This is a genomic window from Pseudomonas sp. SWRI99, assembly GCF_014270125.1.
GTDB lineage: Bacteria > Pseudomonadota > Gammaproteobacteria > Pseudomonadales > Pseudomonadaceae > Aquipseudomonas > Aquipseudomonas hamedanensis.
Window position 1 is genome coordinate 173,014 of sequence record NZ_JABWQR010000002.1, and the last position, 112,821, is coordinate 285,834.

At 59.7% G+C, this 112,821-nt stretch carries 112 protein-coding genes, 2 tRNA genes and 1 riboswitch (1 of these 115 only partly in view); of the genes, 53 read left to right on the top strand and 61 right to left on the bottom strand.

The genetic code is table 11. From position 1 onward, the window contains the following. Positions 1–111 carry the 5' portion of a carboxylate/amino acid/amine transporter gene (locus HU743_RS02395; protein ID WP_186620392.1) on the bottom strand. Its footprint begins 756 nt before the window's first position, so 111 of the gene's 867 nt are visible here — the first part of the coding sequence; its start codon is at positions 109–111; its stop codon lies off the left edge, out of view. A 39-nt stretch (positions 112–150) separates the two neighbouring features. Here HU743_RS02395 and HU743_RS02400 point away from each other — a divergent pair, with 39 nt between their 5' ends. Then, the gene (locus HU743_RS02400; RefSeq protein ID WP_186646678.1) at positions 151–402 is read left to right on the top strand and encodes a hypothetical protein; all 252 of its coding nucleotides are present in this window, start codon (positions 151–153) and stop codon (positions 400–402) included. A 53-nt stretch (positions 403–455) separates the two neighbouring features. Here the strand turns inward: HU743_RS02400 and HU743_RS02405 are convergent, their stop codons facing one another. Both HU743_RS02405 and HU743_RS02410 read right to left on the bottom strand, forming a co-directional pair. Next, entirely contained in the window at positions 456–1,055 is a 600-nt protein-coding gene (locus HU743_RS02405) for an FMN-dependent NADH-azoreductase (protein ID WP_186548763.1), read from the bottom strand. A gap of 232 nt (positions 1,056–1,287) precedes the next feature. Continuing rightward, a complete protein-coding gene (locus tag HU743_RS02410) occupies positions 1,288–1,602 on the bottom strand; it encodes a 3-phosphoglycerate kinase (protein WP_101158571.1) in 315 nt (104 codons plus the stop codon). 49 nt (positions 1,603–1,651) lie between these two features. On the opposite strand from HU743_RS02410, the gene HU743_RS02415 reads away from it, so the two are divergent. The 4 genes from HU743_RS02415 to HU743_RS02430 all read left to right on the top strand — a co-directional run bounded on the left by HU743_RS02415 (position 1,652) and on the right by HU743_RS02430 (position 5,881). Beyond that, complete coding sequence (locus tag HU743_RS02415; RefSeq protein WP_186548765.1) at positions 1,652–2,575, top strand: LysR family transcriptional regulator; 924 nt, start codon at positions 1,652–1,654, stop codon at positions 2,573–2,575. Between the two features lie 14 nt (positions 2,576–2,589). Beyond that, entirely contained in the window at positions 2,590–3,393 is an 804-nt protein-coding gene (locus tag HU743_RS02420) for an alpha/beta hydrolase (protein WP_186646680.1), read from the top strand. A gap of 3 nt (positions 3,394–3,396) precedes the next feature. Then, positions 3,397–3,960, top strand: coding sequence for a peptidylprolyl isomerase (locus HU743_RS02425; protein WP_186548769.1), 564 nt, complete (start codon positions 3,397–3,399; stop codon positions 3,958–3,960). Positions 3,961–4,048: 88 nt separating this feature from the next. Next, a complete protein-coding gene (locus HU743_RS02430) occupies positions 4,049–5,881 on the top strand; it encodes an ABC transporter ATP-binding protein (RefSeq protein WP_186646682.1) in 1,833 nt (610 codons plus the stop codon). Between the two features lie 21 nt (positions 5,882–5,902). Here HU743_RS02430 and HU743_RS02435 read toward each other — a convergent pair whose 3' ends face one another. Further along, positions 5,903–7,027, bottom strand: a complete 1,125-nt coding sequence (locus HU743_RS02435) for a GNAT family N-acetyltransferase (protein ID WP_186646684.1) — start codon at positions 7,025–7,027, stop codon at positions 5,903–5,905. 280 nt (positions 7,028–7,307) lie between these two features. On the opposite strand from HU743_RS02435, the gene HU743_RS02440 reads away from it, so the two are divergent. Further along, positions 7,308–8,630 carry a putative porin gene (locus HU743_RS02440; protein ID WP_186548775.1) on the top strand — a complete coding sequence of 441 codons (1,323 nt, stop codon included), beginning with the start codon at positions 7,308–7,310 and terminating at the stop codon, positions 8,628–8,630. A 257-nt stretch (positions 8,631–8,887) separates the two neighbouring features. On the opposite strand, the gene HU743_RS02445 is transcribed toward HU743_RS02440, so the two are convergent. The 5 genes from HU743_RS02445 to aceK form a co-directional block, all read right to left on the bottom strand. Next, complete coding sequence (locus tag HU743_RS02445) at positions 8,888–9,124, bottom strand: zf-HC2 domain-containing protein (protein ID WP_186548777.1); 237 nt, start codon at positions 9,122–9,124, stop codon at positions 8,888–8,890. Next, complete coding sequence (locus tag HU743_RS02450) at positions 9,118–9,729, bottom strand: sigma-70 family RNA polymerase sigma factor (RefSeq protein WP_186646686.1); 612 nt, start codon at positions 9,727–9,729, stop codon at positions 9,118–9,120. The genes HU743_RS02445 and HU743_RS02450 overlap by 7 nt, the downstream gene beginning before the upstream one ends. Before the next feature lie 135 nt (positions 9,730–9,864). Beyond that, the gene (locus tag HU743_RS02455; RefSeq protein ID WP_186646688.1) at positions 9,865–10,986 is read right to left on the bottom strand and encodes a beta-ketoacyl-ACP synthase III; all 1,122 of its coding nucleotides are present in this window, start codon (positions 10,984–10,986) and stop codon (positions 9,865–9,867) included. Positions 10,987–11,313: 327 nt separating this feature from the next. Continuing rightward, positions 11,314–15,225 carry an ATP-dependent RNA helicase HrpA gene (gene hrpA / locus HU743_RS02460; protein WP_186646696.1) on the bottom strand — a complete coding sequence of 1,304 codons (3,912 nt, stop codon included), beginning with the start codon at positions 15,223–15,225 and terminating at the stop codon, positions 11,314–11,316. Between the two features lie 139 nt (positions 15,226–15,364). Further along, positions 15,365–17,086, bottom strand: a complete 1,722-nt coding sequence (gene aceK / locus HU743_RS02465; RefSeq protein WP_186620408.1) for a bifunctional isocitrate dehydrogenase kinase/phosphatase — start codon at positions 17,084–17,086, stop codon at positions 15,365–15,367. A gap of 196 nt (positions 17,087–17,282) precedes the next feature. Here aceK and HU743_RS02470 point away from each other — a divergent pair, with 196 nt between their 5' ends. Further along, positions 17,283–18,191 (top strand): EamA family transporter, encoded by a 909-nt coding sequence (locus HU743_RS02470; protein WP_186646698.1) that lies wholly within the window; start codon positions 17,283–17,285, stop codon positions 18,189–18,191. 119 nt (positions 18,192–18,310) lie between these two features. On the opposite strand, the gene HU743_RS02475 is transcribed toward HU743_RS02470, so the two are convergent. Continuing rightward, complete coding sequence (locus tag HU743_RS02475) at positions 18,311–19,174, bottom strand: DMT family transporter (RefSeq protein WP_186646700.1); 864 nt, start codon at positions 19,172–19,174, stop codon at positions 18,311–18,313. A 446-nt stretch (positions 19,175–19,620) separates the two neighbouring features. Here HU743_RS02475 and HU743_RS02480 point away from each other — a divergent pair, with 446 nt between their 5' ends. After that, on the top strand, positions 19,621–19,797 hold the full coding sequence (locus HU743_RS02480) for a hypothetical protein (protein WP_186634534.1): 177 nt from the start codon (positions 19,621–19,623) through the stop codon (positions 19,795–19,797). A gap of 44 nt (positions 19,798–19,841) precedes the next feature. Here the strand turns inward: HU743_RS02480 and HU743_RS02485 are convergent, their stop codons facing one another. Both HU743_RS02485 and cysK read right to left on the bottom strand, forming a co-directional pair. Further along, entirely contained in the window at positions 19,842–20,780 is a 939-nt protein-coding gene (locus HU743_RS02485) for an aspartyl/asparaginyl beta-hydroxylase domain-containing protein (protein WP_186548796.1), read from the bottom strand. A 229-nt stretch (positions 20,781–21,009) separates the two neighbouring features. Beyond that, positions 21,010–21,984: a cysteine synthase A gene (gene cysK / locus HU743_RS02490; protein ID WP_186646702.1), complete on the bottom strand. Its 975-nt coding sequence runs from the start codon at positions 21,982–21,984 to the stop codon at positions 21,010–21,012. A gap of 139 nt (positions 21,985–22,123) precedes the next feature. Here cysK and HU743_RS02495 point away from each other — a divergent pair, with 139 nt between their 5' ends. After that, complete coding sequence (locus HU743_RS02495) at positions 22,124–23,200, top strand: DUF748 domain-containing protein (RefSeq protein WP_186646704.1); 1,077 nt, start codon at positions 22,124–22,126, stop codon at positions 23,198–23,200. On the opposite strand, the gene HU743_RS02500 is transcribed toward HU743_RS02495, so the two are convergent. Continuing rightward, entirely contained in the window at positions 23,197–23,694 is a 498-nt protein-coding gene (locus tag HU743_RS02500; protein ID WP_186646706.1) for a helix-turn-helix domain-containing protein, read from the bottom strand. The genes HU743_RS02495 and HU743_RS02500 overlap by 4 nt on opposite strands. Beyond that, positions 23,682–23,912, bottom strand: coding sequence for a DUF4160 domain-containing protein (locus HU743_RS02505; protein WP_186634531.1), 231 nt, complete (start codon positions 23,910–23,912; stop codon positions 23,682–23,684). The genes HU743_RS02500 and HU743_RS02505 overlap by 13 nt, the downstream gene beginning before the upstream one ends. A 198-nt stretch (positions 23,913–24,110) precedes the next feature. Here HU743_RS02505 and HU743_RS02510 point away from each other — a divergent pair, with 198 nt between their 5' ends. After that, the gene (locus tag HU743_RS02510; protein ID WP_186548802.1) at positions 24,111–24,956 is read left to right on the top strand and encodes a MoxR family ATPase; all 846 of its coding nucleotides are present in this window, start codon (positions 24,111–24,113) and stop codon (positions 24,954–24,956) included. Positions 24,957–24,966: 10 nt separating this feature from the next. Further along, complete coding sequence (locus tag HU743_RS02515) at positions 24,967–26,145, top strand: VWA domain-containing protein (protein WP_007956512.1); 1,179 nt, start codon at positions 24,967–24,969, stop codon at positions 26,143–26,145. A 138-nt stretch (positions 26,146–26,283) separates the two neighbouring features. On the opposite strand, the gene HU743_RS02520 is transcribed toward HU743_RS02515, so the two are convergent. The 4 genes from HU743_RS02520 to HU743_RS02535 all read right to left on the bottom strand — a co-directional run bounded on the left by HU743_RS02520 (position 26,284) and on the right by HU743_RS02535 (position 30,006). Next, the gene (locus HU743_RS02520) at positions 26,284–27,207 is read right to left on the bottom strand and encodes a biotin-dependent carboxyltransferase family protein (RefSeq protein WP_186646708.1); all 924 of its coding nucleotides are present in this window, start codon (positions 27,205–27,207) and stop codon (positions 26,284–26,286) included. Then, positions 27,204–27,908, bottom strand: coding sequence for a 5-oxoprolinase subunit PxpB (gene pxpB, locus HU743_RS02525; protein WP_186646715.1), 705 nt, complete (start codon positions 27,906–27,908; stop codon positions 27,204–27,206). The genes HU743_RS02520 and pxpB overlap by 4 nt, the downstream gene beginning before the upstream one ends. Then, positions 27,905–28,657: a 5-oxoprolinase subunit PxpA gene (locus HU743_RS02530; protein ID WP_186646717.1), complete on the bottom strand. Its 753-nt coding sequence runs from the start codon at positions 28,655–28,657 to the stop codon at positions 27,905–27,907. Before HU743_RS02530 ends, pxpB begins: the two co-directional genes overlap by 4 nt. Before the next feature lie 62 nt (positions 28,658–28,719). Then, positions 28,720–30,006, bottom strand: coding sequence for an MFS transporter (locus HU743_RS02535; protein WP_186646719.1), 1,287 nt, complete (start codon positions 30,004–30,006; stop codon positions 28,720–28,722). Between the two features lie 158 nt (positions 30,007–30,164). Between HU743_RS02535 and HU743_RS02540 the strand changes: the two genes are divergently transcribed. Next, entirely contained in the window at positions 30,165–31,079 is a 915-nt protein-coding gene (locus HU743_RS02540; protein WP_186646721.1) for a LysR family transcriptional regulator, read from the top strand. Positions 31,080–31,223: 144 nt separating this feature from the next. Here HU743_RS02540 and HU743_RS02545 read toward each other — a convergent pair whose 3' ends face one another. The 3 genes from HU743_RS02545 to HU743_RS02555 are packed head-to-tail and all read right to left on the bottom strand — an operon-like array spanning position 31,224 to position 33,068. After that, a complete protein-coding gene (locus tag HU743_RS02545) occupies positions 31,224–31,766 on the bottom strand; it encodes a DUF2937 family protein (RefSeq protein WP_186646723.1) in 543 nt (180 codons plus the stop codon). A 12-nt stretch (positions 31,767–31,778) separates the two neighbouring features. Further along, positions 31,779–32,555: a class II glutamine amidotransferase gene (locus HU743_RS02550; protein ID WP_186634495.1), complete on the bottom strand. Its 777-nt coding sequence runs from the start codon at positions 32,553–32,555 to the stop codon at positions 31,779–31,781. Positions 32,556–32,570: 15 nt separating this feature from the next. Next, positions 32,571–33,068 (bottom strand): MFS transporter, encoded by a 498-nt coding sequence (locus HU743_RS02555; protein ID WP_186634492.1) that lies wholly within the window; start codon positions 33,066–33,068, stop codon positions 32,571–32,573. Positions 33,069–33,304: 236 nt separating this feature from the next. On the opposite strand from HU743_RS02555, the gene HU743_RS02560 reads away from it, so the two are divergent. Then, positions 33,305–35,359 carry a S9 family peptidase gene (locus HU743_RS02560; RefSeq protein ID WP_186646725.1) on the top strand — a complete coding sequence of 685 codons (2,055 nt, stop codon included), beginning with the start codon at positions 33,305–33,307 and terminating at the stop codon, positions 35,357–35,359. 194 nt (positions 35,360–35,553) lie between these two features. Beyond that, positions 35,554–36,027: a cyclic nucleotide-binding domain-containing protein gene (locus HU743_RS02565; protein WP_186646726.1), complete on the top strand. Its 474-nt coding sequence runs from the start codon at positions 35,554–35,556 to the stop codon at positions 36,025–36,027. On the opposite strand, the gene HU743_RS02570 is transcribed toward HU743_RS02565, so the two are convergent. Then, the gene (locus tag HU743_RS02570; protein WP_186646727.1) at positions 36,024–36,308 is read right to left on the bottom strand and encodes a hypothetical protein; all 285 of its coding nucleotides are present in this window, start codon (positions 36,306–36,308) and stop codon (positions 36,024–36,026) included. The two genes, HU743_RS02565 and HU743_RS02570, sit on opposite strands and share 4 nt — an antisense overlap. A gap of 80 nt (positions 36,309–36,388) precedes the next feature. On the opposite strand from HU743_RS02570, the gene HU743_RS02575 reads away from it, so the two are divergent. The 4 genes from HU743_RS02575 to HU743_RS02590 all read left to right on the top strand — a co-directional run bounded on the left by HU743_RS02575 (position 36,389) and on the right by HU743_RS02590 (position 38,631). Beyond that, a complete protein-coding gene (locus tag HU743_RS02575; RefSeq protein ID WP_186634486.1) occupies positions 36,389–37,075 on the top strand; it encodes a hypothetical protein in 687 nt (228 codons plus the stop codon). 50 nt (positions 37,076–37,125) lie between these two features. After that, positions 37,126–37,497, top strand: coding sequence for a YajD family HNH nuclease (locus HU743_RS02580; RefSeq protein ID WP_007944009.1), 372 nt, complete (start codon positions 37,126–37,128; stop codon positions 37,495–37,497). Between the two features lie 204 nt (positions 37,498–37,701). Next, complete coding sequence (locus HU743_RS02585) at positions 37,702–38,172, top strand: RNA methyltransferase (RefSeq protein WP_007911337.1); 471 nt, start codon at positions 37,702–37,704, stop codon at positions 38,170–38,172. Positions 38,173–38,253: 81 nt separating this feature from the next. Next, positions 38,254–38,631 carry a DUF2892 domain-containing protein gene (locus HU743_RS02590; RefSeq protein WP_186646728.1) on the top strand — a complete coding sequence of 126 codons (378 nt, stop codon included), beginning with the start codon at positions 38,254–38,256 and terminating at the stop codon, positions 38,629–38,631. A 147-nt stretch (positions 38,632–38,778) separates the two neighbouring features. Here the strand turns inward: HU743_RS02590 and HU743_RS02595 are convergent, their stop codons facing one another. Further along, positions 38,779–39,228 carry a YcgN family cysteine cluster protein gene (locus HU743_RS02595; RefSeq protein ID WP_064594159.1) on the bottom strand — a complete coding sequence of 150 codons (450 nt, stop codon included), beginning with the start codon at positions 39,226–39,228 and terminating at the stop codon, positions 38,779–38,781. A gap of 164 nt (positions 39,229–39,392) precedes the next feature. On the opposite strand from HU743_RS02595, the gene HU743_RS02600 reads away from it, so the two are divergent. Next, on the top strand, positions 39,393–39,986 hold the full coding sequence (locus HU743_RS02600) for a nitroreductase family protein (protein WP_186646730.1): 594 nt from the start codon (positions 39,393–39,395) through the stop codon (positions 39,984–39,986). A 168-nt stretch (positions 39,987–40,154) separates the two neighbouring features. Here the strand turns inward: HU743_RS02600 and HU743_RS02605 are convergent, their stop codons facing one another. The 4 genes from HU743_RS02605 to HU743_RS02620 form a co-directional block, all read right to left on the bottom strand. Further along, a complete protein-coding gene (locus HU743_RS02605; RefSeq protein WP_186646732.1) occupies positions 40,155–41,087 on the bottom strand; it encodes a D-2-hydroxyacid dehydrogenase in 933 nt (310 codons plus the stop codon). Between the two features lie 105 nt (positions 41,088–41,192). Further along, positions 41,193–41,486, bottom strand: a complete 294-nt coding sequence (locus HU743_RS02610; RefSeq protein WP_186548834.1) for a YcgL domain-containing protein — start codon at positions 41,484–41,486, stop codon at positions 41,193–41,195. Then, positions 41,483–42,616, bottom strand: a complete 1,134-nt coding sequence (gene rnd, locus HU743_RS02615; protein ID WP_186548836.1) for a ribonuclease D — start codon at positions 42,614–42,616, stop codon at positions 41,483–41,485. The genes HU743_RS02610 and rnd overlap by 4 nt, the downstream gene beginning before the upstream one ends. A gap of 163 nt (positions 42,617–42,779) precedes the next feature. After that, positions 42,780–44,429: a phosphoethanolamine--lipid A transferase gene (locus tag HU743_RS02620; protein WP_186634475.1), complete on the bottom strand. Its 1,650-nt coding sequence runs from the start codon at positions 44,427–44,429 to the stop codon at positions 42,780–42,782. Positions 44,430–44,829: 400 nt separating this feature from the next. Here HU743_RS02620 and HU743_RS02625 point away from each other — a divergent pair, with 400 nt between their 5' ends. After that, positions 44,830–46,014, top strand: a complete 1,185-nt coding sequence (locus tag HU743_RS02625; RefSeq protein ID WP_186646741.1) for a cyanate transporter — start codon at positions 44,830–44,832, stop codon at positions 46,012–46,014. A gap of 185 nt (positions 46,015–46,199) precedes the next feature. Next, complete coding sequence (locus HU743_RS02630; RefSeq protein WP_186646743.1) at positions 46,200–47,135, top strand: LysR family transcriptional regulator; 936 nt, start codon at positions 46,200–46,202, stop codon at positions 47,133–47,135. 3 nt (positions 47,136–47,138) lie between these two features. On the opposite strand, the gene HU743_RS02635 is transcribed toward HU743_RS02630, so the two are convergent. The 6 genes from HU743_RS02635 to HU743_RS02660 all read right to left on the bottom strand — a co-directional run bounded on the left by HU743_RS02635 (position 47,139) and on the right by HU743_RS02660 (position 52,893). Beyond that, the gene (locus tag HU743_RS02635; protein WP_186548844.1) at positions 47,139–47,504 is read right to left on the bottom strand and encodes a 5-carboxymethyl-2-hydroxymuconate Delta-isomerase; all 366 of its coding nucleotides are present in this window, start codon (positions 47,502–47,504) and stop codon (positions 47,139–47,141) included. 226 nt (positions 47,505–47,730) lie between these two features. Next, on the bottom strand, positions 47,731–48,651 hold the full coding sequence (locus HU743_RS02640) for a LysR substrate-binding domain-containing protein (protein ID WP_186548845.1): 921 nt from the start codon (positions 48,649–48,651) through the stop codon (positions 47,731–47,733). Positions 48,652–48,737: 86 nt separating this feature from the next. Further along, on the bottom strand, positions 48,738–50,834 hold the full coding sequence (locus HU743_RS02645; protein ID WP_186646745.1) for a DUF6311 domain-containing protein: 2,097 nt from the start codon (positions 50,832–50,834) through the stop codon (positions 48,738–48,740). After that, complete coding sequence (locus tag HU743_RS02650) at positions 50,831–51,217, bottom strand: GtrA family protein (protein ID WP_186548849.1); 387 nt, start codon at positions 51,215–51,217, stop codon at positions 50,831–50,833. The genes HU743_RS02645 and HU743_RS02650 overlap by 4 nt, the downstream gene beginning before the upstream one ends. Further along, positions 51,214–51,924, bottom strand: coding sequence for a class I SAM-dependent methyltransferase (locus tag HU743_RS02655; RefSeq protein WP_186646747.1), 711 nt, complete (start codon positions 51,922–51,924; stop codon positions 51,214–51,216). The genes HU743_RS02650 and HU743_RS02655 overlap by 4 nt, the downstream gene beginning before the upstream one ends. Positions 51,925–51,927: 3 nt before the next feature. Continuing rightward, positions 51,928–52,893 carry a glycosyltransferase family 2 protein gene (locus tag HU743_RS02660; RefSeq protein WP_186646749.1) on the bottom strand — a complete coding sequence of 322 codons (966 nt, stop codon included), beginning with the start codon at positions 52,891–52,893 and terminating at the stop codon, positions 51,928–51,930. Positions 52,894–53,170: 277 nt separating this feature from the next. Between HU743_RS02660 and HU743_RS02665 the strand changes: the two genes are divergently transcribed. Continuing rightward, entirely contained in the window at positions 53,171–53,362 is a 192-nt protein-coding gene (locus tag HU743_RS02665; protein ID WP_095119102.1) for a DUF1508 domain-containing protein, read from the top strand. A gap of 221 nt (positions 53,363–53,583) precedes the next feature. After that, the gene (locus HU743_RS02670) at positions 53,584–54,345 is read left to right on the top strand and encodes a hypothetical protein (protein ID WP_186548857.1); all 762 of its coding nucleotides are present in this window, start codon (positions 53,584–53,586) and stop codon (positions 54,343–54,345) included. Between the two features lie 101 nt (positions 54,346–54,446). On the opposite strand, the gene HU743_RS02675 is transcribed toward HU743_RS02670, so the two are convergent. The 5 genes from HU743_RS02675 to dapA all read right to left on the bottom strand — a co-directional run bounded on the left by HU743_RS02675 (position 54,447) and on the right by dapA (position 58,141). Continuing rightward, positions 54,447–54,536 (bottom strand) — tRNA-Ser (locus HU743_RS02675). 83 nt (positions 54,537–54,619) lie between these two features. After that, positions 54,620–55,333, bottom strand: a complete 714-nt coding sequence (purC, locus tag HU743_RS02680; RefSeq protein ID WP_186646751.1) for a phosphoribosylaminoimidazolesuccinocarboxamide synthase — start codon at positions 55,331–55,333, stop codon at positions 54,620–54,622. Positions 55,334–55,361: 28 nt separating this feature from the next. After that, positions 55,362–56,123 carry an MBL fold metallo-hydrolase gene (locus HU743_RS02685; protein WP_186621907.1) on the bottom strand — a complete coding sequence of 254 codons (762 nt, stop codon included), beginning with the start codon at positions 56,121–56,123 and terminating at the stop codon, positions 55,362–55,364. A 6-nt stretch (positions 56,124–56,129) separates the two neighbouring features. After that, on the bottom strand, positions 56,130–57,245 hold the full coding sequence (bamC, locus tag HU743_RS02690) for an outer membrane protein assembly factor BamC (RefSeq protein WP_186646753.1): 1,116 nt from the start codon (positions 57,243–57,245) through the stop codon (positions 56,130–56,132). A 17-nt stretch (positions 57,246–57,262) separates the two neighbouring features. Then, positions 57,263–58,141 (bottom strand): 4-hydroxy-tetrahydrodipicolinate synthase, encoded by an 879-nt coding sequence (dapA, locus tag HU743_RS02695; protein ID WP_186548868.1) that lies wholly within the window; start codon positions 58,139–58,141, stop codon positions 57,263–57,265. 327 nt (positions 58,142–58,468) lie between these two features. Here dapA and HU743_RS02700 point away from each other — a divergent pair, with 327 nt between their 5' ends. Both HU743_RS02700 and HU743_RS02705 read left to right on the top strand, forming a co-directional pair. Next, positions 58,469–59,029 carry a glycine cleavage system protein R gene (locus HU743_RS02700; protein WP_007958014.1) on the top strand — a complete coding sequence of 187 codons (561 nt, stop codon included), beginning with the start codon at positions 58,469–58,471 and terminating at the stop codon, positions 59,027–59,029. Between the two features lie 10 nt (positions 59,030–59,039). Continuing rightward, on the top strand, positions 59,040–59,513 hold the full coding sequence (locus HU743_RS02705) for a peroxiredoxin (protein WP_186646755.1): 474 nt from the start codon (positions 59,040–59,042) through the stop codon (positions 59,511–59,513). Between the two features lie 120 nt (positions 59,514–59,633). Here the strand turns inward: HU743_RS02705 and HU743_RS02710 are convergent, their stop codons facing one another. Both HU743_RS02710 and HU743_RS02715 read right to left on the bottom strand, forming a co-directional pair. Then, entirely contained in the window at positions 59,634–60,704 is a 1,071-nt protein-coding gene (locus HU743_RS02710) for an AI-2E family transporter (RefSeq protein ID WP_186621915.1), read from the bottom strand. A gap of 32 nt (positions 60,705–60,736) precedes the next feature. Beyond that, positions 60,737–60,976: a sulfurtransferase TusA family protein gene (locus tag HU743_RS02715; RefSeq protein WP_186646757.1), complete on the bottom strand. Its 240-nt coding sequence runs from the start codon at positions 60,974–60,976 to the stop codon at positions 60,737–60,739. 98 nt (positions 60,977–61,074) lie between these two features. On the opposite strand from HU743_RS02715, the gene HU743_RS02720 reads away from it, so the two are divergent. After that, positions 61,075–62,508, top strand: coding sequence for a M48 family metalloprotease (locus tag HU743_RS02720; protein WP_186646759.1), 1,434 nt, complete (start codon positions 61,075–61,077; stop codon positions 62,506–62,508). Positions 62,509–62,589: 81 nt separating this feature from the next. Here the strand turns inward: HU743_RS02720 and HU743_RS02725 are convergent, their stop codons facing one another. The 4 genes from HU743_RS02725 to rpoE form a co-directional block, all read right to left on the bottom strand. Then, positions 62,590–64,020 (bottom strand): DegQ family serine endoprotease, encoded by a 1,431-nt coding sequence (locus tag HU743_RS02725; protein ID WP_186621918.1) that lies wholly within the window; start codon positions 64,018–64,020, stop codon positions 62,590–62,592. Between the two features lie 208 nt (positions 64,021–64,228). Further along, positions 64,229–65,194: a MucB/RseB C-terminal domain-containing protein gene (locus HU743_RS02730; RefSeq protein ID WP_186646764.1), complete on the bottom strand. Its 966-nt coding sequence runs from the start codon at positions 65,192–65,194 to the stop codon at positions 64,229–64,231. Positions 65,195–65,202: 8 nt separating this feature from the next. Further along, positions 65,203–65,790, bottom strand: a complete 588-nt coding sequence (locus HU743_RS02735) for an RseA family anti-sigma factor (protein ID WP_186548882.1) — start codon at positions 65,788–65,790, stop codon at positions 65,203–65,205. Between the two features lie 30 nt (positions 65,791–65,820). After that, positions 65,821–66,402 (bottom strand): RNA polymerase sigma factor RpoE, encoded by a 582-nt coding sequence (rpoE, locus tag HU743_RS02740; RefSeq protein WP_003172477.1) that lies wholly within the window; start codon positions 66,400–66,402, stop codon positions 65,821–65,823. A gap of 557 nt (positions 66,403–66,959) precedes the next feature. Here rpoE and nadB point away from each other — a divergent pair. Next, positions 66,960–68,576 (top strand): L-aspartate oxidase, encoded by a 1,617-nt coding sequence (nadB, locus tag HU743_RS02745; RefSeq protein WP_186646765.1) that lies wholly within the window; start codon positions 66,960–66,962, stop codon positions 68,574–68,576. Here nadB and HU743_RS02750 read toward each other — a convergent pair. Together HU743_RS02750 and HU743_RS02755 are read right to left on the bottom strand one after the other, a co-directional pair. Next, the gene (locus HU743_RS02750) at positions 68,545–68,997 is read right to left on the bottom strand and encodes a protein YgfX (protein WP_186646766.1); all 453 of its coding nucleotides are present in this window, start codon (positions 68,995–68,997) and stop codon (positions 68,545–68,547) included. The genes nadB and HU743_RS02750 overlap by 32 nt on opposite strands. Then, positions 68,981–69,235, bottom strand: a complete 255-nt coding sequence (locus HU743_RS02755; protein WP_186532211.1) for a succinate dehydrogenase assembly factor 2 — start codon at positions 69,233–69,235, stop codon at positions 68,981–68,983. Before HU743_RS02755 ends, HU743_RS02750 begins: the two co-directional genes overlap by 17 nt. A 150-nt stretch (positions 69,236–69,385) precedes the next feature. Between HU743_RS02755 and HU743_RS02760 the strand changes: the two genes are divergently transcribed. Both HU743_RS02760 and HU743_RS02765 read left to right on the top strand, forming a co-directional pair. Continuing rightward, positions 69,386–70,327, top strand: a complete 942-nt coding sequence (locus tag HU743_RS02760) for a folate-binding protein YgfZ (RefSeq protein ID WP_186646768.1) — start codon at positions 69,386–69,388, stop codon at positions 70,325–70,327. Positions 70,328–70,361: 34 nt separating this feature from the next. Then, positions 70,362–71,183 (top strand): HDOD domain-containing protein, encoded by an 822-nt coding sequence (locus HU743_RS02765; RefSeq protein WP_186621925.1) that lies wholly within the window; start codon positions 70,362–70,364, stop codon positions 71,181–71,183. Between the two features lie 99 nt (positions 71,184–71,282). On the opposite strand, the gene HU743_RS02770 is transcribed toward HU743_RS02765, so the two are convergent. Both HU743_RS02770 and HU743_RS02775 read right to left on the bottom strand, forming a co-directional pair. Further along, positions 71,283–72,668 (bottom strand): sensor histidine kinase, encoded by a 1,386-nt coding sequence (locus tag HU743_RS02770; protein ID WP_186646770.1) that lies wholly within the window; start codon positions 72,666–72,668, stop codon positions 71,283–71,285. Next, on the bottom strand, positions 72,661–73,332 hold the full coding sequence (locus HU743_RS02775; protein WP_186548897.1) for a response regulator: 672 nt from the start codon (positions 73,330–73,332) through the stop codon (positions 72,661–72,663). The genes HU743_RS02770 and HU743_RS02775 overlap by 8 nt, the downstream gene beginning before the upstream one ends. Before the next feature lie 448 nt (positions 73,333–73,780). Between HU743_RS02775 and HU743_RS02780 the strand changes: the two genes are divergently transcribed. From HU743_RS02780 to HU743_RS02795, 4 genes are read left to right on the top strand one after another with little or no spacing between them, the layout of a single operon-like run. Next, positions 73,781–74,758 carry a tripartite tricarboxylate transporter substrate binding protein gene (locus HU743_RS02780; RefSeq protein ID WP_186548899.1) on the top strand — a complete coding sequence of 326 codons (978 nt, stop codon included), beginning with the start codon at positions 73,781–73,783 and terminating at the stop codon, positions 74,756–74,758. A gap of 56 nt (positions 74,759–74,814) precedes the next feature. Continuing rightward, the gene (locus HU743_RS02785; protein WP_186548901.1) at positions 74,815–75,273 is read left to right on the top strand and encodes a tripartite tricarboxylate transporter TctB family protein; all 459 of its coding nucleotides are present in this window, start codon (positions 74,815–74,817) and stop codon (positions 75,271–75,273) included. 1 nt (position 75,274) lies between these two features. Continuing rightward, complete coding sequence (locus HU743_RS02790; protein ID WP_186548904.1) at positions 75,275–76,789, top strand: tripartite tricarboxylate transporter permease; 1,515 nt, start codon at positions 75,275–75,277, stop codon at positions 76,787–76,789. Beyond that, a complete protein-coding gene (locus HU743_RS02795) occupies positions 76,782–77,816 on the top strand; it encodes an AbrB family transcriptional regulator (RefSeq protein ID WP_186548906.1) in 1,035 nt (344 codons plus the stop codon). The genes HU743_RS02790 and HU743_RS02795 overlap by 8 nt, the downstream gene beginning before the upstream one ends. 157 nt (positions 77,817–77,973) lie before the next feature. On the opposite strand, the gene ung is transcribed toward HU743_RS02795, so the two are convergent. Then, a complete protein-coding gene (ung, locus tag HU743_RS02800; RefSeq protein ID WP_186548908.1) occupies positions 77,974–78,666 on the bottom strand; it encodes a uracil-DNA glycosylase in 693 nt (230 codons plus the stop codon). A 132-nt stretch (positions 78,667–78,798) separates the two neighbouring features. On the opposite strand from ung, the gene HU743_RS02805 reads away from it, so the two are divergent. Then, positions 78,799–79,911: an enoyl-CoA hydratase/isomerase family protein gene (locus HU743_RS02805; RefSeq protein WP_186646772.1), complete on the top strand. Its 1,113-nt coding sequence runs from the start codon at positions 78,799–78,801 to the stop codon at positions 79,909–79,911. 64 nt (positions 79,912–79,975) lie between these two features. On the opposite strand, the gene HU743_RS27105 is transcribed toward HU743_RS02805, so the two are convergent. From HU743_RS27105 to HU743_RS02825, 5 genes are all read right to left on the bottom strand, one after another. Next, a complete protein-coding gene (locus HU743_RS27105) occupies positions 79,976–84,985 on the bottom strand; it encodes a calcium-binding protein (RefSeq protein ID WP_346656501.1) in 5,010 nt (1,669 codons plus the stop codon). Further along, on the bottom strand, positions 84,982–85,503 hold the full coding sequence (locus tag HU743_RS27110) for a hypothetical protein (RefSeq protein WP_238351675.1): 522 nt from the start codon (positions 85,501–85,503) through the stop codon (positions 84,982–84,984). The genes HU743_RS27105 and HU743_RS27110 overlap by 4 nt, the downstream gene beginning before the upstream one ends. A gap of 2 nt (positions 85,504–85,505) precedes the next feature. Beyond that, a complete protein-coding gene (locus tag HU743_RS02815) occupies positions 85,506–86,360 on the bottom strand; it encodes a hypothetical protein (RefSeq protein WP_186646773.1) in 855 nt (284 codons plus the stop codon). A gap of 1 nt (position 86,361) precedes the next feature. Further along, positions 86,362–87,606, bottom strand: a complete 1,245-nt coding sequence (locus tag HU743_RS02820; RefSeq protein WP_186646775.1) for a glycosyltransferase family 4 protein — start codon at positions 87,604–87,606, stop codon at positions 86,362–86,364. Positions 87,607–87,802: 196 nt separating this feature from the next. After that, positions 87,803–88,207 (bottom strand): hypothetical protein, encoded by a 405-nt coding sequence (locus HU743_RS02825; RefSeq protein ID WP_186646777.1) that lies wholly within the window; start codon positions 88,205–88,207, stop codon positions 87,803–87,805. A 350-nt stretch (positions 88,208–88,557) separates the two neighbouring features. After that, positions 88,558–88,658, top strand: a riboswitch (guanidine-I (ykkC/yxkD leader). A gap of 63 nt (positions 88,659–88,721) precedes the next feature. Here HU743_RS02825 and HU743_RS02830 point away from each other — a divergent pair. From HU743_RS02830 to HU743_RS02915, 18 genes are all read left to right on the top strand, one after another. Then, positions 88,722–89,789 (top strand): putative urea ABC transporter substrate-binding protein, encoded by a 1,068-nt coding sequence (locus HU743_RS02830; protein ID WP_186646779.1) that lies wholly within the window; start codon positions 88,722–88,724, stop codon positions 89,787–89,789. 18 nt (positions 89,790–89,807) lie between these two features. Next, entirely contained in the window at positions 89,808–90,623 is an 816-nt protein-coding gene (locus HU743_RS02835) for an ABC transporter permease (protein WP_186548921.1), read from the top strand. After that, positions 90,620–91,408, top strand: coding sequence for an ABC transporter ATP-binding protein (locus tag HU743_RS02840; protein ID WP_186646781.1), 789 nt, complete (start codon positions 90,620–90,622; stop codon positions 91,406–91,408). The genes HU743_RS02835 and HU743_RS02840 overlap by 4 nt, the downstream gene beginning before the upstream one ends. A gap of 25 nt (positions 91,409–91,433) precedes the next feature. Beyond that, entirely contained in the window at positions 91,434–92,159 is a 726-nt protein-coding gene (locus tag HU743_RS02845) for an urea amidolyase associated protein UAAP1 (RefSeq protein WP_186646826.1), read from the top strand. An 11-nt stretch (positions 92,160–92,170) separates the two neighbouring features. Further along, the gene (locus HU743_RS02850) at positions 92,171–92,812 is read left to right on the top strand and encodes an urea amidolyase associated protein UAAP2 (RefSeq protein WP_186621938.1); all 642 of its coding nucleotides are present in this window, start codon (positions 92,171–92,173) and stop codon (positions 92,810–92,812) included. Positions 92,813–93,090: 278 nt separating this feature from the next. Continuing rightward, positions 93,091–96,723: an urea carboxylase gene (gene uca, locus HU743_RS02855; protein ID WP_186646783.1), complete on the top strand. Its 3,633-nt coding sequence runs from the start codon at positions 93,091–93,093 to the stop codon at positions 96,721–96,723. 24 nt (positions 96,724–96,747) lie between these two features. Next, positions 96,748–98,523: an allophanate hydrolase gene (gene atzF, locus HU743_RS02860; protein WP_186646786.1), complete on the top strand. Its 1,776-nt coding sequence runs from the start codon at positions 96,748–96,750 to the stop codon at positions 98,521–98,523. 226 nt (positions 98,524–98,749) lie between these two features. Next, a complete protein-coding gene (locus tag HU743_RS02865; RefSeq protein ID WP_186646788.1) occupies positions 98,750–100,237 on the top strand; it encodes a sensor domain-containing diguanylate cyclase in 1,488 nt (495 codons plus the stop codon). Next, positions 100,230–100,460 (top strand): cysteine-rich CWC family protein, encoded by a 231-nt coding sequence (locus HU743_RS02870; protein WP_186646790.1) that lies wholly within the window; start codon positions 100,230–100,232, stop codon positions 100,458–100,460. The genes HU743_RS02865 and HU743_RS02870 overlap by 8 nt, the downstream gene beginning before the upstream one ends. A 33-nt stretch (positions 100,461–100,493) precedes the next feature. Next, entirely contained in the window at positions 100,494–101,186 is a 693-nt protein-coding gene (locus tag HU743_RS02875) for a pseudouridine synthase (RefSeq protein ID WP_186646792.1), read from the top strand. A 315-nt stretch (positions 101,187–101,501) separates the two neighbouring features. Next, complete coding sequence (locus HU743_RS02880; protein ID WP_186646794.1) at positions 101,502–102,386, top strand: alpha/beta hydrolase; 885 nt, start codon at positions 101,502–101,504, stop codon at positions 102,384–102,386. A 158-nt stretch (positions 102,387–102,544) separates the two neighbouring features. Beyond that, positions 102,545–102,618, top strand: a tRNA-Gly gene (locus HU743_RS02885). Positions 102,619–102,874: 256 nt separating this feature from the next. Next, the gene (locus HU743_RS02890) at positions 102,875–103,192 is read left to right on the top strand and encodes a helix-turn-helix transcriptional regulator (protein ID WP_186646803.1); all 318 of its coding nucleotides are present in this window, start codon (positions 102,875–102,877) and stop codon (positions 103,190–103,192) included. Further along, complete coding sequence (locus HU743_RS02895) at positions 103,185–104,444, top strand: type II toxin-antitoxin system HipA family toxin (RefSeq protein WP_186646805.1); 1,260 nt, start codon at positions 103,185–103,187, stop codon at positions 104,442–104,444. The genes HU743_RS02890 and HU743_RS02895 overlap by 8 nt, the downstream gene beginning before the upstream one ends. A 237-nt stretch (positions 104,445–104,681) precedes the next feature. After that, on the top strand, positions 104,682–104,861 hold the full coding sequence (locus HU743_RS02900; RefSeq protein ID WP_016771297.1) for a type II toxin-antitoxin system HicA family toxin: 180 nt from the start codon (positions 104,682–104,684) through the stop codon (positions 104,859–104,861). A gap of 35 nt (positions 104,862–104,896) precedes the next feature. Beyond that, entirely contained in the window at positions 104,897–105,304 is a 408-nt protein-coding gene (locus HU743_RS02905; RefSeq protein ID WP_186646807.1) for a type II toxin-antitoxin system HicB family antitoxin, read from the top strand. A 177-nt stretch (positions 105,305–105,481) separates the two neighbouring features. Further along, positions 105,482–105,784 (top strand): type II toxin-antitoxin system HigB family toxin, encoded by a 303-nt coding sequence (locus HU743_RS02910; protein ID WP_186646809.1) that lies wholly within the window; start codon positions 105,482–105,484, stop codon positions 105,782–105,784. Then, the gene (locus HU743_RS02915) at positions 105,784–106,140 is read left to right on the top strand and encodes a transcriptional regulator (protein ID WP_186646811.1); all 357 of its coding nucleotides are present in this window, start codon (positions 105,784–105,786) and stop codon (positions 106,138–106,140) included. The genes HU743_RS02910 and HU743_RS02915 overlap by 1 nt, the downstream gene beginning before the upstream one ends. A 183-nt stretch (positions 106,141–106,323) precedes the next feature. Here HU743_RS02915 and tam read toward each other — a convergent pair whose 3' ends face one another. Beyond that, positions 106,324–107,094, bottom strand: a complete 771-nt coding sequence (gene tam / locus HU743_RS02920; RefSeq protein ID WP_186646813.1) for a trans-aconitate 2-methyltransferase — start codon at positions 107,092–107,094, stop codon at positions 106,324–106,326. A gap of 174 nt (positions 107,095–107,268) precedes the next feature. Here tam and HU743_RS02925 point away from each other — a divergent pair, with 174 nt between their 5' ends. Continuing rightward, on the top strand, positions 107,269–107,679 hold the full coding sequence (locus tag HU743_RS02925) for a low affinity iron permease family protein (RefSeq protein WP_186646815.1): 411 nt from the start codon (positions 107,269–107,271) through the stop codon (positions 107,677–107,679). 217 nt (positions 107,680–107,896) lie between these two features. Here the strand turns inward: HU743_RS02925 and HU743_RS02930 are convergent, their stop codons facing one another. From HU743_RS02930 to HU743_RS02955, 6 genes are all read right to left on the bottom strand, one after another. Continuing rightward, positions 107,897–108,400, bottom strand: a complete 504-nt coding sequence (locus tag HU743_RS02930; RefSeq protein WP_186646816.1) for a DUF4142 domain-containing protein — start codon at positions 108,398–108,400, stop codon at positions 107,897–107,899. 194 nt (positions 108,401–108,594) lie between these two features. After that, positions 108,595–109,233: a LysE family translocator gene (locus tag HU743_RS02935; protein WP_186548950.1), complete on the bottom strand. Its 639-nt coding sequence runs from the start codon at positions 109,231–109,233 to the stop codon at positions 108,595–108,597. A gap of 60 nt (positions 109,234–109,293) precedes the next feature. Further along, positions 109,294–109,710, bottom strand: a complete 417-nt coding sequence (gene fos / locus HU743_RS02940) for a fosfomycin resistance glutathione transferase (protein WP_186646818.1) — start codon at positions 109,708–109,710, stop codon at positions 109,294–109,296. Positions 109,711–109,714: 4 nt separating this feature from the next. Beyond that, positions 109,715–110,431: a hypothetical protein gene (locus HU743_RS02945; RefSeq protein ID WP_186646820.1), complete on the bottom strand. Its 717-nt coding sequence runs from the start codon at positions 110,429–110,431 to the stop codon at positions 109,715–109,717. A 39-nt stretch (positions 110,432–110,470) separates the two neighbouring features. Beyond that, on the bottom strand, positions 110,471–111,205 hold the full coding sequence (locus tag HU743_RS02950; RefSeq protein ID WP_186646822.1) for a hypothetical protein: 735 nt from the start codon (positions 111,203–111,205) through the stop codon (positions 110,471–110,473). 146 nt (positions 111,206–111,351) lie between these two features. After that, positions 111,352–112,683: an MFS transporter gene (locus HU743_RS02955; RefSeq protein ID WP_186634384.1), complete on the bottom strand. Its 1,332-nt coding sequence runs from the start codon at positions 112,681–112,683 to the stop codon at positions 111,352–111,354. Positions 112,684–112,821 lie beyond the last annotated feature (138 nt).

Sequence of the window (112,821 nt, forward strand, 5' to 3'; positions counted from 1 at the left end):
TACCACACGCACCAGCACCGCAAAGTAACTGTCGACGTGACCGGCGAGGTATTCGCCGATCAGACTGAAGGAAAACGCCTGGATCAGCGTGACAAAAAGTAGATAGCCCATGCTCGCCTCGAAATCGAATGGCGGCGACGATAGCGTTTTTTGCGCCAGACCGCGAACCCACTGACAACACAATCCCTTGTAGGAGTGAGCCTGCTCGCGATGGCGGTGTTTCAGTCAAAACTGATGCGTCTGAACGACCGCTATCGCGAGCAGGCTCACTCCTACAAGGAAATCTATCCTGCTCATCAAATCGCAGACAAAAAAAAGCCCGATCTCGCTAAAGCGTTCAATCGGGCTACAGCACTCAGGAGCAAAAGTGCAAAGGGAGGTTCGATGCGCGTGGAGCCTTGAAGGGGTTGCGCCAGATCACTAGACCATCCAGCGATTATCTGGCGATTAACCGATCAAGCGACCTGAGACAATTTGGCGTTGGCCTGATTCAGCCCCCTCTCCTGGAAGTCACCACCCAGGTTCATGCCCTCGGCATGGATAAAGGTCACGTCATGGATACCAATGAACCCCATGACCTGACGCAAATACGGTTCCTGATGATCCGCCGGACCACCGGCATACACACCACCGCGGGCGGTCAACACAAAGGCACGCTTGCCGTTGAGCAGGCCTTGCGGACCGGTTTCGGTGTATTTGAACGTCACGCCGGCACGCAGCACATGATCGAGCCAGGCCTTGAGGGTGCTCGGGATCGCAAAGTTGTACATCGGCGCAGCCATGACCAGCACATCGGCGGCGAGCAGTTCATCGGTCAAGGCGTTGGAGCGGTCCAGCGAGGATTGCTCGGCGTCGTTACGCTGCTCGGCGGGTTTCATCCAGCCACCCAGCAAGTTGCTGTCCAGATGCGGCACCGGGTTCACGGCGAGGTCACGCACGGTGATCTGATCGGCAGGGTGCGCGGCTTTCCATTGAGCGATGAAGGTCTGGGTCAGTTGACGAGAAACCGAGTCTTGCTGGCGGGCGCTGCTTTCGATGATCAGAACGCGGGACATGGTGTGTAGCCTCCATCCGGGAATGTTGTAAGTCGATGGAGTGAAGGTTAAACAAAGCCAATTCGATGAAAAAGCGCAAATATCCGCTGTAACCCATCGATAAATTCGTTTATAAGCTAACGCATACCCTTGTAGGAGTGAGCCTGCTCGCGATAGCAGTGTGTCAGGCAACATTGATGTACCTGATACACCGCTATCGCGAGCAGGCTCACTCCTACAAATGCAAAACCGCTTATTTCGGGGTGCAGGTCAGTTTGATGCGCAGCTTGATGATCTCGCGGGTGAACTTGGCCGTGGCGTTTTTATGTTTGCCGGCCGGTACGTCGATGCTGCGCGTGCGCGGTGCTTCCGGACCGTTGCTGAACACTGCCCGGCAGGTCGCGTCGACGTCACCGTAGTTGGCCACCCGGATCGAGCCGATGTCGTTGTCGGTATCGAAAGTCTCGTAGTCGATCTTCATGCCGTTGAGATCCTTCTGCACATCGATCGGATAGGCAAACGCGGTCAACGGCAGCAGCGCCAGCAGCACACAACAGAATTTTTTCATTCGGCAGTCTCCATGAGGGACGGCCAGCTTAGGACAAGAGGAGCTATTGATGAAAGCGCCCCGCGTAACCCTTGATCAATGGCGAACATTGCAGGCCGTGGTCGACCACGGCGGATTCGCCCAGGCCGCCGAGGCCCTGCACCGTTCGCAGTCGTCGGTGAGCTACACCGTGGCGCGCATGCAGGACCAGCTCGGCGTGCCGCTGCTGCGCATCGACGGGCGCAAAGCCGTGCTCACCGAAGCCGGCGGCGTGCTGCTTCGGCGTTCGCGCCAACTGGTGAAACAGGCCAGCCAACTGGAAGACCTCGCCCATCACATGGAGCAAGGCTGGGAAGCGGAAGTGCGACTGGTGGTCGATGCGGCCTATCCGAGCGCCCGCCTCGTCCGCGCGCTGACCGCGTTCATGCCGCAAAGCCGTGGCTGCCGCGTGCGTCTGCGCGAAGAAGTCCTGTCGGGCGTGGAGGAAGTATTGCTCGAAGGCGTCGCCGATCTGGCGATCACCGGGCTGAGCATTCCCGGTTATCTCGGCGCCGAGTTGTGCGATGTCGAATTCATCGCCGTCGCCCACCCGGAACACTCACTGCACCGGCTCAACCGCGAGCTGAGCTTCCAGGACCTGGAAAACCAGATGCAAGTGGTGATTCGCGACTCCGGCCGCCAGCAGCCACGCGACGTCGGCTGGCTCGGCGCGGAGCAGCGCTGGACGGTCGGCAGCCTGGCCACGGCGGCAACCTTCGTCAGCAACGGCCTGGGCTTCGCCTGGCTGCCGCGCCACATGATCGAACGGGAATTGAAAGAAGGTTCGCTCAAGCTGCTACCGTTGGATCAGGGGCGCAGCCGCAACTCCAACTTCTACCTGTATACGAACAAGGAAAAACCCCTGGGCCCGGCCACGCAAATCCTCATCGAGTTGCTGCGTACCTTCGACACCTTGCCGCTGGACGCACCGTTCGCCGCCCCCGAACAAGCCTGACACGGAGTTCACCGATGGCGTATTTCGAGCACGAAGGTTGCAACCTGCACTACGAGGAATATGGCCACGGTACGCCGTTGCTGCTGGTTCACGGGCTCGGTTCGAGCACGCTGGACTGGGAAATGCAGATCCCGGTGCTGGCCGCGCACTACCGGGTGATCGTCGCGGACATTCGCGGCCACGGGCGTTCGGACAAACCGCGCGAACGCTACAGCATCCCCGGTTTCAGCGCTGACCTGGTGGCGCTGGCCGAACACCTGAAGCTCGGCCCGGTGCATTACGTCGGGCTGTCGATGGGCGGCATGATCGGCTTTCAACTGGCCGTCGATCAGCCGCAACTTCTCAAGAGCCTGACCATCGTCAACAGCGCGCCACAAGTCAAAGTGCGCACTCGCGACGATTACTGGCAGTGGTTCAAACGCTGGAGCCTGATGCGCCTGCTCAGCCTGGACACCATCGGCAAAGCCCTTGGCAGCAAACTTTTTCCCAAACCGGAACAAGCCGATCTGCGGCGCAAAATGGCTGAACGCTGGGCAAAAAACGACAAACGTGCTTATCTCGCCAGCTTCGATGCGATTGTTGGCTGGGGCGTTCAGGAACGACTTTCCCGGGTGTCCTGTCCAACGCTCGTCATCAGCGCCGACCGTGACTACACACCGGTGGCATTGAAAGAAACCTATGTGAAACTATTGCCGAATGCGCGGCTGGCGGTGATTGCCGATTCGCGCCACGCCACCCCGCTCGATCAACCCGAACGTTTCAATCAAACGCTGCTGGAATTTCTACAGGCAGCCGACCTTCAATCTCAGGATCACTGACCCATGCTGAAAAAACTCGCCCTCGCCGCTGGTACCGTGCTGTTCGCCGCCAACCTGATGGCTGCCACGCCGGCCAAAGCACCCCACGTGCTGCTGGACACGACCAACGGCCAGATCGAAATCGAACTGGACCCGGTCAAGGCACCGATCAGTACCAAGAACTTTCTTGAGTACGTCGACAGCGGTTTCTACAACAACACCATTTTCCACCGTGTGATCCCTGGCTTCATGGCCCAGGGCGGCGGTTTCACCCAGCAGATGCAACAGAAAGACACCAAGGCGCCGATCAAGAACGAAGCCAGCAATGGCCTGCACAACGTTCGCGGCACCCTGTCGATGGCGCGCACCTCCAACCCTGACTCGGCCACCAGCCAGTTCTTCATCAACGTTGCCGACAACGCCTTCCTCGATCCGGGCCGTGACGCCGGTTACGCGGTGTTCGCCAAAGTGGTCAAGGGCATGGATGTCGTAGACGTCATCGTCAACTCGCAGACCACCACCAAAAGCGGCATGCAAAACGTGCCGGTCGACCCTGTGATCATCAAGTCGGCCAAGCGCATCGACTGAGTTTCGCCGGGCATACCGAGCGGCGCCGGGCTGAGCCTGCGCCGCTCGCACTGATAAAAGGAGAGCCCGTGATCCGGGCGGTTATCTGATGCTCTATCGCCGTTTCGAACAATTGATCGATATCTTCCGCGACGCCCCGACCGCGTCCCCGCCGGACCGCGTCTGGCCCTTTTACACCTATTACCTGAAGCAGGTCTGGCCGAGCTTCGCCGCCCTGCTTGTGGTCGGCCTGTTCGCCGCGTTGATCGAAGTGGCGCTGTTCAGCTACCTGAGCCGTATCATCGATCTGGCCCAGGGCACACCGAACCCGAATTTCTTCAGCGACCACGCCCTCGAACTGACGTGGATGCTGGTGGTCGCCCTTGTGCTGCGACCGATTTTTTTCGGCCTGCACGATCTGCTGGTGCACCAGACCCTGAGTCCCGGCATGACCAGCATGATCCGCTGGCAGAACCACAGCTATGTGCTCAAGCAAAGCCTGAATTTCTTCCAGAATGACTTCGCCGGGCGCATCGCCCAGCGCATCATGCAGACCGGCAACTCGCTGCGCGATTCTGCCGTACAAGCGGTCGACGCGCTGTGGCACGTGGTGATCTACGCAATCAGTTCGCTGGTGCTGTTCGCCGAGGCGGACTGGCGCCTGATGATTCCGCTGCTGACGTGGATCGTCGCCTACATCGGCGCGCTATGCTACTTCGTTCCCCGCGTGAAAGACCGCTCGGTGGAAGCCTCCGACGCGCGCTCGAAACTGATGGGACGCATCGTCGACGGCTACACCAACATCGCCACGCTAAAGCTGTTCGCCCACACTAACTTCGAACAGCATTACGCCAAGGAAGCCATCGAAGAACAGACCGTCAAGGCGCAGATGGCCGGACGCGTGGTCACCAGCATGGACGTGGCAATCACTGCCATGAACGGCTTGCTGATTGTCGGCACCACCGCGCTGGCTTTATGGCTGTGGACACAGTCGCTGATCACCGTCGGCGCGATTGCCCTGGCCACCGGCCTGGTGATTCGCATCGTCAATATGTCCGGCTGGATCATGTGGGTGGTCACCGGCATTTTCGAGAACATCGGCATGGTTCAGGACGGTCTGCGCACCATCTCGCAACCGGTCAGCGTCACCGACCGCGAGCAGGCCAAGCCGCTGGACGTGGCCCGTGGCGAAGTGCGTTTCGAGCAAGTGGATTTTCACTACGGCAAGCAGAAGGGCATCATCGGCGACCTCAACCTGACCATCAAACCGGGCGAGAAAATCGGCTTGATCGGGCCGTCCGGCGCCGGCAAGTCGACCCTGGTCAACCTGTTGCTGCGCCTGTACGACGTTGAGGGTGGACGCATCCTGATCGACGGGCAGAACATCGCCGAAGTCGGCCAGGAAAGCCTGCGTGCGCGGATCGGCATGATCACTCAAGACACCTCGCTGCTGCACCGCTCGATCCGCGACAATTTGCTTTACGGCAAACCGGATGCGACCGATGCCGAGTTGTGGGATGCGGTGCACAAGGCTCGCGCCGATGAGTTCATTCCTTTGCTGTCCGACGCTGAAGGCCGCACCGGTTTCGATGCGCATGTTGGCGAGCGCGGGGTGAAACTGTCCGGCGGTCAGCGTCAGCGCATCGCGATTGCGCGGGTGTTGCTCAAGGACGCGCCGATTCTGATCATGGACGAAGCCACCTCGGCGCTGGACTCGGAAGTCGAAGCGGCGATTCAGGAAAGCCTCGAGACCTTGATGCAGGGCAAAACCGTGATCGCGATTGCCCACCGCCTCTCGACCATCGCACGCATGGACCGGCTGGTGGTGCTGGAGAACGGCAAAATCGCCGAGAGCGGCACCCATGCCGAGCTGCTCGCGCATCGAGGCTTGTACGCGCGGTTGTGGGCGCACCAGACCGGAGGCTTTGTCGGTATCGACTAATGCCCCACAGGGGTTCTGAATTTAGGCTTGGCGATAGGGCAATGCAGTGCGGGCTTCTTCGGCGTAGGCCAACACGCCGACGCGCTCTTGCTGAAGAAAATCCTTCACCGCCGCTTTCAATCCCGGATGGCGCAGGTAATGCCAGGAATGGGTGATCACCGGTTCGAAACCACGAATCAACTTGTGCTCGCCCTGAGCGCCGGCATCGAAGCGCTGGATGCCATGGGCAATCGCATAATCCATGCCCTGATAAAAACACGTCTCGAAATGCAGCCGATCAAACTCGGCCAGGCAGCCCCAATAGCGCCCGTAAAAACTGTCGCCCCCAACCAGACTGAAGGCCATTGCGACCGGCCTTGAGCCCTGTTTCGCCAGCACCACGCGAATCGCTTCGGGCATGCGCTCGGCCAGCAGGCTGAAAAATTCGCGGGTCAGATACGGCGCCTGCCGTCGCACCGCATAGGTGTTGGCATAACAGGCGTAGACAAAATCCCACTGCGCCTCGTCCAGCTCGCGACCTTCCAGCCATTCAAACTCAAAGCCCTGCCCCGCCACCTGCTCGCGCTCCTTGCGCATCTGTTTGCGCTTGCGTGAGCTGAGGGCGTCGAGGAAATCCTGAAAGTCGCGGTAATCACGATTCTGCCAGTGATATTGGCAACCGATGCGCTGCAACCAGCCCGGCTGCTCAGCCATCGCCGCGTCAGTAAACGGATCGGTGAAGTTGATGTGCGCACTGGAAAGCTCTTCGATCTGCAGATACCCCGGCAGGCTCTTCAGCAGTTCGAAACCATCCTCGACCTTTGCCGCCAGCAAGCGCGGGCCGCTGACCGGACTGAACGGCACGGCAGTCAACAGTTTGGGGTAGTAATCGATGCCGGCCCGCGCGCAGGCGTCGGCCCAGCCATGATCGAACACGTACTCACCGTAGGAATGCCACTTGCGGTAACTGGGCAGCGCGGCGATCAGTCGATCACCTTCGAGATGCAGCAAATGCTCGGGCTGCCAGCCTGAATGTGGGCCGACACTGCCACTGTCTTCCAGCGCACTCAGAAAAGCGTGACGCAGGAACGGCTGGTTATCCGGTACCAGCGCATCCCAGCTTGCCGGGGTGATTTCTGACAGGTTTTGCAGGCGTTGCAACGGCATCCACTGGCACTCCACAGCTTGGCGACAAAGCCCGGCGAGTATCGCTGATCGCGAGCCGTTGCACACGCTCAATCGGCCGACAGCGCTCTAACTCAATAGTTCACGCCCGACCTGCATCGTCATCAACCTGCCATCACTGTGCCACCGCTCTGTCATAAACGATCGCGATACTGGCGCCTGTTTTTAGAGCGCCGGGTTCTAGCCCGGACACAGTTTTCCGACCTCGTGTCGGTTGTGCCCAGGATGGTTCAGCCATCCCCTTTCATCTTTGGAGATTGCTATGCGTCTTGCTTCCACCAAAACTGCGGCGGCCCTGTGCGGCGGCTTGTTGCTGGCCATGAGCGTTCCGGCCAGTGCTGCAGTCGACGCCAAACTGCTCGACATGCTCAAAGCCAACGGGTCGATTTCCCAGGCGCAGTACATCGAGCTGCAAACAGAACTGGCCAAGGATCAGAAGGCTCAGCAGATCGCCCGGCAGGCGCAGCAGGAAACCAACGAGCAAGTGGCGGCGGTCGCGAAAAAGACCAACGAACAGAGCGCTTTTGACCAGAAACTGGCCTGGGCGGCCAAGACCCAGTTCAAGGGCGACGTGCGCATCCGTCAGGAGACCATCAAGATCGACGGCGAGCCAAACAACGGCGGCCGCGACAAGGACCGTCAGCGCATCCGTGCACGTCTGGGCGCCTACACCGAGATCAACCCGCAGGTCGACACCGGCATCCGTATCGCCACCGGCGGCGGCGACGATGCCCGCTCGACCAACCAGGATCAGGACAACTACTTCGACAAGAAGCAGATCTGGCTCGACCTCGGTTACATCGACTACCACCCGGATCAAATCAAAAACCTGCACGTCATCGGCGGCAAGATGCTGCAACCGTGGGTCAGCATGGGCGACGTGATCTGGGACAGCGACATCAACCCGGAAGGTCTGGCCGTCACCTACAAATACCCGCTGGGCAGCAGTGCAGAACTGTTCGGCAGCCTGGGTAACTACAATCTCAAGGACAACGTTGACGGCGACGGCGTGCAATTTCGTCACGACCTGCGCCTGACCGCCGGCCAGTTGGGGAGCCGCTTCAACATCACCGACAACCTGAAACTGACCCTGGGCGGCAGCGTCTACGCCTACCAGAACGATGAAGACAGCCGCTGCACCGGCACGTCCACGCCGTGCGCCCTGGCGGTCAACGGCAACTCGGCCAACAACGAATTCCGTTTGTATGAAGGGTTCAGCCAGGTCGATATCGGCGGTTTGCCGATGCCGCTGTCGTTCTACGGCCAGTACGTGAAGAACAACGATGCCGTGACCGATCAGGACACTGCCTGGTTGCTCGGTGCCAAGTCGAAAGTCTTCGGTTTCAACCTCGACTACAACTATCGCGACGTGCAGCGCAACGCCGTGGTCGGCGCCTTCACCGACTCCGACTTTGCCAACGGCACTACCGGTTCGCGAGGGCACAAGTTCAAGGTCGGTTACGACATCGACAAGAACTTCGCCGTCGGCGCCACGTACTTCCTGACCAAGGCTGATTTCGCCAGCCGTGGTCAGCGCGATGCCGATGCCAACACCCTGCAGCTGGATGCCGAAGCCAAGTTCTAGAACGGCAGTTACAAGCTACAAGCTACAAGCTACAAGCTACAAGCTACAAGCTACAAGCTACAAGCTACAAGCTGGAAGCTGGAAGCTACAAGCTACAAGTTACAAGCTGGAAGTGGATGCCTTTACTTGCAGCTTGAAGCTTGAAGCTGCCTAACTCCGGTGTGGGCGGGACGATCCCCATCATCCGTTCGTTTCAGCCGCACTTGGGTTATTCATTGATCTGTGGCGAGGGAGCTGGCTCCCTCGCCACATGTCCATCAGGGGCTGTTGTTACGGCGTTGCTCGGCCAAGCGCTCGGCCAGCGCATCGACATTCTCGTCAGGCTGTTCCGGCATGGCTTTAAGCGTCGCCTGCATCAAGCGCATCTGCCGCATGAAACGCCGGCAGTTGGGGCAGAACAACAGGTGATGACGCACCATCAGCGTCTCGCGAAAGCTCAGTTGGCCGTCGAGATAATCGCTGGATCGTGCCACTTGCTCCTTGCAGGTCAACATTCTCCCGTCTCCTCAAAATGTTCCACGGTCGCAAAGACCTTCAAGCGCGCCCGGTGCAGCAGCACGCGGACATTGGAGAGCGATATTTCAAGAAGATTACAGATTTCTTCCAGCTCCAGGCCCTGCCGTTCGCGCAACAGCAACACGCTGCTTTGCAACTCAGAGAGGCTCAGCAAGGTGTGCTCGAGGCATTCGCGCAGTTCATTTTCGGTCAGCAGTGCTTCGGGAGTGTCCTGGTGCCAGGCGAAAGGCTCGACCAGCCAATGCCCGTCGCTTGAAGAGAAGCGTTCATCGCCAAGGGTGCCGTGCGGCGCCGGCAGATCGTCCATCAGCACTTCCCGGCGATTGAGCTTGTAGCGACTCTTGGCCGAGTTGGCGGTGATAGTCAGCAACCAGGTCTTGAGACTTGATCGGCCCTCGAAGCTACCCAAATGGCGCACCACCGACAACCAGGCATCCTGCACCACTTCTTCGACATGACGCTGGCCGACAATCGCATAAGCCACCGCGCGCATGGCGCTTTGATAAGTGGTGACCACTTCCTTGAACGCCTGTTGCTCCCCCGCCAGCAAGCGCGCGAGCAGTTGGGTGTCGTCAGCCGCCATCCATCAATCCCCTTGTCCGGACTTCGAAAATGAACGCGGCAGGTATTCACCTGCCGCCATCTCCGAAAAATTACAGCGTTTCAGCCGCTTCGGATGTAGGAAAGAGCGACGCGATTAAGGGGAAATTAACCTGTTTCAGCGCTTGCGCAGAATCACGCTACCGATCGAGTAACCGGCACCGAACGAACTCAGCACGGCCAGCGAACCCGACGCCAGATCATCCTGATTTTTGTGGAAGGCAATCACCGAGCCCGCAGAGCTGGTATTGGCGTAAGTATCGAGAATCACCGGAGCTTCTTCTTCGGTGGCTTCGCGGCCCAGCAGCTTGCGCACGATCAGGTGATTCATGCTCAGGTTGGCCTGGTGCAGCCAGAAGCGTTTCACATCGGCAACGTTGAGCTGGTTCTCTTGCAGGTGTGCACCGATCAGTTCGGCGACCATCGGGCAGACGTCCTTGAACACCTTGCGGCCTTCCTGCACGAACAGCTTGTCGGGGGCGCCGATGCCCTCCTCGGCGGCACGGTTGAGGAAACCGAAGTTGTTGCGGATGTTGTTGGAGAACGTGGTCAGCAGCTTGGTGCTGACCACGTCGAACTGATATTTCGACGTCGCCAGATCCGCGCGCTCGATGATCACCGCAGTCGCCGCGTCACCAAAGATGAAATGGCTGTCACGGTCACGGAAGTTCAGGTGACCGGTGCAGACTTCCGGATTGACCATCAGGATCGCCCGCGCCTGGCCCAGTTGCACGCTGTTGGCCGCGGCCTGAATGCCAAACGTGGCCGAAGAGCACGCCACGTTCATGTCGAAACCGAAGCCCTGAATGCCCAGCGCTTCCTGGACTTCGATGGCGATGGCCGGATAAGCGCGTTGCAGGTTGGAGCAGGCAACGATGACGCCGTCGATGTCAGCGGCGGTCTTGCCGGCACGTTGCAAGGCTTGCTCGGCAGCGCCGATGGCCATCTGGCACAGCACCGACCATTCGTCGTTGGAACGCTCCGGCAGGCGCGGGGCCATACGTTGCGGATCGAGGATGCCGTCCTTGTCCATGACAAAGCGGCTCTTGATGCCCGAGGCTTTTTCGATGAACGCGGCACTGGATTCGGTCAGGGCCTGGACTTCACCGCGAGCGATGGCCTCGGCGTTGTCCGCATTGAACTGCGCGACATAGGTATTGAAAGACTGCACCAGCTCTTCGTTGGAGATGCTGTTGGCCGGTGTGTACAGGCCGGTGCCGCTGATGACGACGTTATGCATGGTCGTTTCTCTAATCTGTTCAGGCAGAAAGTGCTGGAACCGTCGTACCAACACGCAAAGGGTCTATTCCCATCCGGGGGACGCAAACCTGGCATCGTTTTATTCCGCGGCGCGACACGGCCGAAGGCTCTGGGTCGCGAAACGGCGGGTTATGGTGGCGAAGTTTGCCATAAACCCAGAATTTTGGCGCCTTCCTCAAGATCAACACGGATGATCGTTCCCACGCTCCTGCGTTGGAATGCAGCCCGTGACGCTCCGCGTCACTGGACGCGGAGCGTCACCAGAGGCATTCCCACGCAGAGCGTGGGAACAATCAAAGGCGCGAGGTCAGGGCTCTACCTGGCTCCACTGTTTATTCAGGCGCTTGTCCGAGATCGGTACTTTCGTGCCCAACTGCTGGGCAAACAGCGACACGCGGTATTCCTCCAGCCACCAGCGGTACAACTCCAGTTGCGGATCGCGTTTGCCTTCCTGCGCATGCTTGGCCGCGCGGGTCTGGTATTGCGCCCACAGGCCGGCGAGTTCGCCGCTCCAGACCCGGTCCTTCTGTACTTGCGCGCCGAGTTTCTCGAAACGCTGCTCGACCGCTTTCAGATAACGCGGCAGTTCCTTGAGCCACTGCATCGGCGTTTCGCGGACGAAGCCCGGATAGACCAGATGGCCGATCTGCTGCTTGATGTCGTTGAGCGCCACTGCCTGAGCAAGATCGATCTTACCCTTGAAGCGCTTTTGCAGGCCGTGCCAGATCTTGAGGATTTCCAGGGTCAGCCGCGCGACGCGCTCGGCGTGTTCGGTCCAGCTGCCGCGTTTGCGCTCGGCCAATGCCGCCAACCCGGCGCCGTCGCGGGGCAACGGGTCTTCGCCTTCGAGAATGCAGCTGTCGAGGCTGGCCAGCAAAATGTCTTCGATCAGTGCATCGACCCGGCCCAGCTCGCGATACAGCAGCCCCAACTCTGTCTGCCCCGGCAACTTGCCACGCAGGAATTTCGCCGGCTCGGCCAGTTGTTGCATCAACAAGCGCTGCAAGGCACGGCGATGCTGGAACTCGGCTTCAGCCGGGGTGGAGAAACGCCCTTCCTTGACCGTACCGCCCTCTTCCACCAGCGCCGGGTACACCGTCATCGACAGCCCGGCGATTTTCTGCTGAGTCTTTTCCGCCACCGGCGCGAAGACTTTCGCCTCGACCGGTTGCTGACTTTTCGCACTCTGCGGCACCGCCAATGCGGCCTGACTGGCTTCGGCAAAGCGTGCGGTCAGCTCGGCCAGATCGCGACCTTCACCGAGGAACTTGCCTTGGCCGTCGACGATTTCCAGGTTCATGCGCAGATGGCTTTCGACCTGTTGCACAGCTTCCGCCCACGCTTCATCGCTGACCCGCGCGCCGGTCATGCGCAGCAGCTCGCGGCCGAGCGCTTGCGGCAGCGAGCCGTCGGCGAAGGTCATGCGCTGCAACGCGGCTTTGATGAAGTCCGGCACCGGCACGAAGTTCTTGCGCAGGGCTTTCGGCAGGTTGCGCACCAGCGCAATGCACTTGGCCTCGATCAGCCCCGGCACCAGCCATTCCAGACGTTCCGGCGGCAGCATCGGCAGCAGCGGCGCCGGCACGCGCAAGGTCACGCCATCGCGCGGATGGTTGGGTTCGAAATGGTAAGTCAGCGCCAGCTCCAGATCGCCGATGTGCAGCGTATCCGGGTAATCGCGGGCGGTGACTTCGCTGGCCTCGCGGGCCAGCACGTCTTCTTCGCGCATGATCAACAACTGCGGGTCTTTCTGGCTGTTGACCTTGTACCAACTGTCGAAGGTCGCGGTCTGGTGGATCTCCGCCGGCAAACGCGCATCGTAGAAGGCGTACAAGGTTTCTTCGTCAGCGAGGATGTCGCGGCGCCGGGCCTTGGCTTCCAGTTCGTCGAGCTGCTCGAGCAGCTTCTGATTAGCGCTCAGGCATTTTGCCCGCGACTGGATCTCGCCGCGCACCAGCCCTTCGCGGATAAACAGCTCACGCGAAACCACTGGGTCCACCGGACCGTAATGCACCGGACGACGACCGACCACGATCAGCCCGAACAGGGTGATCTGCTCGTACGCCACGACCTGGCCGCGCTTCTTTTCCCAGTGCGGTTCGAAGTGGTTTTTCTTGATCAGGTGCCCGGCCAGCGGTTCGATCCAGTCGGCATCGATCTTGGCGACCATGCGCGCGTAGAGCTTGGTGGTTTCCACCAGTTCGGCGGTCATCAACCACTGCGGGCGCTTCTTGCCGATGCCTGAAGAGGGGTGAATCCAGAAGCGCCGCTGGCGAGCGCCGAGGTAATCGCCGTCCTCGGTTTTCTGACCGATCTGGCTGAGCAGGCCGACCAGCACCGCTTTGTGCAGCTTCGGATAATCTGCCGGCTCTTTATTCAGGCTCAACTGCATGTCGCGGCAGATCAGGCTCAACTGCCGGTGAGAGTCGCGCCACTCGCGCAAACGCAAGTAGTTGAGGAAGTTCTTGCGGCACCAGTTGCGCAGCGGGCTGGCGGTCAGCGCCTGGCGTTGCTCTTCGAAACCACGCCACAAATTGACCAGTCCGGCAAAATCCGAATCCGGATCCTTCCATTGCGCATGGGCCTGATCGGCGGCTTGCTGACGTTCCGGAGGTCGCTCGCGCGGATCCTGAATCGACATGGCGCTGGCGACGATCAGCACTTCCTGCAAGCTGCCGAGTTTTGCCGCCTCGAGCAGCATGCGGCCCATGCGCGGATCCACCGGCAAACGCGCCAACTGCCGACCGAGCGGCGTCAGTTGGCTGTTGCGATCCACCGCCGAAAGCTCTTGCAGCAAATTGAAGCCGTCGCTGATCGCCTTGCCGTCCGGCGGCTCGATAAACGGGAACGCGGTAATTTCGCCGAGGCGCAGGTGCAGCATCTGCAAAATCACGGCGGCGAGGTTGGTGCGCAGAATTTCCGGATCGGTGAATTCCGGACGACCGAGGAAATCTTCCTCGCTGTACAAACGCACGCAGATGCCCGGCTCGACCCGCCCGCAACGGCCCTTACGCTGATTGGCACTGGCCTGGGAAATCGCTTCGATCGGCAGACGCTGGACCTTGGCGCGGTAGCTGTAACGGCTGATTCGCGCGGTGCCGCTGTCGATCACGTAGCGAATGCCCGGCACGGTCAGCGAGGTCTCGGCAACGTTGGTCGCCAGTACCACGCGGCGGCCCGGGTGCGACTGGAAAATCCGCTGCTGCTCGGCCGGCGACAGACGCGCATACAGCGGCAGAATTTCGGTGTGCTTGAGCTGGGCCTTGCGCAGCATGTCGGCGGCGTCGCGAATCTCCCGCTCACCCGGCAGGAATACCAACACATCACCGGGGCTGCGGCGTTCGCTACGCTCGTACGCAGCGATTTCGTCGAGGGTGGCGAGAATCGCTTGATCGACCGTCAAGTCATCCTCGACGCGGTTGCCCTCTTCGTCCTGCTCCAGGGTCAGCGGTCGATACCAGGTTTCAACCGGAAAGGTACGACCCGACACCTCGACAATCGGCGCATCGTCGAAATGCTTGGAGAAGCGCTCCAGATCGATGGTCGCCGAAGTGATGATGACTTTCAGGTCGGGACGCCGCGGCAGCAGGGTTTTCAGATAGCCGAGAAGGAAGTCGATGTTGAGGCTGCGCTCGTGGGCTTCGTCGACGATGATCGTGTCGTAGCGTTCGAGGTAGCGGTCGTTCTGGGTTTCCGCGAGCAGGATGCCGTCGGTCATCAGTTTGATCAGGGTGTTGGCATCGCTCTGGTCTTCAAAGCGCACCTGATAGCCGACCAGCGCACCGAGCGGCGTGCCAAGCTCCTCGGCAACGCGACTGGCAACGCTGCGCGCGGCGATCCGACGCGGCTGGGTGTGGCCGATCAGGCCGTGCTGACCGCGACCGATCTCCAGACAGATTTTCGGCAACTGCGTGGTTTTGCCCGAACCGGTCTCGCCGGCGATGATCAGCACCTGATGTTGCTCCAGGGCCTTTTTGATCTCGTCGCGCTTGGCTGCAATCGGCAAACTGTCGTCGTAACGAATCACCGGCAGGCTGGCGCGGCGCGCCAGCACCTGGTCACAGGACGTCTGCATGCGCGTCACCCACTGCGCCAGTTTGGCTTCGTCGGGTTTCTTGCGCAGCTCAAGCAACTGCCGCCGCAGCCGGTGACGGTCGGCGAGCATGGCGTGATCGAGATTTTTCAGCAGTTTGTCGATGGAGGGCGATTCGTCGGTCATCGGGTAGGCAATTCGGTCGTCTATTTGTGCAGGGGGCGGATTGTCGCAGAAAAGCAGCTATTAGCGGCAAGCTACAAGCTGCAAGTCACTGCGGCTTTTAACTTGCAGCTTGAAGCTTGCCGCTTGCAGCTGCTTTTTGTTATTCGTTATCGAGGCCCTTGCGCCGATACGGGAAGACGTCGATGACTTTACCGGCACGAATCGCCTCTTGCAGGCTCTTCCAGTAGTCGGCGTTGTACAACTCGCCATGCAACTGATCGAACAGCTTGCGCTGCCCGGCGTCGGCAAACAGAAACGGCGGGAACTCCTCGGGAAACACATCCAGCGGCCCGATCGAATACCACGGTTCAGAGGCCATTTCGTCTTCCGGTGTGCGCGGTGCCGGGATGTGGCGAAAATTGGCTTCGGTGAGAAAGCAGATTTCGTCGTAGTCATAAAACACCACTCGGCCGTGGCGGGTGACGCCGAAGTTTTTCAGCAGCATGTCGCCGGGGAAAATATTCGCCGCCGCCAATTGCTTGATCGCCAGACCGTAGTCCTCAAGCGCTTCACGTACCTGCGCGTCGTTGGCGTTTTCCAGATAAAGGTTGAGCGGGGTCATCCGGCGCTCGGTCCAGCAGTGGCGGATCAGCACGCTTTCGCCTTCGACCGAGACCGTGGACGGCGCGACTTCGAGCAATTCCTCGAGGCATGCCGGATCGAATTTGCTCAGCGGAAAACGAAAATCGGCGAACTCCTGGGTATCGGCCATGCGGCCGACCCGGTCGACACTTTTCACCAAGCGATACTTTTCAATCACCGTGGCGCGGTCGACGTTTTTCGAGGGCGAGAATCGGTCCTTGATGATCTTGAACACGGTATTGAAGCCCGGCAGGGTAAACACGCTCATGACCATGCCACGCACGCCGGGAGCCATGATGAACTGGTCGTCAGTGTTGGCCAAATGATTGATCAGCGCGCGGTAAAATTCGGACTTGCCGTGCTTGTAGAAACCGATCGAGGTGTACAGCTCGGCGATGTGCTTGCCGGGCAGAATGCGCCGCAGAAACCCGATAAATTCCGCCGGCACCGGCACGTCGACCATGAAATAGGAGCGGGTGAAGGAGAAGATGATCGACACGTCAGCTTCGTCGGTGATCAACGCGTCGATCTGAATCCCGCGCCCTTCGCGATGCAACAGCGGAATCACCAGCGGCCACTGTTCGTCGCGGGTGTAGATGCGCCCGACCAGGTACGCGCCCTTGTTGCGGTACAGCACCGAGGAAAACAGCTCGACGCTCAGTTCCGGGTCCTTGCACACCCAGTCCGGCAGGTTTTCACGCAGTTGCGCTTCGAGACGATGCACGTCGCCTGGCAGGTCGGCGTAATCCTCGCTGAAGCGATAGTCGGCGAAAATGCTCGCAAGCATCGCCGATAACTGCCCCTGCGGCTTGTATGTGCGCGTTTGCGCAGCCCGGGCACGGCGCAGGCTCGGACGCGTGGTGTGGATGAACATGCAGCCGTCGCTGATCAGGTCGTGGCTGAACAGCCCGCAAAAGATCGAGTTGTACCAGGTCTCGGACAGTTCATCGTCGAAGCGCAGGTCGATGACACTGATATAGGCGCTTTTCACCAGCGGCCAGCAGCTGACATTCATCAGCGTCTCGTCATCGAAATATTCGCGCAGGCGGGCGATGGTTTCGCCGACCTTTTCCTCGTAGAGGTTGATCCGCGCCGCCGATGCGGTTTGTATTTCCTGCCAGCGCGCCTGCTCGAAACGTTCCCGGGCGCCGTCGGTGATCCGGCGGAAATGCTCGCGGTAATCGTCAAAGCCATCGAGGATCATGCGGGCGATGTCGGTGGCTGGCCATTGCTGCGGCATAGATGAAACCTCTGCGTGCGCTCGAAAGCTTGAGCTTAGCCACGGAACGGGCCTTTGGAGAAGTGCAATATCGGCCAAAAACCGAACCCGGACGTACGGTGCCGCGTTTCGCCGGGAGAATTAAACGCCCCAATTGCGGTTGCCATCGTCCGGCCCCTCGGCAACACTCTCGTCCCGATCAAGCAAGGAGCCGCCCGTGAGCCCCGTCGATATTTTCCGCATGTTGTCGCTGGCCGCTATCTGGGGCGCGAGTTTTCTGTTCATGCGCATTATTGCGCCAGTGATCGGCACGATTCCGACCGGTTTTTTCCGCGTGTCGATCGCCGCCGCGGGCCTGCTGGTGATTCTGGGCCTGATGCGCATCAGTTGGGATTTCAAGGGCAAGCTGAAAACCGTGATGTTGCTGGGCGTGATCAATTCGGCGATCCCGGCGACGCTGTACTCGGTGGCCGCGCAAGTGCTGCCGGCCGGGTATTCGGCGATTTTCAACGCCACCACGCCGCTGATGGGCGTGCTGATTGGCGGACTGTTTTTCAGTGAAAAACTCTCGGCGGCGAAATTGGCGGGGGTGTTCCTCGGTCTGTTCGGGGTCGGCGTGCTGACCCGTGCCGGGCCGGTGGCGTTCGATCTGCAACTGCTGCTGGGGGCGGTCGCCTGCCTGCTGGCGACTACCTGCTACGGTTTCGCCGGATTCCTCGCACGGCGCTGGCTGGATCAGGCGGGCGGGCTGGACAGCCGTCTGTCGGCGCTGGGCAGTATGCTCGGTGCGACGCTGTTCCTGTTGCCGCTGTTCGCCTATAGCGTGATCACTGCGCCGCCAGTCAGCTGGGGTGGCTGGCATGTCTGGCTGTCGCTGCTTGGCCTAGGCCTGGGTTGCACGGCGTTTGCCTACATCATTTATTTCCGTCTGCTCAGCTCGATCGGCCCGGTGAAATCGATGACCGTGACCTTCATGATTCCGCCGTTTGGCGTGTTGTGGGGGGCGTTATTGCTCGATGAGCCGTTGTCGATGGCGCACATCTATGGCGGGGTGTTGATTGCGATTGCGCTGTGGCTGGTGTTGAAGCCGGCAGTGGTGAAGCCTGCAGAAGTTATGAATCGGTAATCTGCTTTGTTTATAGAATCGCCATCGCGAGCAGGCTCACTCCTACAGGGGAATGCATTCCAACTGTAGGAGTGAGCCTGCTCGCGATGGCGCCCGAACAGCCACCGCCTGTCTTTCTGCTATCCGGTCTTACGGAACACAAAAGCCAATCCAATAATAATCAACACCATCCCCAACACACTCAACGCCGCCAGCCGATTACCAAAAATCAGGTAATCCATCACCGCTGTCACCGCCGGCACCAGATAGAACAGGCTGGTGACATTGACCAGATTGCCCCGCGCGATCAGGCGATACAGCAACAGCGTCGCCAGCACCGAGACGACCAGACCCATCCACAAAACCGGCACGACAAAACCGCTGCTGTGCTCGAAGTGGAATGGCTGAAACGGTACGAAAACCGCGCACAGCAGCAAGCCGGCCAGATACTGCACCGGCAGCGTGCCGAGGGGATTGTCGGTGATGCGTTTCTGCATGATCGAGCCGAGTGTCATGCTCGCCAGCGCCAGCAGTCCGAACAACATTCCCGCCCAAGACATGCCGGCCAGACCGATGCCCTGATAAACCACCATGATCAGCCCCGCCAACCCCAGCGCCAGTCCGAACATCCGACTGGCCGAGCGCTGCCGTTCCATCAGCACCACCGTGAGGATCGGCTGCACGCCCATGATCGTCGCCATCACCCCCGGGGTGACTTTGCTGTTCAGGGCCAGCAGATAAAAAATCTGATAGGCCCCAAGCAACACCAGCCCCGTGGCGATCGCAAACAGCATCGGTTTGCCGCCCTTGGGCCATTTCAGTTTGAGCAGCGGCGCCAGCAGCAACAGCCCGCACAGCGCGATCGCGAAGCGAATCAGTAGAAAGGCAAAGGGCGAAGCATGGGCCAGGCCCCATTTGGAGAAGATCGCCCCGCTGCTCCACAGCAGAACGAACAGGCTCGTGGACGCCGCCGCGAGCGCGGATTGTTTCGAAAGGACAAACATGAATACCACCTGTAGTCAGGCAAATAGCCAACTCAGCCGAAGCTGAAATTCAGTAGGTTTTTGTGGCGGGCGCGGGAGTCGGCAGAAACGGCCGATCAGCCCGAAACACCAACGCCCGGCGGCGCTACGACTGCGCACACCGGCGTGCTACTGACAGGTGGGGGGTAATGACTGATCTGCCTGGGCTGCCGATTCCCGCACGGCACGACGCCAGCGTTGACCGCTGAATCGACTACCGCGCTGATGGGGGATGCAGGCATGGATACAGATCTTCATTGAGAGATGAAAGCGTGAGCACGGCGGCTCGCGCGAGCTGACTATAACCAGCGCAGGACACAGATTGCAATGACTTGGGCAGAGGGCCGGTAGCGACTGTGCGGCGCTGGGTGATTACAGTGATTGGCGGCTGAACACCTGCTCATTTATTGATCAACGTCGGTGACCCCATGAAAGCTGTCGTTGAAAAGAAAGCATCAGATTCCAAACCCAGAAAGAAGGGAGGAAAGCGGACTTCTGGTGAGTTATCTGAAACGGAAATGAATCGCATCAGGGACGCCCTGGCCAACCCAACCGGTGAAGAGCCAAACGGCGTTCTGGCCGGTTCGTCCTTTTCCTTCCGCTAATAAAAAACCGCTCCAAAGGAGCGGTTTTTATTTCTGGTCCGACTTCAACCAAACAACCAATACCCCAACAACGTCAGCACCAGCACCGCCAACACCGGCCGCATCACGCGGTAGGCCTTGGGATGGCGGCGTTTCCACTGTTTGACCATACCGCTGAACCGGTCGCTGAAACGCTTGCTCCAGGCATAAGCCTGATTGATGCCGCCAACGCGTTCGTCGTCGAGGTTCTGTGGCGCGGTGGCGCGGCCGAGCCAGCCGCTGATAAAGCGGTTGATGCGCGTCATGAAGCGGTTGCTCAGGGGACGTTCGATATCGCAGAAAAGGATCACGCGGGTCTGCTCGGTTTCATTCTTGACCCAATGTACGTAGGTCTCGTCGAACATGACGTCTTCGCCGTCGCGCCAGGCATACACCTGACCGTCGACGAAAATCCGGCAATCGTCGGAATTCGGCGTCGATAACCCCAAGTGATAACGCAGCGAGCCGGCGAAGGGGTCGCGGTGCGGGTTGAGGTGACTGCCGCCCGGCAGCAAGGCGAACATTGCGCCTTTGACGTTGGGAATCGCACTGACCAGCGCCACGGTTTTCGGGCACAGCGCCTCGGCCGATGGCAGCGGTTTGTCGTACCACTTGAGATAGAAACGCTTCCAGCCCTTCTTGAAGAACGAGCCGAAACCGGCGTCGTTGTTCTTCTCGGCGGCGCGTATATAGCCCTCGTCGAACAGGTGCATGGCTTCGTCGCGGATGGTTTGCCAGTTTTCGCGCAGGACATCGAGCTCAGGAAACTTGCTGCGATCCAGATACGGCTTGGACGGCACGCCCGAAAACAGGTACATCAAGGCGTTATACGGTGCGAACAGCGCCGAGTGGTTGACGAACTGACGCAGGACCGGCAAACGCGCCCTGCCGCGCAAATGCACAAAGAGCGTGCTGCCCAGAAACAGCAACAGCACAAACGCCTTGGCGGCAAACGAAAAGGTCATCAACAACTCCTTGAATAAAGACAACGCTGCACAATGCCCTTTACCCGACATGGCAGCCGGCCATGATAAACACTACCGGCCTCGGGAAAAACCCGCCTGACAGAAGATTCAGTATCAAGCGCTGCGCAACAAAGCATTTATTAACATGCGACTCCTGAACCTTGGCTGACCTGCATCAAAAAGCCTGAAAAATCGCAGCCGTCGGCAGCGCCTGTGGCTGCGATCCGCTTTATTGCTGGGTTTCCTGCTCGGTGAACAGGTCACTGAACAACATGCTCGACAGATAGCGCTCGCCCGAGTCCGGCAGAATCACCACGATGGTCTTGCCTTGCATCTCCGGGGTTTCTGCCAGGCGCACCGCGACCGCCATGGCTGCACCGCAGGATATCCCGCACAAAATCCCTTCTTCCTGCATCAGGCGCAGGGCCATGGCTTTCGACTCTTCGTCGGTGACCTGCTCGACCCGGTCAACCATCGACAAATCGAGGTTTTTCGGCACAAATCCGGCGCCGATGCCCTGGATCTTGTGCGGGCTCGGCTTGATTTCTTCGCCTGCCAGCGCCTGGGTGATCACCGGGGACGAGACCGGCTCGACCGCCACCGACACAATCGGTTTACCCGCCGTGTTCTTGATATACCGCGAAACACCGGTGATGGTTCCGCCAGTGCCGACACCGGCGACCAGCACGTCAACCGCACCATCCGTATCGTTCCAGATTTCCGGGCCTGTGGTCTTTTCGTGAATCGCCGGGTTGGCCGGGTTATCGAACTGCGCCGGCATGAAGTACTTGCCGACATCGCTGGCAACGATTTCAGTAGCTTTCTCGATGGCGCCTTTCATGCCTTTGGCCGGTTCGGTCAGCACCAGTTCTGCGCCCAATGCCTTCAGCACCTTGCGACGTTCGATACTCATCGAAGCCGGCATGGTCAACATCAATTTGTACCCGCGCGCAGCGGCAACGAAGGCCAGGCCGATACCGGTGTTGCCTGAAGTGGGTTCGACAATGGTCATGCCTGGCTTGAGTCTGCCGCTGCTTTCGGCATCCCAGATCATGTTCGCGCCGATCCGGCACTTCACCGAGTAACCGGGGTTGCGCCCCTCGATCTTGGCCAGAATGGTCACGCCACGCGGCGCGATGCGGTTGATCTGTACCAACGGCGTGTTGCCGATGGAATGGGCGTTGTCAGCGAATATACGGCTCATGGCTGGGTCCTTGTGCAGCGTTGAATTCAGCTTTTCAAGGTAAGCCTGTTGTCCATCACAGTCCAGTCGGGTCGAACGTCTGCAAATGCCGGCAGTCAATCGCATTGAGTCATCAAGGAACCCTGACCAAGGAACCATCATGAAGCGTCGTTACAGTTGGCCGCTCTGGACCCTCGCCGGGGTCGTTGTGCTGCTGGTCGCCCTGCACATCGCCCTGCCTTATCTGGTGCGCGACTACCTCAATGACAAGCTGGCGGACATGGGCGATTACCGCGGCCAGATCACCGATGTCGATCTGGCGCTGTGGCGCGGCGCGTACAAAATCAACGGCCTGAAAATCGTCAAGGTCGACGGCAAGGTGCCGGTACCCTTCGTCGACGCACCGCTGATCGACCTGTCAGTCAGCTGGCATTCACTGTGGTACGACCATGCCGTGGTCGCACAGGTGCAATTCCTCAACCCTGAGATCAACTTCGTCGATGGCGGCGCCAACAAGAAGAACTCGCAGACCGGTCAGGGCACCGACTGGCGCGAGCAATTGGGCAAATTGTTGCCGATTACGCTCGATGAGGTGCAGATCAACGATGGTCGCGTCACGTTCCGCAACTTCAATTCCAAACCGCCGGTTAACCTGAATGCCAGCAACGTCAACGCCAGTTTTTACAACCTGACCAACGTGGTCGACAAGGAGGGCAAGCGTGACGCCCGTTTCGAAGGCAAGGCCCTGCTGCTCGGCCACGCGCCAATGGAAACCACCGCGACATTCGACCCGCTGAGCAACTTCGAAAACTTCGAATTTCGCCTGCGCGCTCGCAACATCGAGCTCAAGCGCATGAACGACTTCGCCGCGGCCTACGGCAAATTCGATTTCAATGCCGGCCACGGTGATGTGGTAATTGAAGCCAAGGCAGAGAACGCTCGCCTGACCGGTTATATCAAACCCCTGCTGCGCGACGTCGACGTGTTCAACTGGCAGCAGGACGTCGAGAACGAGAACAAGGGCCTGTTCCGCTCAATCTGGGAAGCATTGGTCGGCGGCACCGAAACCGCACTGAAAAACCAGAACAAAAACCAGTTCGCCACCCGCGTCGAACTCAGCGGCAATGTCCACCAGCAAAACGTCAACGCCTTCGAAGCGTTCTTGCAGATTTTGCGTAATGGATTTATCCAGGCCTTCAATGCGCGGTACGAGCGGCCGACGCCGGATGAGGGCTAAGTTTTGCGGCTGACGACATATCGACCAGTGTCCTCAGCCGCTATTGATGAGCGCTGTTGCAGCGAATCCCAGCCCAGACAGGCCAACGCCAGAGAACGTGGCACTGCCTCACGCCCATTGCTGTAACGGCTGATGCTCCGAGCGCTCACACCCAGCGCCTCGGCGGCATCCTTGAGAGAAAGCCCGGTACGGGCTCGCCAGTCGATAAAAATGCGTGTGTTGTCATCCTGCGCATTCTGCGCCAGCGCATCCATGTACAACGTGTCTGCACCAATCTGTATGTCAGGTTGAAGCCATTCGACGATCCAGCCCTCGTCGCCCACTACGGCAGTCGCAAAGACTTCGCGATCAAGCAGTGGTCGCAGACCTGGATAAGTATGAATGTCCATCCCCAGGTCAACTGTCAGTTCCTGACCGTCTATAAAAGTCAGCGCCAACCTGAAATCCGACAGAACCTGCGCGGATCGCAGACGCGGCCGTTTCATGGGTAACATCGTTTCCACTCCTCCAGTAGTTGCGCCTGATGTGCGCCCACCCAGGCCAACGCTTCTTTGACGATCAGCGGCGGGGCCTTGCCCATCATCACTTCAATAGTTTCCAGGCTCAGCATCACATCAACGCCGCCACCGGTAAGGTGGACATGGGGCGGTGGGTGATCCTTCTCCCGCAGTTGAATTCGGTATTTATCGCGAAATCGATATTTAGTAGACATGCCGCAAGGCTATCGCCAAATCGGCGATACCTGAATACTGGCCATCCGCCGAGACTGAGTCAACATGTGACGCTCCATTCAGAGACTGAATAAGCCGTCTGCGTTCACAGTCGACCGGACTGCGCGTTATAGTCGGGCATCCGATTATTTCGCCCCGCCCTGCCCGTAAGGTCAGCGTTACCGTTCGAGGATTAACAGATGAAGTTCGAAGGCACCCAGGCCTACGTCGCCACCGATGACCTGAAGCTGGCCGTCAACGCCGCCATCACCCTGGAGCGACCGCTGCTGGTCAAGGGCGAGCCGGGCACCGGCAAGACCATGCTTGCCGAGCAACTGGCCGAATCGTTCGGCGCCAGGCTGATCACCTGGCACATCAAGTCGACCACCAAGGCTCATCAAGGTCTGTACGAGTACGACGCGGTCAGCCGCTTGCGCGACTCGCAACTGGGCAATGAAAAAGTCCACGACGTGCGCAATTACCTGAAGAAGGGCAAGCTGTGGGAGGCCTTCGAGTCGGAGGAGCGGGTCATTCTGCTGATCGACGAAATCGACAAGGCCGACATCGAATTCCCCAACGACCTGCTGCAAGAACTCGACAAGATGGAGTTCTACGTTTACGAGATCGACGAGACCATCAAGGCCAAAAAGCGCCCGATCATCATCATTACCTCCAACAACGAGAAAGAGCTGCCGGATGCGTTCCTGCGCCGCTGCTTCTTCCACTACATCGCGTTCCCCGACCGCACCACGCTGCAGAAAATCGTTGACGTGCATTACCCGGACATCAAAAAGGATCTGGTCAGCGAAGCGCTGGACGTGTTCTTCGACGTGCGCAAGGTGCCGGGCCTGAAGAAAAAGCCTTCGACATCAGAGCTGGTCGACTGGCTGAAGCTGCTGATGGCCGACAATATCGGCGAAGCGGTGCTGCGCGAGCGCGATCCGACCAAGGCGATTCCGCCGCTGGCAGGCGCGCTGGTAAAGAACGAGCAAGACGTGCAGTTGCTTGAGCGCCTTGCATTCATGAGCCGTCGCGGCTCTCGATAAGGCCATCGTCATGCTGCTCAACCTGTTCAACGAAATGCGTGCAGCCAAGGTGCCGGTGTCGGTGCGCGAACTGCTCGACCTGATCAACGCGCTGAAACAGCGCGTGACCTTCGCCGATATGGACGAGTTTTATTACCTGTCGCGGGCGATTCTGGTGAAGGACGAGCGCCATTTCGACAAGTTCGACCGGGCGTTCGGCGCCTACTTCAACGGTCTGGAGAAACTCGACGATCACTTGCAGGCGCTGATTCCCGAAGATTGGCTGCGCAAGGAATTCGAGCGTTCGCTGACCGACGAAGAACGCGCGCAGATCCAGTCTCTCGGCGGTCTGGACAAGCTGATTGAAGAATTCAAGAAGCGCCTGGAAGAACAGAAGGAACGCCACGCCGGCGGCAACAAATGGATCGGCACTGGCGGCACCAGCCCGTTCGGTTCCGGCGGTTTCAACCCCGAAGGCATTCGGGTAGGCGACGCCGGCAAGCGCCAGGGCAAAGCGGTAAAAGTCTGGGATCAGCGCGAGTACAAGAACCTCGACGACTCGGTGGAACTGGGCACGCGCAATATCAAGGTCGCCCTGCGCCGTTTACGCAAATTTGCCCGCCAGGGCGCGGCGGAAGAGCTCGACATCGACGGCACTATCGACCATACCGCCAAGGATGCCGGCCTGCTGAACATCCAGATGCGCCCGGAACGGCGCAACACGGTGAAGCTGTTGCTGCTGTTCGACATCGGCGGCTCGATGGACGCACACGTGAAGATCTGCGAGGAACTGTTTTCGGCCTGCAAGACCGAGTTCAAGCATCTCGAATACTTCTACTTCCACAACTTCATTTATGAATCGGTGTGGAAGAACAACATGCGCCGCACGTCCGAGCGCACCTCGACCCAGGACCTGCTGCACAAGTACGGCGCCGACTACAAAGTGATTTTCATCGGTGACGCCGCCATGGCGCCCTATGAAATCACCCAGGCCGGCGGCAGTGTCGAGCATTGGAACGAAGAACCGGGTTATGTGTGGATGCAGCGCTTCATGGAGAAGTATAAAAAGCTCATCTGGATCAACCCGTATCCGAAAGACACTTGGGGCTATACCTCCTCGACCAATATCGTGCGGGATCTGATCGAGGACCAGATGTATCCGTTGACGTTGCGCGGGCTTGAGGAAGGGATGCGGTTTCTTTCCAAATAATCCCGCTGGCTGGACCGACGCCTTCGCGAGCATGTCGCGTATTTGCAGCGCTTTGAAGATCGCTAAAAGCTTCGCGAGCAGGCTCGCTCCCACACTGGAACGCATTTACCTGTGGGAGCGAGCCTGCTCGCGAAGCTTTTAGCGATCTTCAAAGCGCTGCAAATACGCGACATGCTCGCGATGAGCCACTTCCTGCACCACCGGCCTCAATCTCACCTTCGCTCCCGGCAGGCACTGCGCCAACCGCGCCAGCGCCAGCGGTGTCAACGCACCCAGTCGCGGATATCCGCCAATGGTCTGCCGATCATTGAGCAACACGATCGGCTGGCCGTCCGGTGGAACTTGCACCGCGCCCAATGGAATCCCCTCGGAAATCATCGGCAAGCCTTGGTAGTGCAGCGTCTTGCCCAGCAAACGTATGCCCATGCGATCGGCGCGGCTGTCCAGCGTCCAGGCACTGTTGAAGACATCAAACAGACTCTGCCCGCTGAACTGACCAATCTGTGCGCCCAGTACCAGCTGCAGAGGTGTGTCCCTGGTGAAATCCGGCCGCAGCGCCAGAGGCACTTCACGCGCCGCCAGCCCTTCCCCGCCATAACCGAGCGTCGCTCCTTTGCCGAGCGGCGAACCCATCCCATCGAGACCGCCCAGTTCTTCGCGCACCACCGTGGCACGGCTGCCCAGCACCTGCGGCGCGGCAAAACCACCGGGCGCTGCGAGGTAGGCGCGAGCACCGAGCAAAGGCTGGGTGAGCCGCAATGTCTGCCCTTTCGCCAATGCGAAACTGCGCCACGGCGCCAGCGGCTGGCCGTCGATTTGCGCGCCAAGATCTGCCCCGGCCAGCGCCAGCAGGCAATCCTCCTCAGCCGTCACGGCGAACCCGCCGAGGGTGATTTCCAACACCGCGGCGTCCAGCCCATTGCCCAGCAGCCAGTTGGCCCAGCTCATCGAACACCAGTCCGCCGCACCGCCCTGGGTCACGCCCAAATGCCGTACGCCAAACCGCCCGGCGTCTTGCAACAGGCACAGCGGTGTGCTCGCTTCAATCGTCAGCCGACTCATGCCCGCGCCCCCAGTGGCGTGTCGTCGCCGCCCAGGTTTACGAATTCGGCGTGGTCGACCGCTTCGAAGCGTACCGTGTCGCCGGGCTGCATCAGGCTGTAACCGTCGCGATGGCGATCGAACAGTTTTGCCGGGGTGCGCCCGATCAGGTTCCAGCCACCGGGCGATACCACCGGATAAGCCGCCGTCTGTCGCTCGGCGATGCCGACGCTGCCGGCGGCGACTTTTTTGCGCGGTGTGTCCAGGCGGGGTGCTGCCAGGACTTCTTCGACCAGTCCCATAAAGGCAAACCCTGGCGCAAAACCGAGGGCGAACACTTGATACTCACGCGCACTGTGGCGACGAATAACTTCCTCCACCGCCAGCCCGCTGCGTTCGGCCAACAGGCTCAGTTCCGGGCCGACACTCAGGTCATACCAGACCGGCAAGACGTGACACTGCCCCGCGGTTCGCGCAGTCTGCGACAGGGCGATCAACGCTTCGGCGATCAATTCTCGCGCCTGAGCCGGAGACAAAACCATCAAATCGTAATGCACCATCAACGTCGTATACGACGGCACCAGATCGATGAGCTGTGCGCCGAACCCCACCCGCAAGCGCTCTGCAGCGGCGAGCATCCATGGCATGTTGGCTTCGGCAATATCGTCGAACAGACGTAGCATCAGGCAGTCCACCGCCACGACTTCGATCCTTGGATTCATGACGCGCCCTGCGTATTCAGGGCTTGGCGGATACGCTGCACGGCGGCCACCGAGCTGGCATTGTCGCCGTGTACGCAGAGGGTGTTGGCGCGCAAGTGCAAAGCGCTGCCATCGGTGGCAATGAGCTCGCCGCCACGGGCGATGGTCAAAGCTTGCGCGACGATGCTTTCAGGATCGTGATGCACCGCGCCGGGCAGTTGCCGCGAAACCAGCCGGCCTGCGCTGTCGTAGGCGCGATCGGCGAAGGCTTCAAACCACAGCGTCACGCCGTGTTCATCGCCGATCTGCTGCGCCGCCGTATTGTCACGGGTGGCCATCAGCATCAACGGCAGACTGCGGTCATAAGCGGCCACGGCCTGGATGACCGCACGCAATTGCGCTGGATTGGCCATCATGTCGTTGTACATCGCGCCGTGGGGTTTGACGTAACTGACCCGCCCGCCCTGCGCCTTGCAGATGCCGTCGAGGGCACCGATCTGGTAATGCAGGATGTCTTGCAGTTCTTGCGCGGAATACGCCATGGAGCGGCGACCGAAACCGACCAGGTCCTGATAGGCCGGGTGTGCGCCAATCTGCACGCCGTGCCTGAGCGCCAGCGCCACGGTTTTGCGCATGATGCTCGGGTCACCGGCATGGAAACCGCAGGCGACGTTGGCGCAATCGATGAAGGGCATGACCTCGGCATCCAGACCCATCGTCCAGCTGCCGAAGCTCTCGCCAATGTCGCAATTCAATAGCAGGCGGCTCACGGTGAACACTCCTGTAGCTGCTTGTCTTTTTAACTGTAGGACAGTGCCCCGCAGGTTATCAGTTACTGCGCGTCGAGTTGTTTGCCGCGCGTCTCTGGCAGGCTCAACGCCGCGAGAATGACCACGCCGTAGGACACCGCCGCGAAGGCACCGATGCCTATGCTCAGCGGCACTTTCTGGCTGAGCAAACCGATCAGCAGGGGAAACAGCGCTGCCAGCGCTCGTCCGATGTTGTAGCAGAAGCCCTGTCCCGAACCGCGAATGCGCGTGGGGAACAGTTCGGTAAGAAACGCGCCCATGCCGCTGAATATGCCTGAGGCGAAGAAGCCCAGCGGAAAGCCCAGCCACAGCATCACACCATTGCTGACCGGCATTTGCGTATAAAGCAAAACGATAGTGAACGAGCCAACCGCGAACAGGATGAAGTTCTTTTTTCGTCCCAACAGATCGGTCAGATAAGCGCTGATCACATAGCCGACGTAGGAGCCGACGATGACCATCGCCAGATAACCGCCAGTGCCAAGCACGCTCAAACCTCGCTCATTCTTGAGGAAGGTCGGTAGCCACGAGGTGATTGCGTAGTAACCGCCCAGCGCGCCAGTGGTCAGCAGCGAAGCGCGAAAGGTCGTGAAGAGCATGCCCGGGGCAAAAATCTCGTAGAACTTCGCTGGATTCTCCGGCGTTTGCGCAGCTTTGGCTTCGCGATAGATTTCCGGATCTTTCACCAGACGACGAACGAAAATCACAAACACCGCCGGCACGATGCCGAGGATGAACAGCGCGCGCCAGGCATCTTCCGGTGGCAACACCGAGAACAGCAGCGCATACAGAATCGCCGTCAGGCCCCAGCCCAGCGCCCAGCCAGATTGCACCATGCCCACCGCTTTGCCGCGATCCTGGGCACGGATCACTTCACCGATCAGCACGGCGCCGGCGGTCCATTCTCCGCCAAAGCCGAAGCCCATCAGGGTGCGGGCAATCAACAGTTGTTCGTAGTTTTGTGCGAAGCCGCAGAGAAAGGTGAAGAAGGCAAACCACAGCACGGTCAGTTGCAGGGTGCGCACGCGACCAATGCGGTCAGAGAGAATACCGGCGACCCAGCCGCCAATGGCCGAGGCGATCAGTGTGCTGGTGTGGATCAGTCCGGCTTCACCGGTGGTGATGCCCCACATTGCAATCAGCGTCGGCACGACGAAGCTGAGCATCTGCGTGTCCATGCCATCCAGGCCATAGCCGATCTTGCAGCTCCAGAAAGTACGGCGCTCCTGCTGATTGATGTTGCGATACCAGTCGAACGGCCCTGGACGTGCCGCAGGCTTGGGTAAAGGGACGGTGTCGGGAGCACTCATGGCAAATCTCCGCAGGTTTTTATTGGTCTTGTTCGTAGCCCCGACGACGCCTATCGTGGGAACCGGATGCGCAGATTTTTCGTCGCTCCGCCCTGCGCCGTCCAACGAATAAAAACCCGCCTTAGGCATAAGAAAAATTTGTCACCCGAGCCTTGCCCATGAACCTGAAGTTTCTCGAGACCTTTGTCTGGGTCGCCCGACTGAAGAGTTTTCGCCTGACCGCCGACAAGCTGTTCACCACCCAGGCGTCGATTTCCAGCCGCATTGCAGTGCTTGAGGGCGAGCTGGGGGTCAAGCTGTTTCTGCGCGATTCGCGCGGCGTCAGCCTGACGCCGGAAGGTCTCAAAGTGCTGGACTACGCCGAGCAGATGCTCGACACCATGGCGGCGTTGAAACAGTCGATCGAGACCCGTTCGAGCAAGGTCGGCCGGGTGCGCATCGGTGTGATGGACACGGTCATCCATACCTGGCTCAGCCCGTTGGTGGCGCAGATCACCGATCTGTATCCGCGGCTGGAAATCGAACTGGTGGCCGATACCGCGCTGAATCTCTGCGATCAGCTGCAAAAAGGCTTTCTCGATATCATTCTGCAGACCGACCTGGTACGCCATGAAAGCGTGCGCAGCCTGGAATTGGCCAGCCATCCGCTGGGCTGGATTGTCGCCAGCAACTCGATCTACAACCGCGACTACGCCGACCTCGCCGAACTGGCGCAGGAGCGGATCATCACCTACTCGAAAAACTCACGACCGCACCAGGACATACTCGCGCTGATGCAGGCCAACGGCGTCATGGCGCCACGCTTGAACTGCGTCAACTCGGTGTCGGCGATTACCCGATTGCTGCGTGATGGTTTTGGTATTGGCGCGCTGCCACCGGTGCTGGTAGCCGAGGAACTGGCGCGCGGAGAGCTGACCTTGCTCGACATCGATCAGCAACCGGCGAACCTGCCAGTGGTGGTGTCGTGGCGGGTCGGGGTTGAGTGGGTCGAGGAGATTGTGACGTTGTGTCAGCAGGTGCTGGCGGGATATGCGCACAAGATGGGCAAGGACTACATCACCCTCACCGACTGACCACACTTGTGGCGAGGGAGCTTGCTCCCGCTCGGCTGCGCAGCAGTCGTCATCCGTTTATGGCTGTGACTGAGGAATAACGCTCGGGAGCGCTTCGCACTCCAGCGGGAGCAAGCTCCCTCGCCACAGCGCAATGTATAGGCCTCAGAGACCGCGTACGTCGCGATCTTCGATCGGCCGGCTCTGGCGCAGACGCCGGCCACCGAGCACCACCCAATCGATCAGGCGGAACAGGCATTCAATGCCGAACGACAGCAGCAACGCCCCGCTCATGCCCCAGATCATCGCTTCGGGCGTCAGCAGAATCTGATAGCTGTAGCCATTCCAGGTCTCCTTGCGGATGTCCGGATCGGCGGCCAGTACCACCTGCAGGAAGCGGATGTACCACGGCCCCTGCATCGCCTGAAACTGTTTATCCAAGGTAACCTGTCGGGTGAGCAAGGTATTCAGGCTGTCGGCATCGCTGCGAAAGATCGGGTCTTCACTGGCCCGGTAATGCGCAACCAATGCCTGCATATCGCCTTTGAAAAACTGCTCGGCCGTGCCCTGAAAACCACGCAGGCCGGTCTGCGCTTCGATCAGGTGCGCCTCGACGCGCTTGGCGTAATCGTTGATGAACCCCGGCACCTGGACACCGATCAACAGGCCCGCCGCAAACAACACCAGCCGTACATAACTGAGCAACATGAGGTGCAATCCTTATTCGGTCTTGCCCTGGCTTACGCATTCACCGCGTCGCCACAGGCTCCATTGGCCCGGTTCGTAGCGGGTCCAGGTTTCGTTTTCGGTCAAAGGCTCGGTGGCGATAACGGTGACCACGTCGTTGGGCGTGGTTTCGGCCTGGAAATCGACGATCACATCGACATCCTTCAACCGCGCCGGGCCGAACGGGGCACGCCGGGTGATCTGTGCCAGTTTGGTCGAGCAATAACAGAACAGCCAGTCACCGTCGCTGAGCAGGCAGTTGAACACGCCCTTGCTGCGATACTCGGCGCAGGCAGCGACCAGATCGGGCAACAGCGCTTCGATATCGACCGGCTCCGGAAAGGCTGCGCGCACACGGTTGAGCAAATCGCAGAAGGCCGCCTCGCTGTCGGTATCGCCGACCGGGCGGTAGAAACTCTTGATCGGGGTGAAATCGGCGAGTTGGCCGTTGTGCGCAAAGCACCAGTTGCGCCCCCACAGTTCGCGCACGAACGGATGGGTATTGGACAGGCAGACTTTGCCGACGTTGGCCTGGCGGATGTGGCCGATGACCACTTCACTCTTGATCGGATAGCGCTGCACCAGATTGGCGACTTCGGACTCGCTGCTCGCCGCCGGATCCTGGAACAGGCGCAGGCCACGGCCCTCATAGAAGGCGATGCCCCAACCGTCGCGGTGCGGCCCGGTGCGACCGCCGCGCTGCATCAGGCCGGTGAAGCTGAACACAATGTCGGTCGGCACGTTGGCACTCATGCCCAGTAATTCACACATGTGCGGACTCTCGGATTACAGACGCGGCTCGACCCGCATGCGCTGCGGATTGCTCGGTACCGGTGGGCGACCGTAACGGTCATCACCGGCCGCGCCGAACGGCTGGTCGTCGTCACGCTCATCGGCGCGGGCCGCCGCCCTGGCGCTTTCTGCCTGTTCGCGGCGGGCTTTCGACGCGCGTTCGAGCGGGAAGCGGATCAGCACGAAGATCAGATACAGACCGAAAGCGATCATGCCGTACATGAACAAATCGGAAACCGCCCGCCAGGCGTTATTGCCCACCTTGAAGGCGAGGTCCAGCGCGGTGATGGCGACCGACGGCGCGACCTTGGCCTTCACCGGGTCGACGATGGTCGGGCTGAACAGCAAGACTGCCATCAGTACCCGCAGCGGTTCACGCAGCCAGCGCCACATCCAGGTGGTCAGGCGCATTCCTACCAACAGGCAGCCCACAGCGGCAAAGGCGTAGAGGCCCCAGGCGATCAGATAGTCGTTCTCGGTCATGGTGTCCATGGCAAGGCAGGCAAAGAGACGCTTATAGTAACGACTTTTCGCCCATGCGGCTTGTCCCAATACCAGAGAGTCCGCTGCGATCCCTGTGGGAGCGAGCCTGCTCGCGAAAGCGGTGTGTCAGGCTACGATGTTTCAACTGACAGTCCGCTTTCGCGAGCAGGCTCGCTCCCACAAGGGCTGCGGCGCTTTCAAGACCCGCGAAAAACCTGATTCCGATTATTGTCCGAGAGCCTTCCATGCCCCAATCCGCCAATGCCATCACTGCCCCGATTGCCCACCGGGCCGCCGGCGTCGACCCGTATGCCTGGCTGCAGGAACGCGACACCGACGCGGTGCTTGAGTACCTCAAGGCCGAAAACGCTTATCAAGAGGCGCAGACCGCCGATCAGGCCGAGTTGCGCGAGCGCCTGTTCGAAGAGATCAAGGGGCGGATTCTTGAAACCGACCTGTCCCTGCCGTCGCCGTGGGGGCCGTATCTCTATTACACGCGTACCACGGCCGGTGACGAATACGCTCGGCATTACCGCTGCCCGCGTCCGGCGGACGACAGCCTGACGCTGGACGAAAGCCGCGAGCAACTGCTGCTCGACCCGAATGAGCTGGCCAACGGTGGCTTCTTTTCGCTGGGCGCGTTCAGCATCAGCCCCGATCACCAGCGTCTGGCCTATAGCGTCGATGCCTCGGGCGATGAGGTCTACACGCTGTTCGTCAAGGAACTGGCCAGCGACAAGGTCAGCGAACTCGAATTCGCAGACTGCGACGGCAGCATGACTTGGGCCAACGACAGCCTGACCCTGTTTTTCGGCGTGCTTGACGACACCCACCGCCCGCACAAGTTGTTCCGCTACCGCCTCGATGGCACCGCCGCCGAAGAAGTCTTCCACGAAGCGGACGGGCGCTTTTTCCTGCACTGCTATCGCGCCAGCTCCGAGCAGCAATTGCTGCTGTCGCTGGGCAGCAAGACCACCAGCGAAGTCTGGGTACTGGACGCCAATCAGCCGCACCTGCCGTTCACGTGCCTGGCGCCACGGGTTGAGGATCACGAATACGATGTCGACCACGGCCTGCTCGACGGCGAGTGGACCTGGTTTATCCGCACCAACCGCGACGGTATCAACTTCGCCCTGTATCAGGCGCCGGATACCGGTGTGCCGCCGAGCGAGGCCGACTGGCAGAACCTGATCGCGCACAGCGACGAGGTAATGCTCGATGGCGTCAGCCTCAACACCCGGGCCATGACGCTGAGCCTGCGCGAAGGTGGCCTGCCGATCATCGAGGTTCACCCGCAGGGGCTGGCGCCGTATCGCGTGCAATTGCCGGACGCGGCCTACAGCCTTTATGTGCAGAACAGCCTGGAATTCGAGAGTGATCGCATTCGCCTGCGCTACGAAGCGTTGAATCGTCCGGCCCAGGTGCGTCAGTTGATCCTCGCCACTGGCGAGCAAGCCGTGCTCAAGGAAACTCCGGTCCTCGGCCCGTTCGACGCCGATGCCTACGTCAGCCAGCGCCTGTGGGCGAGCGCCCCGGACGGCACGCAGGTGCCGATCAGCCTGGTCATGAAACGCGAGATGGTCGGTCAAGCGGTGCCGCTGTACCTGTACGGTTACGGCGCGTACGGTTCGAGCCTCGATCCATGGTTCTCCCACGCGCGCCTGAGCTTGCTGGATCGCGGCATGGCGTTCGCCATTGCCCACGTGCGGGGCGGCGGTGAGCTGGGCGAAGCCTGGTATCGCGCCGGCAAGCAGGAACACAAACACAACACCTTCAGCGACTTCATCGCCTGCGCCGAGTTTCTGATTCTCAATGGCATCACCACAGCGGAACAACTGGCGATCAGCGGCGGCAGCGCCGGGGGTTTGCTGATTGGCGCGGTACTCAATCAGCGTCCGGACCTGTTCGGCGTGGCGATTGCCGAAGTGCCGTTCGTCGATGTGCTCAACACCATGCTCGACCCCGAACTGCCACTGACCGTGACTGAATACGACGAATGGGGCAACCCGGAAGAACCGGAGGTCTATGATCGGATCAAGGCTTATGCGCCGTATGAAAACGTCACCGCGCAGGATTATCCGCCGATGCTGGTGATCGCCGGCTACAACGACAGCCGCGTGCAGTATTGGGAAGCGGCCAAATGTGTGGCAAAACTGCGCGCGACCAAGACCGACGACAATCTGCTGTTGCTCAAGACTGAGCTGGGCGCAGGCCATGGCGGGATGAGCGGGCGCTATCAGGGATTACGTGACGTAGCGCTCGAATATGCGTTTGTGTTCAAGGTTTTGGGGATTGCCTGAGGAACTCTGTCGGTGGCTTGGGTCTTAACACCAGACCCGAGCCACCGAAGATCCAATGTAGGAGTGAGCCTGCTCGCGATAGCGGTGTGTCAGCCAAAGTGATTTTGAATGACACACCGCTATCGCGAGCAGGCTCACTCCTACAAGGGACTGTGTAACGCCTAAAAATGTGAAATCCAAAAGACCGCATCGACATGTCAGAACCGACTCTACTGAACAACGAAATCCGCGACTGGCTGATGGACTGTGGCCTGTTCGATCAATTGCAACTGGCCGATTTCGCGGCGGCGTCCGGCTATTTCAGCATCAGCACGGTGGCTGAAGGCGAGGCGATTTTCCGTGAGGGCGATGCCGGCAGCTTCATGTGCATCCTCCACACCGGGCAGGTCGCCGTGCAGAAAACCGGCGCCGACGGTCAGGTCATCACCATGGCCACGCTGCGCAGTGGCCGCGCCTTCGGTGAGATGGCCGTGCTCGATGGCGAACGCCGTTCGGCCACCTGCGTCGCCGCGAGCAACTGTCAGTTACTGAACCTGGGCAAGGACTCGCTGGAAAAAATGCTCAACGACGCGCCGAAGATTGCCGCCAAGATCATCCGCGCCCTTGCCGTCTCGCTGTCCAGGCGCCTGCGCATGGCCGACGGTCAATTGGCCGCGCAGCAGGTTTAGCCGCCAGGGGATTTGGCCTTGCCGCTGTTCGGCTCGAGGCCCGGCACCGGCTGATCCTTGCTCGGCGGGCTGGGCATTTCGATCGGCACCAGCGGCGGACTGCCACTGCCGGCGCCCGACTTGGGCAGGGTAATCGGGGTGATCTGTGGATACGGAGTGGGCGTCGCGGTGCCGGGCGAGCCGGGCTGCGGCGTCGGGCTGACCGGAATGCTTTGCTGGGCCTGCACTGCAGTAATCGCGAGCGCGGCCAGGGTAATGACCGTTAGAATGGTGCGCTTCATCAAGGGCTCCGTTTGGCCTTAGTCTGTGTTCAGGCTACTCCCAACGCGCCTGCTTGCCTTCCCCCCTTGTAGAGATTTCCATGAAACGTTTCGTTCTGCTCGACACCACGCCGATCCCTGAAAGCGGCGGTGCCCTGTGCCTGTTCGAATATGGCGAGGATTTCGTCATCAAGATCCAGGGCGGCGACGGCGGGCAACTGATGAATACGCGCATGCACGGTTCGGAAGACGCACTGGCCGAGATTCCGTGCCGCAAGGTCGCCGGGCGGCCGAATTCGCGCGTGCTGATCGGCGGGCTGGGCATGGGCTTCACCCTAGCATCGGCGCTCAAGCACTTGGGCAAGACCGCCGAAGTGGTCGTCGCCGAACTGGTTCCCGGCGTGGTCGAGTGGAATCGCGGTCCGCTCGGCGAGAAGTCCGGTCGTCCGCTGCTCGATCCGCGCACGGTGATCCGTCAGGACGATGTCGCCAACGTGCTGCAAAGCGAGCCGAGCGGCTTTGACGCGATCATGCTCGATGTCGACAACGGCCCCGAAGGCCTGACCCAGAAAGCCAACAGTTGGTTGTATTCCGCCGCCGGCCTGAATGCCTGTGCCAAGGCACTGCGCCCCAAAGGCGTGCTCGCCGTGTGGTCGGCCAGCGCCGACCGGCAATTTTCCGACAAATTGAAGAAGGCCGGTTTCAAGGCCGAAGAAGTCCAGGTCTTCGCCCACGGTAACAAGGGCACACGGCACACGATCTGGATTGCCGAGAAGCTCAAGGGCTGAGCTAAACTCTGCGCATAACCGTCATCCGTCTTTTTTACAAAGGTGAACCCATGAGTTCGTCCACCCCCACCAACACGTCGAAACTGGATCGCATCCTTGCCGACAATCAGCGCGACAAGGAAATGGGCTACCGCGACAAGGCCCTGAAAATGTACCCGCACGTGTGCGGCCGCTGCGCCCGTGAATTTTCCGGCAAGCGCCTGAGCGAACTGACCGTGCATCATCGCGACCACAACCACGACAACAACCCGCAGGACGGTTCGAACTGGGAGCTGTTGTGCCTGTACTGCCACGACAATGAACATTCGCGTTATACCGACCAGCAGTATTTCGGCGAGGGCTCGCTGAGCACGCCGAAGATTGCCAAGGCGACGCATAATCCGTTTGCGGCCCTTGCCGGGTTGATGAAAAAAGAAGACTGATCTTCATCGGCTGAACTGGCCCCATCGCTGGCAAGCCAGCTCCCACAATGATTTGTTCGCTCACAAATTTTGTGAACGCCCGAGATACCTGTGGGAGCTGGCTTGCCAGCGATAGGGCCAGAGCAGACACCACAGATCTCAAGTCTGCCCGCCCTCCCCCAATCCCCGTATAATCGCCCTCTTTTTCCCGAAGGCACCCCGCTCGTGGCAGACAAACGGTACAGCTGCATTGGTTTGTATAACCCCAAATCACCGGAGAACGTCGGTTCGGTGATGCGCGCCGCAGGCTGCTACGGCGTGGCGTCGGTGTTCTACACTGGCAAGCGTTATGAACGCGCCGCCGACTTCGTCACCGACACCAAACGCGTGCACTACGACATCCCGTTGATCGGCATCGACGACCTGAAGAAGATTCTTCCGCTCAACTGCGTGCCCGTGGCCGTGGAACTGGTCGAAGGCGCCCGCCCGCTGCCGGAATACACCCACCCCGACCGCGCCTTGTATATCTTCGGCCCTGAAGACGGATCGCTGGATAAAGAGATTCGCGACTGGTGCGAAGACGTCGTGTACATCCCGACCACCGGCTGCATGAACCTCGCCGCCACGGTCAACGTCGTGCTCTACGACCGCATGGCCAAGGGCTTGAACACCCGCTCCGGGCCAAAATTCCGCTGAAACGCCGCACATCCGATGGAACGAGCTGAGCGCCCCGGCAGTCAGCTTATCTATCAATCGCACACTGCCTGGAGATAGATCATGAGCGAGCTCAAACGCGTTGAACGCATCGAAACCACCCCGTTTCAGACGCCATCGCAGCAGAACGTCCACGGTTGGGAACGCATTGGTTCGTTGACTGGCGGCGTGATCATGCTCGGCAAGGGCCTGCGCCGCGGCGGCGTGTTCGGCTTGATTCAGGTCGCGCTCGGCGGCATGGCGGTGGCCCGTGGCATTACCGGCCATTGTTCGGCGAAGAGTCTGCTGGAGAAAAGCCGTCAGGACATGAATAACGTGCGAGCGAAAATCGAGCGGGCCGGGGAAGAGCTGAACAAGCTGAAAACCAATGCCGAGGTGGCCACCGAAACGGCAACCGTCACCGGCAATGATTCGCTGGCTTCGCCGAAAGCCGGGGTTTGATCCGGGATCTGTAGCGCCGCTGATGGCCTCTTCGCTGGCAAGCCAGCTCCCACAGGGTTTTGGGTTGTACCCGAAATGGATGCACGCCGCAAAAACTTGTGGGAGCTGGCTTGCCAGCGATAGCGATCTGACTGAAGCGAGAGAATGTCAGCCCGCGCGAAAGATCAGATGATCTTCCCAGTCATCCTCCGGCACGCTGCCTTCGGCAAGCATGCGTCCGGACTGGGAAATCCGCTCATGGTGCACCGCGTCGCGGTCGCCACACACCAGGTGATGCCATAACGGCAGATCCTTGCCCTCGCTGACCAGACGATAACCGCAGGTCGGCGGCAGCCATTTGAATTCTTCAGCCTGCCCCGGGGTGAGCTGGATGCAATCCGGAACGAACTGCATGCGGTTCGGATAATCGCTGCACTGACAGGTTTTCAGGTCCAGCAGTTTGCAGGCGATGCGCGTGTAATAGACGCTGTTGTCTTCCTCATCCTCAAGTTTTTGCAGGCAGCACAGACCACAGCCGTCGCACAGCGATTCCCATTCCTCGTGGTCGAGTTGATCGAGGGTTTTACGTATCCAGAACGGTTCGACTTTGGCGGCCATGGCTCAAGCATCAACATCAGGTGGTGAAAAGGCGGCCAGTCTAGTGCCAGCGAACGCGGGGGCCAAGCGTTGGCGACTGTCGGTAAATCCGCTTGTCAGCCCCGGCGCCGCCCAGTAGGGTTTTTCGACGAACTTCTTATCCAACCGTTGCAAGGAATCCGTGCATGAGTGCCAACCCTCGCGTTGCCGATTACGCCATTCACCCGCAGTTCACAGACCGCTGGTCGCCGCGTGCCTTCACCGGCGAAGCGATCGAGCAAGAAACCCTGCTGAGCTTCTTCGAAGCTGCGCGCTGGGCGCCGTCGGCGTACAACTCGCAGCCGTGGCGCTTTCTCTACGCACGTCGCGATACACCGAACTGGGAGCGTTATCTGGGCCTGCTCAATGAGTTCAACCGCAGCTGGGCGCAGCACGCCTCGGCGCTGGTGATCGTCATTTCCAAAACCACCTTCACCGCACCGGGCGCGACCGAAGAAACCCCGGCACTGTGGAGCACGTTTGATACCGGTTCGGCGTGGGGCCATCTGGCGCTGCAAGCGAGCCTCAGCGGCTGGCACACCCATGGCATGGCCGGTTTCGATCAGGAGTTGACCCGCCAGGAACTGAACATTCCCCAGGAGTACGCCCTGCACGCAATGGTGGCGGTGGGCAAACTGGGTGACAAGGCAACGCTGGCGGAGTACCTGCAAGCCCGTGAAACGCCGAGTCCGCGTCGTCCGTTGAGCGAACTGGTGGCGGAAGGCGACTTCACCCTCTGAGACCGTAGTGGCTGATCGTTCCCAGGCTCCGCGTGGGAGTGCCTCACGGGACGCTCCGCGTTCCAATGGGACGCAGAGCGTCCCCGGCTGCATTCCCACGCGGAGCGTGGGAACGATCAGCGCCCTCTTCGCGAGCAGGCTCGCTCCCACAATGGGACGGGCGGTCGATCAATAGCCGCGGGTAAAATCCACTTCCCCACGCAACGCCTCACACGCTTCATACGCTTTCAGATTCTGCACAAACAAATCCACCATCAACGCCGGTGACGTCGGCGCCGAGCTGTGCCCGGTCAGCAGCAAGCCCCAGGCGGTCCAGAACGGATGGCGTTGTGGCAACGGCTCCTGACGGCAGACGTCGATCACCGCGCCCGCCAGGTGCCCTTCTTTCAACGCCTCGACCAGATCGGCATCGACCACGGCGACACCGCGCCCGGCATTGATGAACAACCCGGTCGGCTTGAATTGCCTGAACAGCGCCGCGTCGTAGATATCGTGGGTGTGTTCGGTGTTGGGCAACAGATTGACCACATAATCCACCTCGCCCACCAGTCGCGGCAGATCAGCCATCGAACCGACTTCGACAAACGGTGCCTGTTGCCGGGCACTGCTGGCGATGCCGTACAACTCGATGCCGAACGGCAACAGAAATTGCGCCACGCTCTGGCCGATGTCGCCCGTGCCGACGATCAGCACTTTGCGCCCGGCCAGGCTCTGGCCGCTGCGGTTGTCCCACTTGCGCTCGACCTGGCTGACCAGTCGCGCGAGTACTTCGCGCTCGTGGCCGAGAATGTAAGTGAGGACGTACTCGGCCATGACCTGACCGAAAATCCCCACCGCGCGGGTCAAGCGGTAATCGCGGCGCAAACCGTCGGCGAGCAACGGCGTGATGCCAGCCCAGGTCGATTGCAGCCATTGCGGTTGATGGCCCTGACGCAACAGGGTGGCCAGCAGATCCGGCTGGCCCAGCCACACCGGGCAATCGGCGGCCTGACGGGCCAGCTCGGCGGAATCGCCGCTGGTCAGGACTTCAACTTCAGGCAGTGCCTGACGCAGCAGCCGGGCGTATATCGCGTGGTCGTGTTCGGCAATCAGAACGCGCATCTTCAAACCTTTCGCAAACCGAGCAGACGGCCGCCAGACTCAGGGCGGCCATCGCGGTAAAAACAGTTCCAGGGTTAACCGAGGCCCAGAACAGGGCCTCGCGGATCAGACCGGGTCGTTGCGTCGCAGCAACTCTTCGGGCAAGTGCTCGATGTACTCGTCCTCTGCCGGTGGCATTTGCAGGTGGTAGCCCTGCTTGTCGAGGTTTTCCAGGACCACGACGATGTCCTCGCTGGCGAGTTTGCGCTCGGGCGACAGCACCAGGTCAAAAGCGTGTCTGGCTTTGCCGAAGGCCAGCATCAGCGCTTCGGGCACGCGCTCAAGCGCATCGCTTTTAAGCACATAAAGGTACATGCCGCTGCGCTTGGAGCTTTGGTAGATGGAGCAAATACGTTTCAAGGCTGTTCTCCGGCGGTGGCCAGGCTGTCGAGCAGCTTCTGACCCAGCAATTCGCGGCGCCAGCCACGCAGCGAATCGGGCAATTGGTAAGGACCCTCGGGGTAGCCGCTTTTGACCAGGGCTTCGAGGGTTTTCTTGCGCAGCATCAGTTCCGGGGCGATGCCCAGGCGCTCGGCCTCGGCCTGACCCAATGCGCGCAGTTGTTTGATCAGTGCCGCCGCTTCGATCGGCAAAGGCTCCGGCACGGCGGGCGGCCATTGATCAGGCCCCACACTGCCAGAGCGCTTGATCAGATCAAGCAGAAACTGACCGTCCTGACGCACGGTACGCGGATGCATGTCTTCGATCTTGCCCAGCGCCGCGAGATTATCCGGCTGCGTGCGGGCCAGGGGCCACAACGAATGTTCGCGGACGATACGGTTACGCGGCAAATCGCGAGCGCGGGCTTCGCGTTCACGCCAGGCGCACAGCTCACGCAGCACGGCCAGTTGCGCACGGGACAGTTTCCACGCCAGCTTGGCTTCGCGATAGACCTCGTACGGATCGGTTTCGCGACGCAGGTTGGCGACCAGTTCGGCGCCGTCCTCCAGTACCCAGGCGAACTTGTCGTCGGACAGTCGGGGACGCAGCTCGACGAACACTTCGGCTAGGTGCACGGCGTCTTCGGCGGCGTAGCTGATCTGCGTGTCAGACAGCGGACGCTGCAGCCAATCGGAGCGGGTCTCGCCCTTGGGCAGGTCGATGCCGAGTACTTCCTGCACCAGCCGCGAATAGCCCATCGAGAAACCGAGGTTCAGGTAAGCCGCGGCCAATTGCGTGTCGAACAACGGCGCCGGCAGGCTGCCGGTCAGGCGCAACAGCACTTCGAGGTCTTCGCTGCAGGCGTGCAGCACTTTGAGCACTGCCGGGTTTTCCAGCAACGCGGCCAGCGGCTGCCAGGCATTGATGGTCAACGGATCGATCAGGTAGGCGCGTTTGCCGTCGCCGATCTGCAACAGGCCGGCAATCGGGTAGAAGGTGTCGACCCGCATGAATTCGGTGTCGAGGGCAACGAACGGCAGTTGCTGCCACTCGGCGCAAAACTGCGCGAGGCTTTCGTTGTCGCGAATCCAGTGAATATCGATAGCCACACGGCTCTCCCTTGAAGAATGGCGCGCAGTATATATCGCCACCGGCGATTTACGCGCCTTTGAAGGGCAAGAGCTGTAAGGAAATGTCTTGCCTGTCAGCAAGAATAGTCTGACAGCCAGAATGGAAAAGCCCGCCGCATCGACGTCACGGGCCGAAAACCCCTCACTCCGTGGCCAGCACGCCGTCGATCACCGCGCCGCGGCAACCGGCGAACAGGTCCAGATCCGGCTCGTACACCTTGCTGCGCACCTCCAGCAGGCCAAGCATGGAATGGAACAGATTGTCCTGGCTCAGCGGTTTGTCGCGGCTCATCTGCAAACAGTGAGTGTCGACCGAATAAGCCTTTTGATAGCTGTCGGAGAACCACGCCAGCATCGCCACATGCTTTTGTTGCTCCGGCGCCAGCATGTAAGGCGTACCGTGCAGGAACAGGTTGTATTCGCCCAGGGATTCGCCGTGATCCGACAGATACAACATGGCGGTATCGACCTTGTCCTGATTGCTGCGCAACACATCGATCAGGCTCGACAGCACATGATCGGTATACACCAGCGTGTTGTCGTAACCGTTGACGATACTGTCACGGCTGCAATTGTTCAGCGCGTTGCTTTCACACACCGGCGTGAAGTGTTCGTACTCCTTCGGATAACGCTTGAAGTATTCCGGGCCATGGCTGCCCATCTGATGCAGGACCAGGACGGTGTCTTTGTCCAGGTGATCGATAAAACTCTGTAGCCCTTGCAGCAGGATTTCATCGCGGCATTCACTGTTGGCGCACAGCGCCGGATCTTTCAGGTTGCTGACATCCTGGACCGTCACCCGATCGCAGGTGCCTTTGCACCCGGATTGGTTATCGCGCCAGATCACGTCGATCCCGGCCCGCTGGAGAACATCAAGCAGGCCTTCTTCGTTCTTCGCCTTGCTCGCGTCGTAGTTCTTGCGCCCCATGTTGGAAAACATGCAAGGCACCGAAACGGCGGTTTCCGTGCCACAGGAATGCACATCAGTAAAAGCAATGAGCCCGGCTTCCTTTTCCAGTTGCGGCGTGGTGTCGCGGTGATAACCAAGAATGCCGAAGTTTTCCGCACGGGCACTTTCACCCACCACCAGTACGGTCAGGGAGCGACGCGGTTGCAGCTTCACCTCGGGATTACGCTGGGCATCTTCACCGATTTTAACGAAGGGTTGCTGTGCCGAGACGACCTGCTCACGCAGGTAGCCAACGGACGCGCCAATGTAGTTGCTCGGCACCAACATCAAACGTATTTCGTGGTGATTGCGAAACAGTGAGGACAGGCCCTGATAGTTGGCGAGCGCGACACCCCCAATCACCGCTGCCGAGGCGACACTGACAATCACCTTACTTAATAGCTCACGGTGCCAGCGGCGATAGTCGACCGGTACTTTCCATAATAACCAGGACGGTAAAACTCCGAGCAAGACAATATAAGCAAGCAACTTTAACGAGAGCAGATCGCGCACTTCCGTCACATTGGTTTCGGCAAAGTTGCGAAACATGCCGGCATCGATCATGACGCCATATTGACTCATGAAATACGCGACACCCGCGCTGACCAGAAAGATCGCGGTCAGCAGTGGTTTGAGCAGCGGTCGAACAGCCAGCACCGTCAGGACAAGGTTGAACGCGGCAAAGATCATCACCGCAAACGCCACGCGCAGGGCAATCCCTTTACCATCGGTGCCGGTGATGTCGGTCAGGTGCTGCCAGAGCACGAAATTGAAACCGAGCAACAGAAAGGCACTGGCGATCAACGTCACCCATTCCGGGCGCACGGCTTTTAACTTCAACATGATGAGTGACAGTTCCTGAAAGAAGAGTCTCGTTAATTGTGAAAATTTCATTCACCGAGGCATGACAAACTTTAGGCAGGCGCGGATCAATTTTTCGTGAAAAAGATGCCAATGATTAGTTGGAGCGAGGTAATAAAATGAAACTTTGCAACTATTTGAGAATGGTTCAGGTTTTATTCAGTTCAGGACCGTTCACAGTTCCTTGTAGGAGTGAGCCTGCTCGCGATAGCGGTGGTTCAGATAAGGTAGTGGTGACTGACCGACTGCTATCGCGAGCAAGCCCGCTCCTACATGGGGACGGTGTGATATCGGATTCTTAGATACGGCTCAAGATTTTCTGATTTGCTTGCGCCAGCGCTCGCCGCGCCTAATCGTCGGCCTCCTGTTCAAAGGCCCGAAGATGGAAACCGTACGCACCACCGCCCGCCCCGCTGTCTGGCTGATGCTCGCCATCATGCTGGTCGCGCTCAATCTGCGTCCTTCGATGGCAGCGGTCGGGCCGTTACTCTCGGCGATTCGCGGCGACATTGCGTTGAGCTTTGGTGTCGCGTCGCTGCTGACCATGCTGCCAGTGATGGCCATGGGGCTGGCGATGTTTGTCGGCCTCGGCATCGCTCGCCGATTGGGCGAACAGCGAACGCTGTTGCTGTCATTGCTGATCATCGGCTTGGCAACCCTGTCGCGCCTGTTGGTCGACTCGGCCGCCGAGTTGATCGCCAGCGCGGTGCTGGCGGGTCTGGGCATCGCGCTGATTCAGGCGCTGATGCCGGCCTTGATCAAGTCGCGCTTCCCCGACAGCGTTGCGCTGTGCATGGGGTTGTATGTCACCTCGATCATGGGCGGCGCGGCGATTGCCGCCTCGTTCGCACCGCTGGTGCTGGCGCACACCGGGCAATGGCGCAGCGGCCTGGCGATCTGGGCGGCGCTGGCCTTGCTCGCGCTGCTGTTCGTCTGGTCGCAACGCCACAACCTGACGCGGCCCACGGCGAAGGCGTCCCGCCAGGATGCCCTGTTCAGCAATGCCCGCGCCTGGCTGCTGGCGATCTTTTTCGGTCTCGGAACGGCGTCCTACACCTGTGTGCTGGCCTGGCTCGCGCCGTACTACGTGGAGAACGGCTGGAGCGAACAAAACGCCGGCCTGCTGTTGGGTTTTCTGACCGCCATGGAGGTAATTTCCGGCCTGGTGGTGCCCGCCATCGCCAATCGCAGCCGCGATCGACGCTGGGTGCTGGCAGCGCTGCTCGGCCTGATCATCGGCGGATTCTGTGGCCTGATCCTGAGTCCGCAATCCCTCAGCCTGCTGTGGCCGTGCCTGCTGGGCCTGGGCATCGGCGGCTTGTTTCCGATGAGCCTGATCGTCTCGCTCGACCACCTCGACGATCCGCAACGCGCCGGTGGCCTGACCGCGTTTGTGCAAGGCATCGGTTACCTGATTGCCGGCCTGTCGCCGCTACTGGCCGGACTGATCCGTGATCGACTGGGCAGTTTCGAATGGGCCTGGTGGTCGTTGACCCTGGTGATGGTGGTGATGTTGCTGATGACGCTGCGCTTCGATCCACGGCATTACCGGCGACACTTTCGCTGATCCGGCTGCAGGCCTCTGGCCATGTTTTAGCGCTTTGTTCGATGACGTCGTGTTACTAAAAGTTTCTGTCTCACAACTGTCCGTGAAATGTCCTACAGGGGTTTCTCCTGGCACCATCGTTCCGCTAGGATCGTTCGCACACGTTTGCGCGGTATCGGCGCAAGGAGCACAGCGAGACGGAACGGATGCTGAACAGTAACTTGCTTCGAAAGCTCGACATGCAGGACCTCATGGTGTTTATCGCCGTGTATGAGCAGAGCAGCGTCACCGATGTGTCGGAAACGCTGTTTGTCAGTCAGTCCACCGTCAGTTATTGCCTGAAGAAACTGCGCACCAGTTTCGAAGACGAACTGTTCATCAATACCCGCACCGGCATGCGCCCGACCTACAAGGCCAGCAGCATGTACGGCCATGTGCAGAAAATCCTCGAGAGCATCAACCTGTGCCACGCCGGGGCGCCGACATTTGACCCCACGCAACAGGCAGTCACCTTCAACATCTGCGCCCCGGAATACTTCGAGCAGTTGATCCTGCCGCGGTTGTTGAAGCGTTTCGACTTCGATGACTTGCCGGTGATGGTCAACGTGCACAAGTTTGAAACCGATGTGCCGGCGGATGAGTTGCGCGATGGCAGCCTCGATCTGGTGATCAGTTTCGGCCCCAACTTCCATCGTCACCACGCCGATCTGAAATCGCGCAGGCTGCTGGAAGATGATCTGGTCTGTGTCTTCGACAAACGCGCCACGCCGCTGGAACCACGCCTGAGCCTGCAAGCGTTCACCGAGCGTCGCCATGTGTTCCCGACGCCGTGGCTGTCGACCACCAACATGGTCGACGGCTGGCTGGCGCGGCAGGCGCAGAAACGCCAGATTGTTGCCCGCTCCAACAGTTACAGCGCCGCGTTGAAGATGATCACCGGCACTGACTTTATTCTCACCCTGCCGCGACGGATCCAGCGCTTGCTGACCAACGAGGCGGTGTTCAATCACTGCGAAGCGCCGAACGGCTTGCCGGGCTTTACCCTCGACATGCAGTGGAGCCAGAACGCCGATCAGGACAGCGCCAACGTCTGGCTGCGCGAGCAGGTGATCAAGGTGTGCAGCGAGCTGGACGCGGCCTGAACCTCAAACGCCGATTGCGGTTTTGCTGTAGGACTCGCGATCGATGTCGACCAGTTCGACACACAGTTGCACTTCAAGTCCGGCCGGCCATTCGCAGAGGTCCTGCAACACGGCGAGCAGGCTTTGCGACAACTGTTTTTTGATCTGCGGCGAACGACCACTGAGCAGCGCCAGCTTCACGTGAATGAACGCGCGCTCGCCCATGGCCGTGCCCACCTTGAAGGTCTCGACCTTGACCGCGCGGCTCTTGATATCGAATTCCGCCCCGAACTGACCGGACCCCACCAACGTGTTATTGAGCCGGATCAACGCAACGTCGGCGTTCAACTGCGGCAGGTTGGCGGTGTATTCCATGTGCAGGTGTGGCATTGCAGATCTCCATTCAATGGGCAGAAAGGGTGTACATATAGCACAACGTTGTCCTGCTGTTTGCGACGGATTATTGCCGCGAGCCCGGCACCGTTCCTGTAGGAGTGCGCCCTGTGGCGAGGGGATTTATCCCCGCTGGGCTGCGCAGCAGACCCGATTTTTTTGGGGGCGCTGCGCGACCCAACGGGGATAAATCCCCTCGCCACAGGACTCAGTCGTGTTGAATTCAGGACGCAATCAGCGGCCGTTCGCTCATAAAGGCTTCGAGGCGCGAACGCAGCCAGCGCTCGGCGGGGTCGCTGTCGACGTGACTGAGCCAGACCATCGACAGGTCCAGCATAGGCGTCTTGAACGGAAACGACTCCTTGAACAGCAGCCCCGAAGCCGCCATCGCCGCGGCGGTGTAATCCGGCAGGCTGGCAATCAGGTCCGTGCCGGCCAGCAGCGCTGGCAATGCGCTGTATTGCGGCACCGACAACACCACCTGACGAGTTCGGCCCAGCTCTGCCAGCCACTCATCGGCGTAACCGCTGACGTTGGCCGTGTGGGAAACCAGCACATGCGGACGCGCACAATATTCATCGAGGGTCAGCGGGTGCTCGCTGGCGTCGGCACGCAGGATGCTCGGCTGGATGTGCCGCAGCAATTTACGCTTGGCATTGGCCGGCAGGCCGCGGGTCTGACTGATGCCGACGGTGATGTCACCGGCGGCGAGCAGGTCGGGAATTCGCCAGTAGTCGGCGTGCTGCACGACAAACACCACGTTCGGCGCCTCTTGGCGCAACGCGCGCAACAGCGGCGGCAGCAGGCCGAACTCGACGTCGTCGGACAGGCCGATGCGAAAGGTCATGGTGCTGACGGCGGGGTCGAAATCACGGGTCAGGCTCAGCGCGACCGAGAGCGAATCCAGCGCGGGCTTGAGGTGGCGGTAGATATCTTCGGCACGGGCCGTCGGCTCCATGCGATGGCCCACGCGGATGAACAGCGGATCATTGAGCATGGTGCGCAAGCGGTTGAGCGCCGAACTGATGGTCGGCTGACCGAGAAACAGTTTCTCGGCCGCCCGGGTCACGTTGCGCTCCAGCATCAGGGTCTCGAAAACCACCATCAGGTTGATGTCGGCCTTGCGTAGTTCATTGCGGTTCATCCATTGCCCCCTGCTCCCCGGAATAGCCGCAGTGTAGAAAGGCTGCCGGGCTGGCGTCCATTAACCTTTACGCGCCCCGCTCGCGCTCATTGCACGGTCAGGGTCTTGATACCGATGCCCATGACGCGAGCATCATCGTTGGCCCCCAGACTGCGCGGGCTGGCGGCGTCCGGAAGCTGTATCCGGAGCCTCAGCGTAGCGTCCTGCGCCAGGGTTTGGCGGATTGCCGCGCTCAGGGGGATTTGCAGTCGATTGCCCTGAGCCTGGGTCAGGCGCGTCGACAGCACCTCAACGCCATCGATGCTGACGATAACCCGTTGACTGAGGCCAGGAGGCAAGGCGAATGCCAGCGCTTCGATGACGATCGATTGCGTTTGCGGGGCAACGCGTAACGCAATGTGCGCCTCTGTCCCCTCGCTCCAGGTCCCCCAGGTCTCTGAAGCGCCCCAACCGCTGACCAATTGCCGACTCTTGCGATCGTACGTGTGCACCAGTCCCGGACGGCTCAGCACAAGTGAGGAAATCGCGCGACCTTCATCAGCCATCGGCAGGCACCGCTCGCAGCGTTTCCAGCCCGGCGCGAGCACGACAAAATCGTCGACCCGAGTCAGCAAGTCGGTATCGCTGCGAAGGGTTTTGCTGGCGAGGTCGAGGGAGTCGTCGTCAAGGATGTACAGCGAGTCGGCCTCATACTGCCCGGACTCGAGACGACGCCGGGCCTCGCGCTGGGCTTCGGCGAGTGCCGAAGGGCTCACCCGCCCCATGTACAGCGCATCGGTTTTCAATCGATGCCGTCCGGCGAAATCAGCGATGACCTGCCAGCGCTCTGCCTGGTTCTGCGGCGCCAGCACGCGAATATTCCGGTAGTGAGCGGCAGCGCTGGCCCAAAACGGATCGCGCATCGGACTGGCCCAGGCGGCGCTCGGCGGCAGCATTTTTGCCGCGCGCAAACCGGCCCAGGCCAAGCGGGTGTCGAGCACTTGCGCGGTCAGCGCCAAGGCCAGCAGGGCCATGGCAATGGCCGGCCGGTAGCCGCGTACCACCAGATAGATCAGCAACAGAACAATGCCGTAGAACACCGGCCAGAACATGCGCCCCGAGGCACGAAAAATACTCGCCAGGCCCTCGATGGTATTGGGCAGCGGATAACTGAACGTGTGCAGGCCCACGCCGATCTGATTGGACAACGCAAACAGACTCAGCCCAAGCATCGCCAACACCAGCCATGGACAACTGCGCAGCAGCGCCTTGCCGTCGATGCGCGCGGAGAACAACGCCAACACCGCCAAGGGCAACAGCAGCAGCGCGCCGAGCCCCAGATAGTTGAAGCCCTCGTAGTCGCCGCCGGCCGTCTTGATGTCCGGTAAAAGGAGCGACCATCCATCGGCGTCGAACAATGCCAGCAGGTTCATCCGATACCAGCCGAAACCACCGCCACCGGCGCCATCGACAATGCTGAAGTAACCCGCCTGCCAACAACACACGCTGACCAGCGCGAACAGACCGCCGAACTCGATCAGCCCCTGCCGTCGAGTTAATTTGGCGGCCGTGACTTTGCCCAACACATCGGCAACCCAGATCAGTGCGACCATCACCAACAAGTAGGCGTGCACCAGTGCTGTAGCCGACAGCAAGACGCCCCAGGCCAGACGCCGTCGCTGCAGGGACGGATGTAGCGCGAAGTACAGCGCGGCCAGAATCAGAAAATGCCCGGCCAGGGATAAATGCCCGCCGGTACGGACAAACATCGGTGGAGAAAACACCAACAGCCCTGCGCCCAGTAGGCGAAGCAGCGGGTTTGCCGTCATCAGACCGAGCAGTTTCCAGGCGAACCAGGCTTGCAGGACAAAACAGGCCAGCAGCCAGATGCCGAAATACTGGAACGTCTCAGGCAACCAATGGTTGAACGGTTTGAACAGCAGCGCCAATAACGGATTGGAGTCAGAAAAAATAATTGCGCTGCCCAATTCCATCCCATAGGAAGGATTGAGTCCAAGCGGGAATGTCCACGGTGAATGACGGAAAAATACCCACCCCAGATAATGCGTCGCCGGATCCCCTTCGGCGAGCCAGGCGATGTTTTGCGGATCCAGTGCGCGCGGGCCGATCACCAGGAGAAATGCCAGCGCTCCCAATAACAACGGCAAAATCGCAAGGGCGGGAGACTTGTTCCATTCCTTCATCGGTACGTCCAGAAGTTGTGCAGGACAAAGGTGAATGCCGGGATGGTCAGCGCCACGGCGCCAATGCCCAACCCGTAGTGGAGGCCGGCCACCTGCGCGGCCCAGGCGACAAACATCGCCAACACAAAACCACATGCCGACACGGCGAGGAAACGCCAGAGGGTGCGGCCCTGCAATCGGGCGGAAAAGCTCCAGGTGGTGTTGATCACATACGACACCACCGTTGCCACAACAAAGGCCACGCCGTTGGCGAGGGGCGGCAGCGCGACAACAAAATTGATGAACAGCACGGCCACCAGTGCATGCAGGGCGGTGACGAACAAGCCGGTCACCGCGAAACGCAGACCACGCTGGATCAGAGCTGACTTTTCACTCGATGTCACGGTTTCTGCGCCAGCACAAAAACGCTCAGGCCGGCGAGGCGATTCAGACTCAGCAGCGGCAGCTCCACCCGGCAAAGCGTCTTCAGCGCCGCGTTCACCAACGGGTGATGGCGCTTGAGCTGCGAACGTGGCTCCGTTGCCTGCCGACCTTGCGGCAATAAGCGCAACGCCGCCGCCAAAGGAAACACCGCACCGAAATAATAGGCGCCGCACCGCACCGTCAGTCCGGCGTCACGGGCCAGTGTTTCGAATTGCGCCAGGGTGTAGCGACGCTTGTGCTCAAGGAAGTCATCGTGACCGCTCCACAGAAACTGGAACGCCGGCACGGTCATGAGAAAACGGCTGCCGGACGGCACTTTGTCGACGTAAGCCTTGAGCAGACCGAGGTCATCATCGACATGCTCCAGCACGTCCATCAGCAGCACCAGGTCGGCATCGATGGCATCGATCCCGCGACGATAATGCACGGGTTTGCCCGCGGTGCTAGCGCTGGAGTCCGCGGGATAACTGATGTCCACACACCACGCTTCCTGAGCATCGGTATGGGTCAGCAGATGGTGGGAGAAAAACCCCGACCCGGCACCGACATCAAGAATGCGCCTGATCGGCTGATCGCCCAGCAACCGTCGGGTGGCGGCGGCCTTGGAGCAGTAATACCAATGCTCGTCGATGCTGTCTCCGAGGATGTCGGTTTCCTTGAGATCCATGTTTCAGTCCTTCGGGTCATAGACGCGACGCACCAGAAAAACCGGTCGGCGTTTGGATTCGATATACGTACGGCCCAGGTATTCGCCGAGGATACCAATGCCGATCAATTGCAGGCCGCCGAGAAAGGTCACGGCAACCATCAGCGAGGCGTACCCCGGCATGTCGACCCCATGAATCAGCGTGCGCAGCACAATGAACATGGCGAAGGCAAAGGACACCAGCGACACCGCAGCGCCCACATAGGTCCAGATCCGCAGCGGTTCGGTGCTGAAACTGGTGATGCCTTCCAGCGCGAAATTCCACAAGCGCCAGCCGTTGAACTTGCTGTGCCCCGCCACGCGCTCGGGGCGCTCGTAATCGACGTGAGTGGTGCGGAAGCCGACCCAGGCAAACAGGCCTTTCATGAAGCGTCGCGACTCGGGCAAGGTCAACAGAGCATCGACCACGCAGCGGTCCATCAGACGAAAATCGCCGACGTTCTCGGGCAATGGCTGTTCGGCAATGCGGTTGTGCAGGCGATAGAACCAGTGCGCCGACGTCTGCTTGGCCCAGGTATCGCTGCGGCGGCTGATGCGATGGCCGAGTACGACTTCATAGCCCTCACGCCAGCGCTCGATCATCTGCAGGATGACTTCGGGCGGATCCTGCAGGTCGGCGTCGATCGGCACCACGACCTGCCCGGTCGCCATCTGCAAACCGGCGGACAACGCTGCTTCCTTGCCGAAGTTGCGACTCAAATCGACGATGCGCAGGCGCGAATCGCGGCGCTGATGCTCAAGCAAACGCTCAAGGGTGGCATCGGTGCTGCCGTCGTTGATAAACACCAATTCAAGATCGATCAGCGCTTGCGCCGCAAAGACCTGATCGATGCGCGCGAGAAACCGGTCGAGGCTGTCCTCCTCGTTAAAAACCGGGACAACCAGTGACAACGCCACCCGAGCGGCCTGCTGCGTTCCATGCTCAGTCAAAGGAGTGCTCTTCTTATAGTGTTTATCGGTCGCCGATCACTTGCCGACGCCATGAGCCGTCCCGTATTAAGCAGTAGCGTCCTCTCGGTTGCAAGCGCCGGACGGCGTCATATTGGCCAATCCAGAGGCCAATCCACGCGCTCTGGAATGCTCCCTTCAGAAACATTCGCGAACGATTGGAAACAAATCCCCGATAGCCAAAAAACCTCGCTCGGCTAGTCTTGCGTCGGTGCACCACACAGGCTGTTGCACCGACAAATCGCAGGGAGCGAACCGAATGTATTTCGAGATTTACCGACAATCCAGAGGCACCCCAAGCACCGGCAAGGGCCAATGGCGCTGGCGGCTACGAGCAGGCAATCACGAGACCATCGCCAGCGGCGAATCTTATGTGAACAAGGCTGACTGTTTGCACGTGATCGGGTTGATCAAGGCTGTGCAGGGGGAGACGCCGATAAAGGAGATCTAAGCGCAAACGTGCTGCCTATCCATGTAGGCAGCACTCAGATATCGCGTTCCGCACCCCGCCAGGTTTCCAATCGACCAAGATACGACTTTACCCAGACCGTTGCAGATGGATAATGGCTACCTGCCACAAATCACCGATCCCTGACGCCAGGGATTTCGTCTCATCGGCCCGACAGTCACCCTCATGGATACGTGATCAGGCTACGAAAGGAGTTCGTAACGTTGACCCTCCCCCAAGATCTTTCAGCGCCTGTTTCCCGGACACAGAAACTCACTTCCCTTATAACGCGAGGCATGGCCGGGCTGGCTGTTTTACTCAGCGGCATGTGGGCACTGATCACCTACGCCGTGCCAGACCCGAGCGTCTTCGGCTTCAGCTTCATCAGTTGGAAAAATGTCGTCTTGCTCGTCAGTACCTTCATGTTTCTGGGCGCTGTTTCGATCGGGTGGCAAATTCGCAATTTCACGCCCCTGATTAGAGGAAGCCTGCAGTTTCTGATCATCGCCGGTATTTCATTCGGTTTTTTTATTCTCGGCACGGAATACGCCAAACCCTCATTCGAATTCGCGAAACTGCAGTCAAAAATCGTCGAGAACGAGGGCAGCAACCTGCTCGGCAAGCGAATGGAAGTCTTGGACAACGTCCGCATTGAGCTGGATGGCTGTGAAAATATCGGCCGGTTGCCAACGTGTACATTCGAGCTGACGAACCTGAACGTCGATCGCAGTTTCCGCTTCGACGAAAGCACGCGCCTCTTCGACGAATCGGGTGGCCCGCTAAAGTTCGAATCAATTCGAGTCGGCCAGGTTGAAGACCGCGCGTGGCTGCGGTTCCAGCTGATCCGCAACGTTCCGACGCGGGTCACGCTGATCTTTCAGCAAAGCAACAGCAAGCTGACCAAGGCTCCCGCCGTCAAGCTTGTATTCAACGACCTGAATGATGAAACCCTCACCCTCAAATTCAGCGAGATCGATTTGCGTTGATCGCTGTGGGCGCTGGCTACGTCAGCGCCCGGTTGGCTGACAGCCATCGAACAAAAACAAAAAAGCCCCGTAGATTTTCATCTACGGGGCTTTTCTATGTATGGCGGAGAGATAGGGATTCGAACCCTAGGTACCGGTGAAGGTACAACGGATTTCGAATCCGTCCCATTCGGCCACTCTGGCATCTCTCCAACGGCGCGCATCATAACAACACTTCTACCGAAAGCAAACCCTCTTTCGAAAATTTCTTCGTGCTATCAGATGCTTGCGTCGATTAAAGCGGTACACCCAGACGATTGGCGACTTCTTCGTAGGCTTCGATGACGTCACCGAGGCCTTGGCGGAAGCGGTCCTTGTCCATTTTCTTCTTGGTGTCCTTGTCCCACAGACGGCAGCCGTCCGGGCTGAACTCGTCACCCAGGACGATGGAGCCGTCGCTGAATACGCCGAATTCAAGCTTGAAATCGACCAGCAGCAGGCCGGCGTCGCCGAACAGTTTGCTCAGGACTTCGTTGACCTTGAGCGACAGTTCTTTCATGCGCGCCAATTGCTCGGCAGTGCCCCAGCCGAATGCCACGACGTGGGATTCGTTGATGAACGGGTCGCCCTTGGCGTCGTCCTTGAGGAACAGTTCGAAGGTGTACGGATTGAGCTTCAGGCCTTCTTCGACGCCCAGACGCTTGACCAGGCTGCCGGCGGCGTAGTTACGCACGACGCATTCAACCGGGATCATATCGAGCTTCTTCACCAGGCACTCGTTGTCGCCCAGCAGTTTGTCGAATTGGGTCGGGATGCCGGCCGCTTCGAGCTTTTGCATGATGAAGGCGTTGAACTTGTTGTTCACCATACCTTTGCGATCGAGCTGTTCGATACGCTTGCCGTCGAACGCCGAGGTGTCGTTGCGAAACAGCAGGATCAAGCGGTCAGCGTCGTCGGTCTTGTAAACCGATTTGGCTTTGCCGCGGTAGAGTTCTTCACGTTTTTCCATGATGGGCTCCGCTTGCTAAGTAGGTGGGCTAGGCGATGTGGCGCCAGTCGAGCCCTGAATCTTGATCGGCCAGTTGCAGCCAGTCCGGGTCGCACCCGAGGGTGTCGACAAAACATTGCCGGGCCAGCTGCGGCAGGTTGTTCTTGCTGCTCAGATGGGCCAGAACCAGGTGTTGCAGCCCCTGCCAGCCCAACTCGGCCACCAGGAATGCCGCCTGATGGTTGTTCAAATGTCCCAGCTCGCCGCCCACCCGCTGCTTGAGAAAGTACGGATAGTGCCCGCGCGCCAGCATGTCGCGACAATGATTGGACTCGATCATCAACGCATCGAGGTCCCGATAACCGTCCAGCACCCGCTCGCAGTAGGACCCCAGATCGGTCAGCAGGCCGAAGCGCCGCTGTTCATGATCGCTGAAGACGTACTGGGTCGGTTCCTGCGCATCATGGGCCACGGCAATGACCCCGATGTTCAGTGCACCGATCTGCAGTTGCTCGCCGCCGGCCAGCAAGCCTGCGGGTTCAATCGGTTTGCGCATCCCGCGCAGTGTGCCGCGACTGAGGTAGACCGGCAGATTGTAGCGCCGAGACAGCAAACCCACGCCATGCACGTGGTCGGCATGTTCGTGGGTTACGAGTATCGCGCTCAGTTGCGCCGGGTTCACACCCAGGCGCAGCAGGCGTTTTTCGGTTTCCCGCAGGGAAAAACCACAATCCACCAGCACATACGTATCAGCACTGGCGATCAGCGTGCCGTTCCCTTGGCTACCGCTGCCGAGAACGGCAAAACGCATGGTCGATCAGCCCAGGTTGTCCTGAATCACGCTCAACACTTTACGGGCAACGTCAGCCGGCGCCACGGTGTTGATGTTTTTCTCGACGGTCACCTGAATGTTCTCGCCGACCTTGCTCAGGCGCACCTGATAGCGCTCGGCGCGGGCTTCGACTTCTTCCTTGCTCGGCGCGCTGCCGAACAGGCTGCTGAAGAAACCAGGCTTGTCGTCTTTCCTCTCGGCTTTTTCAGCCAGGTTGATGTAGTACAGGCCCAGGCTGCGGTTGATGTCTTCAACGCGCCACTCGCCCTGTTCCAGCGCACGGCCGACGCTCGACCAGGCACGATCCAGATCGGTGCCGACGTTCAACACCGGGTTGCCACTGCCGTCTTCGCTGAGGCTGACACGGCTCGGCGCGTCGAAATCACGCGATGCCAGCATCGACACCGAACCGCCCTTCTCGGAAGTACGACTCATGCTCGCGAGCATGTCGTCGACCAGCGCAGCGTCCAGGCCGGTGTTGACCGAACGGTTGGTGAACGCGACGTCGGCCGTGCTGCCGGCAGGACGCTCGGCGCTGACCACGTAGATTTCACTGGTGTTGCGCTGCACGCCCGGTTCGATGCGCACACGCACACGGGTTTCGCTGTCGCTGGCAATGCCGGCGGCGCTCAGGCGCTTGGCCATGGACGCCGACAGTTCATCGGAGTGCTGCCAGGTGGTGGTGAATTCGCCGGTCTGCGGGCGCTGTTCATCCAGGCGGAAACCGTTGTCCTGGAAGAACTGCACTGCCACAGGCCAGACTTCGGCCGGTGGGTGCTGGGCGACGACCCAACGCGAGTCACCGCTCTTTTGCAGCGAGTAATCGCTGGCATCGGCAGCAGCGGACAACGGCTGCGGACGCGGCACGATGTATTCGCCCTTGGCGGTGTCGTCGGCGACGTTACGCGGGATCGGCAACAGCGGATCCAGACGCTTGGAGGTGCTGACATCCGGTGGCAGTTGCATCGGTGCAGTCTGTTGCGCTTGCAGGTAATCGCTACCACGGTCGCGGAAATAACCTTCCGGACCCCAGATCCATCCGCAGCCGCTGGTGCTGGAGATAATCAAGGCAAGTGCGGAAAGTCCGGCCATTCGCTTCATGCGTTGTACTTCCTCAATTAAACCAGGACGCTGCACTGGCGCAGGGCCGTGCGAAGCGTTTCATGACAAGGTGTGCTCAGCCAGGTCAGTGGCAGGCGGATGCCTTCGTGCATCAGGCCCATCTCGACCAGCGCCCACTTCACCGGAATCGGGTTGGCTTCGATGAACAGATCTTTGTGCAGCGGCATCAGTTTTTCATTGATGGCCCGTGCGGTGTCGGCGTCGCCCTTGAGCGCGGCTTCACACAGGTCGGCCATTTCACGCGGTGCGACGTTGGCGGTCACCGAGATGTTGCCTTTGCCGCCCAGCAGGATCAACTCGACAGCGGTCGGATCATCGCCGGACAGCACGATGAAATCCTCGCTCACACCCTCGATGATCGCTTTGGCACGCTTGAGGTCGCCGGTGGCTTCCTTGATGCCGATGATGTTCGGCACGGTGGACAGGCGAATCACGGTCTCGGCCTGCATGTCGCAGGAGGTGCGGCCGGGAACGTTGTAGAGAATCTGGGGAATGTCGACCGCTTCGGCGATGTGTTTGAAGTGCTGGTACAAACCTTCCTGAGTCGGCTTGTTGTAATAAGGAACCACCAGCAGGCAGGCATCGGCACCGGCTTCCTTGGCATTGCGGGTCAGCTCGACGGCTTCGCGGGTCGAGTTGGCGCCCGTGCCGGCGATGACCGGAATACGCCCGGCGACCTGTTTGACCACGGCTTTGATGACGGCAATGTGTTCATCTACATCAAGGGTTGCCGACTCGCCGGTGGTGCCGACGGCGACAATGGCATGGGTGCCGTTCTTGAGGTGGAAGTCCACGAGTTTGCTGAGGCTGTCCCAGTCCAGACGCCCTTGTGCATCCATGGGAGTGACCAGTGCCACCATACTGCCCGCAATCATGAAACCGCTCCTGCCGGAAAAAGAGAGCGGTAATGGTACTGGCGCCAAGATGCTTGCACAAGCGAAGTACTGCGCTGCCGCCATTCCCCTTGGCGCCGCTTTTCGCTACCCTTCAGACTTTGATCGGTACTGATCAGCTTGTACGCCGGGTTCCAGCCTCCCTTTTCGGCCTCCCAGACCCCGTTCCTGCGTCGCCTCGACGCGCTCCCGCCATCGTGGAGCGAACCGCGAGCGCTAGCCGGGACTGACGGAACGGCACGCTCAGGCACTTCCCCGACGGACAACGCGCGTAAACCTACCGACCGCTCATCGCTTTAGGAATGCTGCATGTCCACCCCCACAGTTCGCGAACAATTCCTTGTCATCAGTGCCCTCGGCGCCAACCCCATGGAGCTGACCAACGTCCTGTGCCGCGCCAGCCATGAAAACCGCTGCGCCGTAGTCACGTCACGCCTGACCCGCCACGGCGAGTGCAGCGCTCTGGTACTGGAAGTCTCCGGTAGCTGGGACGCCCTGGCTCGCCTGGAAGGCAGCCTGCCGGTACTCGCCAAGCGTCACGCCTTCACCGTCAACGTGGTGCGCAGCGCGGCGCTGGAGAATCGTCCACAGGCCCTGCCCTACGTGGCTTACGTCAGCTCGGCCTATCGCCCGGACATCATCAATGAGCTGTGCCAGTTCTTCATGGATCACAACGTCGAACTGGAAAACCTGACCTGCGATACGTACCAGGCGCCACAGACCGGCGGCACCATGCTCAACGCCACATTCACCGTGACCCTGCCGGCCGGCACCCAGATCAGCTGGCTGCGCGATCAGTTCCTCGATTTCGCCGATGCGATGAATCTGGATGCGCTGATCGAGCCCTGGCGCCCACAAAACCCAATGTAAGGAAGCTTTAATGGCCGTTGTCATCGACCAGCCGGTTGCGGATTTCGAAGCGCCTGCCACCAGCGGGCAAACCGTCAGCCTGTCCGCCTTGAAGGGCAAGCAAGTGGTGATCTATTTCTACCCCAAGGACAGCACGCCGGGCTGCACCACTCAAGGCCAGGGCTTTCGGGATCAATACGCAGCGTTCAAGGCTGCCAATACCGAAGTCTTCGGCATCTCCCGCGATAGTTTGAAGTCGCACGAAAATTTCAAAGGCAAACAGGAATTCCCCTTCGAGCTGATCAGCGACAAGGACGAGGCGGTATGCCAGCTGTTCGACGTGATCAAGTTGAAGAAGCTGTATGGCAAGGAATACCTGGGCGTTGATCGCAGCACTTTCCTGATCGACAAGAACGGCGTGCTGCGTCAGGAATGGCGCGGCGTGAAGGTGCCGGGGCATGTTGATGCCGTGCTGGCTGCCGCTCAGGCTCTGAATAAAGCCTGAGTTTTTGCGTCGTTTGCACTGACGCCTTCGCGAGCAGGCTCGCTCCCACAGTTGATTGCATTTCAATGGTGGGAGCGAGCCTGCTCGCGAATAGCGTCTCTACAAAATTCCAGATCACCGCTACAACAACGGCGCGACTACCGGCTCCTTGCGCGGCCACGCATCGAGCACAGCCTTGAACAGCGTCGCCAGCGGAATCGCAAAGAACACGCCCCAGAATCCCCACAGCCCGCCGAACAACAGCACTGCGCAGATGATCGCCACCGGGTGCAGATTGACCGCTTCGGAAAACAGCAATGGCACCAGCACGTTGCCATCCAGCGTCTGAATGATTCCGTAGACCGCCATCAGGTAGATGAACTGATCGCTCCAGCCCCACTGGAACAAGGCAATCAGCATGACCGGCACGGTCACGACCACGGCACCGACATACGGCACCACCACGGACAATCCGACCAGCAACGCCAGCAGCGCCGCATAGTTCAGGCCCAAGGCGATGAAGGCGATATAAGTCACGCCGCCGCAGATCACGATTTCGATGCCTTTGCCCCGAATGTAATTGGCGATCTGCCGGTTCATTTCCTGGGCGACCCGAGTGATCAGCGCGCGCTCGCGAGGCAGATAACCGCGCACCCACTCACCGATCATTGCGCGATCCTTGAGGAAGAAGAACACCAGAATCGGCACCAGCACCAGATAGATCATGATGTTCACCAGCAACGGCAGGCTCGACAGCGAGAACGTCAGCGCCCACTGCCCGAACTTGCCGATCTCCCCCCGCGCCGCTTCGATGGCTTGCAACACCTGCTCGTCAGACACCAGATGCGGATAGCGCTCTGGCAGCAAGAGCAGCAGCGACTGCCACTTGGCGAGCATGCCCGGCAGTTCGTTGAACAGCGTGATCAACTGATGCCACAGCAACGGCAGCACCACGACGATAAACAGCATTAGCACGCCCATGAACAGCGCAAACACCAACCCCACCGCCACGCCGCCGGGCACACGCATGCGCTCCAGCGTGACCACCAGACCTTGCATCAGATAGGCCAGCACCATCCCCGCCAGCACGGGCGCGAGCATGCCGCCAAGGGTGAGCACGGCGGTGAAGGCAAGAACCAGCAGCACCGCCAGCACCACCGCTTCTTCATCGGAGAAATAACGCTGAATCCAGTCGCGTAACACTTTGAACATCAATAATCCCTTCGGTTTTTAACGCGGTCGCTTCAGGCTTTTTTCAACCAGTAACGGTAGACGCCAGCGTCGTCTTCTTCACGCAGCAGCGCATGACCGGCCAGTTTGGCAAAAGTACGGAAGTCACGCTGCGAGCCAGCATCCGTGGCGATCACCTTGAGCACAGCGCCGCTCCGCAGTTTATTGAGTTCCATTTTTGCCTTGAGCAGCGGCAACGGACAATTCAGGCCACTGGCGTCCAGTTCTACGTCATGGGCTACAGCGTCAGTCATTGCGGCACTCCGTTCAGGTCATTCGGGCCACCTAGAATATCTGGTCGCAGCTTCGGTGTCCGGCTACAGTAAGGTCTTTGTCTTCTAAGGCTTTGTGCATGACTTTTCTGCGCCCTACCCTGCTGACGCTCGCTTGCCTGCTCGCCTCACCGGGCTTTGCCGACGATCTGCCGTCACTTGGCGACGCCAGTTCTGCCATTGTCTCGCCACAGCAGGAATATCAGCTCGGGCGCGCCTGGCTGGCCATGTTGCGCAGCCAGGTTTCCCAGCTCAATGATCCACAGCTCAAGGACTATGTCGAATCCAGCGTTTACAAGCTGGTGGAGACCAGCCAGGTCACTGACCGACGCCTTGAATTCATCCTCATCAACAGTCCGCAACTCAACGCCTTCGCTGCCCCCGGCGGGGTTGTCGGGGTCAACGGCGGCCTGTTCCTCAACGCGCAGACCGAGGGCGAATACGCCTCGGTACTGGCCCACGAACTGGCTCACTTGTCGCAGCGCCACTTCGCCCGTGGCGTTGAAGCCTCGCAGCGGATGCAGGTGCCGATGATGGCCGCGCTGCTGGCCGGGATCGTCATTGCCGCAGCAGGCGGCGGCGATGCGGGGATTGCCACCATCGCCGGTACCCAGGCAGCGGCGATCCAGTCGCAACGGACCTTCTCGCGCCAGAATGAACAGGAAGCCGATCGCATTGGCATTCTTAACCTGGAAAAGGCCGGTTACGACCCGCGCTCGATGCCGACCATGTTCGAACGCCTGATGCGCCAGTATCGTTTCGACGCCAAGCCGCCGGAGTTCCTGTTGACTCACCCGGTCACCGAGTCGCGGATTGCCGACACCCGCAACCGTGCCGAGCAGGCCAAACCGGGCGGTATCGAGGACTCCAAGCGCTATCAGTTGATTCGCGCACGCGTACAGTTGATCTACGAAGAAACCCCGGGCCTGGGCGCCAAGCGCTTCCGCGCGCAACTGGATGAACACCCGCAAAATGACGTCGCTCGCTACGGCCTGGCGATCGCACAGATCAAGGGCGGCCAATTGAATGAAGCACGGGAAAACCTCAAACAGCTGCTGGCCAAATCGCCGAACGAAATCATCTACAACCTCGCGCAGATCGACCTGGACATCACCAATAATCGCCTGCCCGATGCCCAGTCACGGGTTGAACGCATGCTCACGCAGTTTCCGGGCAACTATCCGCTGAATCAGGTGCGCGTCGATTTGTTGCTGAAACAGAATCGTGCCGCCGATGCCGAGAAGGCCCTGGACAGTTTGCTCAAGTCACGTCCGGATGATCCGGACGTCTGGTATCAGGTGGCCGAAACGCGTGGTTTGTCGGGCAACATCATCGGCCTGCATCAGGCGCGTGCCGAATACTTCGCGCTGGTCGGCGATTACCGTCAGGCCATTCAGCAACTGGACTTCGCCAAGCGCAAGGCGGGTAACAACTTCCCGCTGTCTTCGCGAATCGACGCGCGCCAGCGGGAGTTGATGGAGCAGGAACGCATGATCAAGGACATGATGGGCTGAAGATTTTCTGCGTCAGACAAAAGCTGCAAGCACAAAAAAACCGCCTCTTTCGAGGCGGTTTCTTTTTACCTTGCCGCCGGCTTATTCAGCCAGTTTAAAGGTGATGAAGCTGGCGCGGCCCTGACGCAGGACGCGCATCGACACCGAACGGTTCTTCGGCAACGCCTTGGCGATGTCGGTGAACTCCTTGGCCGAACCGATCGCCTGATTATTCAGGTGAGTAATCACATCACCCGGCTGCAGACCGATCAGGGCCGCAGGTCCGTCCTGCACTTCCTTGATCACCACCCCGCCTTTGAGGTCGTAGGCTTTCTTCTGCTCGGCAGTCAGCTCACCTACCGCCACACCGAGGCGGTTGCTGCTGCTTTCAGCGCCAGACTTCGCCAACGCGTCCAGTTCCTTGTCCTCGTCAGGGATAGCGCCCACCGTCAGCTCGACGTTTTTGCGCTTGCCCTCACGAATCACTTCCAGGTTGGCTTTGGCGCCAGCCTTCAAGGCACCGACTAGATGCGGCAGGTCAGCGGACATGACGATCGGCTGGCCGTTCATGCTCAGAATCACGTCGCCCACTTGCAGGCCACCCTTGGCTGCCGGGCCATCATCCTGAATCTGCGCAACCAGTGCGCCGGCCGGTTTATCCAGGCCAAACGATTCCGCCAGATCCTTGTTCACTTCCTGAATCACCACGCCCAACCAGCCACGGCTGACTTTGCCGCCGCTCTTCAGTTGGTTGGAAACGTCCATCGCCACATCGATCGGGATGGCGAACGACACGCCCATGAAACCGCCGGAGCGGGTGTAGATCTGCGAGTTGATCCCGACCACTTCACCGTTGAGGTTGAACAGCGGGCCACCGGAGTTACCCGGGTTGATCGGCACGTCAGTCTGGATGAACGGCACATAGTTTTCGTTCGGTAGGCTACGGCCCACGGCGCTGACAATGCCCTGGGTCACGGTGTGGTCGAAACCGAATGGCGAACCGATCGCCACTACCCACTGGCCGGCCTTGAGGTCTTGGGATTTGCCGAGCTTGAGTACTGGCAAGTCCTTGCCTTCGATTTTCAGCAGAGCCACGTCGGAGCGTGGATCGGTGCCGATCAGCTTGGCTTTCATTTCGCTGCGATCAGCCAGACGTACGAGGATTTCGTCGGCATCGGCAATCACATGGTTATTGGTGAGAATGTAGCCATCCGGAGAAATGATGAAGCCCGAGCCCAGCGATTGCGCTTCACGCTGGCGACCATCACGCGGCGAACGTTGCTGAGGCGGCATACCGCGCTCGAAGAACTCGCGCAGCATCGGTGGCAGACCTTCCAGGTCCGGCATTTGCTGATTCACTCGGCGGTCCGGCAGTTTCTGCGTGGTACTGATGTTTACCACCGCTGGCGAGGCTTGTTCGACCAGCTGGGTGAAATCAGGCAGATCGGCCGCTTGCGCAGCAGGGACCGCCTGACCGAGCAGTAGCACGGTGGCGAAGATGGAAAGATAAGACTTCAAACTAGGTATCGACATACAGCTCCCGTTACGACGAGCAGGGTTAAGCGATATGGAGCAAAGGAACACCGGAAACCACTGACCGGCATTTTTGTTCCGGGAACAACAAACAAGGCCAGAGCCGTGAGGCTCTGACCTATAAAAAATTTTCAGGTGATTTGCAAATGAAAATGCTCAGCAAACATTTCTACGTCTCGACGACGAAGTGGGAATGACTGAAATCAGCTCACTGCTTGCTGGTCGCAGCGCCATCATTGTTGCGCATCGACAAGGCGATTCGCTCAGCGGTGCCAATCGGGATTTCCCCCACCACCGTGACCATCATTTCGCCTTGCGGTGTGGTCAAGCGACGGGAGACGGCAACGGTCGGACCCAACTGCGTGCGGGTATCGGTGACCGTCGCGCCGTTCAAAGGCTCCAGGAACACCGAAAAACGCGCCAGACCATCGTCATACATCAGGCTGTTGACCTGAGTCTTGGTTTGCGGATCCTTGTGCGAGGTGCTGCTGCTGAGTTCGAAACCCGGTGGCAGCCAGTCCGAGCGCCAGACCTGCGCCGTTTTCACCGCAGACGCTTTGTTGTTGTCGAGGGTAATCGGCTTGCAATCGGCGTCAGCCAGCAAGTCTTTATCCGACGGGACTTCATCAGTGTCCAGGCTGGTGAACTGGAAGCGTTCGAGCAACTGGCCCTTGTCGTTCAGCAACAACGACTTGAGGGGCAGGCCGGTTCGCTTGTCCAGATGCAATTCGAAACCGTAACGGTGTTGGTCGCGAGGCGTCAGCGATACGATCACCGCATCCCGCCCGGCCACGCGCGACTTGCCAATGACAGCAAGGTCATACCAGTTTTTCAGCTTTTGGGGATCGAGGGAACGAGCGGTCGAATTGGGTGAATCTCCAAGACCCGCAATCAGGGTTCCGCTGACGCATTGAGTATGTCTGTCAATGCGTACAACTTCCTGAGCCGAACCGTCGAGCTGTAGCAAACGCTCGCGGACCTGGCCATTCTGGACGCGATGCCAGATGTTATGGGTGGAAAAACTACCGTTGCGCTCGTAAACGAAAGTGCCGTGGAAGCTTTGCTTCTGCTCGGCCTGGCCCAGACGGGTCAACCAATCCTGGGCGTCATCGGCATGGGCTGGAACGATGAACCAGCCACTCAGCAGAAGCGAAAGTACAGGTATGGCGCGCATGATCCTCCTTAACGGTTTTCCAGGCTTGCCGCACGTGCGTAAGGCAGCGCGCTTTCAGTCCCTTTCAGCGCAGCCTGTTGCGCATGCTGGCGCAGATAGCCTGGCAGACGCTGATCGTGCCAGCCTGGTTGACCTTGCAATACGCCGTTGGCCATAGGACCAGTGGCTTCAGAACTCTCACTATAGCCTGCCAATACAGCCGGACCCTTGACTTGTGGAGTAGCCAGAGTGGTCTGACTGCTTTGCTGAGCCAGTTCGACGCCGGCAATTTCGTCCTGGTTGTACAGGCGAACACCGGCCAGAACGGCAACGGTCACCGAGGCGGCTACAGCCAGACGACCCAGGTTGCGCCATGGGCTGCGGGAAACTTTGGCCGGTGCCGTTTCGTCTTCCAGCGCAGCAGACACTGCCGCAGCGATATCCAGACGCGGAAGCAGCAGATCCTTGTGCATGGCTGCCCGAGCAATCTGGTAACGAGCCCAGGTCTCACGGGTTTCAACATCATCCAGTGCGTTGAGCACTCGACGCAATTCCAGTTCGTCCGCTTCGTTATCCATCACTGCGGACAGCGATTCCTGCAGGGCTTCACGACTCATGGCGTTCCTCTCTTGGCTGTCGCCGCTGTCTCAGTTTTCCTGCAACAAAGGTTGCAGGGCTTTATCGATGGCCTCCCGAGCGCGGAAAATCCGGGAGCGCACGGTACCCACCGGACACTGCATGACGCTCGCAATGTCCTCGTAACTCAGACCATCGAATTCACGTAAAGTTAAAGCCGTACGCAAATCCTCTGGCAGTTGCTGGATGGTTCGATGGACGGTGCCTTCGATCTCATCCCGCAGCAGTGCTCGTTCTGGTGATTCGAGATCCTTGAGGCCGTGATCGCCGTCGTAGAACTCAGCATCCTCTGAACTTACATCGCTATCCGGCGGCCGGCGGCCGCGTGAAACCAGGTAATTCTTCGCCGTGTTAATGGCAATACGGTACAGCCACGTATAAAACGCACTGTCGCCGCGAAAGTTTCCAAGTGCTCGATACGCCTTGATAAAGGCTTCCTGAGCAACGTCCTGGGCTTCATGGGTGTCGTGCACAAAACGCACGATCAACCCGAGAATTTTGTGCTGATATTTCAGCACCAGCAGATCGAAAGCTCGCTTGTCGCCACGCTGAACGCGTTCGACCAGCTGCTGATCCTCTTCCTGGGTTAGCATGAACACTCCTCGATAAGCCCGAAGGAGACTTGCATTACTAAACGACCAGACTTGCAAACATAGACTCGGGCTTTTCGCAAAAGTTCTCCCCCTCCAAGCAAGTTTCCTGCGGGCTCTGATTTGGCACGCACGAAAAACGCAGCGCGGGATAAACCGGCTGCGCGAATAATCTTGTCATCGGTTTCGCCGGCAGGAATCCAACCGCAGATTCCGCATTGAAGCCGACACTGTCCCTGGTTTCTGGCACCGTCTATTGATCTTGGGCCTTTGGCAAAAGTTCCAATTATTTATAGGCGTCCCACCGGACATTGAACGACCTTGAACCGAAAAACCGTGTTTCAGCGCCGATACAGCGGTCTTTGCGCAAAGCTGCGGAAAAATCCTTCCGACGAAGCAAGCGGTTTTTTTCGTCACAGTAGTTTCACAATGCCATATGGGCCCGGCTATTGTGCCGTCCAACCCCTCTATATACTAGTGGGCTGTGTGGCTGTCTTGACTCGCCGATCCAGCTGTCTTGCGCCAACCCCGACCCGGGTCGCTTTGAGCGGAATCCTGAAATGAACCAACAGTTCCAACACGATGTTCTGGTCATTGGCAGCGGTGCTGCCGGTTTAAGTCTCGCGCTGACCCTGCCCGGTCACCTGAGCATTGCCGTGCTGAGTAAAGGTGATCTGGCAAACGGTTCGACGTTCTGGGCGCAGGGCGGTGTCGCCGCCGTGCTTGACGATACCGATACTGTCGAATCCCACGTCGATGACACCCTGAATGCCGGCGGTGGGCTGTGTCATGAAGACGCCGTGCGCTTCACCGTCGAGCACAGCCGCGAAGCGATTCAGTGGCTGATCGACCAGGGCGTGCCGTTCACGCGAGACGAACAGTCCGGCACCGAAGACGGCGGTTTCGAGTTTCACCTGACTCGCGAAGGCGGCCACAGCCATCGACGCATCATCCACGCCGCCGACGCCACGGGCGCCGCCATCTTCAAGACCCTGCTGGCCCAGGCAAAAGAGCGTTCGAACATCGAACTGCTGGAACAGCGTGTCGCCGTCGACCTGATCACCGCGCGCCGCCTGGGACTGGGAGGCGATCGCTGCCTCGGCGCCTATGTGTTGAACCGCGCCACCGGCGAAGTCGACACCTACGGCGCACGCTTCGTGATTCTCGCCTCGGGCGGTGCCGCCAAGGTCTACCTCTATACCAGCAATCCCGACGGTGCCTGCGGCGACGGCATTGCCATGGCCTGGCGCTCGGGCTGCCGGGTGGCGAATCTGGAATTCAACCAGTTTCACCCGACCTGCCTGTATCACCCACAGGCCAAGAGTTTTCTGATCACCGAAGCCCTGCGCGGCGAAGGCGCACATCTGAAACTGCCCAATGGCGAGCGCTTCATGTCGCGCTTTGATCCGCGCGCCGAACTGGCACCCCGGGACATCGTCGCCCGCGCCATTGACCATGAAATGAAGCGTCTGGGGGTCGACTGCGTCTACCTCGACATCAGTCACAAGCCCGAATCGTTCGTCAAAAGCCACTTCCCCACTGTTTATGAGCGCTGCCTGGGCTTCGGCATTGATATCACCCAACAACCGATCCCGGTGGTGCCCGCCGCGCATTACACCTGCGGCGGCGTGATGGTCGATCAACACGGCCGCACCGACGTGCCGGGGCTGTATGCGATTGGCGAAACCAGCTTCACCGGCCTGCACGGCGCCAACCGCATGGCCAGCAATTCGCTGCTGGAATGTTTCGTCTATGCGCGCTCGGCGGCGGCGGACATTCTTGCGCAACTGGACGAAGTCGCAGCGCCAAGCGCGCTTCCTGCCTGGGACGCCAGCCAAGTGACGGATTCCGACGAAGACGTGATCATTGCGCACAACTGGGATGAATTACGGCGTTTCATGTGGGATTACGTCGGTATCGTACGCACCAACAAGCGCCTGCAACGGGCCCAGCACCGTGTGCGCCTGCTGCTCGACGAGATTGACGAGTTCTACAGCAATTACAAGGTCAGCCGCGACCTCATCGAGTTGCGCAACCTGGCGCAAGTTGCCGAACTGATGATCCGCTCCGCCATGGAGCGCAAGGAAAGTCGCGGTCTGCATTACACCCTCGACTACCCGAACCTGCTACCCGAGGCCCTCGACACTATTCTGGTGCCGCCCACCTACGTCGGCTGAACTTGAGCCGTACTCGCAGGCGGCGGTGCACATCCGCCGCTAGCGAGTCCCGCGGCACGCAGATCGATCTGACCCGCCACTCCCCAGGCAAACGAAAGCGCAACACCACGATCAGCGGCAGTGCCAGACTGTCCGGGCGCAGTTGCACCGCTTGCCAGCCATTGGCTTGACTCCACAGTTGCCAGCCGTCGGCGTCACGACGCAACCCGCAAAAAGCGTTCGGATGACTCAGCAGAATCTGCCTGGGCAGCACCCAAACGCCATGCAGCACACAGCCGGACGCCGCGAGCAGACTGGCCCAGAGCGGAATCGACAGCAGAAACAAAGCACCCAGGGCGAACGCCTGGGCCAGCAGATACGCCGCCAGCAACTGCCGTGAGGCATGCCAGCGACACTCGAACGTATTACTTGGGCTGGACACGGTCCAGGATCATGCGAACCATGCGCTGCAGCTCCGGATCTTCGGATTCGCTGCGCTCCATGAACCAGCCGAACATGTCCTGGTCCTCGCACTCGAGCAGGCGAACATACAGATCGCGATCCACCTGGTTCAACGTCGCGTAGACCTCCTGCACGAAAGGCACCAGCAACACGTCAAGTTCAAGCATCCCGCGACGGCTGTGCCAAAAGAGGCGATTGAGTTCAACTTGTTCGACCATGGAGCCCTCCTCAAATTTGCCGGGCAGTATACAGCCCAGACGCGGGCCGCACAGTCGGCTTTGGTCGGGCACCCTTGATCCTTTATCAACTACCCATTTCAACAACGCGCCCTTATGATGTGCCCCAGTCTATTTACCCTGCGATGACCCATGGCCGATTCTGCTTTTTTCTGCACCCTGTCTCATGAAGGCGTACTCGCGGTTCGCGGTGCGGACGCCGGAAAATTCCTGCAAGGCCAGTTGACCTGCAATATCAATTACCTGAGTGACACCCGCGCCAGCCTCGGCGCCCGCTGCACGCAGAAAGGCCGGATGCAGTCCAGCTTCCGCATTCTGCTCGAGGGTGACGGGTTGGTTCTGGCGATGGCCAGCGAATTGCTCGAACCGCAACTGGCTGACCTGAAAAAGTACGCGGTGTTCTCCAAATCGAAACTGACCGATGAAAGCGCCGCCTGGGTGCGCTTCGGCGTGGAGCATGGCGACGCAGTCCTGACCGGTATAGGTCTGGAACTGCCCGCCGAAACCGACAGCGTCGTGCGCAACGACGGCCTGATCGCGATTCGCGTCTCGCCCGAGCGCGCCGAACTCTGGGTGCCTGCCGATCGAGCTGACGCGATCAAAGGCACACTGTCGGCCGAGTTGCCTGAAGAGCAATTGAATCAATGGCTGCTCGGCCAGATCCGCGCCGGTATCGGCCAGGTCATGCCGAGCACGCGCGAACTGTTCATCCCGCAAATGCTCAACCTGCAAGCGGTTGGCGGTGTGAGTTTCAAGAAAGGCTGCTACACCGGCCAGGAAATTGTCGCGCGCATGCAGTACCTGGGCAAACTCAAGCGCCGCCTGTATCGCTTGAGCCTGGACAGCGCCGAGCTGCCCGAGCCGGGCACGCCTCTGTTCGCGCCGAGCCATAACAGCGCGATCGGTGAAGTGGTCCTTGCGGCCAGTGCCGCAGGAAACATTGAACTCCTGGCAGTGTTGCAGGCCGAAGCTGCCGAAGCCGGCGATTTGCATCTGGGCGCCCTCGAAGGCCCCGTGTTGCGCGTGCTCGACCTGCCTTACGAACTGGATCGCGACCGCGAAATCCAGCGTTGATCGCAGCATTGTTGCAACACCCTAGAGAGTCTAAATGAGCGAACTGGCGGAAAAGGTCCAACAGGATTTGGTTGAGGCCATCGATAACGATGACCTGGTTCTGCCCACGCTGCCGGAAGTGGCACTGCAAATTCGCAAGGCCGCCGAGGATCCGGAAATCAGCGTCAGCGACCTGAGCAAAGTGATCGGTCGTGACACGGCGCTGTCCGCGCGCCTGATCAAAGTGGTCAACAGTCCGTTGCTGCGCGCCGCGCAGGAAGTCACCGACCTGCACACCGCCATCACCCGCCTGGGCATCAATTACAGCAGCAACCTGGCGATCGGCCTGGTGATGGAGCAGATTTTCAACGCTCGCTCCGAAGTGGTCGAACAGAAGATGCGCGACGTCTGGCGCAGCAGCCTGGAGATCGCCGGCGTCAGCTATGCGCTGTGTCGTCGCCACACCCAGCTCAAGCCCGATCAAGCGGCGCTCGGCGGGCTGGTGCATCAGATTGGTGTGCTGCCGATTCTGACGTACGCCGAAGACCATAACGAACTGCTTTCGGATGCGGTCAGCCTCACTCATGTGATCGAGCAGATTCATCCATTGCTGGGTGAAAAGCTGTTGCGGGTCTGGGAGTTTCCCGAACGTCTGGTGCAACTGCCGTTGCTCTATCAGAACTTCGAGCGCGACTCGGCGAGCATTGATTACGTGGATGTCGTGCAGGTCGCGAGTCTGTATTGCCACAAGGACAGCGACCATCCGTTTGCGCGGATTGACCCGTTGAGTGTTCCGGCATTCAGAAAGCTGCGGATTGATCCGGAGAACAAGCAATTGTGCGCGGACCTGGAAGAATCGCGGACGATGTTTTACTGATCCGAAACTGAGGCGCGGCCTTCGCGAGCAGGCTCGCTCCCACAGGAACGATGCATTTTCAATGTGGGAGCGAGCCTGCTCGCGAAGAGGACACGGCGCTCACCCGGCAATAAAACTGACCCGCACCTTCAACCCCGCCCGCTCGCCATCATGCAACGTGATTTGTGCCAGATGCGCCCGGCAGATCTCGCCGACAATCGCCAGCCCCAGGCCCGATCCCGCCACTTGCTGATTACGCCGGTAAAACCGTTCGAACACCCGGTCGCGCTCTTCCAGCGGGATTCCCGGGCCGTCATCTTCGACCTCAAGCACCGCCGGCGCCGTCACGCGCAATATCACATTGCCGCCCGATGGCGTGTGCGCCAGCGCATTATCCACAAGATTGCTCAGCAGCTCGTTGAGCAGGGTCGGCTCGCCGCGCAGCCACACGGGTTCGTCGGCCTCCAGTGCCAGCGCCACGCCACGCTTGTGCGCCAGCGGTGCCATGGCCATGCCCAGTTCTCGGGCCAACTGACTCAGATCAAGCAACTGCGCGCCGCCCTCGGCAATCGCCCGGGCGCCGTTTTCGACACGGGCCAGCGATAGCAACTGATTGGCCAGATGCGTCAGGCGATCGGTGCTTTGCGCAGAAGATTCCAAGGTTGTGCGCCAGATCTCCGGCTCATTGGAGCGCAGGCCCAGCTCCAGCCGCGCTTTCAATGCCGCCAACGGCGTGCGTAATTCGTGGGCGGCATCAGCAATGAACTGCGCCTGCCGCTCGAACTGACCGCGCAGGCGTTCGGTGAAATGGTTGAGCGCGCGAACCAAGGGGCCTAACTCATGCTGCACTTCCACCAACGGCAGTGGGCGCAAGTCGTCGGGCTGGCGCTCTTCCACCGCAGTACGCAAGCGCTCCAGCGGGCGCAACGCCGCACTGACTGCGAACCACACCAGCAACAACGCACCCACGGCCAGCATGCCCAGACGCAGCAAAGTATCGGCCGCCAGACTGCGCGCCATGCTTACCCGCGCCTCGTCGGTTTCGGCGACGCGGATCTCAGCCATGCCGTTCATGTTCGGTTCGGTCACGGCTTTGAGCAGGCTGACCACGCGCACGTTCTGGCCGTTGTACTTGGCGTTGTAAAAGCGTGCCAGTGCCGGATAGCTGTCGGTGCGGGGCGTGCCGGGTGGCGGGCCGGGGAGGTTTTCGTAGCCGGAAATCAGCTTTTGATGGATGTCGTTGACCTGGTAATAAATGCGCCCGGCGCTGTCATAGGCGAAGGTGTCCAGCGCCACGTAAGGCACGTCGGCGCTGAGGCTGCCGTCGCGTTGCGACAATCCGGCAGCAATGGTGCGCGCCGAGGCCAGCAGCGTGCGGTCATAGGCGGTATCGGCAGCTTCGCGACCGTTCCAGTAAGCACTCAAGCCACTGGCGAGCATCAGCAATACCAGCAACCATCCGAGGTTCCACAGCAAACGCCAGCGCAGACTGCTGGGCTTATGCATCGCGACTTTCCAGCAAATAGCCGAGGCCGCGGAAGGTCACGATGGCCACGGGATGGCCGTCGAGCTTCTTGCGCAACCGGTGCACGTAGATTTCGATCGCGTCCGGACTGGCTTCTTCGTCAAGACCGAAGACCTGGGCGGCCAGTTGCTCCTTGCTCATCACCCGCCCCGGCCGGGCGATCAACGCTTCGAGCACGGCCTGTTCGCGCGAGGTCAGCGTCAGCAATTCTTCGCCAAGGGTGAAGCGCCGGGTGTCGAGGTCATAGGCCAGCACGCCACAGCGCTGCTGACGCTCACCGCCCAGGACACTGCGGCGCAACAGGGCTTTGACCCGCGCTTCCAGCTCCGTCAGTTCGAACGGCTTGGCCAGGTAATCATCAGCGCCGAGATTAAGGCCGTGCACCCGATCCTTCACATCGCTGCGCGCGGTCAGCATCAGCACCGGCAGGTTCTTGCCGCGCGCACGCAGGCGCGCCAGCACTTCGAAACCGTCCATGCGCGGCAGCCCGACATCGAGGATCGCCACGGCGTATTCCTCACTGCCGAGCGCCAGGTCGGCGGCCACGCCATCGTGCAGCACATCCACGGTCAGACCGGTGCTCTTGAGCGCCTGCGCGACACTTTCGGCCAGTTGCAGATGGTCTTCGACGAGCAGGACACGCATGGATTTTTACCTCGTTCTGGGATGGCCAACGCCACGCTTTGCCGCGGAGTTTACAGCCGCAACCGCCGCTGTGAAGCCCGAAAACCGTGAAAGTCGGCTGAAAGGTTAGCGAAAGGTTAGCCCGTTAGAGTCGGTTTACGGACAGTTTCGACTGCCGTCGCTGCTGCCACACAGCGCACGAAGAACGCCACGAAGCGTTTTCGACCAATAAGAACAATAAACGGAGCACACCCGCATGCCGTCCATGCAACCCAGGGCTATCACACAGGCCCACCCTCCCCGCTACAACCCCGCCCTGGCCGATATTTGCGTGCCGGGCCACGCCGATTTCCCTTCCGATATACCCGTCAATGCGCCCGCGCTGCGAAAACCTGCGCCTGTTGCCGAGCCAAGCGTTGCCCTTTGGTAATTCTGCACGTCCATAACAACAACTCCCAAGGAGACTCAGATGAACTTATCACTGCGTAAAGTTGCTCTCGCCGCTGGCGCGATGCTGTTCGCCGGCCAACTCATGGCCGAACCGAAACGCCCGGAATGTATCGCGCCGGCCTCCCCGGGCGGCGGTTTCGACCTGACCTGCAAACTGGTGCAGAGCGCACTGGTCAATCAGAAATTGCTGACCAAACCGATGCGCGTGACCTACATGCCCGGCGGCGTCGGCGCAGTGGCCTACAACGCCGTGGTCGCGCAGCGTCCGGCCGACGCCGGCACGCTGGTCGCTTGGTCGAGCGGTTCGCTGTTGAACTTGGCTCAGGGCAAGTTCGGCCGTTTCGATGAAACCAACGTGCGCTGGCTCGCGGCCGTCGGCACCAGCTATGGCGCCATCGCCGTTAAAAGCGACTCGCCTTACAAGACCCTCGACGATCTCGTTCAGGCCCTGAAGAAAGATCCAGGCTCGGTAGTCATCGGTTCCGGCGGCACCGTCGGCAGCCAGGACTGGATGCAGACTGCACTGATCGCCAAGGCCGCCGGGATCAATCCGCGCGAGCTGCGTTACGTGGCGCTCGAAGGCGGCGGTGAAATCGCCACCGCCCTGCTCGGCGGTCACATCCAGGTCGGCAGTACCGACATCTCCGACTCCATGCCGCACATCCAGAGCGGTGACATGCGCCTGCTCGCGGTATTCGCCGACAAGCGTCTCGACGAGCCGGAAATGAAGGACATCCCGACCGCTCGCGAGCAGGGCTACGACATCGTCTGGCCGGTGGTGCGCGGCTTCTACCTCGGGCCAAAAGTCAGCGACGAAGACTACGCCTGGTGGAAAGACGCGTTCGACAAACTGTTGGCCTCCGACGAGTTCGCCACCCTGCGCGATCAGCGTGAACTGTTCCCGTTCGCCATGACCGGGCCGGAACTGGATACCTACGTGAAGAAACAGGTCGCGGACTACAAAGTGCTGGCCAAAGAGTTCGGCCTGATCCAGTGATCGTCTCTGTCTAGCGGCTGCGTTCCCGGTTCCGGGGACGCGGCACAGGAGCTCCCATGCTTATTCAACGTATTTTCGCCTCGGTGCTGTTGCTGGTGTGTGCCGGCCTGGCTCTGATGGCGTGGCCGTACCAGGCGGCTTTTTCCTACGAACCGGTCGGCCCTCGCGCCTTCCCGCTGTTAATGCTCGGCCTGATGGGCGCGGCCCTGTTGTACATGGTGTTCCGCCCGGCGCCGATCAAACACAGCGACGACGAGCCGCCACTGGATCGTGAAACCCTGACCAAGATCGCGATCTGTGTCGCGTTGTTGCTGGTGTTTGCCGGCACCTTCGAACCCCTTGGCTTCATCGTCGCCAGCATCATTACCGGTGTGCCGATGGCCCGTCTGTACGGCGGCCGCTGGCTACCGAGTGTAGTGATCATAAGCCTGATGGCGATTGGTCTCTATCTACTGTTCGATCGCTTGATGGATGTTCCGCTGCCCCTCGGCCTGCTCAGCGTCCTGGAGAACTGATATGGATACCCTTGGCTATTTGGGTCAGGGCTTCGGCGTTGCGCTGAGCCCGTACAACCTGGTCACCGCACTGTGCGGCACCCTGATCGGCACCGTCGTCGGCCTGCTGCCGGGCCTCGGCCCGATCAACGGCGTGGCATTGCTGATTCCCATCGCGTTTGCCCTCGGTCTGCCACCCGAGTCGGCGCTGATCCTGCTCGCGGCGGTCTACCTGGGCTGCGAATACGGCGGACGCATCAGTTCGATCCTGCTGAACATTCCGGGTGAAGCATCCACCGTAATGACTACCCTGGACGGCTACCCGATGGCCCGCAAAGGCCTGGCCGGTGTCGCGCTGTCCCTGTCGGCGTGGAGTTCGTTCATCGGTGCGTTTATCGCCACTTGCGGCATGGTGCTGTTTGCGCCGCTGCTGGCGAAATGGGCGATCGCCTTCGGGCCTGCGGAATACTTCGTGTTGATGGTGTTTGCGATTGTCTGTCTCGGCGGCATGGCCGGCGATCGACCGTTGAAAACCTTTATCGCGGCGCTGATCGGTCTGTTCCTTTCCACCGTCGGCATCGACGCCAACAGCGGTGTGTACCGTTTCACCGGCGACAACATCCACCTGACCGACGGCATCCAGTTCGTCGTGCTGGTGCTGGGCCTGTTCTCGATCAGCGAAATCCTCCTGCTGCTGGAAAAAACCCACCACGGCCAGGAAGCGGTGAAAGCCACCGGCCGCATGATGTTCAACTTCAAGGAAGCGGCATCGGTCTTCGTGGTCAACGTCCGTTGCGGCGTGCTCGGTTTCATCATGGGCGTATTGCCGGGTGCGGGCGCAACGCTCGCCAGTGCCGTGGCCTACATGACCGAGAAGCGCATCGCCGGCGCCAGCGGTAAATTCGGTGAAGGCGACCCCCGCGGGCTCGCCGCGCCGGAAACCGCTATCGGCGGCGCGGCGTGCGGTGCACTGGTGCCGATGCTGACCCTCGGCGTTCCGGGTTCGGGCACCACCGCGGTGATGATTGGCGCGCTGTCGCTGTACAACATCACCCCGGGTCCACTGCTGTTCCAACAGCAACCGGACATTGTCTGGGGCCTGATCGCTTCGTTGTTCATCGCCAACGTCATGCTGGTGATCCTCAACATCCCAATGATCCGCGTGTTCACTCGCATCCTCGCCGTGCCGAACTGGGCCCTGGTGCCGGTCATCGCGATCATCACCGGGATCGGCGTTTATGCGGTACACGCCACCACCTTCGACCTGTTCCTGATGATTGGTATCGGCATCTTCGGTTACATCCTGCGCAAGCTGGACTTCCCGCTGTCGCCGCTGCTGCTGGGCTTCATCCTCGGCGGCCTGATGGAACAGAATCTGCGTCGCGCCCTGTCGATTTCCAATGGCGCTCTGGAGATTCTCTGGTCGAGTCCGATCACCTTCGGTTGCTGGATACTGACGGCGATCATGCTGTTGATGCCGATAATCCGTATCTGGCGCAAACGTTCGGCTGCGCGTCGCGTCATCGCGGATGTCTGATCGCCTCTCCCTGAAAGCCTGGTGGGGCACCCCGCTGGTCGGTCTGCTGGGCGGCTACATCGCCAGCCAGATCGGCTGGCCGCTACCGTGGATGGTCGGCTCGTTGCTGGCGATCATCCTCGTGCGCTGCCTGACGCCCTGGCAACTTGCCGAAATCCCTGGCGGCCGCAAGTGCGGCCAGTGGATCGTCGGTATCGGCATTGGCCTGCATTTCACCCCGCAAGTGATGGAGCAGGTGCTCAGTCATTTCGGTTTGATTTTCTTCGGTGCGTTGGTCACCAGCCTGTCGGCGGTGGTCGGCGTGTGGCTGATGCGGCGCACCGGCGAGGACCGCGCCACGGCGTTTTTCTCAAGCATGCCCGGTGGTTCCGGGGAGATGGTCAACCTCGGCGCGCGCAACGGCGCTCTGCTTAGCCATGTGGCGGCGGGGCAGAGTTTGCGCGTGCTGGTGGTGGTTTTGTGCGTGCCGGCGGCCTTCAAGTATCTGCTCGGTGACGGCACGCCGATGTCCCATGCCGGCAGCGTCGATTGGCGCTGGCTGGCGCTTCTGTTTCCTGCGGGCGCCCTGCTCGCCTGGCTCTGGCAACGTCTGCGCCAACCCAACCCGTGGCTGTTCGGACCGCTGCTGGTAAGTGCGGCGGTGAGCATCGGCTGGGATCTGCACATCGGCTTGCCCGACGGCGGTAGCCAGATCGGCCAATGGCTGATCGGCAGCGGCCTGGGTTGTCACTTCAACCGGCAGTTCTTCCGGCGCGCGCCGTCCTTTATGGGACGGACGCTGATCGGTACGGCGCTGACCATGCTGATCGCCACACTGGCGGCATTGGGCTTGAGTGCCCTGACCCATCTGGATTTGCGTTCGCTGACGCTGGGCATGATGCCCGGCGGAATTGCCGAGATGAGCCTGACGGCGGAAACCCTGCAATTGTCGGTGCCACTGGTGACGGCGATGCAGGTGATGCGGCTGTTGTTTGTGCTGTTTCTGGCGGAGCCGTTGTTCAAGTATTGGAACCGCAATCCAGAGTAGAGCCGCATCACTGTGGCGAGGGAGCTTGCTCCCGCTGGGCGGCGCAGCAGACCTGATTTCTGCCAAGCAGTTTTTTCAGGCACACCGCATTCACGGGCTTTGCGACTGCTACGCAGCCGAGCGGGAGCAAGCTCCCTCGCCACCTATTCTTCGCCTGTTAAATCGGTGGAAGGCGCCACTCGATCGGCGTTTCGCCATTCTGCTCGAGAAACTTGTTGGTGCGGCTGAAATGTCCGCAGCCCAAAAACCCGCGATACGCCGACAACGGCGACGGATGCACTGAGGTCAGCACCAGGTGTTTGGTCGCGTCGATCAGCTTCTGCTTGCTCTGTGCATGGGCGCCCCAGAGCATGAACACCAGGTGTGGCTGCTTTTCGCTGACCACTTCGATGATCCGGTCGGTGAAGTGCTGCCAGCCCTTGTCCTTGTGCGCATTGGCATTGGCGCGCTCGACGGTCATGGTGGTGTTGAGCATCAACACGCCCTGATCAGCCCAGCTCTGCAAATAGCCGTGATTGGCAATGTCGATGTTCAGGTCGCGCTTCAACTCTTTATAGATGTTGACCAGCGACGGCGGCGCCGGCACGCCCGGTTGCACCGAAAAGCACAGACCATGGGCCTGGCCCGGGCCGTGATACGGATCCTGGCCGAGGATCACCACTTTCACTTTATCCAGTGGCGTCGAATTCAGCGCATTGAAAATCATCGGTCCCGGCGGATAGATTTCCTTGCCGGCCGCCCGCTCCTGCTGCAGGAAGTTGCGCAACTCTGCCATATAGGGCTGGTCGAACTCAGCACGCAGTGCCTCCTTCCAGCTTGGTTCGAGTTTGATACGGTCGTCAGCAGTCATGGTCATACCCGGCAAAAACAATGGGGCGAACCCTAGGAAAGCCGACCACGCTTGTCAATTGATCTGACGCAGATCAGGCACTTTCCCACGCAGCGATCATACTGATCGTTCAAATTTCCGAGCGAGGTCACGATGAATCTGCACTTCGAAGAACTCACCGGCACCGATGGCGCCCGCCTCGGCATCGCCACCCTCGATGCTGAAAAATCGCTGAATGCGCTGTCATTGCCGATGATCAATGCCTTGAGCGACAGGCTGCACGCCTGGGCCAACGACCCGCAAATCGTCTGCGTACTACTGCGCGGCAACGGCGCCAAGGCGTTCTGCGCCGGTGGTGAAGTGCGCAGCCTGGTTGAAGCCTGCCGTGCGCACCCCGGTGAAGTTCCGCCGCTGGCTGCGCAGTTTTTCAGCGCCGAATATCGTTTGGATTACAGCCTGCACACCTACCCCAAACCGCTGATCTGCTGGGGTCACGGCTATGTACTGGGCGGCGGCATGGGCTTGCTGCAGGGCGCGAGCACACGGATCGTCACGCCGAGCAGTCGTCTGGCGATGCCGGAAATCAGCATTGGCCTGTACCCGGATGTCGGCGCCAGTTGGTTTCTCGCCCGGCTGCCCGGCAAGCTTGGCCTGTTTCTCGGTCTGACCGGCGCGCACATCAATGGCCGAGACGCGCTGGACCTGGATCTGGCCGACCGTTTCCTGCTCGACGAACAACAACCGCAACTGATCGAAGGCCTGCTGCAACTCAATTGGCAGGAACAGACCGCCATGCAGCTCAACAGTCTGCTCAAGGCCCTGCAGCAGGAAGCGCTCACACAAATGCCCGAAGCGCAGTGGTTGCCGCGCCGTCAGCAGATCGACGAACTGCTCGACGTCAGCGATGTAGCCTGCGCCTGGAAAGCCATCAGTCTGCACCGCGACAGCAACGATCCGCTGATCGCCCGCGCGGCGAAAACCATGGCCGAGGGCTCACCGCTGACCGCGCATCTGGTCTGGGAACAAATCATCCGCGCACGGCACATGTCGCTGGCTGAAGTGTTTCAGATGGAATACACCCTGAGCCTCAATTGCTGCCGGCACCCGGAATTCAGCGAAGGTGTGCGCGCCCGCTTGATCGACAAGGACCAGAAACCGCACTGGCATTGGCCGGATATCAATAACGTGCCGGAGGCGGTGGTCGAGGCGCATTTTCACAAGGTCTGGGAGGGGCGGCATCCGCTGGCGGATTTGACCCAGTATTGAGGTGACGCGAGGCCCGCGATGGCGACTGGATTTCCATCGCGGGCCGGCTCAACCGGTCGTCTTGTCAGACATTCAGTTCGTAGAACTCAATGATTTCTTTCATCGCCCGCTGCGCTTCATCGTCGCCCTTTATCAACATGTCTTCGACATCTCTCAGTGGCGGAAGCGGGTGCAGACGTTCAGCAATTTGCGTTGCGCTGTAGTCCTGAGTCCCTGTTCCTTCGCTGACTCTTATGAAGCCAATAGCGCTTTCACCTGCGGCAAAGTGCCTGGAAACCCGGATTTTCGGCGCCATGCCGTAATCCACCACAATCACCAGATCTTCGCGCTCACGATGAAACTTCAGGTTGTCGATCGTCAGCCTGCGTTCGGAAAAATCGATTCCATCCAGGCCGCCTCCATTGTTGATGATCACGTCTCTGCCGAGGCCATCGTATCGGTAGATATCATTTCCAGCGCCGCCGGCCAGCGTGTCATTGCCCGGCCCACCCAGCAGCAGATCATCACCGGGGCTGCCTGTGAGCACGTCATCCCCGTGCATGCCTCGGATCTCCCCCGCGCCGCTTATCGTGTCATTGCCTCGACCACCGACTAACGGCAGCGCCTGTCCGTTTCGCAGAGACGAGAAACGCGTTGAATTGTTAACGGTTACCCCCGTATGAAAAGTCTCGGGCGCAGGTCCCAGCTGAGTTGATTGCAACAGTTGCTTCAAACTTACGACCGCCCCATCGGCGAACTTCAAGAGCTCAATCCCGGCCCCCTCAAGTTCACCGTTGAGGGGCAAGACGATGCGGACTTTCTGTGTCCCGCCCCATTGGATATCGAGTGTCGGATGAAGCATTTTCGCTCTCGGCGGGTTGCGGTAAGCCCCACGACCCGGGTTGGGTTCCAGCTCGACATGGGTGGTCTCTATCAGCGCAGCACCCCAGCTCAATTGCAGTGCATCGCGCTGCGCATCTGCAGGAAGAACGACCGTGTCCTGATCGATCACTCCGTACTCGTCTTTCCACTCCGCTGCGCCAACTTCTGCGCGGTGGAAAACAGGGTTCGGCACATCCGCAATCGTAGTGGTCGCTGCGGCGTGCGCTTGCACGATGTAGGTGTCAGCGCCGTCTTCGCCGTAAAGCCAGTCATCCCCTGCCCCGCTGACCAGATAGTCGGCGCCCTCGGAGCCCAGCAAGGTATCGTCACCTGCACCTGCGGATAAAAACGCGCCCGGTGTTCTGTCGCCGACAGTGCCGTAGTCAATTGGGGAGCCTGCATAAGCGACGATCAGATCGTCTCCCGCGCCGCCGTGGAAAACGTTTTCCACTTCGACGTTGACTCGCCCGCCGGCATCGTTGCCATGGACGATTTTGCCTTTGATCGTCGTGCTTTCGACCTCCCAGCGGAATTCCTTGCGCACCGTTCCGGCCGAACCGAAGCTTGCCGCCGGATAGACGTACCAGCCTTCAAGCGCGCCGGATTCCTTTCGGTCTTCAACCAATACATCGCCCGTATTGAATGAAAACCCGCTGGCCGAGCCGGATCGATAATAGCGAGGCGCCTGAGCTGAGGAAGGCATTGCTCCCTCGGCTTTCACCGGTTTATGTTCGACGCGGGTTGTGGTTTTCGACTGCCTTTCACTGACTACGGCTTGCCCGCCATCAGCCTTCATCCATGGCGGCGTTTCAGACAGTGTTCCTGCTTCGACGCTGCCATCGATCAGCTCGGTGTGAGTGGTGTAACCGGTGTCGGTGGTAGTGATATGGCTGCGAACCCAGACGCCTTGCTCATTCAAGGTAAAACCTGTGGCGTGTCTGCGGGCGGAGCGCTTTGACTTGATTTGCGCGAGGAACTCATCGGTCCAGTCAACGGCTTGAGCAGATGCCACTGGGCCTTGCGTCGCAGCGGTTACATCGTCTGGCTTAACCGGATCCGCAACTTTGCTGTCAGTGGTTGCTGGGGCGGTAACACGTTCTGGTACGGGTGACTCGGCCATCTCTATCGGTGGCAGTGTTTTGCGCAGGACATCTGCGTAATCAAGTACCACGCCGTCGCTGAAACTGAATGTGGAATCCTTCCACCGCTCGTGATTCTTGATGAGTATCGCGTCGCCCGTGCCATTGGCCAGTCGCAACACCGTGCCGACGGTAACTTCGATAACGTCGGCCTTCAGGCTTTGCGCGCAAAACCCTGCACCGAATCTAATGATGTTGCGGCCGCCGGCATCGGTGACGATATCCAGGCCGTCGCCAGCGCCGAAATAGTAGATGTCAGCGCCATCCATGCCATCCAGTACGTCAGCACCGGGTCCGCCATCAAACACGTTGTCGCCAGAATCGCCGCGCAGGTAGTCCGTCCCTTCCCCGCCCAGCAAGGTGTCGTTGCCGACGCCACCGAGCAACGTGTCGTTACCTGAGCCACCGTCCAGATAATCGGCATTCTGCTCGGCCTCAGCGCTGTTTTCGTAATCGCCGGCCAACATGTCGTCACCCGCGCCACCGTACAGGGTGTCCGCACCGAAGCCACCCTGTAACGTATCGTTTCCTTCACCGCCCTGAAGCACGTCATTATTGATTCCGCCCGGCTCCAGGTCAGACACATCGCCATCGAGAAAATCAGCCCCTGCGCCCCCCGCCAGCGTATCCGCGCCGCCCATGCCGCGCAGGGTGTCATCCCCCGCGCCGCCATCGAGAAAGTCGTTGCCGTGATAACCAACAGAATGGCCGGGGCTATCGCCAGTCAGATCGTCATTGCCTTCGCCGCCGAAGAGCAAATCATCGCCACCGCCGCCCCAGAGCCGGTCGTCGCCGGCACCACCGTCCAACAGATCATCGCCGAAAAAGTGCGCGGCATTACCGTCGACGCCGTCCTCTACGTCGTCATCGCCCTGCAAAGTGTCGTTGCCAAGGCCGCCATACAGCGCGTCGCTGCCACCGTTGCCGGCGAGCCAGTCATCACCGCTACCGCCGTCAAGCACATCGTTGCCATGGTGTCTGCTGGGCAGGCCACCGCCCCAATCGAGGTTGTCACCGAGCATCGTGTCGTTGCCGCTGCCACCGACCAGTGTGTCGTGACCTTGCTGGCCTTCGAGCAAATCGTCGTCAGCTCCCCCGTCAAGCAGGTCCTCACCCCAGCCGCCTTCGATAAAGTCCTTGCCACCCTGCCCGTACAGCTCGTCGTCACCGCCCTCGAGCGCACTGTTTATCGAGGCCTTTGAATAGACCGTTCGGTGACTGATCACACCGCCAGCTATGGTGACGTCCGCGCGCTTGACCGCCCAGCCTTGTTCCAGCGCACCGGTGGTTTCGTCTCCGGATAACACATCGTCGCCAGCACCACCGATCAAGGTATCCCGGTCATTGCCACCGAGCAGAACATCTCGGGATGCCGTACCGATAAGCAAATCGTCACCTTGCCCGCCGTCGAGCCAGTCTCCGCGATTCGCCTTGCCCTTGGTGTCACCGTCGGCCATAGCTTTTTCGAGCGTTGTCTGCTTGTCGCCGAATAACCGATCGTCTCCAGCCTTGCCGAACAATCGATCAGAACCGCCCAGGCCGAGAATGATGTCGTCTGCAGCGGAACCGTAAAGTACGTCGGCCTTGTTGCTCTGTTTGACCTTGGGCAGCAGCACCACGTTGCCCAGCTCATCAAAGGAGGGCTGATCGCCAGGGACGGTGGGATCAGCGTCTTTTGCTTTCCAGTCGCCCTGAAGCGTCAGATCCGCAGCAGTGAGCGGCTGCCCCTCATATTCAGGGAGGCGGATGCCAAGCATACCGGGTTGAAAGTTCTTGATGACCACCAGATCGCTTTGGCCGTATTTGATGTTGAGGGTGTGTTCAACAAGCGTCAGGGTGATGGACTGATCCTCGGTAGACCAGATATTGCTCAGCGGCGCGCGGCGTTTGAGTGCGGGAATCGGTGCGCCGTTGATCCACAGCTGCCCATTGGCATTGGCATCAAGAATCTCGTCGAGGCCATCGCCGCTGGAGAATTCATAACGGTCGTTGCCTTCGCCCCCGACCAAAGAATCGTTACCCTTTCCTCCGATCAGAACATCGTCACCGGCCATCCCGTACAACTCATCATTGCCGTCACCTCCGGTAAGCGAGTCGTTACCGCGACCACCTTCAATAACATCGTGACCGGCCATCCCATTGATCGAGTCATTGCCCACGCCGCCATACAGATGATCGGCATTTGCGCCACCGGCGAAAGATCGCCCACCGTCGTCACCGAACAGTGCCAGCGGGTTCAACACACCGGTGGTCATCGGCGCCTGTTTGCCTGAGGCGAGATCGGAGTAGGAAAACTTCTGCAGCGAGTGTTCTGCGAATGAGCCCTGGGTTCGGGCGATCAGCCGGGCCAGCATCTGCGCACGGTCCGCCAGCCATTGCGCGGTAATGAAGCCTTCTCCTGTCAGCGGATCGTAAAGCTCCAGTTTGCGGCCGAGATAACCGTCGCCACGTTCAATGACGACTTCACTGAGTTGCTGCAGGGAGTTGCGCAACGCCAAGCCGACAGGCGTCGCCTCGCCTGCCAGTTTTGCCCATGCATTGGCATTACCGAACTCGCCTATTGTCCGGGTGACGATGTTTTGCGACTGTTCTGGGGAAAATGCCGAGAAGAATGCGTAGGCGTTGCTGGCGAAGGTTTCGTTGGTGGTGGGTGCAGCGGCTGAATCGCCGTCGTAGGTGCGCTTGAACATGTCGAGAAATTCGTTCTGACCATGGCGCAAGATCAGCTCGACCACGGCGGCAACAGGCGTGCCTTTGACTACATACTGAATCAGCGGATTCACACTGCCACTGGCGAGCGCGATATTGATTTGTTCCGGAACCACTGAAAGCAGACTTTGCAGTGGATTGATGCCGAAATTGCTGATCGCCGCTCGCAGGCCGACGCTGTAGGAATCGATGGCGAAGAGAACGTTTTTATAGTCGTCGAGCCTGTTGGCTTTTGCGTGAATCGGCGGGCCGTCATCTTCCCCATTCGAATCACCAGCGGAGATCAACCTCCAGGTTTCATAGGGTGGCTTTCCACCTAACAAGCTGAAACCGACTGTCCCGGACCAGCCGGCGTTTCGTTTCACCGCCGTATCACCCCGCAAGCCTCCTTAAACAGCGCCTCGCCAATCGCGCTGGCGTCGATTTCTGCGATCTGGCTGATTGACGGAACGGTCCAGGGTGCCAGTTGACCGGCAAGGGATCCGTTGATCAGGGTATTGATAAAATTAACGGCCACCTGGTTGGATGAAAGCTGCATCAGGTCGTCACTGAAAATTTTATTCAGTCTCAGTTCGCCTTGGCGCGAGGTGTAGCCGCGAATCAGGGCGGAGTAGGCGCCGCTACCACCGTTGGCATCTATTGCCACGGCGAGCCAGAGCCTAGCGCTTTTCAGAACTTTTCCAGCCTCTTTATCGGCAGCGAAAACCTCAGAAACTTTTCCGCCAATAATATCGAATAGTTTTTGATACAGAGGAGCGCAGATCGCCCCTGCTGATTTCAGTGCATCGTACTGAATTTCTTTTGGGCGCAACCTCATTCCCTTGCAAATATTGGCTGCGTTGAAAATCTCTGATTTTTCCATATCGCTAAAAACATAACTCATTGTTACTTCCTTGTAATAACAGAGCGTGAAAGATAATCACTGAGATACTTGAGCATCTCAGGTGCTTCGCGTAATGACGACAGACCGAGGCTTACACTACCGTGCCCCCCAGCGAAGTCGAAGTTATCCAGGTTGATAGTGCAGAAGAAGTTCAGCTTGCCAAAATCCAGATCTTCCAATTCAGCCCTTCTGAACTTTGCCAGTTTCTCGTCAGTCAGTTTTTCCTCGGAAGCCGGGCGAATCAAACCATCACAGTATATTAACCGAGGAGTGCCATCACGCCGCGGCCAACCAGTAATGACAAACGTTCTAACCGAATCTTCATTCTTGAAATGCGGCGGAGGCGCGTCCAGCCAAATCTCAAGCCCCGGATAATTCTTTAGCTTCACAATCAACTCATCCGGCCAGTTGACGTGTCGATAACCCCGTTCATGGGGTTCAGTGGTGTCCTTTCTGGTAAAAAGCCCGGCATTCAATTTATAAAGCCGCCAACTTTCTGGGATCGACTCTGCGCGCTGATCCTGATATCGGTGCAGCCCAGTTCCCGTCCACCAGAAAAGCCCCTTGAGAGCGATTGCAAGGCATGCTTTTTTATTCACCAATTCAGGCATGCCAACGTAAAACTCAGGGACCAGCGTCTTATCCACATAGGCGCCGCCCAGTATGGGCACCTGCTTCATGCTAGCCAGCTTGTTCTGGCAGGCCTTCTCGTCTGCCTGGTGAACAGCCGCCGACTCGGCAGATTGTTCTTTGCGAATATAAAAATCCGCAACGCAATAACAGGCATACACAAACAGGCCATACTTCAATAATCTTTTAACCCACTTGATCGCTTGCTTACGCGAAGTCCTGGACATTTCAAACCTCCCTATCAAACTCGGGAACGGTTTTTTTATCGCCATGCGCGGACATCGCGCTTTCAAAAATCTCAAAGTATTGGCTCACGCCAGATTTCACACTAAATCGAGCTGCCGCCAACTTCGCAGCGCAGCCAAGAAAGTCGTAATTACCAGAAGACTTCAAAACCTTGCATACACTATTGGCAATTCCGTGATGGTCAAAAAAATCCACCAACACGCCATTAACCCCATCAACGATCACTTCCTTTACCGGTGCCGTATCCGACGCTACTACCACGCAACCCGATGCCATCGCCTCCAATAACGACCATGACAAAACAAACGGATACGTCAGATAAACATGGACTTTCGAACACTGCAGAACCGCTCGGTAAGTCTGGTAAGGAAGCTTCCCTGTGAAATGCACTCTGGAGTGATCAAAACTCACCTCTGCCTCCATCCTGCTGCGCCAATTTGCAAATCCAAGAGGCCTCCCCCCATAACTGACGTCATCACCGCCAACCACGATGATCTGCGCATCGGGGCACTCCGCCTGAATAGGCGGGATCGCTCTCATAAAACTATGAAAGCCCCGATAAGGCTCAAGGTTTCTGGCGACATAAGTAACGATCGGTTGTCCGGCTCGCAGTTCGGCGCCATTGGGCAATGTGACTGTTACAACTTCGTCCAGATCAGCGCTTTGAATGACGCCCTCGTGAATAACCCGAATCGCCGACCGATAAGCTGCGGGAAACAGGCTGCGCTGCCACTGCGTAGGCGCAATCGCGAAGTCACACTGCTCAAGATTCAGAAGATGCAGCGAATTGAGCACTCGCAGCCTTGATGACTCTCTTGTGGCACGCGGAAATTCAGGATCAAAGCCGGAATCGGCGCCCTGCGCTCGATAGTAATACTCGCAATAGTGAACAAGCGGCGTATCGGGGTAGACGTCCTTGGCGAACAACGTTTCGCCCCATCCGGGATGAGCAAGAATCACGTCGGGCTGATAACCCGAACGTTTCAGCCTGCTCAGAATTTCAAAGACCTTCTGCCCGTCAATCACCGCTTGTTCGTAGCGGATCAGATACGGGTGAATATTGCCGGGCGCTCGGCTGGTCGCTCGATATCGATGGGTTTTCACCCCGACGAGGCCCGGCGCTGTGTCCCGGCCTATCGCCACAACCTCATCACGTCGGGCCATCGCTGCCAGCACCACATGACGGAACTGACCCGGAAAATTTTGATGGATAACCAGAAGCTTCATAGCGCTAACGTCCATTTATCGCCGCTATCGAGCTAAGGATTTCTCGCCTCGTCCGGCATCGACAAACGCTAACAAATGCCACGAAATGAAACTGTAGGACGCTTCCGGGAATGTCTTAGGAGATGGCAAACGTAACCACTTTTCGCCGGGCAAAAAAAAGCGGCGCTTCATGCGCCGCTTTTTTATTTGCGGTTGTTTACCAACGGTTGCCACGGCCGTTGTGGTCACGACGATTGCTGTGGCGGTCGTAGTTGCCGCGACCCCGGTGGTCGTTGTCCCAGCCACCGCGACGGTGGCCTTCCCAGCGTCCGCGATCATTGCCGTGCCAGCGACGGCTTTCGTAATAACGCGGGGCCGGTTGATAGTGACGTGGCGCCTGGTAATAACGCGGTTGCTGGTAGTACCGCGGCGCCGGCTGGTAGTAGCGCGGCTGGGTGTAATAGGTGCCGCCGCTGCGGTAATAAGAGCCGCCACCGCTGTAGTACCCCGGTGCGGGTGATGTGTAGACCTCTGACCTGTAATAGCTGTCTCCATAGGAATAAGGGACGCATCCGCCAAGGGAAAAAAGCATCACGGCAAGCATTAGGATTCGGCGATACATGGCGGCCTCCTGGACCGCGGGTTGGCCACACCAGCGACGCTGGCAGGCGACAATCATCAATTGGGTGACTGTCGAAGAATCAGACAGCGATTTCGGAATCTGGTGCGTTCCTGCAACAAGTTGAAACAAGTGATTATGAAATCTTGTTAATCCGCAAATGGCCGATCAATTGAACCCCGGACACGCTGCATGACGGTGCAACCGCGCACCACCACGATGCGCCATCGATCGCCCCGCCCACCTCGGCAATCCAGCAGATCCCCGCCCCAGAGGCCTCGGCCGGACTTGGCACGTCTCTCGCTTTAGCAAACCCGTGCAGGAGTCATCACAGGTTCGCGGCACCACAATTTGCAATGGCTGACTAGGGTTCCGGCTCGCAAACGCGAGTGGCTGGTCCGAGAGTTGGCGACCTCCAGTTGAGGTTACACGGCGGGACAAAAGCCCGGGAGACAAGCCACCGTTCGCGGTGCCGCGTTGCCTTCCTGTCCGCCCTCGATCAACTGGAGAATCCGCCATGACCCGACTACGTTTACCCGCCCTGCTCGCCGCCGCCTTCGCCGCGCTCATCAGCACCCAGTCTTTCGCCGCACAGAAAGACCACTTCAGCGTCTGCTGGACCATCTACGCCGGTTGGATGCCGTGGGAATACGCCGGCAGCCAAGGCATCGTCGACAAATGGGCGAAGAAGTACGGGATCAAGATCGACGTCGTGCAGCTCAACGATTACGTCGAATCGATCAACCAGTACACCGCCGGCCAGTTCGACGGCTGCACCATGACCAACATGGACGCGCTGACCATTCCCGCCGCCGGTGGCGTCGACAGCACTGCGCTGATCGTCAGCGACTTCTCCAACGGCAACGACGGCATCGTGATCAAGGGCGAAGGCAAGAAAGTCGCCGATCTCAAGGGCATGGACGTCAATCTGGTCGAGCTGTCCGTCTCGCATTATCTGTTGGCCCGTGCGCTGGATTCGGTAGACCTGACCGAGAAAGACCTGAAAGTGGTCAACACCTCCGACGCCGACATTGCCGCCGCTTTCAACACCGACGAAGTCAACGCCGTGACCACCTGGAACCCGATGCTCTCGGATATCAAGGCCAAACCCGGCGTCACCGAAGTGTTCAATTCCAGCCAGATTCCCGGCGAGATCATGGACATGATGGTGGTCAACAGCGCGACCCTCAAAGACAACCCGGCGCTGGGCAAAGCCCTGACCGGTGCGTGGTTCGAAGTGGTCGCTCTGATGAACGCGAAGAACGCCGCGAGCAAAGCCGCGCTGGAACACATGGCCAAGGCCTCGGGCACCGATCTGGCCGGATTCCAGGCGCAACTGGACACCACCAGGTTGTTCGCCACACCGAGCGAAGCGCTGAGTTTCGCCACCAGCAAGCAACTGCCGGACACCCTGCGCAAGGTCGCCGAGTTCTCCTTCGAACACGGCTTGCTTGGCGAAGGCGCGAAAGATTCCAGCGCGGTCGGCATGAGCTTCGCCAACGGCGTGACCAGCGGCGACACCGCCAACATCAAGCTGCGTTTCGATCCGACCTACGTGCAGATGGCCGCCGACGCCAAGCTGTAAGCCACGGAGGATTTGGCCATGCGCCTGATCAATCGCCACCCCGATCGCCCGAGTCGCCTGTTGCTGGTGATCCTGCCGTTCGCGCTTGTGCTGTTCGCCTACTTCACAGGCTCGGCCGAGCGCCTGGCGGACAACCCCAACGACAAACTGCTGCCCAGCGCCGTGCAGATGAGCGACGCGGTGAAACGCCTGGCGTTCAACGCCGACAGCCGCACCGGTGAATACCTGCTGTGGCAAGACACCGCGTCGAGTCTGCGGCGCTTGGCCATCGGCCTCGGCATCGCCGCACTGGCCGGGCTGTGCCTGGGCATCGCCGCCGGTACTCTGCCGCTGTTCGGCGCGCCGTTGTCGCCGCTGCTGACGGTGCTGTCGATGGTGCCTCCGCTGGCGATCCTGCCGATTCTGTTCATCGTCTTCGGGCTGGGCGAGTTGTCGAAAGTCATGCTGATTGTCATCGGCATCACTCCGGCGCTGGCTCGCGATCTGGAACAACGTGCCCGCGACATCCCGGCCGAACTGCTGATCAAGGCACAGACGCTCGGCGCCTCGACCTGGACGCTGATGCTGCGCGTGGTCCTGCCGCAGTTGTTGCCGCGCTTGCTGATCTCACTGCGCTTGATGCTCGGCTCGGCGTGGCTGTTCCTGATTGCCGCCGAAGCCATTGCCTCGACCGATGGCCTCGGCTACCGGATCTTTCTGGTGCGCCGTTACCTGGCGATGGACGTGATTTTGCCGTACGTGGTGTGGATCACCCTGCTCGCCTGGCTGATGGACTGGGGCTTGAAACAGCTGACCCGCCGGGCCTTTCCTTGGTACGAGGGGGCGGCAAAATGAGCTTCATCACGGTGAAAAACGTCTGGCAACAATACGCCGATCAAGTGGTGCTCGAAGGCTTGAACCTGAGCGTCAACGAGGGTGAGTTCTGCACCCTGGTCGGTGCGTCCGGATGCGGTAAATCGACTTTCCTGCGCCTGCTGCTCGGCCAGGAAACTGCCAGTCGCGGCGAGATCCTGCTCGACGGCCAACCCTTGGCCAGCGAACCCGATGCCAGTCGTGGCGTGGTGTTCCAGCGCTATTCGGTGTTCCCGCATTTGAGCGTGCTCGACAACGTCGCCCTTGGCCTCGAATTACCGCGCGCGCCATTGCTGGGTCGGCTGTTCGGTAGCGCCAAACGCGAGGTCCGCGAGCAGGCAGCGGCGCTGCTGGACAAAGTCGGCCTCGGCCACGCCCTGGACAAATACCCGGCGCAACTGTCCGGCGGTATGCAGCAACGCTTGGCGATTGCCCAGGCGCTGATCATGAAACCGCGCGTGTTGCTGCTTGACGAGCCGTTTGGCGCACTCGATCCGGGCATCCGCAAAGACATGCATGCGCTGCTGCTGGAGTTGTGGCGCGAGACCCGGCTGACGGTGTTCATGGTCACTCACGACTTGTCCGAGGGCTTCAATCTCGGCACACGCCTGCTGGTGTTCGACAAGGTTCGCCTCGACCCCCACGCCCCCGGCGCCTATGGCGCACGCATCACCTACGACATCCCGTTGAACAGCGACCGCCGCGCCCGGCGCGCCGCCGTCGAGGCCCTGCCGCTGCCGCTGGCGGGCACCCTTCGCACTGCTTGAGAGGACTGCTTTGATGAACCAGCCGATGACCGATTCGACCCAACTGTTTCCGCCCTTCGCTGAAGAACTGCTGCCGGGTGGCGGCCACCGCTCGTTCGTACTGAAGCGCGGACAATTGCTGCGCCTGACCGACCTGCGCGGCGGCGCCAACGTCAGCCTGACTTTGCTCAACGCCAATGAAAAAACCGAGCGGCTGAACCTGCCCGACAGCCTCAAATGCCAACACACCGCCAAACTCACCGCCGGCCATTGCCTGTACTCGGACATGGGCCGCGTCCTGGCCGCGATCACTGCCGACACCTGCGGCTGGAGTGACAGCCTCGGCGGCGTGCTCTGCGCTGAGGAAGTCGCCGAAAAGTACGGTCAGGGCCGTTACCAGGAACTGCGCAACGGTTTCTTCCGCAACGGCACCGACAACCTGTTGGTGGAACTCGGCAAGTGGGGCCTGGGCCTGTCCGACCTGCTGATGACCCTCAATCTGTTCAGCCGGGTCAACGTCGATGAGGCCGGGCGCTTCCACTTCGTCGAAGGTCATTCGAAGGCCGGCGATTACATCGAGTTGTACGCGCCGATGGACACGCTGGTGGTGCTCACCGCCCTGCAACATCCGATGGATCCGTCCCCTGATTACGCACCGAAACCATTGAAGCTGAGCTGGATGAACGCCGACGCCAGCGTCGCCGAACACTGCCGCACCTCGCGCCCGGAGAACGAGCGCGGCTTCATCAACACCGACCGTTTGTTCGCCTGAGGATCGCTGCCATGTCACTCGCAATCGCCACTTCGCAAAAGCAAGCCGACAGCGCGATCTACCGCGCGACCATTCCTGCCGGCGAACCCTGGCTGATGGAAGTCAAGGCCGGCCAGACCCTGCGTATCCTCGACCTTGAGGGCAATCAAGCGGTCGACACGTTGTTCTACAGCCTCGCCAATCCCAGGGAACGCTATGACGTGCAACGCACCTTGCGCCGGCAGAACAGCGTCTACCTGAGCACTGGCAGCGTGCTGTATTCCAACCTCGGCCGGCCGATGCTGACCATCGTCGCCGACACCTGCGGACGCCACGACACCCTCGGCGGAGCTTGCGCGCAGGAGAGCAACACCGTGCGCTACGCCCTGGAAAAACGCTACATGCACAGCTGCCGCGACAACTATCTGCGCGCCTGCGCCCACGACGGGCGTCTGGGCAAAAGCGACATCGGGCCGAACATCAACTTCTTCATGAACGTGCCAGTGACGGCGGATGGCGGGCTGACCTTCGAGGACGGGATTTCGGCGCCGGGCAAGTACGTCGATTTGCGCGCGGAGATGGACGTGATCGTGCTGATTTCCAACTGCCCGCAGTTGAACAATCCGTGCAATGCCTACAACCCGACACCGGCGGAGTTGCTGGTATGGAACTGAAAATCAGCCGTTTGCGGCGTTGGCTTTTTGCACTGTGCCAGGCGCGGTCCGGGCAGTGCCTGAAAGCTTCAAGACACTGATAGTCCTGTGGGAGCTGGCTTGCCAGCGATTGCGGTGTTTCAGTCACCAACAATGTTGGATGTGCCGACCTCATCGCTGGCAAGCCAGCTCCCACAGGAGTTTGCGGTGAGTTTGAATGATGTTCTTTCCATCCGGGACGGCCCGGATGTCTGTCGAAAAACAGCGGGACGGCCCGCTTGCCCTTCAGGGGTTATGCCATGTTCGAAAAAATTCTCATCGCCAACCGTGGCGCGATTGCCTGTCGCATCCTGCGCACGATTGACGTGCTGAAAGCCAAAGGCGTCGCCGTGTATGCCGAAGCCGACGCTGCCAGCCTGCACATCGCCCAAGCCGCTGAAGCGCACAGTCTCGGCGAAGGCGCGGCGTCCACGACCTATCTGGCGGTCGACAAAATTCTTGCGATTGCCCAACAAAGCGGCGCGACGGCCATTCATCCTGGCTACGGATTCTTGTCGGAAAACGCAGCCTTCGCCGAAGCCTGCGAAGCCCGGGGCATCGCCTTCATCGGCCCGACGCCTGCGCAACTGCGGGTGTTCGGTCTCAAGCACACTGCCCGCGCGCTGGCCAAACAGCACGGCGTACCGATGCTCGAAGGCAGCGACCTGCTCGACAGCCTCGACGCCGCACTGACCGCCGCCGAACACGTCGGCTACCCGGTGATGCTGAAAAGCACGGCTGGCGGCGGTGGCATTGGCATGCGTGTGTGCCGCAGCGCCAGCGAATTGAGCGAATCGTTCGACGCGGTGAAACGCCTCGGCCAGAACAATTTCAGCGACGCCGGTGTGTTCATCGAGAAATACATCGAGCGCGCGCGGCATCTGGAAGTACAGGTGTTCGGCGACGGTCGCGGTGAAGTCATCGCCCTTGGTGTGCGCGACTGCTCGGTGCAGCGGCGCAACCAGAAAGTCTTCGAAGAAACCCCGGCGCCCAACCTGCCCGAGGGCATGGCCGATGAGCTGTGCGCTGCGGCGATAAAACTGGCCAAAGCCGTCAGTTACCGCAGCGCCGGCACCGTCGAATTCGTCTTCGACAGCGAGGCGCAGCGTTTCTATTTTCTTGAAGTGAATACGCGGTTGCAGGTCGAGCACGGCGTCACCGAACAGGTGTGGGGCGTGGATCTGGTGCGCTGGATGATCGAACTGGCCGCCGATGATCTGCCGCCCCTGCACGAGCTGTATCAAGGGCTGGATCCGCAGGGTCATGCCATTCAGGCCCGTCTGTACGCGGAAGACCCGGGGCGCGACTTTCAGCCAAGTCCGGGCCTGCTGACCGCTGTACAATTCCCGCCGGCCAACGGTGTTGAGTTGCGCATCGACACTTGGGTCGAGGCCGGCGTCGAGATCCCGCCGTATTTCGATCCGATGATTGCCAAGGTCATCACTTGGGCGCCGAGCCGTGAACAGGCGCGCGCCGAACTGCATCAAGCGCTGGGCGGCAGCCTGCTGTACGGCGTGGAAACCAACCGCGATTACCTACGCCAGATTTTGCTCGACGCTCCGTTCGCCAGTGGTGAGCCGTGGACCCGTTGCCTGGAAAAGCTTGTCTACCGCGCCAACACTTTCGAGGTGCTCAGTGCCGGCACGCAGACCACGGTGCAGGATTATCCCGGGCGCCTCGGTTACTGGGCCGTTGGCGTGCCACCTTCGGGTCCGATGGACAGTCATGCGCTGCGCCTGGGCAACCGCCTGCTCGGCAACGAAGAAGGCGCAGCCGCGCTGGAAATCACCATGAATGGGCCGTTGCTGCGCTTCAATTGCGATGCCGTGGTCGCCGTGACCGGCGCGCCGATCGCCTTGGCGCTTGAGGGTGAAAACGTACCGATGAACACCGCGCTGCTGATCCCGGCAGGCGCGACGTTGCATTTGGGCAACCTCGACGGTGCCGGGGCGCGCAGTTATCTGTGCCTGCGCGGCGGCTTGCAGGTCCCGGATTATCTGGGCAGCAAAAGCACCTTCACCCTCGGCCAGTTTGGCGGTCACGGCGGACGGGCGTTACGCGCCGGCGACGTGTTGCATGCGCCGGCATTGACCGACCGCAGCGCCGGCCAACAGCTCGCCGAACACCACATCACCGCGTTGCCCGACGTGCGGCAGATCCGGGTGATCTACGGTCCGCACGGTGCGCCGGAATATTTCACGGAAAACTACATCGACACGTTTTTCGCCACGCAATGGGAGGTGCACTTCAATTCCAGCCGCACCGGCGTGCGCCTGATCGGACCGAAGCCGGAATGGGTGCGTGCCGACGGTGGCGAAGCGGGGCTGCATCCGTCGAACATTCATGACAATCCGTATGCGATGGGTGCGGTGGATTTCACCGGGGACATGCCGGTGATTCTTGGCCCGGATGGCCCGAGTCTGGGCGGGTTTGTCTGCCCGGTGACGGTGATTGAGGCCGATCTGTGGCAGTTGGGACAGCTCAAGGCCGGCGATAAAATCCAGTTCATCCCCGTCGCTCTGACTGACGCCCGCGATCTTGCCCTGAAATGGGATCAATGTAGGAGTGAGCCTGCTCGCGATGAAGTTCACGCGGTGTCTGATCTGGCCTCTTCGCGAGCAGGCTCACTCCTACAGGGGATCGTGTCGCCTGTGGTTCTTGAGTTGGGTCATGGGGATCGGCGGCTTGTCGGGCGGGTCTCTGGCGACACGCATCTGCTGCTGGAAATCGGCGCGCCCGAACTCGATCTGGTCCTGCGCTTCCGCGCCCACGCGCTGATGCAAGCGCTGGAAAGCAAAACCCTGCACGGTGTGATCGACCTCACCCCGGGCATTCGTTCGCTGCAAGTGCACTACCAACCCGAGCAACTGCCGCTGACCGATCTGCTTGGCATCATCGCCGGCGAATGGGACGCGGTGTGCGCCGCCAAGGACCTGCAAGTGCCGTCGCGTATCGTGCATTTGCCGCTGTCCTGGGATGACCCGGCCTGCCAATTGGCCATCGAAAAATACATGACCACCGTGCGCAAGGACGCGCCATGGTGCCCGAGCAATCTGGAGTTCATCCGGCGCATCAACGACCTGCCGAATCTCGACGAAGTGCAGCGCACGGTATTCGATGCGAGCTATCTGGTGATGGGCCTTGGCGACGTCTACCTCGGCGCGCCGGTGGCCACACCGCTGGATCCGCGCCATCGTCTGGTGACGACCAAATACAACCCGGCGCGGACCTGGACCGCCGAGAATTCGGTCGGCATCGGCGGTGCGTATATGTGCGTGTACGGCATGGAAGGTCCGGGCGGTTATCAGTTCGTCGGGCGCACGTTGCAGATGTGGAATCGCTACCGCGAGGTGGCCGCGTTCGATGGCAAACCATGGCTGCTGCGCTTCTTCGATCAGATTCGGTTCTACCCGGTCAGCGCCGAAGAACTGCTGCGTATTCGCCGCGACTTCCCGCTCGGTCGCTTCGACCTGAACATCGAGCACAGCCAGCTCAACCTCGCCGACTATCAGGCCTTTCTAAGCCAGGAGGCCGAGGGCATCAGCGCCTTTCGCGCGCAGCAACAGGGCGCCTTCAACGCCGAACGCGAACGCTGGATCGCCAGCGGCCAGGCTCACTTCGACAGCGAAGAAGCGGTGCCGGAAGCAAACGAAGACGCGCCACTGGCCAGCGATCAGCACAGCGTCGACAGCCACATCGCCGGCAATCTCTGGCAGGTCCAGGTCGAGGCCGGTCAGCGTGTCGCGGCGGGCGATGTACTGGTGATTCTCGAGTCGATGAAGATGGAAATCCCCCTGCTCGCACCGCTGGCCGGCGTGGTGCGCGAGATTCGCGTGCAACCGGGTTCGGCGGTACGCGCCGGGCAACGGGTCGTGGTGCTGGAACTCGACTGAAGCCATTTGGATAAGGACCAACTGATGAATCTGCAACTCGATGCACTGCGCCAGGCCTATCGCAATGGCCAGACCACACCGCGCCAATTGCTGTTGGCACTGCGGGAGAAAGCCGCTGCGCTGAACCCGGATTACCACCTGTTCATTCATCTGCTCAGCATTGAAGAACTGGAACCCTACCTCGCCGCTCTCGACGGTCGCGACCTCGACAGCCTGCCGCTGTACGGCGTGCCGTTCGCGATCAAGGACAATATTGACCTGGCCGGCATTGCCACCACCGCCGCGTGCCCGGCGTTTGCTTATGTGCCGCAGCGTTCGGCGACCATCGTCGAGCAACTGCTGGCGCTGGGCGCGATTCCGCTGGGCAAGACCAATCTTGATCAATTCGCCACGGGCCTCAATGGCAGTCGCTCACCTTATGGTGCGTGCCCCAACAGCGTGTTGAAGGAATATCCATCAGGCGGTTCCAGCGCCGGGTCGTCCCTGGCGGTGGCGCTGGGCGTGGCAAGTTTTGCCTTGGGCACCGACACTGCCGGCTCGGGCCGGGTGCCGGCGGCGCTGAACAATCTGGTCGGTTTGAAGGCGAGCAAAGGGCTGATTTCCACCGCTGGTGTGCTGCCCGCGTGCCGCACGCTGGACTGCGTAACCACGTTCACCGCCACCGCCCGTGAGGCCAGTCAGTTGCTGGCGCTGACGGCAAAACCCGATCCTCGCGATGAATACAGTCGCCCCAATCCTGCATGGAATGACGGCTCGGCCTTCGGCGCACCACGGCCGTTTCGCTTCGGCGTGCCACGGGCGCAGGATCTGCAGTTTTTCGGTTGCAGCGAAGGCCCGCGATTGTTCGCAGACGCGGTCGAACGGCTCAAGGCCCTGGGTGGCAAAGCGGTCGAGCTGGACCTGTCGCCGTTCCTCGAAGCGGCGCGTTTGCTCTATGACGGGCCGTGGGTCGCCGAGCGCTACAGCGTTGCCGGTGAACTGATGGAACAAAATCCCCAAGCGGTGCTGCCGGTAATCCGGGCGGTGCTGGCGAAGGCGCCGGCCGTGACCGGCGTGCAGACTTTCCGCGCGCAGTATCGATTGCAGGCCTTGAAGGCCGTTTGCGATGAGGCACTGGAAAATCTCGACTGTGTGCTGACGCCGACCATCGGCCGTCCGGTGACGCTGGCGGAGCTTGCCGCCGAACCGGTGCTGCGCAACTCCGAGCTGGGTTACTACACCAACTTCATGAACCTGCTCGATTACGCTGCCGTTGCCGTGCCGACCGCATTCATGAGCAACGGTTTGCCGTGGGGCGTGACGTTGTTTGGTCGGGTGTTTACCGATCAATACTTGCTGAGCGTGGCGGATGCGTTGCAGCGTCAGCAGCAAACCGCACTGCCAACTCCAGCAAATACTGCGCGCAATGACCGCGCGCGGCTCGTGGTCTGCGGCGCGCATTTGCAAGGTTTGGCCTTGAACTGGCAGTTGACCCAGCGTGGCGGGAAACTGATGGAAACCACGTTCAGTTCGCCGGACTATCGACTGCACGCCTTGGCCGGCGGCCCTCCGCTGCGGCCGGGCATGGTGCGGGTGAAGGACGGCGGCGTGGCGATTGCCGTGGAGGTCTGGGAATTGCTGAGCAGCGAACTGGGCTCGTTCCTCACCGGCATTCCAGCGCCGCTGGGGTTGGGCAAGGTGCAACTGGCGGACGGGCGCTGGGAGAGCGGGTTTATCTGTGAGCCGTATGGACTGGAGGGTGCGGTGGATATCAGCCATTTGGGGGGATGGCGGGCGTATCTGAAAACCCTGAACACATAATTCAATAACACTGCAAAACTCCTGTGGGAGCGGGCTTGCCCGCGAAGGCGTCAGGTCAGCCACATCACGGCTGAATGACCCACCGCCTTCGCGAGCAAGCCCGCTCCCACAGGGTTGCGTTTGGCCAGCGAACGCAGGAACGACCATTCGCGCCGCACAGGGAGCAGTTATTTGCGCGCTGTGCCACTAGAATGCTTCCCATCGGGCCACTGCCAACGGAACTGCCATGCCGCTTCGTTCTTCGCTGTACTCGCAACGCTCACTGGTGCTCACCCTGGTCACCCTGCTCGGCGCCGGGTTTCTCGCCACGTCGCTGCTGAGCTACTACGCCTCGCGCGCGTCAATCCGCGACAATATCGTCAACACCGAACTGCCGCTGACGTCCGACACGGTCTATTCGGAAATTCAGAAAGACCTGGTCCGGCCGATCCTGATTTCTTCGATGATGTCGCGCGACACCTTCATGCGCGACTGGGTGGTCAACGGTGAGCAGAACCCCGAGCAGATGACCCGCTACCTCGACGAGGTGATGACCCATTACGGCGCCTACACCGCGTTTTTCGTATCCAACACCAGCCTGACCTATTACCACGCCAAAGGCGTGCTCAAGCAGGTCAAGATCGATGAGCCGCGCGATGCCTGGTACTTCCGCGTGCGCGACATGAAAGATCCGTACGAGATCAACGTCGACCCGGATCTGGCCAACAAGGACAACCTGACCTTTTTCATCAACTACAAGGTCTACGACTATCACAACCGATTCATTGGCGCGGCAGGCGTTGGCCTGACCGTCGATGCGGTGATCAAACTGATCGACAAGTATCAACAGCGTTATCAACGCAGCGTTTACTTCGTCGACACCTTCGGCCGCCTCGTCTTGACCGGCGCCGAGGGTGGCCCGGAAGGTGCGCGCATTGGTCAGGGCCTCGGCGAACTGGAGAGCATGAAAAGTCTGGTCAGCCAGTTGCCCAAACCGCACAGCGGCAGCTACGAATATTCCACCCACGGCCAGGGGCATTTTCTCAACGTGCGGTTTATCCCCGAGTTGAACTGGTACCTGTTTGTCGACAAACGCGAAGACGGCGCGCTGAGTGAAATCCGCCAGTCGCTGTATCTCAATCTGCTGATCTGCCTGCTGGTGACGTTGAGCGTGCTGGCGTTGCTCAACCGCGTGATCAAGCGCTTCCAGAGCAAAATCCACGCCCAGGCCACCCTCGACAGCCTCACGGAACTGCCGAACCGCCGCGGCTTCGACATTCTCGCTGTGCAAGCCCTGCACGAAGCCCAACGCGAGACCCGACCGCTGACCGCGTTGCTGCTCGACCTCGATCACTTCAAGGCGTTGAACGACACCTATGGGCACATGGCCGGCGATCAAATACTGATCGGTTTCGCCCGGGATCTGCAAAGCTGTCTGCGCCATGCCGATATCGTCTGCCGCTGGGGCGGTGAGGAATTTATCGTTTTGTTGAAGGACACCGACGGTGACACCGGTCAGAAAATTGCCGAGAAGATCCGTCAACACGTCGAACAACACGAATATGCCTACAACGGCCACAGCCTTCATCTGACCGTCAGCATCGGTGCCACCACCCTGCAACGCGAGGACACCTTGCACAGTCTGCTGTCCCGGGCCGACCATGCGATGTACCGAGCCAAACAAACCGGGCGCAACCGCACCTGCATGGAAATGCCGCACTCGACCTATGCCTGATACCGACGTCAAACCCGACCACTGCCCGGCCTGCGGCGCACGCAACGATTGCAGCCTCGCCGACCCGCGTACCGCCGACCGCGAATGCTGGTGCTACGCCGTGACGATCGACCCGGCCGTGCTTGAAGCTCTGCCCCCAGCATTACGCGACAAGTCCTGCCTGTGTCCGCGTTGCGCCCAGGTCGAGGCGCAACTGCAAGCGGCCAAGCCAGCGATCCCGTAAGATGCGCGGCCCTTTATCCGTTGAAATCTGACCATGCGCGTCGACCGTTTCCTCAGTAATCTGCCCCGCTACAACCGCCAGCAGGTTCGCCTGTTGCTGGTGGAAAAGCGCGTGCGGGTCGACGGAAAAATCGTCAGCGATCCGCACAGTGAAGTGCTGGAATTCAGCCGGGTCGAAGTCGACGATGAGGTCCTGCAGAGCGGCAAGGCGGCGCGCTACTTCATGCTGCACAAACCGCCAGGCTGCGTCAGCGCCACCCGCGATCCGCAGCATATGACCGTGCTCGACCTGTTCGATGAGCCGGACAAGGACGACCTGCACATTGCCGGGCGTCTGGATTTCAATACCACCGGTCTGATGTTGATCACCAACGATGGCGCCTGGTCGCGCCGCCTGACCCAGCCGCAAACGAAACTGCCGAAGGTCTATTACGTTGAGACCGAGCAGGACATCGGCGCGGACTATGCGCAGAAATTTGCCGAGGGCATCTACTTCGCCTTCGAGGACCTGACCACGCAACCGGCGCAGCTCGAGCTGCTCGGCCCACGCTCGGCGCGGCTGAGCATCGTTGAAGGCCGTTATCATCAGGTCAAGCGCATGTTCGGTTTCTTCGACAACAAAGTCCTGCGCCTGCACCGCGAGTCGATGGGCGAACTGGCCCTGGATAACGCGCTAAAACCGGGCGAATACCGCGCTTTGCGCACCGAAGAGATCCATTTGTTCTAAGCCGGCGACCGCTCAGCCGAAGTTGTCGAACAATTTGCCAACGGCACTTGCGTGATCCTGAGTCCCCTGCTTGAATCAGGACGTCGGCCGAAATGTGACCGATGAGTCACCACATACTTCCAAGAAACTTTTTGCCGGTCGTCAGTCCCAAGGACTGCGCCTCAGCCGGCAATCTGCCCGCCAATAACAACACCCGTCGACCTGCCGTACCGGATCGACATGGGCCAGCAAATTCCAGGCGTATGCCTACCTGTCACAAAGCTCGTGCAATCTCGATTGCGCGCATACCCGCTTGCTTGCCAGGAGTCTTATGACATGAGGCCAGAAATCGCTGTGCTGGATATACAGGGTCAGTATCGGGTTTACACGGAGTTCTATCGCGCAGACGCCGCAGAAAAGACCATCATTCTGGTCAACGGCTCGATGGCCACGACTGCGTCGTTTGCACAGACCGTGAAAAACCTGCACCCGCAATTCAACGTGGTCTGCTACGACCAGCCCTACGCGGGACGGTCCAAATCCCACAACCTGCACGAGAAACATCTGACCAAGGAAGTCGAAGGGCAGATTCTGCTGGAGCTGATCGATCACTTCGCCGCCGAACACGTGCTGTCGTTCTCCTGGGGCGGCGCCGCGACGCTGGTCGCCCTCGCCCAGCAGCCACGACGCATCGAAAAAGCCGTGATCAGCTCATTCTCACCAGTAATCAACGCGCACATGCTCGATTACCTCGAACGCGGCGTCGACTACCTCGGCAGCCGGGACGGCGACCGGGTCGGCCATCTGGTCAACAACACCATCGGCAAACACCTTCCGTCGTTGTTCAAACGCTTCAACTACCGCCACGTCAGCAGCCTGGCCGAGCATGAATACGGGCAGATGCACTTCCACATCAACGACGTGCTGCACAGCGATCGGCAGTGCTATTTGAATGCGGCGAAAAAGATCAACGTACCGGTGCTGTTTTTAAACGGCGAATGGGACGAATACACCGCCGCCGAAGACGCGCGCCTGTTCGGCAACCATGTGGCGCACAGCAGCTTCATGACTCTGCAAGCCACCGGGCACTTTCTGGACATGGAGCACAAAGCCGCCTGCCGCGACAGCCAGAACGCCCTGCTCGGCTTTCTGAAACCTGCGCCGCAGGCCAGCCGAACGCGCTACTCGTTTGTGCAGGATCAACATGCATTGGCCATTTGAAACAGCGTCATCACGGGCAGGGCTGCACGCTTGAGGTGTCTGTTTGCACCGGCGCAGCCCTTGCTCGCGATTGACCGTTTTGTGCGTACAAAAGCCATCGGATAGAAAAGAAAACTTCAAATCCGTGGCCGACTCTGGTACAAAGTCAGCCGCTCTGAGCGGGTATAGTTTAGTGGTAGAACGAAAGCTTCCCAAGCTTTAGATGAGGGTTCGATTCCCTCTACCCGCTCCACCGAATATTGATCTCGCGTTGTGTTGTCTGACGAGGGATGCAGCAATAGAAAAACCGGCCTTGATGGCCGGTTTTTTTGTGTCTGGAATTTGGTAGAAGACAATTTCAGGGAAAACCTTTCAGTTTCAAAAGAACACATTCCGAATAAATTAAATCCATTTTTTCGTGTTTTATCTGAATCGATGGCACGTAACATCTGTTATTTTGGATTTATCCTATACTTCAGACGTTCCTTTGTTCATTAAGAGATTCTGTCATGCTGGACCTTGATCTCAGCACACCCGCCGAAATCGTCAAACGCATCTGCGGTCGGCTTCGTAAGGAACGGCTCGCTTTGGAAATGACTCAGGCTGATGTGGCTGCACGCGCCGGTATCGGAATAAACACCGTATCCAATCTGGAGTCTGGACGTAACGTCGGTTTCGAGAGTCTGGTGCGCGTTGCAATGGTGCTCGGACGAGGAAGAGAACTCGAAGACCTGTTCCAGCCGAAGCTCGAAACCCTGGAAGATATTCTGCGTTACGAAAACAGCGCCAAGCGTCAGCGCATCAAAAGGAAACCTGACAATGCTTGAAAGAGTTGACGTTTATTACGACGGTTGGGGTGAGCGCTGGCTGTGGGGATCGCTTGTTTCCACCACAGCCTTGACCGGGCGTCCGTTGATCGTGTTCGAGTACAGCGACGAGGCAAAGAAAAAAGGCTTGGAACTGTCCTCCCTTCGCCTCCCTTTAGCGGGTGGGAAACTACGGCGAGATTTTCCATCGCATCAAATGGGTCTTCCCGGCCCTGTATATGATGCGTTGCCGGATGGTTGGGGCATGCTTCTGATGGATCGCTTGTTCAAACGTCGCGGCCTCAACGCTGCGCGCATTGGTCCTCTGGAGCGTTTGGCCTACGTCGGCGGAAACGCGATGGGCGCCATGTCGTTCGAGCCTGTCGCTCCCGAGCTACTGGTAGCGGCTACCCATGGCCCGATTGAAGTGCTGGCGGCTGAAGTACGCGAAGTGCTCAACGGTGAAGGTACAGAGTTGCTGCAGAAATTATTGTTGGTGGGTGGCTCGCCGCAAGGTGCCAGACCCAAGGGTTTGGTATATCGCGATCCCGAAACCGGGACGTTTACCACGGCGGCTGCTTCTGGATTCGAAGCCTGGCTGGTGAAATTCCCCGGTCAGGGCGAGCATCCCGAAGTCTGCGCAGTCGAAATGGCCTATTCACAATGCCTGCGTTTGTGCGGCATTGAGACGCCTGATAGCCAACACTTCCGCCTGCCTGACGGGATGGCCGCTTTCGCCAGCAAACGCTTTGATCGACAGAACGGCCTGCGCATCCCCATGCAGAGTCTGGCAGCCCTGACGGGAGCCGACTTTCGATCCCCCGGCGCATTGGATTACGTGAACTTTCTCCGCGCTACCCATCACTGCACTAATGACGTGCGCGAAAAAGCGCTGGCCTTCGAACGTGCGGTTTTCAACGTCGCGTTCAACAACCGGGATGATCATCCGAAGAATTTTGCCTACCTCATGTCGTCTGCCGGCGAGTGGAAGTTGTCGCCTGCCTTCGACGTAACCTTTTGCGAAGGGCCCGGTGGTTATCACCAAATGGATGTCATGGGTGAAGCTTTGGAGGTTGGCCGCAAAGAGATGCTGAGGCTTGCGCAAGAAGCGGAAGTCTCCAGCCACAAAGCGCAGGACGTGATCGATCGAATTTGCGCTGTTGCCAGCCGGTTTTCGACAATTGCTGCCGAGCTGCTTCCGAACGAGATAACCCCAGAGACTTTGCAAGTCATTCAAAACAGGATCGATATCAACGCCGCCCTCCTTCGTTGAACCGACAGCTACGTTCGCTCAACCAGTCGCTACAGGCTGATTGATGCGCCTTCGTTTTGCCGCGTTAATTTTCATGGCAAAACACTGCAACACACCCACCTCTCCTCGAAATATGCGCGGCCTAGACTGACTTGACCACCTTGCTGGACGGGCACCCATGGCCGCACGGTAGCAAGTCTATTGATCTGTACATATCAGTAGGTATAGTAACCACCAAGCACACCACAAGGAGGTGTTGTGAATAGCCGTTTTTTAATCGGACAACTCGTCGCAGACGGTTGGTTTCTGGTGCGCATCAGGGGCAGCCATCATCACTTCAAGCATCCGACCAAACCTGGACTGGTAACGGTGCCGCATCCGAAAAAGGATCTGCTCAAAAAAACGGCCATCAGTATTTTGCAACAGGCCATGCTCTGAATCCGTTCTCAGTGCTGCCATGGAGGATCACGAACATGCTTTACCCGATTGCGATTTCAATAGGCGATGAGGAACACGCTTGGGGAGTTGAGGTGCCGGACATTCCCGGCTGTTTTTCTGCCGGCGAAGACCTCGATGACGCCGTCGCCATGGCGCGCGAGGCGATCGAAGGTCATTTCGAAATTCTGGCAGACGACGGTGCGCCGATTCCACCGGCCAGCAAATTGGGCCTGCATGTCGCCAATCCGAAGTACGCCGGATGCGCGTGGGCGGTAGTGGATATCGACGTGGTCAAATACCTTGGCAAAGCACAGAAGCTCAACATCACTCTGCCGGGGCACTTGCTCAATCGCATTGATGAATACGTGTTGCATCATCCAGAGGAAAAAAGCCGATCGGGATTTCTGGCTTCGGCGGCGTTGAAGGTATTGCAGCAAGGTTAAAAAACTCTTACTGACCAACCGGCTCTCAGTAGCTGGTTTTTTCATGTTTGAAGCTTGCACCAATGCATCCAGTACATGCCTTGAAATTCAATGTTGAACGCCCGTCCGAAAGGCGCATTCAAGATTGCCTCTCCAGTCAGTAACGACTAGCATCTCCCATATCGGGAGGAGGCATGGATGCGGATAATTGCAAGAGCGACGCCAAGACAATTTTGGGAAAGCACACCAGCTCATGCTGATGCTAAAACACCGCTTGTTGAATGGTATTGCCATATGGAAAAGGCGATTTATCGAACTCCGCAAGAGGTTAAAGCCGAGCTGAGAACGGCCAGTGTCCTCAGGGGAGCCAGGGTGGTATTCAATATCGGCGGGAATAAATATCGAGTGATTCTGGCGATCGACTACCAACGGCAACTCGGCTTTATCCGCTTCGTTGGGACCCACGCTCAATACGACCAGATCAACGCGGAGACCGTTTAATGAACATCAAACCCATTCGTAGCCCGGAAGACCTGACCGCAGCATTGCTGCGCATGGAACAGCTGTGGGGTGCAGAAATCGAATCGCCGGAAGGCGATGAGTTGGAAATTCTCGCGCTGCTGATTGAAAAGTATGAGGAGAAGAATTTTCCGATGCCGCCTTCTGATCCCATTGAAGCCATCAAATTTCGTATGGATCAGCAAGGTTTGACGCCGCGGGATCTTGAGCCCTTTATCGGCACTAGCGGCCGTGTTTCGGAAGTGTTGAACCGCAAGCGCAAGCTGAGTCTGGCAATGATCAAACGTCTGCACGATGGCTTGTGTATTCCTTATGAATGCCTGCTCGCCAGTGTCTGATGCAGAGAGATATCGCATAAAAAACCGGTCGCAATGACCGGTTTCTTTTTGCCCGAAAATCAGCGCTGCCCACCCGCCCCCTCACCCTGGCCCTCTCACGAGGGAGAAGGAACCGACTGAGTTCTTTTCCAGAGTCGCGCCGACCTGAAACAACCTGCCGAACTAAAAAGAGAGACGCGTCATTCACCGAGTCGCAACAATAAACAGCCGTGGAAACGGCAACAGCACTGAGCCATCAGCCAATGCGGGATAAGCCTCTGAAACAGCTGCCAGATACCGTTCCAGATACTGCGCCCGCTCCTCCTCGGTCAGCGGATTCAAAAACGGAATCAACCCGCTGCCCTTGAACCACTCCACTACCCCTGCCGCCCCACCCGGCAACTGATGGTGATAAGTCGTACGCCACACATCGACGCGGTTGCAGTGCGGCCGCAGCATCGAGAAATACTCAGTGGCACTGGCCATGTCGGTGCGCTGCCCGGCGGCGCCGCTGAGCTTGCTCGCCCACGGCCCGTTGGCGGCCACTTCGCGCATCAAGCGGTGGGACGGTTCGTTGAGGTTATCCGGCATCTGGATCGCCAGGCTGCCACCGGCGGCAAGTTTGCTCACCAGGGCTGGCAGCAACGAGGCGTGATCAGGCACCCATTGCAGGACCGCGTTGGCGAAGATCACATCGAACGGGCCGGCATCGGCCCATCGGTCGATCTCGGCCACCGCAAACTGCAACCCGGGCAGGCGCTTGCGCGCGGCATCGATCATGTCCGCCGAACTGTCCAGACCACTGACATTCGCCTCGGGAAACCGCTGCACCAGCAACTCCGTGGAATTACCAGGCCCACAACCGATATCCACCACCGCCCGCGCCTGCGCTGTGGGAATCGCCGCCAGCAGATCACGGGCCGGGCGGGTGCGTTCATCTTCGAAAGCGACGTATTGCTGGGCAGACCAACTCATGGCGTTCTCCTGTCGGGACGTTCTGGCAACGTGGGAAAAACAGCTGCCGATACGATACAGCGATCCGCGCGGCGTGCCTTCCCTACCAAAGTCCTGAGACGTGATTTGTAAACAGAATTTTCAGCGCAACGTCGCTGTCTGAATTTCAAGCTCCCAAAAACAAGGACTTCCATCATGAAATTCGCAAAAATTGCCCAGAAACTTGCCCTGTGGGCCGGTAGCCCGAAGACGTTCATGGGGGCGTTGATCCTGATTGGGTTGTGGGGTTTGAGTGGACCGATTTTTGGCTACAACGATACCTGGCAACTGATCATCAATACCTCGACGACGATCATTACGTTCCTGATGGTCTTCCTGATTCAGAACACGCAAAACCGTGACACCGACATTCTGCATTTAAAGCTTGATGAATTGCTGCGGGTGAACAAGGAAGCGCAGAACGCAATGCTCGGGCTGGAGGCGCTGGATCTCAAGCAACTGGAGGCGTTGCGCCGGCATTACCGTTCGTTGGGCGAAAGCGAGGTGTTCAATCTTGACGGGCTGGGGGACAAGAGCAAGTCGAAACAGAATCTGAATGAGTGCTGAGCAAATTCAAGTGAGGGCAACAGACAGGAGCGAGGCTGCTCGCGAAGCCGGTGTTTCAGCGAATAGTGGTTCGCCTGAAACTCCGCCTTCGCGAGCAGGCTCGCTCCCATAGGGGACACATCGCATTTCAACTGGCGGGCGCAAAAAACCTTCGGCAGTGCCTGCATCAAGCAGGTACCGCCGAAGGCTCGGGCCGCGTTACAACCATTCGGTGAGATTAGCGACTGGCCTGCAACGCGCGGGCCTTCTCCAGATGGCTCTGCAGTTTCGGCAAAGTCTCATCGGCAAAGGCTTTGATTTCCGGTACGTCGGTGGTCTTCGCCTGCTGCTCGATCTGGGTGATGGCCTCTTCGGTGGCCTTGACCTGGCTGGCGGCGTAGGCCTGATCGAACGTGGCGCCGTCCTGCACTTGCGGCATCAGCGCCTTGGCCTTGTCGGCCAGTTCTTCGCGGGGCGCGACAGGCAGGTCGAGCTTCTTGGCGATTTTCGCCAAATGCTGGTTGGCAGTCGTGCGGTCGTTGATGACGACGATGGTGTAATCCTTGACCTCTTTGGATTCGGCTTTGCCATGGGCCAAGCGGCTGGCCTCGATGTCGGCCATGCCTTTGGCTGACGCATCGTTGATGAATTCGGCAGGCGACTGGGCAAAGGCACTGTTCGCGCACAGGCTGAACAGGGCGACAAAACTGACGTTGCGTATACGGGTGGCCATCCGGCTCATGGTCGCGCCCTCCTTCGTTGAAAATTCAAGCAGGCACTGGAGCGCCCTGCGGCTGAAATGTTCGTGGCGAGCCAACGCCCGCCTCAGTTAGGAATCCTTTGGCGGTCAAAGGTTTAGAAAAATCCTCCGGGCCGCGACGAACGGCGCCGTCAGTGAACGCGCCCGCGCGTCGCCGGACAGCTTTCTGCCGGACCTCACGCCTTGTTCGGCATCAGCCCCGGCAGCGCGTGCATCAGCGCGTTGATAGCAAAACCGATGAACATCACTCCGCACAACCGGGTGATGAGCAGTTCGTGACGCTGATACACCGTGCGCACCCGCTGCGCCCCGACCACGCCGATGAGGATGGCGTAGGCCAGCGCGCCACCGACAAAACTCAGGGCAATCAGCGCCGGCAGCATCGACCAGTTGAGCAATTCGGCGCGACTCGACAGCAACGCGGTAAACGTTGCCACCGCCACCGGGTAGGCCTTGGGGTTGGTCAACCCGAATACGATGCCGTGCCAGAACGGGTTGCGCGCCGCCCCCTGCGGCTCGTCACCGTTGCGCCGTCGCGCACGCACGGCGCGCCAGCCGAGCCAGAACAGATACAAGCCGCTGAGCACACCCAGTACATCAAACGCGGTGCTGCCGATTTCCCGGGCGCCGACAATCGCGATCAGCGCCGTGCTGCACCAGACCACATCGCCCAGCAAGTGCCCGCACAGAAATCCGGCCCCGGCCCGTCGCCCATGAGCGGCGCCAATGCCGAACACCGCCAGCACACCTGGCCCCGGCGTGATGCCGTAGATGAAACCCGAGGCCAGAATGGCCATAAGCAACGATGGAGTCATGGAAAACCTGCAAGTGCCAGAACACGTGGCCGCCAGTCTATATCAGCCGACTGCGCCGGATCACGGTTCGTCGTGAAAACGCATGCCGGCGTACGGTTTCTGCCGACAGGCCGCCAGTCGCGAGGCGAGATCGCCGACGTGCACTTCCAGTTTGTGTCCGTCGGGGTCGAGAAAGTAGAACGACGCGCCTTCGCTGCGGTTATCCCGCCACGCCTCGACGTCGACCGTTCGCAAGTGCTGCACGAAAACCGGGAAATCCGCCGCGCTCACGCTGAAGGCGTAATGCGTGTAATCGGCACAGGGCTCGGTCTTGCGCAACGGATCAAGCGATAGACACAGCCACAGCCCCCGCAAGGACAGATAAGCACCGCTATCCCACGTGGCCTCGACGCGCAGTTGCAGCACATCGCGATAGAAGCGCAGGCTGCGATTCAGATCGCTGACTGCCAAGGTCAGGTGGTTGAGGCCGGTGAGCATCGATTCAATAACCTCTGAGGTCTTCGGGAACAGTGTATTGCTCGCCATCATAGGTCAGGGTGATTCGGGTTTGTTTAAGGTGCGTGGTTTTCGAGAGGCACTCTTTGCCTGACCGGGTGTTTTTCACACGGGTGCCGTTGCTGATGACGAGCAGATCAGCCAGACCATGGTGGCTGGCCGGGCCAATCTCGACGGTGCGGCGAACCTGTTTGACATAGCCGTCGCAGTCGCCGGTGAATTCACCGTTGTTCTTGTAGACCACCAAACCTTCAAGCACCGGTCGCAACTCATTGCCTTCGCGGATATACAGCGCCAGATCAGTTTTCTCATACGGCATAGCGCGAGAGCTGTGGGCGAATTTCGAACGCACACCAAAGGCCCTGACATCCGACGCCAGCCAATAGCGCCCGGTGTCGATGCGCAGGTCATCGAAGCGAATCGCGTCGGAGTTGTAAGCGCCGGGTTTGCGGTAAGTGGCGATGGGCTTGGCGTCGCTTGCATTGACGATTGCCAGATCGAGATCGAACACCCCGACGTCTTCGTCATCCGAATCCGCCAGATAAGTGGATTTGGCGGCAATCGCCTGATTCTGCATGGAGGGCCAGACCTTGCAGCGCGACAGGGATTTGCCATCGAAGGCTTTGATGTCGCAAGACGCCTGGGCTTGAGTGGCCAGGGCAAGAAGGCTTAGGGCAATCAGCAGAGGGGCACGGGGAAACATGGTGTTCTTCCTTGATAAAAGTCGTTTGAAGCAGGCCGGTTACAAGCCTTTGAAGCCTTGCGGCAGCACGTAGGATTTGCCGTCATAACGCAATGTGGTCAGGGCAGGTTTATAAACTGTGGAGCTGTCCTTACAAGCCTCCCCCTTTCCCGCACTGGTTGTGCCAGTCTGCTGAGTCTTGACGATCAGGTCCGCGTAACCGTGAGAGCTGGTTTTTGCCACTTCCACCGTTCTGGTCATTTCACTTCGCTGACCGGTGCAATCGTCGTCCCATTCACCGCTGAACTGGTAAACCAATAATTTTTGCAAGACCGGGCGCAACGTTGCGCCCTCTTTGACGTAGAGCGAAAGCTGAACTTCTTCCAGCGGATTGAGCCGCGATGCGTTAGTAAAACGGGCGCGCACGCCGAAGGCACGAAGGTCGGTGGTGAGTGTGTAGCGTGCCGTATCGAGTGACATCTGCGATAACGCTACGCCATCCGATTCGTATGCAGAAGTTTGACCATAAGTGGCGACAGGGTTGCTTTGCCCGTCTTGCGCAACAGACAAGTCGAGATCATAGAACCCGTGCGTGCCGCCTTCGCCGTCATCAGCGGAGGGCTTGAAACCTGCTTTGGCGCTGATGGTCTGTCCAGGATAAGCCGGCCATTCCTTGCACACCGAAAAATCCAGATCACCCGACACGGCGGGCGGTGTGCAATCAGCCGGCGCCTGCCCCGCCACCAAACACCCGCAGAGCACTGCACCGCCGAACCACCTGGACTTCGCTGTCACTTTGCCGCTCCTTGATAACGGTTTCAGCGGCGTACTATCCACTGCTCTACCCTGTGATTCAACAATCCAACTCCAAATTGCGAAAGCGCATTCCAAAAGTGGGAGCGAGCCTGCTCGCGAAGGCGTCTTCACAGACGCCGCCAATCTCAATACTTGTCCAGCGTGCGCAATTTCTGCGGCAAACCCCACAGCAGCAAAGCGGCCGCAATCAGCGCCGCGACGCCGATGACATACAGCGCCGGGGTGGTGCTGCCGGTCAGGTCCTTGATGCGTCCGACCATGACCGGGCTGACGATCCCGCCAAATTGCCCCAGGGTATTGATCACCGCGATCCCGCCTGCCGCGCCGGCACCGGCGCCTGCCAGCAATTTCGGTGGCAGGGTCCAGAAGCTCGGAATCGAAGCGATGATGCCTGCGCCGAGCAGCCCCAGAGCGACGATCAGAAATGTCGTGTGGCTGGCGAAGATCCCCGCGCTGAAGAAGCCTATCGCGCCGACGACCACCAGCCCGGCGACAAACTTGCGCCGCTCACCCGTGGCGTCGGACAGGCGTCCGATCACCACCATGCTGATCGCACCGCAGATGTAGGGAATGGCGGTCAGTAGACCGATCATCACCGGGCTTTCGGTGCCGGCGCTGCGGATCAATTGCGGTGCCCAGAAATTCAGGCCGTAGGACGCGACCTGAATCAGGAAGTAGATCAAACCCAACGTCAGGAAACCGGGAATTTTCAGCGCCGCGAGCAATGAGCCGCCGCTCTTGTGTGGCTCGTGATGGGCGATGCGGCTGGAGAGCAGTTTCTTTTCGTCAGCGGTGAGCCAGTGCGCATCCTCGATGCGGTCTTTGAGCTGCGTAAGCACCAGAAACCCAAGACCGATGCACGGCACGCCACCGAGCAGGAACAGCCAGTGCCAGCCGCGCATCTGCAATACGCCGTCGAGGTGTTGCAGCACCAGCCCGGAGAACGGCGCGCCGACCAGTCCGGCGAACGCCGAGGCGAGAAACAGCATCGACGTGATGCGGCCTCGGAAATGCTGCGGAAACCACAGTGTCAGGTAATACAGCACACCCGGGGCGAACCCGGCTTCCATCGCGCCGATCAGAAAGCGCAACGCGTAGAATTGCCATTCGCTGGTGACGAAGACCATCAACGCCGTCGCCACACCCCACGACATCATGATCCGTGCAATCCAGCGCCGCGCGCCGACCTTGTACAGCATCATGTTGCTCGGCACTTCGAACAGCACGTAACCGACCACGAACAGCCCGGCGCCGAGGCCATAAGCGGTGTCGCTCAGACTCAGGTCAGTCTGCAACTGGAATTTGGCAAAGCTGATGTTGATGCGATCAAAAAAGGCAAACAGGTAGCAGACCATGATCAGCGGCATCAGGCGCCAGGCGACTTTGCTGATCAGGGCTTTTTCGGCGTCGTGATCGACGGACGGATTCACGCCCGCCTCCAATACGTTGAGGCTCATGGTTTTTTCTCCAGGCGGACTGCCGATGGGCGTCCGATTGTTTTTGTTGTCTGGTATGCGGTTTCAACTGTAGGAGTGAGCCTGCTCGCGATGGCGGTGTGTCAGGCAACCTATGCGGCGCCTGATACACCGCTATCG

Bases quoted from the DNA above. Each gene is read 5' to 3' on its own strand.
- HU743_RS02405 (WP_186548763.1), bottom strand. From the start codon at position 1,055: ATGTCCCGCGTTCTGATCATCGAAAGCAGCGCCCGCCAGCAAGACTCG.
- HU743_RS02410 (WP_101158571.1), bottom strand. From the start codon at position 1,602: ATGAAAAAATTCTGTTGTGTGCTGCTGGCGCTGCTGCCGTTGACCGCG.
- HU743_RS02415 (WP_186548765.1), top strand. From the start codon at position 1,652: ATGAAAGCGCCCCGCGTAACCCTTGATCAATGGCGAACATTGCAGGCC.
- HU743_RS02420 (WP_186646680.1), top strand. From the start codon at position 2,590: ATGGCGTATTTCGAGCACGAAGGTTGCAACCTGCACTACGAGGAATAT.
- HU743_RS02425 (WP_186548769.1), top strand. From the start codon at position 3,397: ATGCTGAAAAAACTCGCCCTCGCCGCTGGTACCGTGCTGTTCGCCGCC.
- HU743_RS02430 (WP_186646682.1), top strand. From the start codon at position 4,049: ATGCTCTATCGCCGTTTCGAACAATTGATCGATATCTTCCGCGACGCC.
- HU743_RS02435 (WP_186646684.1), bottom strand. From the start codon at position 7,027: ATGCCGTTGCAACGCCTGCAAAACCTGTCAGAAATCACCCCGGCAAGC.
- HU743_RS02440 (WP_186548775.1), top strand. From the start codon at position 7,308: ATGCGTCTTGCTTCCACCAAAACTGCGGCGGCCCTGTGCGGCGGCTTG.
- HU743_RS02445 (WP_186548777.1), bottom strand. From the start codon at position 9,124: ATGTTGACCTGCAAGGAGCAAGTGGCACGATCCAGCGATTATCTCGAC.
- HU743_RS02450 (WP_186646686.1), bottom strand. From the start codon at position 9,729: ATGGCGGCTGACGACACCCAACTGCTCGCGCGCTTGCTGGCGGGGGAG.
- HU743_RS02455 (WP_186646688.1), bottom strand. From the start codon at position 10,986: ATGCATAACGTCGTCATCAGCGGCACCGGCCTGTACACACCGGCCAAC.
- hrpA (WP_186646696.1), bottom strand. From the start codon at position 15,225: ATGACCGACGAATCGCCCTCCATCGACAAACTGCTGAAAAATCTCGAT.
- aceK (WP_186620408.1), bottom strand. From the start codon at position 17,086: ATGCCGCAGCAATGGCCAGCCACCGACATCGCCCGCATGATCCTCGAT.
- HU743_RS02475 (WP_186646700.1), bottom strand. From the start codon at position 19,174: ATGTTTGTCCTTTCGAAACAATCCGCGCTCGCGGCGGCGTCCACGAGC.
- HU743_RS02480 (WP_186634534.1), top strand. From the start codon at position 19,621: ATGAAAGCTGTCGTTGAAAAGAAAGCATCAGATTCCAAACCCAGAAAG.
- HU743_RS02485 (WP_186548796.1), bottom strand. From the start codon at position 20,780: ATGACCTTTTCGTTTGCCGCCAAGGCGTTTGTGCTGTTGCTGTTTCTG.
- cysK (WP_186646702.1), bottom strand. From the start codon at position 21,984: ATGAGCCGTATATTCGCTGACAACGCCCATTCCATCGGCAACACGCCG.
- HU743_RS02495 (WP_186646704.1), top strand. From the start codon at position 22,124: ATGAAGCGTCGTTACAGTTGGCCGCTCTGGACCCTCGCCGGGGTCGTT.
- HU743_RS02500 (WP_186646706.1), bottom strand. From the start codon at position 23,694: ATGTTACCCATGAAACGGCCGCGTCTGCGATCCGCGCAGGTTCTGTCG.
- HU743_RS02505 (WP_186634531.1), bottom strand. From the start codon at position 23,912: ATGTCTACTAAATATCGATTTCGCGATAAATACCGAATTCAACTGCGG.
- HU743_RS02510 (WP_186548802.1), top strand. From the start codon at position 24,111: ATGAAGTTCGAAGGCACCCAGGCCTACGTCGCCACCGATGACCTGAAG.
- HU743_RS02515 (WP_007956512.1), top strand. From the start codon at position 24,967: ATGCTGCTCAACCTGTTCAACGAAATGCGTGCAGCCAAGGTGCCGGTG.
- HU743_RS02520 (WP_186646708.1), bottom strand. From the start codon at position 27,207: ATGAGTCGGCTGACGATTGAAGCGAGCACACCGCTGTGCCTGTTGCAA.
- pxpB (WP_186646715.1), bottom strand. From the start codon at position 27,908: ATGAATCCAAGGATCGAAGTCGTGGCGGTGGACTGCCTGATGCTACGT.
- HU743_RS02535 (WP_186646719.1), bottom strand. From the start codon at position 30,006: ATGAGTGCTCCCGACACCGTCCCTTTACCCAAGCCTGCGGCACGTCCA.
- HU743_RS02540 (WP_186646721.1), top strand. From the start codon at position 30,165: ATGAACCTGAAGTTTCTCGAGACCTTTGTCTGGGTCGCCCGACTGAAG.
- HU743_RS02545 (WP_186646723.1), bottom strand. From the start codon at position 31,766: ATGTTGCTCAGTTATGTACGGCTGGTGTTGTTTGCGGCGGGCCTGTTG.
- HU743_RS02550 (WP_186634495.1), bottom strand. From the start codon at position 32,555: ATGTGTGAATTACTGGGCATGAGTGCCAACGTGCCGACCGACATTGTG.
- HU743_RS02555 (WP_186634492.1), bottom strand. From the start codon at position 33,068: ATGGACACCATGACCGAGAACGACTATCTGATCGCCTGGGGCCTCTAC.
- HU743_RS02560 (WP_186646725.1), top strand. From the start codon at position 33,305: ATGCCCCAATCCGCCAATGCCATCACTGCCCCGATTGCCCACCGGGCC.
- HU743_RS02565 (WP_186646726.1), top strand. From the start codon at position 35,554: ATGTCAGAACCGACTCTACTGAACAACGAAATCCGCGACTGGCTGATG.
- HU743_RS02570 (WP_186646727.1), bottom strand. From the start codon at position 36,308: ATGAAGCGCACCATTCTAACGGTCATTACCCTGGCCGCGCTCGCGATT.
- HU743_RS02575 (WP_186634486.1), top strand. From the start codon at position 36,389: ATGAAACGTTTCGTTCTGCTCGACACCACGCCGATCCCTGAAAGCGGC.
- HU743_RS02580 (WP_007944009.1), top strand. From the start codon at position 37,126: ATGAGTTCGTCCACCCCCACCAACACGTCGAAACTGGATCGCATCCTT.
- HU743_RS02590 (WP_186646728.1), top strand. From the start codon at position 38,254: ATGAGCGAGCTCAAACGCGTTGAACGCATCGAAACCACCCCGTTTCAG.
- HU743_RS02595 (WP_064594159.1), bottom strand. From the start codon at position 39,228: ATGGCCGCCAAAGTCGAACCGTTCTGGATACGTAAAACCCTCGATCAA.
- HU743_RS02600 (WP_186646730.1), top strand. From the start codon at position 39,393: ATGAGTGCCAACCCTCGCGTTGCCGATTACGCCATTCACCCGCAGTTC.
- HU743_RS02605 (WP_186646732.1), bottom strand. From the start codon at position 41,087: ATGCGCGTTCTGATTGCCGAACACGACCACGCGATATACGCCCGGCTG.
- HU743_RS02620 (WP_186634475.1), bottom strand. From the start codon at position 44,429: ATGTTGAAGTTAAAAGCCGTGCGCCCGGAATGGGTGACGTTGATCGCC.
- HU743_RS02625 (WP_186646741.1), top strand. From the start codon at position 44,830: ATGGAAACCGTACGCACCACCGCCCGCCCCGCTGTCTGGCTGATGCTC.
- HU743_RS02630 (WP_186646743.1), top strand. From the start codon at position 46,200: ATGCTGAACAGTAACTTGCTTCGAAAGCTCGACATGCAGGACCTCATG.
- HU743_RS02635 (WP_186548844.1), bottom strand. From the start codon at position 47,504: ATGCCACACCTGCACATGGAATACACCGCCAACCTGCCGCAGTTGAAC.
- HU743_RS02640 (WP_186548845.1), bottom strand. From the start codon at position 48,651: ATGAACCGCAATGAACTACGCAAGGCCGACATCAACCTGATGGTGGTT.
- HU743_RS02645 (WP_186646745.1), bottom strand. From the start codon at position 50,834: ATGAAGGAATGGAACAAGTCTCCCGCCCTTGCGATTTTGCCGTTGTTA.
- HU743_RS02655 (WP_186646747.1), bottom strand. From the start codon at position 51,924: ATGGATCTCAAGGAAACCGACATCCTCGGAGACAGCATCGACGAGCAT.
- HU743_RS02665 (WP_095119102.1), top strand. From the start codon at position 53,171: ATGTATTTCGAGATTTACCGACAATCCAGAGGCACCCCAAGCACCGGC.
- purC (WP_186646751.1), bottom strand. From the start codon at position 55,333: ATGGAAAAACGTGAAGAACTCTACCGCGGCAAAGCCAAATCGGTTTAC.
- HU743_RS02685 (WP_186621907.1), bottom strand. From the start codon at position 56,123: ATGCGTTTTGCCGTTCTCGGCAGCGGTAGCCAAGGGAACGGCACGCTG.
- bamC (WP_186646753.1), bottom strand. From the start codon at position 57,245: ATGAAGCGAATGGCCGGACTTTCCGCACTTGCCTTGATTATCTCCAGC.
- dapA (WP_186548868.1), bottom strand. From the start codon at position 58,141: ATGATTGCGGGCAGTATGGTGGCACTGGTCACTCCCATGGATGCACAA.
- HU743_RS02700 (WP_007958014.1), top strand. From the start codon at position 58,469: ATGTCCACCCCCACAGTTCGCGAACAATTCCTTGTCATCAGTGCCCTC.
- HU743_RS02705 (WP_186646755.1), top strand. From the start codon at position 59,040: ATGGCCGTTGTCATCGACCAGCCGGTTGCGGATTTCGAAGCGCCTGCC.
- HU743_RS02710 (WP_186621915.1), bottom strand. From the start codon at position 60,704: ATGTTCAAAGTGTTACGCGACTGGATTCAGCGTTATTTCTCCGATGAA.
- HU743_RS02715 (WP_186646757.1), bottom strand. From the start codon at position 60,976: ATGACTGACGCTGTAGCCCATGACGTAGAACTGGACGCCAGTGGCCTG.
- HU743_RS02720 (WP_186646759.1), top strand. From the start codon at position 61,075: ATGACTTTTCTGCGCCCTACCCTGCTGACGCTCGCTTGCCTGCTCGCC.
- HU743_RS02725 (WP_186621918.1), bottom strand. From the start codon at position 64,020: ATGTCGATACCTAGTTTGAAGTCTTATCTTTCCATCTTCGCCACCGTG.
- HU743_RS02730 (WP_186646764.1), bottom strand. From the start codon at position 65,194: ATGCGCGCCATACCTGTACTTTCGCTTCTGCTGAGTGGCTGGTTCATC.
- HU743_RS02735 (WP_186548882.1), bottom strand. From the start codon at position 65,790: ATGAGTCGTGAAGCCCTGCAGGAATCGCTGTCCGCAGTGATGGATAAC.
- rpoE (WP_003172477.1), bottom strand. From the start codon at position 66,402: ATGCTAACCCAGGAAGAGGATCAGCAGCTGGTCGAACGCGTTCAGCGT.
- nadB (WP_186646765.1), top strand. From the start codon at position 66,960: ATGAACCAACAGTTCCAACACGATGTTCTGGTCATTGGCAGCGGTGCT.
- HU743_RS02755 (WP_186532211.1), bottom strand. From the start codon at position 69,235: ATGGTCGAACAAGTTGAACTCAATCGCCTCTTTTGGCACAGCCGTCGC.
- HU743_RS02760 (WP_186646768.1), top strand. From the start codon at position 69,386: ATGGCCGATTCTGCTTTTTTCTGCACCCTGTCTCATGAAGGCGTACTC.
- HU743_RS02765 (WP_186621925.1), top strand. From the start codon at position 70,362: ATGAGCGAACTGGCGGAAAAGGTCCAACAGGATTTGGTTGAGGCCATC.
- HU743_RS02770 (WP_186646770.1), bottom strand. From the start codon at position 72,668: ATGCATAAGCCCAGCAGTCTGCGCTGGCGTTTGCTGTGGAACCTCGGA.
- HU743_RS02775 (WP_186548897.1), bottom strand. From the start codon at position 73,332: ATGCGTGTCCTGCTCGTCGAAGACCATCTGCAACTGGCCGAAAGTGTC.
- HU743_RS02780 (WP_186548899.1), top strand. From the start codon at position 73,781: ATGAACTTATCACTGCGTAAAGTTGCTCTCGCCGCTGGCGCGATGCTG.
- HU743_RS02785 (WP_186548901.1), top strand. From the start codon at position 74,815: ATGCTTATTCAACGTATTTTCGCCTCGGTGCTGTTGCTGGTGTGTGCC.
- HU743_RS02790 (WP_186548904.1), top strand. From the start codon at position 75,275: ATGGATACCCTTGGCTATTTGGGTCAGGGCTTCGGCGTTGCGCTGAGC.
- HU743_RS02795 (WP_186548906.1), top strand. From the start codon at position 76,782: ATGTCTGATCGCCTCTCCCTGAAAGCCTGGTGGGGCACCCCGCTGGTC.
- ung (WP_186548908.1), bottom strand. From the start codon at position 78,666: ATGACTGCTGACGACCGTATCAAACTCGAACCAAGCTGGAAGGAGGCA.
- HU743_RS02805 (WP_186646772.1), top strand. From the start codon at position 78,799: ATGAATCTGCACTTCGAAGAACTCACCGGCACCGATGGCGCCCGCCTC.
- HU743_RS27110 (WP_238351675.1), bottom strand. From the start codon at position 85,503: ATGAGTTATGTTTTTAGCGATATGGAAAAATCAGAGATTTTCAACGCA.
- HU743_RS02815 (WP_186646773.1), bottom strand. From the start codon at position 86,360: ATGTCCAGGACTTCGCGTAAGCAAGCGATCAAGTGGGTTAAAAGATTA.
- HU743_RS02820 (WP_186646775.1), bottom strand. From the start codon at position 87,606: ATGAAGCTTCTGGTTATCCATCAAAATTTTCCGGGTCAGTTCCGTCAT.
- HU743_RS02825 (WP_186646777.1), bottom strand. From the start codon at position 88,207: ATGTATCGCCGAATCCTAATGCTTGCCGTGATGCTTTTTTCCCTTGGC.
- HU743_RS02830 (WP_186646779.1), top strand. From the start codon at position 88,722: ATGACCCGACTACGTTTACCCGCCCTGCTCGCCGCCGCCTTCGCCGCG.
- HU743_RS02835 (WP_186548921.1), top strand. From the start codon at position 89,808: ATGCGCCTGATCAATCGCCACCCCGATCGCCCGAGTCGCCTGTTGCTG.
- HU743_RS02840 (WP_186646781.1), top strand. From the start codon at position 90,620: ATGAGCTTCATCACGGTGAAAAACGTCTGGCAACAATACGCCGATCAA.
- HU743_RS02845 (WP_186646826.1), top strand. From the start codon at position 91,434: ATGACCGATTCGACCCAACTGTTTCCGCCCTTCGCTGAAGAACTGCTG.
- HU743_RS02850 (WP_186621938.1), top strand. From the start codon at position 92,171: ATGTCACTCGCAATCGCCACTTCGCAAAAGCAAGCCGACAGCGCGATC.
- uca (WP_186646783.1), top strand. From the start codon at position 93,091: ATGTTCGAAAAAATTCTCATCGCCAACCGTGGCGCGATTGCCTGTCGC.
- atzF (WP_186646786.1), top strand. From the start codon at position 96,748: ATGAATCTGCAACTCGATGCACTGCGCCAGGCCTATCGCAATGGCCAG.
- HU743_RS02865 (WP_186646788.1), top strand. From the start codon at position 98,750: ATGCCGCTTCGTTCTTCGCTGTACTCGCAACGCTCACTGGTGCTCACC.
- HU743_RS02870 (WP_186646790.1), top strand. From the start codon at position 100,230: ATGCCTGATACCGACGTCAAACCCGACCACTGCCCGGCCTGCGGCGCA.
- HU743_RS02875 (WP_186646792.1), top strand. From the start codon at position 100,494: ATGCGCGTCGACCGTTTCCTCAGTAATCTGCCCCGCTACAACCGCCAG.
- HU743_RS02880 (WP_186646794.1), top strand. From the start codon at position 101,502: ATGAGGCCAGAAATCGCTGTGCTGGATATACAGGGTCAGTATCGGGTT.
- HU743_RS02890 (WP_186646803.1), top strand. From the start codon at position 102,875: ATGCTGGACCTTGATCTCAGCACACCCGCCGAAATCGTCAAACGCATC.
- HU743_RS02895 (WP_186646805.1), top strand. From the start codon at position 103,185: ATGCTTGAAAGAGTTGACGTTTATTACGACGGTTGGGGTGAGCGCTGG.
- HU743_RS02905 (WP_186646807.1), top strand. From the start codon at position 104,897: ATGCTTTACCCGATTGCGATTTCAATAGGCGATGAGGAACACGCTTGG.
- HU743_RS02910 (WP_186646809.1), top strand. From the start codon at position 105,482: ATGCGGATAATTGCAAGAGCGACGCCAAGACAATTTTGGGAAAGCACA.
- HU743_RS02915 (WP_186646811.1), top strand. From the start codon at position 105,784: ATGAACATCAAACCCATTCGTAGCCCGGAAGACCTGACCGCAGCATTG.
- tam (WP_186646813.1), bottom strand. From the start codon at position 107,094: ATGAGTTGGTCTGCCCAGCAATACGTCGCTTTCGAAGATGAACGCACC.
- HU743_RS02925 (WP_186646815.1), top strand. From the start codon at position 107,269: ATGAAATTCGCAAAAATTGCCCAGAAACTTGCCCTGTGGGCCGGTAGC.
- HU743_RS02930 (WP_186646816.1), bottom strand. From the start codon at position 108,400: ATGAGCCGGATGGCCACCCGTATACGCAACGTCAGTTTTGTCGCCCTG.
- HU743_RS02935 (WP_186548950.1), bottom strand. From the start codon at position 109,233: ATGACTCCATCGTTGCTTATGGCCATTCTGGCCTCGGGTTTCATCTAC.
- fos (WP_186646818.1), bottom strand. From the start codon at position 109,710: ATGCTCACCGGCCTCAACCACCTGACCTTGGCAGTCAGCGATCTGAAT.
- HU743_RS02945 (WP_186646820.1), bottom strand. From the start codon at position 110,431: ATGTTTCCCCGTGCCCCTCTGCTGATTGCCCTAAGCCTTCTTGCCCTG.
- HU743_RS02955 (WP_186634384.1), bottom strand. From the start codon at position 112,683: ATGAGCCTCAACGTATTGGAGGCGGGCGTGAATCCGTCCGTCGATCAC.